Source organism: Sphingomonas sp. R86520 (assembly GCF_042466285.1).
GTDB lineage: Bacteria > Pseudomonadota > Alphaproteobacteria > Sphingomonadales > Sphingomonadaceae > Sphingomonas.
Genome location: NZ_JAXHBZ010000001.1, coordinates 223,248 through 338,171 on the forward strand (window position 1 = coordinate 223,248; position 114,924 = coordinate 338,171).

Annotated in this window: 102 protein-coding genes and 1 pseudogene (2 of these 103 running past the window's edge); 59 read left to right on the plus strand and 44 right to left on the minus strand. The window is 65.6% G+C overall.

What is annotated here, in order from left to right:
- Both SJY41_RS01215 and SJY41_RS01220 read right to left on the minus strand, forming a co-directional pair.
- Positions 1-549, minus strand: partial view of a sensor histidine kinase gene (locus SJY41_RS01215; protein WP_380778364.1) — the 5' portion only. The gene continues 792 nt to the left of window position 1, outside the view; only the first 549 of its 1,341 coding nucleotides appear in the window; it begins with the start codon at positions 547-549; the stop codon falls past the left edge of the window.
- Between the two features lie 20 nt (positions 550-569).
- Entirely contained in the window at positions 570-1,235 is a 666-nt protein-coding gene (locus SJY41_RS01220; RefSeq protein ID WP_380778365.1) for a response regulator, read from the minus strand.
- Between the two features lie 112 nt (positions 1,236-1,347).
- On the opposite strand from SJY41_RS01220, the gene SJY41_RS01225 reads away from it, so the two are divergent.
- Positions 1,348-1,950: a hypothetical protein gene (locus SJY41_RS01225; RefSeq protein WP_380778367.1), complete on the plus strand. Its 603-nt coding sequence runs from the start codon at positions 1,348-1,350 to the stop codon at positions 1,948-1,950.
- 2 nt (positions 1,951-1,952) lie between these two features.
- On the opposite strand, the gene SJY41_RS01230 is transcribed toward SJY41_RS01225, so the two are convergent.
- The 4 genes from SJY41_RS01230 to SJY41_RS01245 all read right to left on the minus strand — a co-directional run bounded on the left by SJY41_RS01230 (position 1,953) and on the right by SJY41_RS01245 (position 5,083).
- On the minus strand, positions 1,953-2,174 hold the full coding sequence (locus tag SJY41_RS01230) for a hypothetical protein (protein ID WP_380778368.1): 222 nt from the start codon (positions 2,172-2,174) through the stop codon (positions 1,953-1,955).
- Complete coding sequence (locus SJY41_RS01235; RefSeq protein WP_380778370.1) at positions 2,171-3,304, minus strand: PepSY-associated TM helix domain-containing protein; 1,134 nt, start codon at positions 3,302-3,304, stop codon at positions 2,171-2,173. Before SJY41_RS01235 ends, SJY41_RS01230 begins: the two co-directional genes overlap by 4 nt.
- Before the next feature lie 138 nt (positions 3,305-3,442).
- Positions 3,443-4,336, minus strand: a complete 894-nt coding sequence (locus tag SJY41_RS01240) for an SDR family oxidoreductase (RefSeq protein WP_380778371.1) — start codon at positions 4,334-4,336, stop codon at positions 3,443-3,445.
- A 72-nt stretch (positions 4,337-4,408) separates the two neighbouring features.
- The gene (locus tag SJY41_RS01245) at positions 4,409-5,083 is read right to left on the minus strand and encodes a fumarylacetoacetate hydrolase family protein (protein ID WP_380778373.1); all 675 of its coding nucleotides are present in this window, start codon (positions 5,081-5,083) and stop codon (positions 4,409-4,411) included.
- A 140-nt stretch (positions 5,084-5,223) separates the two neighbouring features.
- Here SJY41_RS01245 and SJY41_RS01250 point away from each other — a divergent pair, with 140 nt between their 5' ends.
- Complete coding sequence (locus SJY41_RS01250) at positions 5,224-6,318, plus strand: catalase family protein (protein ID WP_380778375.1); 1,095 nt, start codon at positions 5,224-5,226, stop codon at positions 6,316-6,318.
- Positions 6,311-7,090, plus strand: a complete 780-nt coding sequence (locus tag SJY41_RS01255) for a metallophosphoesterase family protein (RefSeq protein WP_380778377.1) — start codon at positions 6,311-6,313, stop codon at positions 7,088-7,090. Before SJY41_RS01250 ends, SJY41_RS01255 begins: the two co-directional genes overlap by 8 nt.
- A gap of 48 nt (positions 7,091-7,138) precedes the next feature.
- Here SJY41_RS01255 and SJY41_RS01260 read toward each other — a convergent pair whose 3' ends face one another.
- From SJY41_RS01260 to rpoB, 3 genes are all read right to left on the minus strand, one after another.
- Positions 7,139-7,924, minus strand: coding sequence for a hypothetical protein (locus tag SJY41_RS01260; RefSeq protein WP_380778379.1), 786 nt, complete (start codon positions 7,922-7,924; stop codon positions 7,139-7,141).
- A gap of 589 nt (positions 7,925-8,513) precedes the next feature.
- A complete protein-coding gene (gene rpoC / locus SJY41_RS01265) occupies positions 8,514-12,800 on the minus strand; it encodes a DNA-directed RNA polymerase subunit beta' (protein ID WP_380778381.1) in 4,287 nt (1,428 codons plus the stop codon).
- Between the two features lie 131 nt (positions 12,801-12,931).
- Positions 12,932-17,086: a DNA-directed RNA polymerase subunit beta gene (gene rpoB / locus SJY41_RS01270; protein WP_380778383.1), complete on the minus strand. Its 4,155-nt coding sequence runs from the start codon at positions 17,084-17,086 to the stop codon at positions 12,932-12,934.
- 263 nt (positions 17,087-17,349) lie between these two features.
- Here rpoB and SJY41_RS01275 point away from each other — a divergent pair, with 263 nt between their 5' ends.
- Positions 17,350-17,832 (plus strand): hemerythrin domain-containing protein, encoded by a 483-nt coding sequence (locus tag SJY41_RS01275; protein ID WP_380778384.1) that lies wholly within the window; start codon positions 17,350-17,352, stop codon positions 17,830-17,832.
- A 206-nt stretch (positions 17,833-18,038) separates the two neighbouring features.
- On the opposite strand, the gene SJY41_RS01280 is transcribed toward SJY41_RS01275, so the two are convergent.
- Positions 18,039-18,785: a M15 family metallopeptidase gene (locus tag SJY41_RS01280; RefSeq protein ID WP_380778386.1), complete on the minus strand. Its 747-nt coding sequence runs from the start codon at positions 18,783-18,785 to the stop codon at positions 18,039-18,041.
- 48 nt (positions 18,786-18,833) lie between these two features.
- Here SJY41_RS01280 and SJY41_RS01285 point away from each other — a divergent pair, with 48 nt between their 5' ends.
- The 4 genes from SJY41_RS01285 to SJY41_RS01300 all read left to right on the plus strand — a co-directional run bounded on the left by SJY41_RS01285 (position 18,834) and on the right by SJY41_RS01300 (position 21,877).
- Positions 18,834-19,550, plus strand: coding sequence for an RluA family pseudouridine synthase (locus SJY41_RS01285; RefSeq protein WP_380778387.1), 717 nt, complete (start codon positions 18,834-18,836; stop codon positions 19,548-19,550).
- Positions 19,551-19,570: 20 nt separating this feature from the next.
- Positions 19,571-19,996, plus strand: coding sequence for an alternative ribosome rescue aminoacyl-tRNA hydrolase ArfB (arfB, locus tag SJY41_RS01290; RefSeq protein WP_332746494.1), 426 nt, complete (start codon positions 19,571-19,573; stop codon positions 19,994-19,996).
- A 182-nt stretch (positions 19,997-20,178) separates the two neighbouring features.
- Complete coding sequence (locus SJY41_RS01295; RefSeq protein WP_380784028.1) at positions 20,179-20,658, plus strand: GAF domain-containing protein; 480 nt, start codon at positions 20,179-20,181, stop codon at positions 20,656-20,658.
- A 118-nt stretch (positions 20,659-20,776) separates the two neighbouring features.
- Positions 20,777-21,877: an RcnB family protein gene (locus SJY41_RS01300; RefSeq protein WP_380778389.1), complete on the plus strand. Its 1,101-nt coding sequence runs from the start codon at positions 20,777-20,779 to the stop codon at positions 21,875-21,877.
- Between the two features lie 7 nt (positions 21,878-21,884).
- Here SJY41_RS01300 and SJY41_RS01305 read toward each other — a convergent pair whose 3' ends face one another.
- From SJY41_RS01305 to SJY41_RS01325, 5 genes are all read right to left on the minus strand, one after another.
- Positions 21,885-23,294: a hypothetical protein gene (locus SJY41_RS01305; protein ID WP_380778391.1), complete on the minus strand. Its 1,410-nt coding sequence runs from the start codon at positions 23,292-23,294 to the stop codon at positions 21,885-21,887.
- Between the two features lie 273 nt (positions 23,295-23,567).
- Positions 23,568-24,962: a dihydrolipoyl dehydrogenase gene (gene lpdA / locus SJY41_RS01310; protein ID WP_380778393.1), complete on the minus strand. Its 1,395-nt coding sequence runs from the start codon at positions 24,960-24,962 to the stop codon at positions 23,568-23,570.
- A gap of 18 nt (positions 24,963-24,980) precedes the next feature.
- On the minus strand, positions 24,981-25,322 hold the full coding sequence (locus SJY41_RS01315; RefSeq protein ID WP_380784029.1) for an acyl-CoA thioesterase: 342 nt from the start codon (positions 25,320-25,322) through the stop codon (positions 24,981-24,983).
- A 44-nt stretch (positions 25,323-25,366) separates the two neighbouring features.
- Positions 25,367-25,591, minus strand: coding sequence for a hypothetical protein (locus SJY41_RS01320; RefSeq protein WP_380778395.1), 225 nt, complete (start codon positions 25,589-25,591; stop codon positions 25,367-25,369).
- A 40-nt stretch (positions 25,592-25,631) separates the two neighbouring features.
- Entirely contained in the window at positions 25,632-26,984 is a 1,353-nt protein-coding gene (locus tag SJY41_RS01325) for a pyruvate dehydrogenase complex dihydrolipoamide acetyltransferase (protein ID WP_380778396.1), read from the minus strand.
- Positions 26,985-27,142: 158 nt separating this feature from the next.
- On the opposite strand from SJY41_RS01325, the gene SJY41_RS01330 reads away from it, so the two are divergent.
- Entirely contained in the window at positions 27,143-27,598 is a 456-nt protein-coding gene (locus SJY41_RS01330) for a universal stress protein (protein ID WP_380778398.1), read from the plus strand.
- 8 nt (positions 27,599-27,606) lie between these two features.
- Here SJY41_RS01330 and SJY41_RS01335 read toward each other — a convergent pair whose 3' ends face one another.
- Complete coding sequence (locus SJY41_RS01335) at positions 27,607-28,278, minus strand: PAS domain-containing protein (protein ID WP_380778400.1); 672 nt, start codon at positions 28,276-28,278, stop codon at positions 27,607-27,609.
- A 185-nt stretch (positions 28,279-28,463) separates the two neighbouring features.
- On the opposite strand from SJY41_RS01335, the gene SJY41_RS01340 reads away from it, so the two are divergent.
- Positions 28,464-29,747, plus strand: a complete 1,284-nt coding sequence (locus SJY41_RS01340; protein WP_380778401.1) for a M20/M25/M40 family metallo-hydrolase — start codon at positions 28,464-28,466, stop codon at positions 29,745-29,747.
- A gap of 52 nt (positions 29,748-29,799) precedes the next feature.
- On the opposite strand, the gene SJY41_RS01345 is transcribed toward SJY41_RS01340, so the two are convergent.
- Both SJY41_RS01345 and SJY41_RS01350 read right to left on the minus strand, forming a co-directional pair.
- Positions 29,800-32,172, minus strand: coding sequence for a putative bifunctional diguanylate cyclase/phosphodiesterase (locus SJY41_RS01345; RefSeq protein ID WP_380778403.1), 2,373 nt, complete (start codon positions 32,170-32,172; stop codon positions 29,800-29,802).
- Between the two features lie 132 nt (positions 32,173-32,304).
- On the minus strand, positions 32,305-34,068 hold the full coding sequence (locus tag SJY41_RS01350; RefSeq protein ID WP_380778405.1) for a fatty acyl-AMP ligase: 1,764 nt from the start codon (positions 34,066-34,068) through the stop codon (positions 32,305-32,307).
- Between the two features lie 109 nt (positions 34,069-34,177).
- Between SJY41_RS01350 and SJY41_RS01355 the strand changes: the two genes are divergently transcribed.
- The 5 genes and pseudogenes from SJY41_RS01355 to SJY41_RS01375 form a co-directional block, all read left to right on the plus strand.
- Positions 34,178-34,816, plus strand: a complete 639-nt coding sequence (locus SJY41_RS01355; RefSeq protein WP_380778407.1) for a regulatory protein RecX — start codon at positions 34,178-34,180, stop codon at positions 34,814-34,816.
- Between the two features lie 94 nt (positions 34,817-34,910).
- Entirely contained in the window at positions 34,911-35,471 is a 561-nt protein-coding gene (locus tag SJY41_RS01360) for a cold-shock protein (protein ID WP_380778409.1), read from the plus strand.
- Positions 35,468-35,968: a DUF192 domain-containing protein gene (locus SJY41_RS01365; protein ID WP_380778410.1), complete on the plus strand. Its 501-nt coding sequence runs from the start codon at positions 35,468-35,470 to the stop codon at positions 35,966-35,968. The genes SJY41_RS01360 and SJY41_RS01365 overlap by 4 nt, the downstream gene beginning before the upstream one ends.
- Positions 35,969-36,570: 602 nt before the next feature.
- Positions 36,571-36,963: an NADH:ubiquinone oxidoreductase subunit NDUFA12 gene (locus SJY41_RS01370; RefSeq protein ID WP_380778412.1), complete on the plus strand. Its 393-nt coding sequence runs from the start codon at positions 36,571-36,573 to the stop codon at positions 36,961-36,963.
- A gap of 209 nt (positions 36,964-37,172) precedes the next feature.
- Positions 37,173-37,406, plus strand: a pseudogene (locus tag SJY41_RS01375) (DUF2155 domain-containing protein); the annotation flags it as partial.
- 35 nt (positions 37,407-37,441) lie between these two features.
- Here SJY41_RS01375 and aat read toward each other — a convergent pair.
- From aat to SJY41_RS01395, 4 genes are all read right to left on the minus strand, one after another.
- Positions 37,442-38,188, minus strand: coding sequence for a leucyl/phenylalanyl-tRNA--protein transferase (gene aat / locus SJY41_RS01380; protein ID WP_380778414.1), 747 nt, complete (start codon positions 38,186-38,188; stop codon positions 37,442-37,444).
- On the minus strand, positions 38,185-38,895 hold the full coding sequence (locus tag SJY41_RS01385; RefSeq protein WP_380778416.1) for a ParA family protein: 711 nt from the start codon (positions 38,893-38,895) through the stop codon (positions 38,185-38,187). The genes aat and SJY41_RS01385 overlap by 4 nt, the downstream gene beginning before the upstream one ends.
- A 108-nt stretch (positions 38,896-39,003) precedes the next feature.
- Positions 39,004-39,372: a hypothetical protein gene (locus SJY41_RS01390; protein WP_380778418.1), complete on the minus strand. Its 369-nt coding sequence runs from the start codon at positions 39,370-39,372 to the stop codon at positions 39,004-39,006.
- Positions 39,373-39,536: 164 nt separating this feature from the next.
- The gene (locus tag SJY41_RS01395) at positions 39,537-39,707 is read right to left on the minus strand and encodes a hypothetical protein (protein ID WP_380778419.1); all 171 of its coding nucleotides are present in this window, start codon (positions 39,705-39,707) and stop codon (positions 39,537-39,539) included.
- 180 nt (positions 39,708-39,887) lie between these two features.
- Here SJY41_RS01395 and SJY41_RS01400 point away from each other — a divergent pair, with 180 nt between their 5' ends.
- From SJY41_RS01400 to SJY41_RS01495, 20 genes are all read left to right on the plus strand, one after another.
- Positions 39,888-40,856 (plus strand): cysteine synthase A, encoded by a 969-nt coding sequence (locus tag SJY41_RS01400; RefSeq protein WP_380778421.1) that lies wholly within the window; start codon positions 39,888-39,890, stop codon positions 40,854-40,856.
- 59 nt (positions 40,857-40,915) lie between these two features.
- Positions 40,916-41,185 carry a hypothetical protein gene (locus SJY41_RS01405; protein ID WP_380778423.1) on the plus strand — a complete coding sequence of 90 codons (270 nt, stop codon included), beginning with the start codon at positions 40,916-40,918 and terminating at the stop codon, positions 41,183-41,185.
- A gap of 415 nt (positions 41,186-41,600) precedes the next feature.
- Entirely contained in the window at positions 41,601-42,101 is a 501-nt protein-coding gene (locus SJY41_RS01410) for a division/cell wall cluster transcriptional repressor MraZ (protein ID WP_380778425.1), read from the plus strand.
- Positions 42,098-43,048, plus strand: coding sequence for a 16S rRNA (cytosine(1402)-N(4))-methyltransferase RsmH (rsmH, locus tag SJY41_RS01415; protein ID WP_380778427.1), 951 nt, complete (start codon positions 42,098-42,100; stop codon positions 43,046-43,048). Before SJY41_RS01410 ends, rsmH begins: the two co-directional genes overlap by 4 nt.
- On the plus strand, positions 43,045-43,749 hold the full coding sequence (locus tag SJY41_RS01420) for a hypothetical protein (protein WP_380778429.1): 705 nt from the start codon (positions 43,045-43,047) through the stop codon (positions 43,747-43,749). Before rsmH ends, SJY41_RS01420 begins: the two co-directional genes overlap by 4 nt.
- Positions 43,746-45,464: a peptidoglycan D,D-transpeptidase FtsI family protein gene (locus tag SJY41_RS01425; RefSeq protein WP_380778430.1), complete on the plus strand. Its 1,719-nt coding sequence runs from the start codon at positions 43,746-43,748 to the stop codon at positions 45,462-45,464. The genes SJY41_RS01420 and SJY41_RS01425 overlap by 4 nt, the downstream gene beginning before the upstream one ends.
- Before the next feature lie 10 nt (positions 45,465-45,474).
- On the plus strand, positions 45,475-46,890 hold the full coding sequence (locus tag SJY41_RS01430; protein WP_380778432.1) for a UDP-N-acetylmuramoyl-L-alanyl-D-glutamate--2,6-diaminopimelate ligase: 1,416 nt from the start codon (positions 45,475-45,477) through the stop codon (positions 46,888-46,890).
- A gap of 127 nt (positions 46,891-47,017) precedes the next feature.
- Positions 47,018-48,397 carry a UDP-N-acetylmuramoyl-tripeptide--D-alanyl-D-alanine ligase gene (gene murF / locus SJY41_RS01435; RefSeq protein WP_380778433.1) on the plus strand — a complete coding sequence of 460 codons (1,380 nt, stop codon included), beginning with the start codon at positions 47,018-47,020 and terminating at the stop codon, positions 48,395-48,397.
- Positions 48,398-49,468, plus strand: a complete 1,071-nt coding sequence (mraY, locus tag SJY41_RS01440; RefSeq protein WP_380778435.1) for a phospho-N-acetylmuramoyl-pentapeptide-transferase — start codon at positions 48,398-48,400, stop codon at positions 49,466-49,468.
- Positions 49,465-50,841: a UDP-N-acetylmuramoyl-L-alanine--D-glutamate ligase gene (gene murD, locus SJY41_RS01445; protein ID WP_380778436.1), complete on the plus strand. Its 1,377-nt coding sequence runs from the start codon at positions 49,465-49,467 to the stop codon at positions 50,839-50,841. Before mraY ends, murD begins: the two co-directional genes overlap by 4 nt.
- Before the next feature lie 71 nt (positions 50,842-50,912).
- On the plus strand, positions 50,913-52,094 hold the full coding sequence (locus tag SJY41_RS01450; protein WP_380784030.1) for an FtsW/RodA/SpoVE family cell cycle protein: 1,182 nt from the start codon (positions 50,913-50,915) through the stop codon (positions 52,092-52,094).
- Positions 52,091-53,233 (plus strand): undecaprenyldiphospho-muramoylpentapeptide beta-N-acetylglucosaminyltransferase, encoded by a 1,143-nt coding sequence (gene murG / locus SJY41_RS01455; RefSeq protein WP_380778438.1) that lies wholly within the window; start codon positions 52,091-52,093, stop codon positions 53,231-53,233. The genes SJY41_RS01450 and murG overlap by 4 nt, the downstream gene beginning before the upstream one ends.
- Entirely contained in the window at positions 53,230-54,648 is a 1,419-nt protein-coding gene (murC, locus tag SJY41_RS01460; RefSeq protein WP_380778440.1) for a UDP-N-acetylmuramate--L-alanine ligase, read from the plus strand. Before murG ends, murC begins: the two co-directional genes overlap by 4 nt.
- An 83-nt stretch (positions 54,649-54,731) precedes the next feature.
- Entirely contained in the window at positions 54,732-55,760 is a 1,029-nt protein-coding gene (gene murB, locus SJY41_RS01465) for a UDP-N-acetylmuramate dehydrogenase (RefSeq protein ID WP_380784031.1), read from the plus strand.
- Complete coding sequence (locus SJY41_RS01470; protein WP_380778442.1) at positions 55,757-56,710, plus strand: D-alanine--D-alanine ligase; 954 nt, start codon at positions 55,757-55,759, stop codon at positions 56,708-56,710. The genes murB and SJY41_RS01470 overlap by 4 nt, the downstream gene beginning before the upstream one ends.
- Entirely contained in the window at positions 56,707-57,672 is a 966-nt protein-coding gene (locus tag SJY41_RS01475) for a cell division protein FtsQ/DivIB (protein ID WP_380778444.1), read from the plus strand. Before SJY41_RS01470 ends, SJY41_RS01475 begins: the two co-directional genes overlap by 4 nt.
- Before the next feature lies 1 nt (position 57,673).
- Complete coding sequence (gene ftsA, locus SJY41_RS01480) at positions 57,674-58,936, plus strand: cell division protein FtsA (protein ID WP_307083686.1); 1,263 nt, start codon at positions 57,674-57,676, stop codon at positions 58,934-58,936.
- 113 nt (positions 58,937-59,049) lie between these two features.
- Positions 59,050-60,591, plus strand: a complete 1,542-nt coding sequence (gene ftsZ / locus SJY41_RS01485; protein ID WP_380778446.1) for a cell division protein FtsZ — start codon at positions 59,050-59,052, stop codon at positions 60,589-60,591.
- 296 nt (positions 60,592-60,887) lie between these two features.
- On the plus strand, positions 60,888-63,050 hold the full coding sequence (locus SJY41_RS01490) for an SPOR domain-containing protein (RefSeq protein WP_380778448.1): 2,163 nt from the start codon (positions 60,888-60,890) through the stop codon (positions 63,048-63,050).
- Complete coding sequence (locus SJY41_RS01495; protein ID WP_380778450.1) at positions 63,047-64,231, plus strand: deoxyguanosinetriphosphate triphosphohydrolase; 1,185 nt, start codon at positions 63,047-63,049, stop codon at positions 64,229-64,231. The genes SJY41_RS01490 and SJY41_RS01495 overlap by 4 nt, the downstream gene beginning before the upstream one ends.
- 199 nt (positions 64,232-64,430) lie before the next feature.
- Here SJY41_RS01495 and SJY41_RS01500 read toward each other — a convergent pair whose 3' ends face one another.
- The gene (locus SJY41_RS01500) at positions 64,431-64,724 is read right to left on the minus strand and encodes a hypothetical protein (RefSeq protein ID WP_380778451.1); all 294 of its coding nucleotides are present in this window, start codon (positions 64,722-64,724) and stop codon (positions 64,431-64,433) included.
- Between the two features lie 219 nt (positions 64,725-64,943).
- On the opposite strand from SJY41_RS01500, the gene SJY41_RS01505 reads away from it, so the two are divergent.
- From SJY41_RS01505 to SJY41_RS01520, 4 genes are all read left to right on the plus strand, one after another.
- A complete protein-coding gene (locus SJY41_RS01505) occupies positions 64,944-66,467 on the plus strand; it encodes a DUF1800 family protein (protein WP_380778453.1) in 1,524 nt (507 codons plus the stop codon).
- Positions 66,468-66,469: 2 nt separating this feature from the next.
- Positions 66,470-67,624 (plus strand): DUF1501 domain-containing protein, encoded by a 1,155-nt coding sequence (locus SJY41_RS01510; protein WP_380778455.1) that lies wholly within the window; start codon positions 66,470-66,472, stop codon positions 67,622-67,624.
- 233 nt (positions 67,625-67,857) lie between these two features.
- Positions 67,858-69,582, plus strand: coding sequence for an arginine--tRNA ligase (argS, locus tag SJY41_RS01515; protein WP_380778456.1), 1,725 nt, complete (start codon positions 67,858-67,860; stop codon positions 69,580-69,582).
- The gene (locus SJY41_RS01520; protein WP_380778458.1) at positions 69,582-70,301 is read left to right on the plus strand and encodes an SPOR domain-containing protein; all 720 of its coding nucleotides are present in this window, start codon (positions 69,582-69,584) and stop codon (positions 70,299-70,301) included. Before argS ends, SJY41_RS01520 begins: the two co-directional genes overlap by 1 nt.
- A 204-nt stretch (positions 70,302-70,505) precedes the next feature.
- Here the strand turns inward: SJY41_RS01520 and SJY41_RS01525 are convergent, their stop codons facing one another.
- Positions 70,506-70,775 carry a hypothetical protein gene (locus SJY41_RS01525; RefSeq protein ID WP_380778460.1) on the minus strand — a complete coding sequence of 90 codons (270 nt, stop codon included), beginning with the start codon at positions 70,773-70,775 and terminating at the stop codon, positions 70,506-70,508.
- Between the two features lie 275 nt (positions 70,776-71,050).
- Here SJY41_RS01525 and SJY41_RS01530 point away from each other — a divergent pair, with 275 nt between their 5' ends.
- Positions 71,051-73,411, plus strand: coding sequence for a ribonuclease R family protein (locus SJY41_RS01530; protein ID WP_380778461.1), 2,361 nt, complete (start codon positions 71,051-71,053; stop codon positions 73,409-73,411).
- A 51-nt stretch (positions 73,412-73,462) separates the two neighbouring features.
- Positions 73,463-73,759, plus strand: a complete 297-nt coding sequence (locus SJY41_RS01535) for a hypothetical protein (RefSeq protein ID WP_380778463.1) — start codon at positions 73,463-73,465, stop codon at positions 73,757-73,759.
- A 260-nt stretch (positions 73,760-74,019) separates the two neighbouring features.
- On the opposite strand, the gene SJY41_RS01540 is transcribed toward SJY41_RS01535, so the two are convergent.
- The gene (locus tag SJY41_RS01540; protein ID WP_380778465.1) at positions 74,020-75,177 is read right to left on the minus strand and encodes a saccharopine dehydrogenase family protein; all 1,158 of its coding nucleotides are present in this window, start codon (positions 75,175-75,177) and stop codon (positions 74,020-74,022) included.
- A gap of 110 nt (positions 75,178-75,287) precedes the next feature.
- Between SJY41_RS01540 and SJY41_RS01545 the strand changes: the two genes are divergently transcribed.
- Positions 75,288-75,626, plus strand: a complete 339-nt coding sequence (locus tag SJY41_RS01545) for a TfoX/Sxy family protein (protein WP_380778467.1) — start codon at positions 75,288-75,290, stop codon at positions 75,624-75,626.
- 293 nt (positions 75,627-75,919) lie between these two features.
- Here SJY41_RS01545 and SJY41_RS01550 read toward each other — a convergent pair whose 3' ends face one another.
- Positions 75,920-77,695, minus strand: a complete 1,776-nt coding sequence (locus SJY41_RS01550; protein ID WP_380778468.1) for an ABC transporter transmembrane domain-containing protein — start codon at positions 77,693-77,695, stop codon at positions 75,920-75,922.
- A 163-nt stretch (positions 77,696-77,858) separates the two neighbouring features.
- Between SJY41_RS01550 and SJY41_RS01555 the strand changes: the two genes are divergently transcribed.
- On the plus strand, positions 77,859-79,091 hold the full coding sequence (locus SJY41_RS01555; protein WP_380778470.1) for a polyhydroxyalkanoate depolymerase: 1,233 nt from the start codon (positions 77,859-77,861) through the stop codon (positions 79,089-79,091).
- 180 nt (positions 79,092-79,271) lie between these two features.
- Here SJY41_RS01555 and SJY41_RS01560 read toward each other — a convergent pair whose 3' ends face one another.
- The 3 genes from SJY41_RS01560 to SJY41_RS01570 all read right to left on the minus strand — a co-directional run bounded on the left by SJY41_RS01560 (position 79,272) and on the right by SJY41_RS01570 (position 81,902).
- Entirely contained in the window at positions 79,272-79,754 is a 483-nt protein-coding gene (locus tag SJY41_RS01560; protein WP_380778471.1) for a pyridoxamine 5'-phosphate oxidase family protein, read from the minus strand.
- Between the two features lie 401 nt (positions 79,755-80,155).
- Complete coding sequence (locus SJY41_RS01565) at positions 80,156-81,334, minus strand: acetyl-CoA C-acyltransferase (RefSeq protein WP_380778473.1); 1,179 nt, start codon at positions 81,332-81,334, stop codon at positions 80,156-80,158.
- A 133-nt stretch (positions 81,335-81,467) separates the two neighbouring features.
- Positions 81,468-81,902, minus strand: a complete 435-nt coding sequence (locus tag SJY41_RS01570; RefSeq protein ID WP_380784032.1) for a MaoC family dehydratase — start codon at positions 81,900-81,902, stop codon at positions 81,468-81,470.
- Positions 81,903-82,059: 157 nt separating this feature from the next.
- On the opposite strand from SJY41_RS01570, the gene putA reads away from it, so the two are divergent.
- Positions 82,060-85,113 carry a bifunctional proline dehydrogenase/L-glutamate gamma-semialdehyde dehydrogenase PutA gene (gene putA, locus SJY41_RS01575; RefSeq protein WP_380784033.1) on the plus strand — a complete coding sequence of 1,018 codons (3,054 nt, stop codon included), beginning with the start codon at positions 82,060-82,062 and terminating at the stop codon, positions 85,111-85,113.
- A 303-nt stretch (positions 85,114-85,416) separates the two neighbouring features.
- On the opposite strand, the gene SJY41_RS01580 is transcribed toward putA, so the two are convergent.
- Positions 85,417-86,607 carry a mechanosensitive ion channel family protein gene (locus tag SJY41_RS01580; protein WP_380778475.1) on the minus strand — a complete coding sequence of 397 codons (1,191 nt, stop codon included), beginning with the start codon at positions 86,605-86,607 and terminating at the stop codon, positions 85,417-85,419.
- 11 nt (positions 86,608-86,618) lie between these two features.
- Complete coding sequence (locus tag SJY41_RS01585) at positions 86,619-87,617, minus strand: DNA topoisomerase IB (RefSeq protein WP_380784034.1); 999 nt, start codon at positions 87,615-87,617, stop codon at positions 86,619-86,621.
- A gap of 191 nt (positions 87,618-87,808) precedes the next feature.
- Between SJY41_RS01585 and SJY41_RS01590 the strand changes: the two genes are divergently transcribed.
- The gene (locus SJY41_RS01590; RefSeq protein WP_380778477.1) at positions 87,809-88,372 is read left to right on the plus strand and encodes a type 1 glutamine amidotransferase domain-containing protein; all 564 of its coding nucleotides are present in this window, start codon (positions 87,809-87,811) and stop codon (positions 88,370-88,372) included.
- 20 nt (positions 88,373-88,392) lie between these two features.
- On the opposite strand, the gene SJY41_RS01595 is transcribed toward SJY41_RS01590, so the two are convergent.
- A complete protein-coding gene (locus tag SJY41_RS01595) occupies positions 88,393-89,733 on the minus strand; it encodes a putative O-glycosylation ligase, exosortase A system-associated (RefSeq protein ID WP_380778479.1) in 1,341 nt (446 codons plus the stop codon).
- Positions 89,726-89,881 (minus strand): hypothetical protein, encoded by a 156-nt coding sequence (locus SJY41_RS01600; RefSeq protein WP_380778481.1) that lies wholly within the window; start codon positions 89,879-89,881, stop codon positions 89,726-89,728. The genes SJY41_RS01595 and SJY41_RS01600 overlap by 8 nt, the downstream gene beginning before the upstream one ends.
- Before the next feature lie 85 nt (positions 89,882-89,966).
- On the opposite strand from SJY41_RS01600, the gene SJY41_RS01605 reads away from it, so the two are divergent.
- The 3 genes from SJY41_RS01605 (at position 89,967) to SJY41_RS01615 (ending at position 93,674) form a co-directional block, all read left to right on the plus strand.
- Positions 89,967-91,175 carry a TIGR04063 family PEP-CTERM/XrtA system glycosyltransferase gene (locus SJY41_RS01605; RefSeq protein WP_380778482.1) on the plus strand — a complete coding sequence of 403 codons (1,209 nt, stop codon included), beginning with the start codon at positions 89,967-89,969 and terminating at the stop codon, positions 91,173-91,175.
- A 77-nt stretch (positions 91,176-91,252) separates the two neighbouring features.
- Entirely contained in the window at positions 91,253-91,993 is a 741-nt protein-coding gene (locus SJY41_RS01610; RefSeq protein WP_380778484.1) for a hypothetical protein, read from the plus strand.
- A gap of 112 nt (positions 91,994-92,105) precedes the next feature.
- A complete protein-coding gene (locus SJY41_RS01615; protein WP_380778485.1) occupies positions 92,106-93,674 on the plus strand; it encodes a spinster family MFS transporter in 1,569 nt (522 codons plus the stop codon).
- Between the two features lie 425 nt (positions 93,675-94,099).
- Here SJY41_RS01615 and SJY41_RS01620 read toward each other — a convergent pair whose 3' ends face one another.
- Both SJY41_RS01620 and thpR read right to left on the minus strand, forming a co-directional pair.
- Positions 94,100-94,636 carry a superoxide dismutase family protein gene (locus SJY41_RS01620; protein ID WP_380778487.1) on the minus strand — a complete coding sequence of 179 codons (537 nt, stop codon included), beginning with the start codon at positions 94,634-94,636 and terminating at the stop codon, positions 94,100-94,102.
- Positions 94,637-94,680: 44 nt separating this feature from the next.
- Positions 94,681-95,226, minus strand: a complete 546-nt coding sequence (thpR, locus tag SJY41_RS01625; protein ID WP_380778489.1) for an RNA 2',3'-cyclic phosphodiesterase — start codon at positions 95,224-95,226, stop codon at positions 94,681-94,683.
- A 122-nt stretch (positions 95,227-95,348) separates the two neighbouring features.
- Here thpR and SJY41_RS01630 point away from each other — a divergent pair, with 122 nt between their 5' ends.
- The 4 genes from SJY41_RS01630 (at position 95,349) to SJY41_RS01645 (ending at position 98,208) form a co-directional block, all read left to right on the plus strand.
- Positions 95,349-96,098 carry a Bax inhibitor-1/YccA family protein gene (locus tag SJY41_RS01630; RefSeq protein WP_380778491.1) on the plus strand — a complete coding sequence of 250 codons (750 nt, stop codon included), beginning with the start codon at positions 95,349-95,351 and terminating at the stop codon, positions 96,096-96,098.
- Between the two features lie 89 nt (positions 96,099-96,187).
- Complete coding sequence (locus SJY41_RS01635; RefSeq protein WP_380778493.1) at positions 96,188-96,967, plus strand: transglutaminase family protein; 780 nt, start codon at positions 96,188-96,190, stop codon at positions 96,965-96,967.
- A 149-nt stretch (positions 96,968-97,116) separates the two neighbouring features.
- Complete coding sequence (locus SJY41_RS01640) at positions 97,117-97,416, plus strand: hypothetical protein (RefSeq protein WP_380778494.1); 300 nt, start codon at positions 97,117-97,119, stop codon at positions 97,414-97,416.
- 237 nt (positions 97,417-97,653) lie between these two features.
- A complete protein-coding gene (locus SJY41_RS01645) occupies positions 97,654-98,208 on the plus strand; it encodes a hypothetical protein (protein WP_380778496.1) in 555 nt (184 codons plus the stop codon).
- Between the two features lie 247 nt (positions 98,209-98,455).
- Here the strand turns inward: SJY41_RS01645 and SJY41_RS01650 are convergent, their stop codons facing one another.
- The 9 genes from SJY41_RS01650 to SJY41_RS01690 all read right to left on the minus strand — a co-directional run bounded on the left by SJY41_RS01650 (position 98,456) and on the right by SJY41_RS01690 (position 106,342).
- The gene (locus SJY41_RS01650; protein ID WP_380778498.1) at positions 98,456-99,187 is read right to left on the minus strand and encodes an extensin family protein; all 732 of its coding nucleotides are present in this window, start codon (positions 99,185-99,187) and stop codon (positions 98,456-98,458) included.
- Position 99,188: 1 nt separating this feature from the next.
- The gene (locus tag SJY41_RS01655) at positions 99,189-99,935 is read right to left on the minus strand and encodes an NUDIX hydrolase (RefSeq protein WP_380778500.1); all 747 of its coding nucleotides are present in this window, start codon (positions 99,933-99,935) and stop codon (positions 99,189-99,191) included.
- 177 nt (positions 99,936-100,112) lie between these two features.
- Positions 100,113-101,084 carry an FAD:protein FMN transferase gene (locus tag SJY41_RS01660; RefSeq protein ID WP_380778501.1) on the minus strand — a complete coding sequence of 324 codons (972 nt, stop codon included), beginning with the start codon at positions 101,082-101,084 and terminating at the stop codon, positions 100,113-100,115.
- 10 nt (positions 101,085-101,094) lie between these two features.
- Positions 101,095-101,934 carry a DUF4198 domain-containing protein gene (locus SJY41_RS01665; protein ID WP_380778503.1) on the minus strand — a complete coding sequence of 280 codons (840 nt, stop codon included), beginning with the start codon at positions 101,932-101,934 and terminating at the stop codon, positions 101,095-101,097.
- Positions 101,935-101,947: 13 nt separating this feature from the next.
- A complete protein-coding gene (locus SJY41_RS01670; protein WP_380778505.1) occupies positions 101,948-102,457 on the minus strand; it encodes a DUF2271 domain-containing protein in 510 nt (169 codons plus the stop codon).
- An 11-nt stretch (positions 102,458-102,468) separates the two neighbouring features.
- Complete coding sequence (locus SJY41_RS01675; protein ID WP_380778507.1) at positions 102,469-103,131, minus strand: PepSY-associated TM helix domain-containing protein; 663 nt, start codon at positions 103,129-103,131, stop codon at positions 102,469-102,471.
- A gap of 129 nt (positions 103,132-103,260) precedes the next feature.
- Positions 103,261-104,028, minus strand: a complete 768-nt coding sequence (locus SJY41_RS01680; RefSeq protein WP_380778509.1) for an SDR family oxidoreductase — start codon at positions 104,026-104,028, stop codon at positions 103,261-103,263.
- 78 nt (positions 104,029-104,106) lie between these two features.
- Complete coding sequence (locus SJY41_RS01685) at positions 104,107-105,297, minus strand: MFS transporter (protein ID WP_380778510.1); 1,191 nt, start codon at positions 105,295-105,297, stop codon at positions 104,107-104,109.
- Positions 105,298-105,307: 10 nt separating this feature from the next.
- The gene (locus tag SJY41_RS01690) at positions 105,308-106,342 is read right to left on the minus strand and encodes an aldo/keto reductase (protein WP_380778512.1); all 1,035 of its coding nucleotides are present in this window, start codon (positions 106,340-106,342) and stop codon (positions 105,308-105,310) included.
- An 87-nt stretch (positions 106,343-106,429) separates the two neighbouring features.
- On the opposite strand from SJY41_RS01690, the gene SJY41_RS01695 reads away from it, so the two are divergent.
- From SJY41_RS01695 to der, 7 genes are all read left to right on the plus strand, one after another.
- A complete protein-coding gene (locus SJY41_RS01695) occupies positions 106,430-107,338 on the plus strand; it encodes a LysR family transcriptional regulator (protein ID WP_380778513.1) in 909 nt (302 codons plus the stop codon).
- A 170-nt stretch (positions 107,339-107,508) separates the two neighbouring features.
- Entirely contained in the window at positions 107,509-109,965 is a 2,457-nt protein-coding gene (locus SJY41_RS01700) for a TonB-dependent receptor (protein WP_380778515.1), read from the plus strand.
- A gap of 209 nt (positions 109,966-110,174) precedes the next feature.
- Complete coding sequence (locus SJY41_RS01705; RefSeq protein ID WP_380778517.1) at positions 110,175-110,609, plus strand: hypothetical protein; 435 nt, start codon at positions 110,175-110,177, stop codon at positions 110,607-110,609.
- Positions 110,610-110,656: 47 nt separating this feature from the next.
- Positions 110,657-111,517, plus strand: coding sequence for a 3-methyl-2-oxobutanoate hydroxymethyltransferase (gene panB, locus SJY41_RS01710; protein ID WP_380778518.1), 861 nt, complete (start codon positions 110,657-110,659; stop codon positions 111,515-111,517).
- 72 nt (positions 111,518-111,589) lie between these two features.
- Complete coding sequence (locus tag SJY41_RS01715; protein WP_380778520.1) at positions 111,590-112,330, plus strand: tetratricopeptide repeat protein; 741 nt, start codon at positions 111,590-111,592, stop codon at positions 112,328-112,330.
- Complete coding sequence (locus SJY41_RS01720; RefSeq protein WP_380778522.1) at positions 112,327-113,649, plus strand: PQQ-binding-like beta-propeller repeat protein; 1,323 nt, start codon at positions 112,327-112,329, stop codon at positions 113,647-113,649. Before SJY41_RS01715 ends, SJY41_RS01720 begins: the two co-directional genes overlap by 4 nt.
- A gap of 192 nt (positions 113,650-113,841) precedes the next feature.
- On the plus strand, positions 113,842-114,924 hold the 5' portion of the coding sequence (gene der / locus SJY41_RS01725) for a ribosome biogenesis GTPase Der (RefSeq protein ID WP_380778524.1). The gene runs 306 nt beyond the window's last position; 1,083 of the gene's 1,389 nt are visible here — the first part of the coding sequence; its start codon is at positions 113,842-113,844; the stop codon falls past the right edge of the window.

Here is a 114,924-nt window from a genome sequence, read left to right on the forward strand (position 1 = left end):
CGTCGCGAGGGTCAGCCCGCCTCCCAGCAATGCGAGAGAACCGAGCAGGGGCAAGATCGCCTCACGCAACGGCGCCTCGACGATCCTGCGCGGTCCGACCGCGGTGATCGTGACGAGACCGAGACCGGTCGGGACGCTCGACGTACGCGAATGGAGGCGTTCGCCGTTTTTGGCACGGCTTTCGCCGGGTCGCGGTCCATGGTCTTCCGGCCCGCCGGGGGCGGCGCGGTCCATTCGACGTGCCGCGGGCACTGACGATAGCGGGGTGGCGCTACTGCGCCAGCTACCCGCGGGCCCCGCGACCTGCCATGCCCAGCCTGAACCAGGCGTGCCGAACCCGGCCAAGTCGACGACCCTCGCGCGATCGAGGGTCGCGTCGGGACGAACCGCGCGTGCGAGCACCGTCACCTGAGCGTCGAGCCTCTCGTCGAGTCCGTGCATCACGAACCGTTCGAGGACATGCCCTATGGTCACGCCCGCGAAAACGAGCGCGAGCACCGTGGAGATCGCCGCGAGTCCCAGCATGCGACCGAATAAAGAACGGGGCACGAGCGATGGCTTACGGATGCTCATGCTCCGTCGGCCGTCAGCCGATATCCCCGTCCGCGCACGGTCTCGATCATCTGTGCGCCGATCTTGCGCCGCAACCGGCCGATGATGACTTCGATCGAGTTCGAGTCGACATCGGCATCTCCTTCGTAGACGCGCTCGATGAGACCCGCGCGTTCGATCACCACTTCGCGACGCAGTATCAGGGCGGACAGGACGCGCCATTCGAAGGCGGTCAGCTTCAACGGCAGGCCATTCAGTTCGAACGTACCGAGCTGCGCATCGAACGTGAGCGGGCCGCAGGTGACGCGCGATGCCGCGTGCCCCGCTGCACGGCGGACGAGCGCGCGAAGGCGCATCACGACCTCCTCGACGCGGAAGGGCTTCACCACATAGTCGTCGGCGCCCGCCTTGAAGCCCTCGACCTTTTCCGACCAGCCATCGCGCGCGGTGAGGATCAGGACCGGCAGGTGGCGGTCCGCCGCGCGCCAGTCGCGTAGCACCGACAGCCCGTCGCGCTTGGGGAGGCCGAGATCGAGCACGGCGGCGTCGTAGAGTTCGGTGGCGCCGAGATGGCTGCCATCCTCGCCGTTGCTGGCCACGTCGACCGCGAAATGCTCGGAGCGCAAGGCCCGCGCGAGCCCGTCGGCAATCACCGCATCGTCTTCGACCAATAATACCCGCATGCCGATGTCCCTATGTCCTCAAGCCCAACGGAAACTGAACGGCTTGGTTCAGCGGGCGTCGGCAGCGCGCGTCTAAACGGTGATTCGTCAACCAATGAGAGGAACGACGCAAGTGATCGAACAGTCCCATACTGCCCCCGGGCGCTTCAACTTCCGCCGCAACCGGATCGCACTCGCTGCAGCCGGCCTGCTTGTCGTCGGCGGAGCGGCCGGCGCCGTGACCGTCGCGGCGACCCGTCCGAGCGTGACGATGGCGCCGGCTACCCCGGTCGCGATCCGATCGCTCCAGTCCGACGGCATCGTCACGATTCGGGGCACCGTCGCCGAAATCTATGGCAACAAGTTCGTGATGGCCGATCCGACCGGTCGCGCGCTGGTCGATCTCGGCCGCGAAGGTGAAGATGGCACGCTGGTCGCGGCTGGCCAGCCGGTCACGATCCAGGGCCGGTTCGAGCATGGCTTCGTCCATGCGTCGTTCCTGGTCGGCGCTGGTGGCAAGGTGACGGCGCTCGGCCCGCTCGGTGGTCCGCCACGCGGTCATCACGGGCCCGGTCATGGTCCGGACCGCGACGGTGGCCCGGATGGTGGTCCGGATGGTCGTCAGGATCGTGGCCCCGGTGCACCTCCGCCGCCTGCCGGCTTGGCACCACCGCAGCCGACGATCACACCCGGTGCAGCTGCGGCACCCGCGCCGCGAGCCACGCCCGCAACCTGACCCTACGCGGAGTCGGCTATACGCTGACTTCGCGTTTCCCTGCGTCTGGACGTCGCCGGACGTCGCCAATACCACGCCGTCACGACCAATGGGGCGGCGAGCAACAGCCCCGCCGCGTCGTCCCAGCCGCCATCGCCGACCAGCCCTGCACCGAGGCCCAGCAGCGTCGCGATCCCGAGCAGGATCGGTACGCCAAAGATCTGGCGGTTGGTCTTGTGGCTCACGCGATGTCGCCCGCCATGACGACTTCGCGTACGCGCTGGTCGCTCGGACCGCCGCGACGGCAGATCCACAGATACAGCCCGCTGCCCAGCACGATGATCGTCAGCACGTCGAACAACGCCCAGACGATCTTCATCGCCAGCCCGCCATAATCGCCGAAGTGCAGCGGCTGCGCGAGCAGCATCGCCTGCATGTACCACGGCATCGGCGTCACCGCGTCGAGCCGCCCGGTGGCTGCATCGACGAATCCCGGCAGCAGCAGCTTCGACGTCAGCGGCGTCGTGCCGTGAAAGAACACGGCGTAATGGTGCTTGCTGCTGAAGACGACGCCGGGGAAGGCGATGAACTGCGGCTTCATGCCTGGCGCCCTGCGCTGCACCGCATCGAGCGCAGCCTGCACCGACGCGCGCCCGGCCGCGAGCGGCGTGCGCGTTTCGCTCGCCATGATCTCGGCGAGGCCGTTCGATTTCCAGATCGCGGTGATTGGAACGACGAAGGTGTTGATCGTCCCCGTCACGCCGACGACGCTGGCCCATGCGAGCGTGACGATGCCGAGCAGATTATGCCGATCGAGCCATCCGAGCCGCTTGCTGCGTCCGCGCCGCAGCGTGCCGAAGTCGAGCTTGGCCATGAACGGCGCGTAGAGCACCACGCCTGAGACGACTGCCGCGAAGAAGAGCAACCCCATGAACCCGAGGAATATCTCCGCCCAAAAGCCGAGCAACATGTCGGTGTGGAGCTTCAGGATGAAGTCCATCACCCCGGAGACGTAAGGCGGCATCGCCTCGCCCGTGCGCGCGTCGAGGCCCATGAAGTGCATTTGCGCAGGGGCGGCATCGGGCGTGGGGCCGCTGGTGACATAGACGATCGGCCGCTCGTCGTCGAAGCTGAGATAGAGAGGGATATTGCCTGGCGCCGTCTTCGCGGCCCGCGCGAGGATCGTGTCGAGCGACAGCGGCGGTGTGCCGGCAGGCAGCGCTGCGAGCAGGGCGGGGGGATCGAGCCACGCGTCGATCTCGTGATGGAAGATCAGTGGCAGGCCGGTCACGCACAGCATGAGCAGGAACGCGGTGCAGATCAGGCTCGTCCACTTGTGGACGAGATACCAAGCCTTGATCGTGCCGCGTGTCACGCGTGGATAGTTTCGGATGATTTGGCTTCGCGGACGGTCACCGACATACAGGTACAGAAGTGATAACGATGTGCAATAGCGGTCTAGGCGGAGTCTGCTGACCCTCCCCCGGTAGGGGAGGGTCAAACCTAGTCGATCTTACGCGACGCCTGCACCGCCGGTCACACCATAGACCTCACCGGTGATGTAGCTTCCCTCCTGCGAGGCGAGCAGCACATAGACCGGCGCGATCTCGACCGGCTGACCGGGGCGACCGAACTGGCTCTTCGACCCAAACGTCTCGACCTTCTCCTGCGGCTGCCCGCCGCTCGGTTGCAATACCGTCCAGAACGGGCCCGGCGCGACGATGTTGGCGCGGATGCCCTTCTCGATCAACTGCTTGGCTAGACCCTTGGTATAGGCGGTGATCCCCGCCTTGGTCGTCGCATAGTCGAGCAGGCTGTCCGACGGATCATAGCCCTGCACCGACGCGGTCGTGATGACCGCCGCGCCTGCCGGAAGATGTGGCACGGCGGCCTGCGCGAACCAATGCAGCGCATACAGGTTGGTCTTCATCGTCTTGTCGAAATCCTCGGTCGACAGCTCGGCGACCGACGGCCGGGTCTGCTGGCGTCCGGCATTGACGACGAGCACGTCCAGCCCGCCCAGACCGTCGACCGCCTTCTGTACGGCGGCGCGGCAGAAAGATTCGTCGGTCACGTCGCCCGGCAACGCGATGCCCTTGCGACCCTCGGCTTCGATCAGCGCGATGACTTCCTTTGCATCGGCTTCCTCGGCAGGGAGGTAGACGATGGCAACGTCGGCGCCTTCGCGCGCATAGGCGATCGCCGCTGCGCGCCCGATGCCGCTGTCACCCCCGGTGATCAGCGCTTTCCGCCCCGTCAGCTTGCCCGAACCCTTGTAGCTGGTTTCACCGTGATCGGGCTTCGGGTCCATCTTCGACGCGATGCCGGGCGCTTCCTGCGGCTGCTGCGGAAAGGGGGGCTGCGGATACTGGGTGCGGGGATCCTGCATGGTGAGGCGATCGGCCATGGGTTGCTCCTGTGAAGATTGAGCAGGGGCAACCCATGTCGAGCCGGTTGGTTGCGTGCCGTCCGCGCGGGATCAGCGCGCGAATGTCACCGTCAGCGGCTCGAACCCATCAATGGTCGCGCGCACGCTTTGGCCTCGCAGGATCGGACCGACGCCGGCAGGGGTGCCCGTAAAGATCAGGTCGCCGGCTGCAAGCTCGACATAGGTCGACAGCGTCGCGATGATTTCGGGGACGCTCCAGATCATCATCGACAGGTCGCCTGACTGGCGCGTCTCGCCGTCCACGTCGAGCGCGATCATACCGTTATCGGCTGGCACACCCGGCGTCAGCGCGGCGATCGGCGCCGAGCGATCGAAGCCCTTGGCCATGTCCCAGGGGCGGCCGGCTTTCTTTGCGACGGCCTGCAGGTCGCGTCGCGTGAGGTCAATGCCGACCGCCGCACCGAAGATCAACGCCGCCGCATCGCCGGCCGGAACGTTCGCGCCACCCGCGCCGAGCGCGATGACCAGTTCGACTTCGTGATGCAGGTCTTCAGTCAGCAAGGGAAAGGGAAGGGTGCTGCCGTTGGCGACGACCGCGTCTGCGGGTTTGGCGAAAAAGAAAGGCTGTTGCCGATCAGGGTCGGAGCCCATTTCGCGCGCGTGGTCGGCATAGTTCTGGCCGACGCAGAAGATTCGGCGGACGGGGAAGCGGTCGGCCGAGCCGGCAATCGCGATCGTCGGCACGGTGATGTCTGGGATTTGCATGCTGACTCCTTCGTCCGTGGTCATCAGCCGCACGCGCGCGATTTGCAACGGATTGGGTTGGCAACAGCTCGGTTTGCAACGGAGGTGGAACGTCTTTCCGGTCAATGGGTTACGGCTAGGTACCAACTGGAGATACCCTCATGCCGAGCACGCAGCCCGTCCGTTTCGATCCTTCTGTCGAGACGATCGCACCCGACGAGCAGGAAACGCTGAAGACACTGGAGGGATCTTTCCAGGAAATCCTTGAGACCACGTCACAGGATTATGGCCACGCCGTCCGCTCGGTCCACGCCAAAGCGCACGGCATCGCGCGCGGCACGTTCACGGTAGCTGACAACCTTCCCGCCGAACTCGCCCAAGGCATATTCGCTACACCGGGTACGCACGAGGCGGTGATCCGCATCTCAACCAATGCCGGTGATATCCTCGACGATAGCGTCAGCCTGCCACGCGGCCTCGCATTGAAGATTCTCGATGTCGAGGGTGCGCGCCTGCCAGGGTCCGAAGGCGACACGACCCAGGACTTCATCATGGTCAACGGCCCTGCCTTCTCCGCCCCCGATGCCAAGGCGTTCTCGAAGAACCTGACGCTGCTCGCCAAGACGACCGATCGTTTCGAGGGTGTGAAGAAGGCGATGTCCGCTACCTTCCGGGTGGTCGAGTCCGCGCTGGAAGCGGTTGGCGGTCAGTCGGCGACGTTGCAGACGCTCGGTGGCGCGAAGCCGGTCCACCCACTGGGCGAAACCTATTACTCGCAGACGCCGTTTCGCCACGGCGACTATATCGCGAAGGTTGCGCTGTTCCCGGTCTCTACCGGCCTCACCCGCCTGACCGGCGAAACCGTCGATATCACATCACGTCCGGATGCACTGCGCGAGGTCGTCCGCGAGGAAATGATCGAGCATGGCGGCACGTGGGAGTTCCGCGTACAGCTCAACACCGACCTCGAGCAGATGCCGATCGAGGATGCCTCGGCGGTGTGGGACGAGAAGGAGAGCCCATTCGTGACCGTCGCGACGCTCGAAGTTCCGCCCCAACTCTCCTGGGAACACGGCGTGACCGATCATACCGACGACGCGCTGTCGTATAGCATCTGGCACGGAATTACCGCGCATCAACCGCTCGGCGGAGTCAACCGCGCGCGCAACGAAACATATAAGCAGTCGGCGAACTTCCGCGGCAAGTTCAACGGTTGCCCGATGCACGAGCCGACCAAGCTGTCCGAACTTGCCTGACGTCGCCGCATTGAAGCTCTTTCACGTCAGTGACGTGCATTTCGGCGCGGAGGACCCGGCGGCGATCGCCTGGTTCTCCGAGCGCGTGGCAGTAGAAAAGCCGGACGCAGTCATCATGACCGGCGACCTGACGATGCGTGCTACCAAGGACGAATTCCAGCGCGGCGGGGATTGGCTCCGCTCGCTGGGGGTCCCAGTCACGCTGGAGGTCGGCAATCACGATATCCCCTATTACTGGGATCCGTTCCGCCGCATCTTCGCGCCCTACCAGCGTTATGCCGCGGTCGAGAAGATGATCGAGCGGCCGCTGGAGCTACCGGGCCTGACGGTCGTGCCGTTGAAGACTACCGCGCGCGCGCAGTGGCGGTGGAACTGGTCCAAGGGGCGCGTGAGTCCCGGTTCGCTCACGCGCGCCTTGGCGATGATCGCAGACGTGCCCAAGGGAAATCTGATCTTTATCGGCGCGCATCATCCACTGATCGAAGGCGGCACGACCGGCACCGCGAAGACGCGCAACGGTGACGAAGCGCTTACCGCTCTCGCCGAGGCGGGCGCGCACGCGGTATTGTCGGGGCATGTCCACGATCCGTTCGACGTGCCTGTCGAACGCGAAGGGCGGACAATCCGAATGATCGGGGCTGGGACCCTGTCAAAACGAACACGGGGAAGTCCGCCGGCGTTCAACGAGATCAGGGTTACCGGCGGGCGGTTCGAGACGTTGGCGCGAACGCTGTCGCCTGAAGCCAAGCACTCGATCACCAGTCCGTTCTAGCGGCTTGGTCGCGGTCCGATCCGCACGGTCTTGACGTGGATTCTCGATCTATGGGGCTGTACCCCCGTTGAACTCGATATCGATCTCGACCCAACCACCCAGGATTTGCTTGCCGCCGACGCGGGGCGGCCGAACCCGGAACTGCCAAGCGGCCTGGCGCATCGCGCGCGCGAGCCCCGAGCCGACCGGCGATTCGCTGAGCGCGCGGCAGTTCTCGACCTGGTAGTTCGCGATCATCCGACACGCGATCTTCGCCCAGCTGTTCGGCGGCGGCGCGCTTTTCAGATAGCCGTTGAGTTCGGCATCGGTGGGGCGGCGATACCATTCGACCTTGTATAGCCGCTCGCCACCCGGGCCCTCGCCGGGGCCATAGGCCGAACCGCTGTCCTTGCCCTTGCCGGATCCGCTACCGCCATCGCCGCCGGCCAGCTGGTCGTCGGGGTGCGATGGCATCTTCGAGATATCGGCGGCTTCGAACATTTCCATGCCGCCCAGCATCTTGATCGGCAAAGGTGGCGGCGCCTTTGGCGGGGCCGGGAGGGCCTTTGCGGCAGCGATACGTGGTGCCGCACGCTGTGGCGAACCACCGCTCGCGCGCTTCTGTTTCGTCGGTGACGGCGTCCGCTTTTCGGGCGTTGGCGTCGTCTGATCGGGCGCCATCTGGAAAACGACCGGATCGCGCCGCGCCTCCGGTTTGGCGAACGGCGAGGGCGCCAACTGTACCAGCAGCAGGAGAATGAGGATGTGCGCGATGATCGTCAGGACGAACGCAGCAGTGCGCCGGCGCGCCGCGCCGCGCGTCTCGATCGACGAAGGATGGTACGCCGACCGCATCGGCAGACCGCCTAGCCCCGAGAGGCGCCGCCCGCAACCGCAAGCCGTCCGATGACGAAGAGTTCATCCGCCGGGCTGTCGGGGACACTCGACTGGTGTGCTCACGGCACGGCCAATGACTTGCTCTACACCGTCCCGACGGAGAGCTATTTGCGAGGTATGCCGGTAACGGACGTCGACGGGCAGGTCATGTTTACGCTGATCGTTCCGGGCGGATTCCCGGCGCTGGACGCATATCCAATTGGAAGTGTTTTCCTTCTGCAACCAGCGGTCGTTACGCAGCGTTCGTCGGCCAATTTGGCATTGCCTGCAGCAGTCCGCGCAAGGCTACACCTGAAATGCCCGATCGGCATGGCGCGGCAGGCGCACGCGACAGGTCTCGTACTTCAGATCGCAACGCCGACGATGCCGGTTCGTGACGCACGTCCTCGTTGCAGAAAGCGCCTCGTCTCTGCGGCGGATAGGCTCTGAGCATCTATTTCTACGAGACCTGTCCAGCTCGCGTTCGCGTTCACAACAAGAAAGGCCGCCACCCGGTATCCCGGACGACGGCCTTTCTTCATTCAGCGTGGAGCGCTGACGAAACCGATCACTCGGCCTCGTTCAGATACTCGCCGGCATCCGCGTCGGTGCCGGTGCCCGAGGTCACGACCTCGGCCAGGGCATCGTCACCCGTACCCGCCGAATCGCGCGGCGAGCGAGCGAGTTCGGCGTCATGCTCTTCCTTGGCGTTCTTGGGCGCGATGATCGAGACTTCGGCCATCTTGCGCTGTTGAACACGGAGCGCGGCGTCGCGGCTGTTGGCCACGACACGCAGGCGGTTGAGGCCTGCACCGGTGCCTGCCGGGATGAGCCGGCCGACGATCACGTTCTCCTTCAGACCCATCAGCATGTCCTGCTTACCCTGGACCGCTGCCTCGGTGAGGACGCGGGTGGTTTCCTGGAACGATGCCGCCGAGATGAAGCTGCGGGTCTGCAGCGACGCCTTGGTGATGCCGAGCAGGATGGGCTTGCCCTGTGCGCGGGTCTGCTTCTTCTCCAGCTTCTCGTTGGTCGCGTCCATTTCCTCGCGATCGACCTGCTCGCCCTTCAGCAGCGTGGTGTCGCCGCCGTCGGTGATCTCGACCTTCTGCAGCATCTGACGAACGATCGTCTCGATGTGCTTGTCGTTGATCTTCACGCCCTGGAGACGATAGACCTCCTGGATTTCCGACACGAGATACTCGGCGAGGGGTTCGATGCCCATCGTCTCGAGGATGTCGTGCGGATCAGGCGAGCCGCCGATCAGGTTGTCGCCGCGCTTGACGTAATCGCCTTCCTGGACGTCGATGACCTTCGACTTCGGCACCAGATACTCGACGACGTCGCCGCCATCCTCGGGCTGGATGCCGATCTTGCGCTTCGCCTTATAGTCCTTGCCGAACACCACGCGGCCCGAGATTTTGGCGATGATCGCCGAGTCCTTGGGGATACGCGCCTCGAACAGCTCGGCAACACGCGGCAGACCACCGGTGATGTCGCGCGTCTTGGCGCTCTCGCGGCTGACGCGGGCCACGACGTCGCCGCCGAACACCTGTGCGCCGTCCTCGACCGACAAGGTCGCGCCGATCGCCAGCATGTAGCGGCCGGTCTCGCCCGACGTCTCGTCGAGCAGGGTCATGCGCGGACGCAGATCCTCCTTCGACTTGGTCGCCGCACGATATTCGATCACGACGCGCTGGGCGATGCCCGTGGCTTCGTCGGTCTGCTCGGTGAGCGTCTTGCCCTCGATCAGGTCGACATACTTGATCGTGCCAGGGTTCTCCGTGATCACCGGCATGGTGAACGGATCCCACTCGGCCATCCGATCGCCGCGCGACACGATGTGACCATCGTCGAACAGCACGTACGCACCGTAGGGGATGCGATCGACCGAGAGCTCGCGGCCGTCCATGTCGACGATCGCGATTTCGCCTGAGCGGCTGAGCACCACGCGACGGCCACGCTGGTCGACGATGATACGCAGATCGCGGAACTGCACCGTACCGTCGGCATGCGCCTCGAGGTTCGACGTTTCGTTGAGCTGCGCCGCACCACCGATGTGGAACGTACGCATCGTCAGCTGCGTGCCCGGCTCACCGATCGACTGCGCGGCGATGACGCCGACAGCTTCACCGATGTTGACCGGCGTACCGCGGGCGAGATCGCGCCCGTAGCACTTGCCGCAAACGCCGATCTTCGATTCGCAGACCAACGGGCTGCGGATCTTGCACGACTGCGTGCCGAGGCCCTCGATCGTCGTGATCATCGGCTCGTCGAGCAGCGTACCCGACGGGATGACGACCTTGCCGGTCTTCGGATCGACGATGTCCTCCGCGGTCGTACGACCGAGGATGCGCTCGCCGAGGCTTGCGATCGTCGAACCACCCTGGAGAATGGCCTTCATCTCCAGCGCGCGGGTCGTGCCGCAATCCGGTTCGATGATGACGCAATCCTGCGACACGTCGACCAGACGACGCGTCAGGTACCCCGAGTTCGCCGTCTTCAACGCCGTATCCGCGAGGCCCTTGCGAGCGCCGTGGGTCGAGTTGAAGTACTCAAGGACGGTGAGGCCTTCCTTGAAGTTCGAGATGATCGGCGTTTCGATGATCTCGCCCGACGGCTTGGCCATCAGGCCACGCATACCGGCAAGCTGCTTGATCTGCGCCTGCGAACCACGAGCACCGGAGTGGGCCATCATGTAGATCGAGTTGATCGGCTTTTCACGGCCGGTTTCCTCATCGACCTTCACCGCACGGATCTCGTCCATCATGGCGTTCGCGACCTGGTCGCCGCAACGGCTCCAGGCGTCGATCACCTTGTTGTACTTCTCCTGCTGCGTGATCAGGCCGTCCTGATACTGCTGCTCGAAGTCCTTCACGAGCGCCTTGGTGTCGTCGACCAGACCAACCTTGGCGTCCGGAATGATCATGTCGTCCTTGCCGAACGAGATGCCGGCGCGGAACGCGTGGCGGAAGCCGAGCGACATGATCGCGTCGGCGAACAGCACGGTCTCCTTCTGGCCGGTGTGACGATAGACCTCGTCGATCACGTCGCCCACGTCCTTCTTGGTGAGGAGGCGGTTGACGGTCTCGAACGGCACCTTGTGGCTGTGCGGCAGGGTCTCGCCAAGCAGCATGCGGCCTGGCGTCGTCTCGTACCGCTTGAGGTACTGCTTGCCCTTCTCATCGGTCTGCGGAACGCGGCTGATGATCTTGGTGTGCAGCGTCACGGCGCCAGCGTTCAGTGCCTGGTGCACCTCGGCCATGTCGGAGATCAACATCCCCTGACCCGGCTCGTTCTCCTTCATCATCGACAGATAATAGAGACCGAGGACCATGTCCTGCGACGGAACGATGATCGGCTTGCCGTTGGCAGGCGACAGGATGTTGTTCGTCGACATCATCAGGACGCGTGCTTCGAGCTGGGCCTCGAGGCTCAGCGGGACGTGCACGGCCATCTGATCGCCGTCGAAATCGGCGTTGAACGCGGAGCAGACCAGCGGGTGAAGCTGGATCGCCTTGCCCTCGATCAGAACCGGCTCGAACGCCTGGATGCCAAGACGGTGAAGCGTCGGCGCACGGTTCAGCATGACCGGATGCTCGCGGATCACCTCGTCCAGGATGTCCCAGACTTCCTTGCGTTCCTTCTCGACCCACTTCTTCGCCTGCTTCAGGGTCATCGACAGACCCTTCGCATCGAGACGTGCGTAGATGAACGGCTTGAACAGCTCGAGCGCCATCTTCTTCGGCAGGCCGCACTGATGCAGCTTCAGCTCAGGCCCGGTCACAATGACAGAACGACCCGAATAGTCGACGCGCTTGCCGAGCAGATTCTGGCGGAAGCGGCCCTGCTTGCCCTTGAGCATGTCGGAAAGCGACTTCAGCGGACGCTTGTTGGCACCCGTGATCGTGCGACCGCGACGACCATTGTCGAACAGTGCGTCGACGGCCTCCTGGAGCATGCGCTTCTCGTTGCGGACGATGATGTCCGGCGCGCGGAGCTCCATCAGGCGCTTCAGGCGGTTGTTCCGGTTGATGACGCGGCGATACAGATCGTTCAGATCCGACGTCGCGAAACGACCACCGTCCAGCGGCACCAGCGGGCGCAGTTCGGGCGGGATGACCGGAACGACCTCAAGAATCATCCACTCGGGGCGGTTGCCCGAATCGATGAAGCTCTCGACGACCTTCAGGCGCTTGATGATCTTCTTGGGCTTCAGCTCGGACTTGGTGACCGCGAGCTCTTCGAGCAGCGCGGTACGCTCACCGACGAGGTCGAGCGATTCGAGCATGATGCGGACCGCTTCGGCACCGATACCGGCCGAGAACGCGTCCTCGCCATACTGGTCCTGGGCGTCGAGGAGCTCGTCCTCGGTCATCAGCTGGTACTTCTCGAGCGGGGTCAGGCCCGGCTCGATCACGATGTACGCCTCGAAGTACAGCACGCGCTCGAGCTGCTTCAGCTGCATGTCGAGCAGCAGGCCGATGCGCGACGGCAGCGACTTCAGGAACCAGATGTGCGCGACCGGAGCGGCGAGCTCGATATGGCCCATCCGCTCGCGGCGGACCTTCGAGACGGTAACCTCGACGCCGCACTTCTCGCAGACGATGCCCTTGTACTTCATGCGCTTGTACTTGCCGCACAGGCACTCGTAGTCCTTGATCGGACCGAAGATGCGCGCGCAGAACAGGCCGTCACGCTCGGGCTTGAACGTGCGGTAGTTGATGGTCTCGGGCTTCTTGATCTCGCCGAACGACCACGAACGGATCTTGTCCGGGGACGCGATGCCGATCTGGATCTGGTCGAACGTCTCGGTCTTTGCGACCGGATTGGCGAAGGGGGTCATCTCGTTCATTTTATTCTCCATTCCCCTTCCGCATGGCGGGAGGGGCTAGGGGAGGGGATGTCGTAGCCTCTCGGGGTGGCGCCTGCGGGGACAGGCCCTCCCCCGACCCCTCCCGCAAGCGGGAGGGGAGGAGTTGAGGCTTACTCCGCCGCGATCTGGATGCCGTCGCTGTCGAAGCCGGGCTCCGACTGCTTCAGGTCCACATTAAGGCCGAGCGAGCGCATTTCCTTGACGAGAACGTTGAAGCTCTCCGGAATGCCGGCCTCGAACGTGTCGTCGCCCTTGACGATCGCCTCGTAGACCTTGGTGCGGCCGACAACGTCATCGGACTTCACCGTCAGCATTTCCTGCAAGGTGTACGCCGCGCCGTAGGCCTGGAGTGCCCAGACCTCCATCTCGCCGAAGCGCTGCCCACCGAACTGCGCCTTACCACCCAGCGGCTGCTGCGTGACCAACGAGTACGGCCCGATCGACCGTGCGTGGATCTTGTCGTCGACCAGATGGTGAAGCTTCAGCATGTAGATGTAGCCCACCGTCACCTTGCGATCGAACTGATCGCCGGTGCGGCCGTCGAACAGGTCCGACTGGCCCGACGTATCGAGGCCCGCCAGCGCCAGCATCGCCGACACATCGGCTTCGCGGGCACCATCGAACACCGGCGTCGCCATCGGCACGCCGCCCTTCAGGTTCTTGGCCAGCTCGACGATCTCGTCACCCGTACGGGCGTCGATCTCGGCGTGATACTGCTCGCCGTACACCGTCTTGAGGCGATCGCGGACCGCCTCGGGCATCGCACCCGGCTTCGCGTCCGGATTCTCTTCACGCCACGTCTCCAGAGCCGCGGTGATCGACTGACCCAGGCCACGTGCGGCCCAGCCCAGATGCGTCTCGAAGATCTGACCGACGTTCATGCGCGACGGCACGCCCAGCGGGTTGAGCACGATATCGACCGGCGTACCGTCGGCAAGGAACGGCATGTCCTCCGCCGGCAGGATACGGCTGATCACGCCCTTGTTGCCGTGGCGGCCGGCCATCTTGTCGCCCGGCTGCAGCTTGCGCTTCACCGCGACAAACACCTTGACCATCTTCAGCACGCCCGGCGACAGCTCGTCACCACGCTCCAGCTTCTCGCGACGATCGTGGAACTTGTCCGTGATCAGCTTGGCTGCATCGTCATACTGGATCTTGACCGCTTCCAGATCGCTCTGGACCTTGTCGTCGGCGACCGCGAACTTCCACCACTCGTGGCGGTCGACGCTGTCGAGCAGATCCATGTCGATCACGACGCCCTTCTTGACGCCCTTTGGCGCCGAGGTGGCGGTCTGGTCGAGCAGCATCTCGCGAAGACGCGACCAGGTCGCACGGTTCAGGATCGAACGCTCGTCGTCCGAATCCTTCTTCAGGCGCTCGATCTCCTCGCGCTCGATCGCCATCGCGCGCTCGTCCTTGTCGATGCCGTGACGGTTGAAGACGCGAACGTCGACGACCGTACCCGACACGCCCGGCGGCAGGCGAAGCGACGTATCGCGCACGTCGCTGGCCTTCTCGCCGAAGATCGCGCGGAGAAGTTTTTCCTCCGGCGTCATCGGCGATTCACCCTTCGGCGTGATCTTGCCGGCGAGGATATCGCCCGGCTCGACCTCTGCACCGATGTAGACGATGCCCGCCTCGTCGAGGTTGCGAAGCGCTTCCTCGCCGACGTTCGGGATGTCGCGCGTGATGTCCTCAGGCCCAAGCTTGGTATCGCGAGCCATCACCTCGAACTCGTCGATATGGATCGACGTGAACACGTCGTCCTTCACGATCCGCTCGGAGATCAGGATCGAATCCTCGTAGTTGTAGCCGTTCCACGGCATGAACGCGACGAGGCTGTTGCGACCCAGCGCCAGCTCGCCGAACTCGGTCGACGGGCCGTCGGCGAGCACGTCGCCGGCACGAACCGCATCGCCCACCTTCACCAGCGGACGCTGGTTGATGCAGGTCGACTGGTTCGAGCGCTGGAACTTCATCAGCGTGTAGATGTCGACGCCTGACTTGCCGGCATCGATCTCGCCGGTCGCCCGGATCACGATACGCGCCGCGTCGACCTGGTCGACGATGCCCGCACGCTTTGCCGAGATTGCAGCCCCTGAGTCACGCGCGACCGTCTCTTCCATGCCGGTGCCGACGAACGGCGCCTCGGCCTGGACGAGCGGCACGGCCTGACGCTGCATGTTCGAGCCCATCAGCGCGCGGTTGGCGTCATCGTTTTCCAGGAACGGAATGAGCGAGGCGGCGACCGAGACGAGCTGCTTGGGGCTGACATCCATCAACGTAATGTTGTCGGGCAGCGCCATCAGGAATTCGCCAGCCTGACGCGACGACACCAGTTCCTCGACGAAGCCGTTCGACGAATCGAGCTCGGCGTTGGCCTGCGCGATCGTGTGCTTGGCCTCTTCCATCGCCGACAGGTACACGACGTCGTCGGTAACCTTGTGGTCGACGACCTTGCGGTACGGCGTCTCGATGAAGCCATACTTGTTCACCCGCGAGAAGCTCGCGAGCGAGTTGATCAGACCGATGTTCGGGCCTTCCGGCGTCTCGATCGGGCAGATGCGGCCATAGTGGGTCGGATGAACGTCGCGGACTTCGAAGCCTGCGCGCTCACGCGTCAGACCACCTGGTCCAAGTGCCGACACGCGACGCTTGTGGGTGACTTCCGACAGCGGGTTGGTCTGATCCATGAACTGCGACAGCTGCGACGAGCCGAAGAATTCGCGGACCGCGGCAACCGCAGGCTTCGCGTTGATCAGGTCGTTCGGCATGACCGTCGAGACGTCGACCGACGACATGCGCTCCTTCACGGCGCGCTCCATGCGGAGCAGGCCGACGCGGTACTGGTTCTCGAGCAGCTCGCCGACCGAACGGACACGACGGTTACCGAGGTTGTCGATATCGTCGATTTCGCCCTTGCCGTCCTTGAGGTTCACGAGCGTCTTGATGACCTCGAGAATGTCCTCGGTGCGCAGCGTCGTCACGGTGTCCTCGACGTCGAGGTCGAGACGCATGTTGAGCTTCACGCGGCCGACGGCCGAGAGGTCGTAGCGATCGGGATCGAAGAACAGACCCGAGAACAGCGACTCTGCCGTTTCCAGCGTCGGCGGCTCGCCGGGACGCATCACGCGGTAGATGTCGGACAGCGCCTGCTCGCGCTCTTCGGCCTTGTCGACCTTAAGCGTGTTGCGGATCCACGGACCCGTTGCGACGTGATCGATGTCGAGCAGGTCGAGACGCTCGATGCCTGCCTGGTCGAGCAGTTCGAGGTTCTCGGCGGTCACTTCGTCACCGGCTTCGATGTAGATGCGGCCGGTCGACTCGTCGATCAGGTCGTATGCCGAATAGCGGCCGAAGATCTCTTCGGTCGGGATCAGCAGGTCGGTGAGGCCGTCCTTGAACGCCTTGTTCGCAGCGCGCGGGCTGATCTTCTGGCCGTTCGGGAACACGACTTCGCCGGTCTTCGCATCGACGATGTCGAACATCGGCTTCTGGCCACGCCAGTTCTCGACCTGGAACGGAACGATCCAGCCACCCTGGCCGCGGACGAACGTCACACGGTTGTAGAAATAGTTGAGGATCTCTTCCGACGTCATGCCGAGCGCGTAGAGCAGCGCCGTGACGGGCAGCTTGCGCTTGCGATCGATGCGGACGTTAACGATGTCCTTCGCGTCGAACTCGAAATCGAGCCACGAACCGCGATACGGGATCACGCGCGCTGCGAACAGATACTTGCCCGATGCGTGCGTCTTGCCGCGATCGTGATCGAACAGCACGCCCGGCGAACGGTGCATCTGGCTGACGATGACGCGCTCGGTGCCGTTGATGAAGAACGTGCCGTTCTCGGTCATGAGCGGCATGTCGCCCATGTACACGTCCTGCTCCTTGATATCGATGACCGACTTGGCCTCCGTATCAGGATCGACCTCGAATGCGGTCAGACGCAGCGTAACACGCATCGGCGCGGCGTAGGTGATGCCGCGCTGGCGGCATTCTTCGACGTCGAACTTCGGCGGCTCAAGGACGTAATCGTCGAAATCGAGATAGGCGGTGCCGGCAAAATCCTGGATCGGGAACACGCTGCGCAGCGTCTTCTCGAGACCCGAGACGTGGCCGATCGACTTGTCGGAGCGCAGGAACTGCTCGTAGCTCTCGCGCTGGACTTCGATCAGGTTCGGCATCTGCACAACTTCGTGGATGTTGCCGAAAACCTTGCGGATACGGCGCTTTGCAGTGCCGTGTTCGATCGCCTTGGAAGCCATAGGTTTTATTTCGCCCTATAAAAACTGACGGATCAGTCGTAATTTCGTGCTTGGGAACCCCCAAGCGGGACGCACGTTAACGCCAAAAGGCCGCTCGCATCGGGTGCGGCGGCTCTCAGCGTATGAAACCTCGGTATCCAATACGATCGACACGCTGCGCGACGGCATGTCATTTCCCGGATACTGTGGTGAGATGCGGATATAGGGGTGCCGCGGCGTCCTGTCAAAGGGCCGGCGTCAATTTGCAGGAGAGTAGCGGCGTCATGAACGATAGGATGGCAGTGCGGACAGTATCCGACCAAGACCGCGCGAACTGGACTCGGTTGATCGATGATCACGAGAAGATCGCCGGACAATGCGCCGACCTCGTCGGCCTGGCGCGACAATCGAAGACGCAGAGCGCGATCGCGTCGCGCAAGCTGATCGAGCTGGCAGTAACCGTCGCCGATCACCTCGGCGTCGAGGACGAGGTCATCGATCGCACCGTGGTGGCGATGGAAGCGCATTGCTCGGCCGATACCATCGCCATGATGGAAGAGGATCTCGATATCCTCCGCTCGGACTGGAAGGCGTTCATTGGTCGCTGGCTGCCGACGATTTCGCCGAAGGACTGGGCCGCGTTCGGGGTGCAGGCGGAGTCGATGCTCGATCGCCTGTCGCATCAGGTGAAGTTGGAGACGGAACTGCTGTACGACCACGCGTTGCGCGACGGCGTCGTGCGCCCGGGTGGGCTCGTGCTGCATTGAGTGGTGGCGGGGCAGCCAGTCGGATCGTTGCTCCCGTTCTCCTCCCCAAAAGACCTACCACCCCGGCGGAGGCCGGGGCCCAGTTGGAAAGGTGGCAATAACGAAGCGCTGCCCGTCGTCAGCAACGTTCCCCAACTGGGCCCCGGCCTCCGCCGGGGTGGTACTGCTCTCTTGGATACGTAGCCCCGATCAAACCGGTCTTTCTTCTACCGCCGCTTCTTTTTCGAAGGCACGACCACAACCGGCGCCACCGGCACCGGCGGCTGCACCGTTACCTTCACCACCAACGGCAATACGCCCGGATCCGCCGGATACTCCCGCCGCGCCCGCGCAAACACGAACCGAGCCCTCGCCGCTCCCGGCGTACTCTCGCTCGCCCCGACCCAGCGCCAGTGCCACGGCTCCCACTTCACGTTCTGCTTGTTGCCGCCGGGAAAGCTCTGCTCGAACCCGAAACGCGGCGCGTTCAACCGCAGCCATCGCGCAGCAGGCGTAGCAGCCATGCACGCCTCGGCATCGGGGCACCCGTTCGCCGGACGCACCGCGAAGTCGAGCGCGTAGCCGGTCGAATGCTCGCTATACCCCGGCGGCGCGACCGAGATCGCGCGATCGGCCGGACTGCTCGTTTCACCGCGACAGAAGACACTGCGCTGGCGAGCGATCGACCGCTGGCACGACAAGGCGCGGAGCTGCCCCATGACCGCAGGATCGCCCTGCGCCGCGGCGAACAGCCGCAACAGATCGGGCAGGATGTCGGACCGCACCACGCACCGATTGCCCACCGAATACTCCGACGGCAGCGTTACCAGCTCGGTCTCGGGTGCATCGCCATACGGCAGATGCCCGAACGCACGACCATCGGGCGCGATAGCCGCACTTTGACCTTCGCATAATTGTGCCTCTGCGACGGTCGGGGCGAAGAGGAGCGCAAGAGCGAGTGTGCGGTGCAACATCGATGCTGGCTCTGGCACGCAGGCGCTAATGATGGCAAGGGCGGCGGCATGCATGGTGAACGCGTACTCTTCCTCGACGGCGAGGCCCTGGTGATCGACAAGCCCGCTGGGCTGCCGGTCGATCCGCCCCGCGATGGCTCACTGAGCCTCGAAAATCATCTCGAAAGCCTAAAGTTCGGCTTTCAGCGCTGGCCAAAGGCGGTGCACCGGCTCGACCGGGACACGAGCGGCTGCTTGTTGTTATCGCGCAATCCCAAGGCGCATGCCCGGTTGCAGCAGGCGTTCGAGCAGGGCCTCGTCTCGAAGCGCTATGTCGCGCTGCTCGACGGCGTGGTCGAAGGCACGTCCGGCCTGATCGAGATGGCGCTCGGCAAGGTGAGCACTGCCGAGACCGGCTGGCGGATGGTCGAAGACCCCGAGGGTAAGAAGTCGCGCACCAAGTGGCGCGTGCTGGAGATCAAGGACGGGCGCTCGCTGGTCGAGTTCCTGCCGGAGACCGGCCGCACGCATCAGATTCGTGTCCACGCGGCAAGCGGTCTCGGCGCACCGGTGGTCGGTGACGGCGTGTACGGCAAGGCAGACGGGCTCGGCATGATGCTTCACGCGCAACGTCTGATCGTCCCGCGCGCCGGCAAGCCCGACGTGCTCGCCGAAGCGCCGCTGCCGGAGCGGTTTGCCAAGGCTGGGTTCGCCGACGAGGCGACCTCGGTCGCTGATGCTGGTCCTGTTGCCGACGCAGCGACGCCCGACTCTACCGACGACTGATCGGTTCGAGGGCAGGGCCGATGGTCGCGATCCCGATCACCCGATCGATCTCGATCGATGACAGCGAGCTGATCGAGAGCACGACGCGTTCGGGCGGTCCCGGCGGTCAGCACGTCAACACCACCGACAGCGCGGTCATCCTGCGCTTCGACGTCGGCCTATCGCCGGGCCTGCCGCTGGCGGTGAAGAACCGCATCGCCGTACTGGCCGGATCGCGACTGACCCGCGACGGCGTACTGGTATTGCGCAGCGAGGGATCGCGGTCGCAGTTGCTAAACCGCCAGGAGGTCCGCGAGCGACTCGTCGCGCTGATCAAGGAAGCGACGATCATCCCCAAGGCACGCCGCGCGACCAAGCCGTCCAAGGCGGCTAAAGCGCGGCGGGTCGATACGAAGAAGGTGCGCAGTGGGGTGAAGGCGGGGCGGGGCAAGGTCCGCGACGACTGAGCGATTCATGATCAGGTGCCATCCCTCCGCCCCTTCACCCCAGCGAAAGCTGGGGTATCCTTGAGGAACGGACAGCGCCGCCAACATGGGGACCCCAGCTTTCGCTGGGGTGACGGGAAGTGGCGGGTGGTAGTGAGTCTTCGATGTTGCTCGACCTCGCCCCGCCGACCAAGGAAGACAGCATGTACCAGTTCGATATCTCCGCCGGCACCAAGGCCGATCTCTACCGCGACCTGTTCGCCGCACTCGACGCGCTAACGACGGACGAGACCGATCCGATCGCCAACATGGCCAACGCCGCCGCGCTGGTGTGGGAATACCTCCCCGACCTCAATTGGGCGGGCTTCTATCGCCTCGTCGAAGGCGAACTCGTGCTCGGGCCTTTCCAGGGCAAGGTCGCCTGCATCCGCATCCCGGTCGGCAAGGGCGTTTGCGGGGCCGCTGCGGCGACGCTAAAGACGCAACTGGTCGAGGATGTGCATGCGTTCCCCGGCCACATCGCCTGCGATGCCGCGAGCCGATCCGAACTGGTCGTGCCGGTGACGAGGGGTGGCAAGCTGATCGCGGTGCTGGATTTGGACAGCCCGGAGGCTGCGCGGTTCGATGCCGAGGATGCGGCGGGGTGCGAGGCGCTGGCGGCGTTGCTCGGCGCCAGGCTTTAACACCCGATCCATTTCGGGACGGCACGGCCGCTGGAGACTCCCCCGCAGATTTGGTAAGCAACTCGTTAAGACATCCAGCGTTGGCGCCGGATTGGGTGGCGAAACCGGGGAGATGGACATGCGAGGCATTTTAATCGCGAGCGCAGGACTAGCGTTGGCAGGCGGCGGCTCAGCGGACGCGCAACAGCGCCCCGGTGCAAGCTACGGCGTCCCTAGCGCGGTGATGCAGGCACCGATGGCAAACCCCCGGCGCCCCGGTCCGATCGCGGATCGTCTGCCCGTCGTTCACACGTCTTCGCAACCGGCTGGATCGCAACAGGCTGGATCGCAAGTGGCGGGCGGTCACCGCGCACAGCGTTGGGGCAGCAAGATCGGCGGCCGCTGGTGGGCTGGTGCGAACGCGCCAGGCGGTTGGGCCGGGTATCGTGCTCCGCACCGCGGCTGGGCCGTACCGGGCTATTGGAGCGCGCCCCGTTTCTACGTCGGCGACTGGTCGAATTATGGTCTCCCGCAACCGCCGCAGGGGTATAACTGGGCGCGGTATTACGACGACGCGGTGCTGATCGACCCGCGCGGATCGGTCTACGACACCGCGAGCGGCATTGACTGGGACCGTTATGACTCCGGCGCCTACGCGCCGATCAATCCGCGCGCTTATGCGGCCGAAGATTCGGTCGATGGCGGATCGGGCGAGCGTGGCTACGTGGATCGTGGCCCGCCGCGGGATGACAATGGCCTCGGCGGCGCAGCGATCGGTGTTGTCGCTGGAGGCGCGGCCGGTAACATCGTCGCCGGTCGTGGTAACCGCGTCGGCGGCACGCTGATCGGCGCGGGCATCGGCGCGGCGGCTGGCTATGCGATCGACAAACACGAGGACCGCGGCCGCCGTGTGCCGCCGCCAGCGGCGAGATACGGTGCGGGCTATCCGCGACCGGCCTACGACGCGGACTATGCGCCATCGTCCGCTTACGCCGGCGACTATGCAGCGCAGCCCTATGGTGGCGATGATCGGCAGCCACGCAGTTACACGGTGGCGCCCGGCGGCACGTGGGTCTCTCCCGATGGTATGACGACCGTCACGACGGCAAGCGGCGGCCCATACCGGGCCGGCTCGACGACGGTGATCGTCCAGTCCGTGCCCGTGACGACCACGACAACGACCACCGAATATTACAACACCTCGCCGTATCCCCGGCGGAAGGTCGGGCGGCGGCGGTAGGGGCGCTTCAGCGGAGCATGCCGGCGTAGGTTTGCGGCGGTAGGGGCAGGGCAATCCGCGCCGCTACACCGCTCAAGATCACGAGGAGCAGAGCCGACGCGCCGACGACCAACGTTCGCCGCGGCGGGGCGCGGTCCGCAAGCAGCACCGTGGCCACTGCGGTCGCGATCATCGGCCACAGATGATAGCGCAGGTCCGAGGCAATGCTGAGAACCGCAAAACTGATCTCCAACGCCAGCGCGGAAACCAGCAGCGCGGTGGCGATGCGGCCGCTCGGATCGTGCGAGCGCGAAATGCTTGCGGTCAGCGCGGTGATCGCGACGACGATCCAGGCGATCGGCCAGCCGAGCGGCGTCTCGACGATTGAAGCGGTAAGACGTTCCCAGGCGCGCGCGGTTGCGCTCGGGTTGGCGAGGCCGATCGTGTTGGGCTCGGACGCGGTGGGCGGCGCGGCGCTCGGCCAGCGGAACGGGACTAGCCAGCGATCGGTCGAGTTCAGATGGTCAAGGCGGTGGGTCGCGTAGGCGATCGGGTGGTGCAGCGCCGCGGTCGCAAGCGTGACGTACAGCGTGGCAATCGGCAGCGATCTCAGGCGCGCCATCGTCGTTCCGCAATGCGTGTCGTCGCCGAGCGGATCCCAAAAGAACGGTTTTGCGCAATGACGGCCGATGACGGCTGCAGATTCGCTCTGCGTCAGGCCGGTGGTGTCGCCGGCGGGCGCACGGGCAGCGATGCCCGCAAGATCGTAGAGCGCCTGGGTCGCCTCGACACCGCTGCGTTGGGCGTGGAGCAATTGGTGGTTCACGACCGGCGCGACGCCCAATACGACAAGGATCGCGACGAGTCCGGTGACAAGCTTGGCGAACGGATGGGCGGGGCGGGGCACTAGTGTCACGACCAGCGGCACGACGATGAAGACGGCGTTCGCGCGGACGAGCACCGCGTAGGCAAGCAGCAGCGATATCGGAAGCAAGGTCGCGCTGGGCAGGGGGCGGGTCGCGAGGCGCCACCAACAGACGATGCCGAGTGCAGCGAGCAACGCCCCGACGAGTTGCGCGTCCTTGAGCACGACGCCTTGCCAGCCGAGGAAAGGTGGTAACGCGCCGATGGCGAGGATTGCAACCGCGCTACGCTTGCGTCCGGTACGAGCGAGAACGCCCGCGATCAGGCCAAGGCCGAGCCAATAGGTGGCGAGTTGCAGAACCAGCATCGGCGTCGCGCCGGGACCGAGCGGGGAAAGTATCGCCCAGACGCGGGCCATCGCCGGGGGGTGCCAGTCGTCGTACCTGCCCGACAGAACCTGGCCATATTGCGCGACGGTGTCGTACATCGCGATGCCCGGCCAGAAGAGCGCGAGCGAGGCGGTGAACAGCGCTGCTGCGATGGCCATGACCGCACGAGGTGTGGCGCGGTTCATGTCAGGCGTCGATCGTGGACATCGCACGGCGTGCGGTTCAGGGCACGGATAAGGCTGTAAAGGCCCGTCACGTATGCGACATCGGCGGCGCCCGTCCTTGCTTGTCGTTCTGCAAAGAAGCGGCCGCAAAATACTATTTGTGGACCGCTGACGGCGGTGGTTCCGTCTGTGACCGACCATTGCCGGGATACGTCACGCCAACGGTTCGGCGTCAGGCACGTCCTTGCCGGCGGCGCATTTGCATGCGCCGCCCGCCCCGGGGGCTGCCTGGCCTCAGTAATGGATCGCCCGGCCGTAAGCGGCGAGGACGCTCTCGTGCATCATCTCGGACAGAGTCGGGTGTGCGAACACCGTCTCCATCAGTTCGGCTTCGGTCGTCTCGAGCTGGCGCGCAACGACATAGCCCTGAATCAGCTCGGTCACTTCCGCGCCGACCATGTGCGCGCCGAGCAGTTCGCCGGTCTTGGCGTCGAACACGGTCTTCACGAAACCCTCGGCCTCACCCAACGCGATCGCCTTGCCGTTGCCGATGAAAGGGAACTTGCCGACCTTCAGCTCGTAACCGGCTTCCTTTGCCTTCGCTTCGGTCATGCCGACCGACGCCACCTGCGGGCGCGAGTAGGTGCAGCCGGGGATGTTGGCCTTGTCCATCTGGTGCGGCGATCCACCGGCGATCTTCTCGACCGCGATGATGCCCTCATGGCTTGCCTTGTGCGCGAGCCACGGCGCGCCGGTGACGTCGCCGATCGCCCAGATGCCGTCGACGTTGGTGCGGCCGTATCCGTCGGTCTTGATGTGCCCGCGGTCGGTCTCGACACCCAAAGCCTCCAGCCCGATATTCTCGGTGTTCGGCACGATGCCGATCGCGATGATCGCGTGGCTGAAGGTCTCTTCAGAAACCTTGCCGTCCTTCGCCTTGATTTTGGCCGTGACGCCGTTCGCGGAGGGTGCGAGACCTTCCAGACCGGTCTGGGTCAGCAGCTTGATGCCCTGCTTGGTCAGCGCCTTGTCCATGAACGCGGAGACCTCCTCGTCCTCGACGGGAAGGATCCGCGGAAGCATCTCGACGATCGTCACGTCGGCGCCCATGTCGTTGTAGAAGCTGGCGAACTCGACGCCGATCGCGCCCGAGCCGATAACGAGCAGCTTGGTCGGCATCTCGGTCGGGACCATCGCGTGGCGGTAGGTCCAGATCCGCTTACCGTCAGCCTTCGCAAAAGGCAGGTCGCGCGCGCGCGCGCCGGTCGCCACGATGATGTTCTTGGCTTCGAGCTCGACGGTCTTGTCGCCCTGCTTGACCGACAGCTTGCCCTTCCCGGTCACGGTGCCGACGCCTTCGACGACCGTCACCTTGTTCTTTTTCATCAGGCCCTTCACGCCTGCGTTCAGCTGCCCAGCGACTTTGCGCGAACGGTCGACGATCTTGGCGAGATCGAAACCGACATTGTCCGCCTTGAGGCCGTAGCTCTCGGCGTTCTGCATGTAATGGTAGATTTCGGACGTGCGCAGCAGGGCCTTGGTCGGGATGCAGCCCCAGTTGAGGCAGATGCCGCCCAAGCGCTCGCGCTCGACGATCGCGACCTTCAGGCCGAGTTGCGACGCACGGATCGCGGCGACGTAGCCGCCGGGGCCGGAACCGAGGATGACGAGGTCGAAAGTATCAGCCACGTGGAAGTCCTTTGAAAATCAGTTGTGTTCGGGCGGCACGGGCCGCGGTTTGCGGTCGTCGCCGACCGCCACGAATATGAAGCGCGCCTGGGTCACTTTGCAGCTGTCGTTGCTGTGACGCGCGCGGCGCCAAGCCTCGACCTCGATCGTCATCGAGGTACGGCCGACTGCGATCAGGTCGGCGTAGACCGAGACCTCGTCACCGACGACGACCGGCATGTGAAACTTCATCGCGTCCGCCGCGATCGTGACGGCCCGACCGCCGCTGCGACGCGATGCAACCGAGCCGGCGGCGAGATCCATCTGGCCCATCAGCCAGCCGCCGAAGATGTCGCCATACGGGTTTGCATCGGCGGGCATCGCGGTGACGCGGATCGTAGGGGCCTTTTCGGGCGGCAGGTCGGTCAAGCTTTAGTCTCCAGATTTCCGCCGCGTGTCTGCAGTTCACGGCGCCGGGCGTGCCGGAGCGGGCGAATGCCCATCGCCACCGTCGCGACCATGGCCGCGGCGCCGCACCACCAGATCACGCCCCACGCCAGCGGATAGGACCATGCCGCCGCCCAGGTCATCGCCACCGCCGCCGCAAGCCCTGCAAGGATATGCAGGATCTCGACGGTGGTGCCCGACACTCCTCGCAGCGGGGATCTGGACGACGATATCAGGCCCATCTCAGGCGAGCATGCCCAGCGGGTTCTCGACCAGATGCTTGAACGCCTTCATGAACTGCGCGCCGTCGGCACCGTCGATCGCACGGTGATCGAAGCTGCCGGTCGCCGACATCACGGTCGCTACCGTCAGTTCGTCGCCGACGACGTACGGACGCTTCTCGCCCGCGCCGACCGCGAGAATCATCGCCTGCGGAGGATTGATGACAGCATCGAACTGCGTGATGCCGAACATGCCCATGTTGCTGATCGAGGCCGTGCCGCCCTGATATTCCTCGGGCTTCAACTTGCCGTCGCGGGCGCGGCCGGCAAGATCCTTCATCTGCGTCGAAATCGACGACAGCGATGCGGTGTCCGCGCCGACGATGATCGGCGTGATCAGCCCCGACGGCGTGCTGACCGCGACCGAGATGTCGGCGCGTTGGAAGGTGATCAGCTGGTCGGGCGTGAACATCACATTGCAGGTTGGCACCTGCATGAGCGCGACGGCCTGCGCCTTGATCAGCAGGTCGTTGACCGACAGCTTCACGCCGCGCGATTCCAGGCTCTTGTTCAGATCGCCGCGCAGCTTGAGCAGAGCGTCGAGACGAATGTTCACGGTCAGGTAGATGTGCGGGACGGTCTGCTTCGACTCGGTCAGGCGACGCGCGATCGTCTTGCGAACGTTGCTGAGCTTGGTCGCCTCTTGCGGGATGTCGGGCACGGTCGCAGGCTTTGCGATTGGCGCCGGTGCAGCGGACGCGCTCGGCGCAGCAGCTTCGGTCTTTGCAGCAGCGGGGGCGGCGCTCGGCTTTGCGCCCTCGACGTCAGCCTTCACGATCCGACCCTTGGGACCGGAACCAGCGACGGTGCCGAGATCGATACCCTTGTCGGCGGCAAGGCGGCGTGCAAGCGGGCTCGCCTTCACGCGGTCACCGCTGGCGGCAGGCTTTGCCGCACCAGCGTCGTCGGGACGACCATGGTCTTCGGCCGACGCTTCGGTCCGCTCGACCGGCTTGGCCTCGGTCCCGGTCTTGTTCGGGTCCGTCGGATCGGGCTTGGCTTCCGATTCCTTCGCGGCAGGCTCAGGCGTCTCGCTCTTCGCAGGCGCCGACGAGACCGAAGACGCATCCTCGCCCTCTTCCGCGATGATCGCGATGACGGTGCCGACCTTCACGTTGTCGGCACCCTCGGCGACGAGGATCTTGACCACGGTGCCTTCGTCGACGGCTTCGAATTCCATCGTCGCCTTGTCGGTCTCGATCTCGGCCATCAGGTCGCCGGATTTCACGACGTCGCCCTCCTTGATCAACCATTTGGCGAGGGTACCCTCCTCCATGGTCGGGGACAGCGCAGGCATCTTGATCTCGATCGACATGGATTTCCCCAGGGCGTGACGTAACGGCATGCCTACTCGCGCCCTCGTCGGCTCGGGTCAACCCTTGCGGTCGAGAGCGGACCTGAAACCGCCGGTGAAACCCTGGTCTTGCGTCGCGCTCGGCATCGGGCCACCTACGGGCGATAACGGGGGCGAACATGCGTATCTATCTGGTAGTGATCGACGATAGTCCGGAAGCCGGGATCGCGCTTCGGTTTGCTGCGCGGCGCGCGGTGAAGACCGGTGGCGGCGTCGAGATCCTGACGGTTATTCCGCCGCAGGAATTTATCGCGTTCGGCGGCGTCCAGGCAACGATCGAGGAGGAGGCGCGTCTGCATGCCGAAGGTCTGGTCGCTGGCGCGGCAGGTACTTTGCTGACTGAGTCCGGCCTGCGTCCGTCGATCACGGTGCGCGAAGGCGAAGCTGCCAAGATCATTCGCGAGATGATCGAAGCCAATTCCGATATTGCAGCGCTGGTGCTGGGTGCGGCGGCAAGTGGCGCGCCGGGCGAACTGATCGCGCATTTCGCCGGGACCGATGCAGGCGCCTTACCGGTGCCGGTGATGATCATTCCCGGTTCGCTGACCCGCGAGGCCATCGATCGGCTCAGCTGAGTGCTCGTTTAGCTTATTTCCATCGCCGGTTGGTTTGCGAGCAGGCGCTCGATGCTGGCGATTCCACTTTGCGTCAGTTGAAGCGCATCGCGATCCGGATCGAGTGGCTCGACCAGCGACTTGCACTGCAGGACGCGTATCCAGCGGTTCAGTGTGGAACGCGACAGGCGCAACGTGTCGGCAACCATCTCGACACTTGCAATCCGGCTTTCTGCTTCGGCGACGTAGACGATCAGCAGCGTGGCCCAGGCATGGTCTGCGAACAAGTCCGTACCCAAGACGTCGTCACGTGCACGCATGACGCGGAGGAGGTCCTTGGCGCGCTGCCACATGCGATGCGGCATGTCGTCCAGATCGATGAGATCGCTCATGATGGGGACGGTGGAGAGCGTGCCGACGAGATAGCCCGTCTCGCTATTACCGACTCGCGACACCTGCACCTCGAGAGTGATGATCGCTCCTTGGCCGCCGATGTAGCGTTTCGTGATGCGTGCCGAGTTGCCGTTCGGTCGCAACGCAGCAATATGGGAAAGACTCCGAGCAGCATCGTCAGGGTGCGTTATGGCGAGATACGAGAGCCCTATCAGCTCTTTCCGCGTGCGTTGCAGCACCGTCGCGACAGTTTCATCGATCGATTGAATTACGCCCGTGGCGTCAGAAATAGAATGGCCAATAATCATCTAACGTCCTTCCGCCCGAATGTATCTTATCAATTGTGTACTAAATTCCCAAACATAGATCATCTATTTTGCTTAAATGATTTGCCTGCCAGATAAACTGGCAGGCCAAGGGGTTTCGCCGGCGCGATTAACCATGATCGTTGTACCCCCTTGAGCCGAACGCCGGATCGAGGCACGATCGACCTATGCCCATATTTGCTGTCCCGCTGCTTCTGGCCGCTGCCGCCCCGTTTCCAGGTCCCTCACCGACGCGGTTAAAGGCGGATGTGACGACGATGGTCGGCTTCGGCACGCGCCACACTGCGTCCGTCACGACCGATCCGAAACACGGTATAGGTGCCGCCCGGACGTGGGCAGCCACCCGTTTTCAGCAGATCGCTGCAACGTGCGGCGGGTGCATCACGGTCGATCGTATTTCGCGACGCTTCACAGGGCCGCGTGCCCCGACCGGAGTGGTGGTGGAGGACGTTCTCGGTATCCAGAACGGACGTGATCCGAACCGTGTTGTCATCGTCGGTGCGCATATCGACAGCCGGGTTACCGACGTGATGAACGCCACCTCCGATGCCCCCGGCGCGAACGACAACGCATCTGGCGTAGCGTTGGTGCTGGAAGCCGCTAGGTTGCTGTCGCAACGGCAGTTCGACGCGACGATCATCTACGCGGTGTTCTCCGGCGAGGAGCAGGGCCTATGGGGAGCCGAACTGCTTGCGGACACGGTCAAGGCGCGTGGTTGGCAGGTGTCGGCGATGCTCAATAACGATATCGTCGGCAATACCATCGGGCAGGGCGGGGTGCGCGTCGCTGACAAGGTGCGCGTGTTCTCGGAAGGGATCCGCGCTTCGGAGGATCTGGTTGCCCAGCAGGGGCGCCGAGCCGAGGGCGGCGAGGACGATGGTCCCAGTCGCGCGCTGGCCAAGGCGATCGATGGGATTGCCGGAACCATTCCCGGCGGACTTAACGTCATGATCGATCGCCGGCCGGACAGGTTTGGCCGCGGCGGCGATCACGAACCGTTCCTGAAGCTCGGCTATCCGGCAGTACGATTCTCGGTGGCGGCAGAGAACTGGGATCGCCAGCATCAGGACCTGCGTACCGAGCAGGGAGTCGTGTACGGCGACACGATCGAAGGCATGGATTTCCCGTATCTGGCAAAGGTGACGGCGATCAACGTCGCGACCTTAGCGCGGATCGCAGGTGCGCCGGCCGCACCCGAAGACGTTTCGATCGCCGGCGCGCTGTCGCGCGATACGCTCGTCAAATGGACTGCGGTTCCCGGGGCGGCGGGCTACCGGGTACGCTGGCGACGCAACGACGAACAGAACTGGACCGAATCCCGTGACGTCACGGGAACCCAGACCCTCCTGGCGCAGGTGCCCGTGGACGATAATTTCGTCGGGGTATCTGCGCTGTCGGCAAGCGGCGCGGAAAGCTTGTCCAGTTTCGCCGGCCGCGAGCGCCGACGCTAGTTTTGGCTGCGGCACGGAGGCGGGCGGCGTAGGCGAATATTCTAAACCGGCGTCACGCCGCGGCAGAAGCTTTCCACCCGCGGTTGGCCAGAGCGCGCGCTTCTCCCGCCGGTAACGGGCGGCCAAAGTAGAAGCCTTGAACCTTGGTGCAACCGAACTCCTGGACCATGCGATGTTCGACCTCGGTCTCGACACCCTCCGCCGTCGTGGTGATGTCGAGGCTTTTTGCCAGCGCGATCACCGCGTGGACGATCGCCACAGCCTCGCGACGTCCCTTGGCAGCGTCGCGAACAAAGCTGCGATCGATCTTGATCGACGAGAATCGCGTGCGACTGAGATACCCGAGCGACGAATACCCCGTGCCGAAATCGTCGAGGCTGAGGCGCACGCCGAGGTCCAGAATGCGGTCCAGGACCTTGGTTGCACCGAGGCCCTCGTGCATGAACACGCTTTCTGTGACCTCGAGTTCGAGGCGCTCCGCCGACAGACCCGTATTGGCCAGCGCCGATGTGACGGTCGTGACGAAATTGGGATTTTGTAACTGGTCGGGCGAAACGTTCACCGCAACGCGGATGGTGGAAGGCCAGCGCGCCGCCTCCTCGCACGCGGTGCGCAGAACCCAGGCACCAATCGGACCGATCAGCCGGGTTTCCTCGGCGAGAGGAATGAATTTTACCGGTGAGACCATGCCGAACTGTGGACTGTTCCACCGCAGCAGCGCCTCGAACCCCGACAGCGCGGCCGTGTCGGCGTTGACGACAGGCTGATATTCGAGGTGCATTTCGCCGTTCTCGACAGCGGTGCGAAGCGCCATTTCCAGGACGCGGCGCTCTTCTGCCTTCACGTGTAGTTCGGGCTCGTAGCTGCGGAACACGCCGCGCCCCGCATCCTTCGCACGGTAGAGCGCCAGATCGGCGGAGCGCACGAGCATTTCCGCGGTGCGGCCGTCGCGCGGACCGATCGCAATGCCAATGCTGACCCCGATATACAGCGTATGGGCGTCGAGTTCATACGGATGCGACAGCGATTCGATGATGCGTTGGGCGAGCAGTTCCACCCCGCCGAGATCGCTCGCGTCGCGGACGATGACCGCGAACTCGTCACCGCCGAGCCGGCCGCAAAGGTGGTCGTCGCCCATCAATTGGTTGAGGCGTTCGGAGACGCGACCGAGCAGGCGGTCGCCGATCGGATGCCCGAGCGTATCGTTGACCGCCTTGAAGCGATCGAGGTCGAGCATCATGAATGCATAACGGCCGCCCCAATGGTCCTTTTCGGCCATCGTCGTCACGAGGGTCTCGTTGATCAGAAGGCGATTGGGCAGCCCGGTCAGCGTATCGAAACGCGCCATCCGATTGATCTTGTCGGCGGAGGCGTGTTGTTCGGTTACGTCGGAGCCGACACCACGAAAACCGCAAAATTCGCCGGCATCGCCGAACCGTGGCGAAGCGGCGATTTCCCACCAGCGATCTTCGCCTTCGATATGAACCAGCAGGCGCAGATCCCGGAAACTTTCGCGCTTCTTCATTCTTTCCGCGAGCATGCGCAGTTCCGGCCTGAAGTTACCGGTTTCCCATGTCGGCCCGGCGAGCAGCTGAAAGAACGGCATCCCGTCGAGGGTCGCCAGATCGTGGCCGCATGCGAACGCAAATCGTGGCGACGGTCGGACGATCCGGCGTGCGGCGTCGGTTTCCCAAAGCCAGTCGGCGCCGGTTTCCTCGAACTCCCTCAGCAACAGGCTCACGGTCTCATCGCGTTCGTTAAGCGTGATCTCGCCCGCGCGAATCAGGACCAAAGCGCGCGCCCGGCTGATACAAACCACCATGAGTGTGAGCGTAAAACCGAGAATGCCAACGGCAGCGGCAACCGTGCCCGCCATCGCCAGCTGGATGATCATCGCCGCCCCGAGATATCCCAGGAATATCAACGTCGCGAGCGCGAGCGGCGCCATTGCGAACGCCGCGGCCGTCATCAGCACCGTAAGCGTGATGCCCAGGCCGGCGGTCGTTCCCGACGGCACATGCGTACAGAACAACACCGGCACGACGGACCAGGCGAGTCCGAGCGCCAACCCCTCCCAACCGGTGTTGCGAACGTCGCCGACGCTGGCATGGCTGTCACCGCGGTGATGCGCCGCCAGTCGGCGAAACGCGACGGCTACCGCGACGGCGACGAGCGATACCGACCAGGTCGCGATCTGCCAGGAAGGCACGGTGCCTTCGATCAGGAACGCCGTGGCAAGCGCCGCGAAGACGTTGGTCGCCAGCAGGAACAAGGCCATCCTGCGCCCGGCGAACAGTTGCGCCGCGCGAATACGGCTCCATTCGACATGATCCGTTTCGCCACCGCGCAACCCGAGCAGGGTCGGCAGATCGACGGTCACGCGCGGTGACGGGGAGGGCATCTTGCTGCTCACGCGACCGGCCATAGACCGGTTTGGTTAGCAGATCGTTCGCACTGCCCGGGCTTGGACGTAATAACCGAGCTACAGGAATCTAAGCGCCGGACATTGCAGCGTTTGTCGGAGAAACTTTTTTACCGTCGGCGGTACGAATAACGGTCAGGCGGCGATATCGTAGGGTTTGATGTCGCCGCTGAGGTACAGGTTGCGCGCCTTTGCACGACTCAGTTTGCCCGATGAGGTGCGGGGCAGCGTGCGTGGCGGAATCAGTTCGATGACGCAGTTCATGCCGGTCACCGAGCGTACGCGCTCGCGGATCTCGTCGCGCAGGCGCAGGCGTTCGCCCTCGTCCGAGCTGCGGCACTGGACCAGCACCGCGGGCGTCTCCTCGCCGCCGGGCGTGGTGATTGCGAACGCGGCGATGTCGCCGGCCTTGAAGCCGGGAAGCTGTTCCACCGCCCATTCGATATCCTGCGGCCAGTGGTTCTTGCCGTTGACGATGATCATGTCCTTGGCGCGGCCGACGATGTAGATGTAGCCATCCGACATATAACCCATGTCGCCGGTATCGAGCCAACCGTCCGCCATGCACGCCTCGGTGGCGGCGTCGTCGCGAAAATAGCCGACCATCACCGACTTGCCGCTGCACCAGACTTTCCCGATCGCGCGCTCGGGAAGCGGCGTGCCGTCCTCTTCGCGAATCTCGATACGCATGTCGCGGACCGGCTTGCCGCAATTCACGATCGCCCGGTAGCGCTGCGGACGGTCACCGCCGCGCGAGCCGCCCGAGAGCTGGGTTTCCTCAACCAGTTCGACGCGAATGCCTTCACCTGGCGGCATCAGCGACACGGCGAGCGTCGCCTCGGCGAGGCCGTAGCTGGGGAGGAACGCGGTCGCCTTGAAGCCGGCATCGGCGAACGCATCGACGAACGACTGCATCACGTCGGGGCGGATCATGTCGGCGCCATTGCCCGCAACGCGCCAGCGCGACAGGTCGAAGCGGTCGCTGGCCTTGGTCTGCGACGACATGCGGCGTGCGCAGATATCGTAGCCGAAGGTCGGTGAGTAGCTGAGCGTGGTGCCTGCGTTTCGGCTGATGAGATCAAGCCACGCGAGCGGACGGCGCGCGAAATCCTCGGTCTTGAGGTAATCGGTCGAGACCTGGTTGGCGATCGGCGACAGGAAGCAGCCTACCAGCCCCATGTCATGATACCAGGGCAGCCACGAGACGCAGCGATCGGTGTCGCAGACTTCCATGCCGTGGCTGTGCGCGGCGAGATTGTTCAGCAGCGCCTCGTGCGTGATGATCACGCCGTGCGGGAAGCGCGTCGAGCCGCTCGAATATTGCAGATAGGCGATGTCGTCGGGCTTCGCCTCGGGCAGCGTGGCGACGGGCGCGTCCTTGGTGGCGAACTCGGACCAGTCGATGCCGAGCGTACCGGACAGGCGTGCAGCTTCGCCGGCCATCTGCGCGAGTTCAGGCGGGAAGATCAGCATCTTCGGATCGCAACTCGAAAGCTGGACGCGGAGCTGTTCGATGTAGGAATCGCGGCCACCGAACGAGGTCGGCAACGGCAATGGCACCGGCCATGCGCCAGCGTAGACGACGCCGAAGAACAGTGCGGCGAATTCGGGGCCGGTCTCGGCGACCAACGCGATCCGGTCCGCAGGACCCACACCGGCGGCAATCAGGCGATCGGCCATCGCGCGCGCATCGGTGCGCAACTGGCTATAAGGATAAGGCTGGGCGAGCGTGCCGCGAGCGTCATGGAAGTTGAGCCCGCGCGATCCCGATGCGGCATAATCGAGCGCCTCACCCAACGTACGGAAATCGGCGAAACGACGCGGCAGGGCGTCTTCGGTCGGCGTCGCGACGATCGTCGCTGCGGTCTTGCCGTCCGTGTTGGCCGTTTCGGTCGTCATCGCAGTCCCCGTCGTCTATGCGTCTGGCTGGCATGTGCATCCGAGCGCAGCACACCTAATCTCAAGTCTAGCCGTTCAACTTCGGGTGTCAGTGTGGCACAATGATGGCATGTCCGACGACGACGACCCCGATCGCGCAGTTCAGCACGTCACCGGCCGCGGGGATCAGCGCGGCCAAAACCGCGGCAAGTACGGTGCGAAGGGGCCGCGAACCGAGCGTGCGCCGCCGAAACCACTCGATCCCGCGGCGCTGGAGCGGCTGGCGCTTCGCTATGTCGAACGCTTCGCAACGACACGGGGGCGATTGACCGATTACCTGACGCGCAAGATCAGGGAGCGAGGGTGGGACGAGCGTGATGACGCCACGGCCGCCAACCCCGGCGAACTGGCGCAGCGCATGGCCGATTTGGGGTATGTCGACGACCGCGCCTTCGCCGAACAACGTGCTGCTGCGATGCAGCGGCGCGGGCTTGGCGCACGACGCGTCGCAGGCGCGTTCCGGGAGGCGGGAATCGATGACGGCGACGCCGAATCGGTTGCGCCTGCCATTGCAGATCGCGGGGTCGAAGCTGCACTGGCGTTCGCGCGCCGCAAGCGAATCGGCCCTTACGGAAACGGCGATGTCGATAGGAAGCTGCAGGAGAAGCAGCTTTCCGCGATGTTGCGCGCAGGACACCGGTTTGATCTGGCACGCAAAATTGTTGCTGCACCGCCGTCCGAGAACCCCGAAATGATAGATTTCGGCTAGCGAGCACAACGGATTCATTGCGGCTGCGATGAAGCGTGCTAGCAAGGCGTCCAGGGGTGTAACAATGCGTAACGACACGCAGCAGGGTGCTGACATGCCGGTCGAGGCCGGATCGACGACGTTGGACGGTGCCGCCGCCGCCGAGGCGCGTGCGATAAGCGGCGTCATCAAGTGGTTTGACGTCACGCGGGGATTTGGTTTCGCCGTCGCGGATGACGACAGTGTTGGTGATATCCTCGTCCATTTTTCAGTTCTGCAGCCGCATGGTCGTCGAAGCCTGCCCGAAGGCGCTCGGGTCGAGACCCTGTCGGTGCAACGCGGTCGCGGTTTTCAGGCCCGGGAGATCGTATCGATCGATCTCAGCAACGCGGTGGAGGAGGTGGTTCGTCCCGTGTCCTCGTCCGATCGGGTCGATCCGATCGCGATGATCGACGCCGCCGGACCGTTCGAGGCCGCCTCGGTCAAATGGTTCAACCGTTTGAAAGGCTATGGTTTCCTGGTACGAGCGGTCGATGGCAGCGACATCTTCGTGCACATGGAAACGCTGCGCCGGGCAGGAATTGAATCGGTTGAACCGGATCAGCCGTTGCGCGCGCGCGTTGTCGATGGGCGCAAGGGGCCGCTGGCCGTTGCGGTCGAAAAGGATCCTGGATGACGTTCGTTGCGAAGGCCGTGTTGGCCGGGGTTCTGGCACTGGGCGCCGGCGCCGGCGGTGTCGCGTACATGCAGCGCGACGTTAAGTCGGACGTGATCGGGGTTGCCACCCTGCCGCTGATGATCAAGAGCGCGAACGGGACGCACGCCTTTTCCGTAGAGAGTGCGAAGACTGCGGACGAGCAGGCGCGGGGACTGATGTACCGCACCGACCTGAAGCCGGACGGCGGGATGCTGTTCTGGCCACATCCGGCGACCGGCGGCGGTCCGGCCGACGCGAACTTCTGGATGAAGAATACGCCAAGTTCGCTGGATATCATCTACATCCGTGCGGACGGGACGATCGCGCGGATTGCCGAAAATACGGTGCCGTTTTCGGAAGTGCCGATCCCCTCGGGAGAACCGGTAGGGGCGGTGCTGGAATTGAGGGGCGGCCGATCGGCGGAACTGGGCATCGCCGAGGGCGATCTGGTGACCTGGGACAAGGGGACGAGGTAAGCGGCGCTCACGATCAGGTGGTCATGCGCGTCCGGCCAGGCGTCGTCGTCCTCGGCGAAGGCGGAAATCGATAAAGGCCAGGCATGCGATCGATTCCCGGCGATCAGGTTTATGGGCCCTGCCTCCGCGGAGATGACGACCAGGGCTAAACCCGGTTACGAACGTCGGAGCTTCTTGACGCTTTTAGAGAGACGGGAGAAGTCTCTCGCTTCGGGAAGACTCCGACGATTGCGCCAGACTGGGCTGATCGGCTTCGTCCGACGCCCGATGCGTTGAACTGGGAGAGCAATGCCCCCTCCAATATCCGTCATCCCAGCGAAAGCTGGGATCTCCCAATTCCGGGCCGCTGCGCTCGCCAACTGGATACCCCGGCTTTCGGTGGGGTGACGGACTTCTGGAGTGTCGAAACTAGTGCGGGTGGGTGATAATAACCCGAACGCCTGGGCCGGCCGAGGGCGCGCGCGCTGTCGAGAAGCAATATCCTTCGTCCGCCCCCGCCAGCCGCCCTTCCTTGCAGGTGAGGATCAATCCTGACGGCTCGCGTGGCCTCCATTCCCATCATCAAGGTTGAAGCCCATCGCCACTCGGGTTAAGCGCCGCCTATGGGCTTTCTCGCATCGACTTTCACGTGGTGGAACGGCGCCACCCTCGGCACCAAATTCGGCTTGCGCAGCATGGCGAAGAAGGGCGAGGACGCGCTCGGCAACGTCTATTACGAAGGCGGCAAGGACACCGCCGGCAACCCGCGCCGCTGGGTAATCTATCAGGGCGCGACCGACGCCAGCCGCGTGCCGCCGGCATGGTTCAGCTGGCTGCATCATCAGGTCGACGACGTGCCCGATCGTGCGTTGCCGCCGGTTCGCACGTGGCAGAAGCCGGCCGTCCCGAACATGACGGGTACCGCGCTGGCGTACCGTCCGTCGGGTGCGATGGAAAAGGGTGGCGTGCGCGCGGCTGCTACCGGCGATTACGAAGCCTGGACGCCGGAAGGGTGATCATGCGCTGGCTGGCCGCGGCCCTGTTGGTCGTGGTGCTGGGGGTCGGCGGCTGGTTCGGCTACCGTGCCCTGAACGCCCCGACGAAAACGGTGGCGGCGGTCCAGCAAGATCTGCCGATGGCGGACCAGATGGCGGATCGGTCAAGTAATTCTTCGATCGAGACGATCGATACCGGGGCCGCCGTGATTGCGAACGGCGGTACGCCGATGGCTCAGCGCGTCGCCGTGATCGGACTGCTGAACAAGCGCAACGGCGATACCCGCGAAGTTACGCTCAAGCCCGGGCAGGCAACGCGGCTCGGCGACGTCGTGCTACGACTGCGTGCATGCGAGCAGACTGCGCCCTGGGAGCAGGAGCAGCTGACCGGCGCGTTCGTCCAGGTACTCGTGCGCGGCGTCGACAAGCATTGGCGCCGGACGTTTTCCGGCTGGCTGTACAAGGAACGCCCCGCCCTCAACGCCGTCCAGCATCCGATCTACGACGTTTGGACCAAGAGCTGTGCGATGACCTTCCCGGCGACCGGTCCCGATACGGCACCGGCGGCAGACGCCTTGCCCGCCAACCGGTCGAGCGCGCGGAAATCGCCTGCCGCGCGCGCGCCGGCCGAAGACGTCGTACCGAGTGCGCCGTCGAGCGCCGCGCTCAGCAACGCGACATAGTCCGCACGGTCGATCTCGATCGCGCCGAGCGAGGCGAGATGCGAAGTCTGGAACTGACAATCGAGCAGCGTGAAGCCGCCGGCGCGTAGCCGTGCGACCAGATGCGCAAGCGCGACCTTCGACGCATCGGTCGCGCGGCTGACCATGCTTTCGCCGAAGAACGCTCGGCCGAGTGCCAGGCCATAGAGCCCGCCGACGAGCTTGCCGCCGTCCCAGCACTCGACCGAATGCGCAAATCCCATGGCGTGCAGGGTCTGGAAGACGCGTTCGATGCCGTCGTTGATCCAGGTTTCGGGACGACCCTCGACGCTCTCGGCGCAGAGTTGCACGACCCGTTCGAAGGCCGTGTCCACGGTGACCTGGAAACGATCGGCGTTGATCGTTTTTTTGAGCGAGCGCGAAAGCTGGAAGCCGTCCAGCGGGAGGACGGCGCGGCGGCGGGGCTCGACCCAATAGACGCTGGCCGCGTCGCGACTGTCGGCCATCGGGAAGACTCCGACCGAATACGCGCCGAGTACGAGTTGTGGATCGAGCGCGGTCCTGGAATCGAGAATGTCGCTCATGCCACCAGCCGCTGTTCGATTCGTCGCCAAAGGTCGGCGAATGCTTGTGCTGCAGCCGATCGCGGAGCGAACGCGCCGACCGGCGCGCGCTTCACGGCCATCGATTCGATGCCGCTTGCCATTGGGATCACAGGCCAGTCGGGATGCGCTGCAAGCGCTTCGGCATGCAGCGCGCGGCGCTTGTCGACCATGACGTGCACCGGAAGCACCGACGTGCGACCGCCGAGATGCTGGACCACCGCGTCGTACGCGCGGGTCGACAGCGGGGAGGGAATGACGGGGATCACGATCAGATCGGCGGCGCGCATCACCTGGTCGGCGGTTTCGGTCAGGCCTGGCGGGCAATCGAGGATCACGCGGTCGTAGCCGGCGAGCTCGGACAGCAACTTGGCGAGGCGCTTCTTCTTGTCGAGTTCGTGGAAGAGTTGATCGAGCCCGCGGAGCGATGCGTCGGCGCCGATCAGGTCGAGTTGAGGATAGGCGGTCGGTCGCGCCTGCTTGCGGACCGCGACGTCCTTCGAGAACATCGCCTGCGCCTGGTCGACGTTGCCGGTTCCGCCGAACACCCAGGTGGATGCGGCCTGTGGATCGAGGTCCCAGAGCAATGTGCGACGCGCGGACAGTGTCGCGGCGCACCAGGCCAGGTTCACCGCGAGCGTCGTTTTCCCCACGCCGCCCTTAAGGCTGTAGATCGCTACGGTTGCCATCTGCCTAGCGTGCCGGTCCAAAGCCACGGGAGCAAGAGTGCAACGCGCAAAGAAAAAAGGCCGGCAGAATATCTACCGGCCGTTTCAGGATGGATCGGGATCGATACTTCAGGCGTGGCAGGTCTGCGCCGACTTGCCCGGGGCGGTCAGCGTAACGCTGGTTTCGCTGCCCGTCATCGACCAGCCGCCTTCTGCAGTCTTCGGCGAACCGGCGACGTCCGACTTCAGCGTGGTGGCGGGACCGCCTTCCTTGGTGCGGACCACGGCCTGCTTGTCGCCCTGGAAGAACGTCACGTAGAGCAAGCTGTTGTCCTTGCAACGCAGCGTCTTCTCGGACTTGATCGCAGGCGGCATCTCGACCGGCGCGGCATTGGCAAGCGTGTTAGCCATCGGATCGGGATTGCTGTCCAGTACCTCGGGCGCGGCAGGCTTAGAGTTGCAGGCGGCCAGCGCAAGCAGCGCGGCGACGGCGGTCATGGGGAGGATCTTCATAGTGGGATGTGGCTTCGCGCATGCAGCATAAAGCGTCAAGGCTTATGGTTAGCCTGATCGTCCTACGAGGATGAATCGAGTTTCCGGCGTGACGAAGCGGCGCACGCTTCCGACCAATCGCAGTTCGTGCGCGACGACCATGCCAAAATTCAGCGTTGCGCTGGGCGGTTACGGTTCGTGAGGTCGACGTGCGGGTACAGCCGATCTTCCAGCATCGCGAGGGGTGTCGCGATGTGGGCGGCCAGAAGTGTATCGCCGACGGACTCCGCCACGTCGGCCGCTTCCTTCAGCAGCGCGTGAGCATGCAGATATTCTTTCACGAAGACACGCTCCCGCCACCTGATGTTGTACGCTACCATGGCTCCGCGACGGAACACGATGACGCGTTTATGACATTGATGTCATGTTGCACGGGCTTTGAGTGCCGGCTTCGGTCGGGATTTAACGAAGCAAACTTTCGCTCGCTTGCTCCCGACGATACGTCACGCCACATAGCGTGGATGCATACGACACCTGATACGCTTGCCCTCATCGGCAATACGCCGCTCGTCCGACTGAAAGGGCCAAGCGAAGCGGCTGGCTGCGACATCTTCGGCAAGTGCGAATACGCCAACCCTGGCGCCTCGGTGAAGGATCGTGCGGCGCTGTTCATCGTCGAGGACGCCGAGGCGCGCGGGCTGCTGCAACCTGGCGGGACGATCGTCGAGGGTACCGCGGGCAATACCGGGATCGGCCTTGCGCTGGTCGCCAACGCCAAGGGCTACAAGACGATCATTGTCATGCCCGAGACGCAGAGCCGCGAGAAGATGGACACGTTGCGCGCGCTGGGTGCTGAGCTGGTGCTCGTGCCTGCTGCTGCGTTCTCGTCGCCGTGCCATTTCGTCCATACGTCGCGACGGATCGCCGAGGAGACCCCGGGCGCGATCTGGGCGAACCAGTTCGACAACATCGCCAACCGGCGCGCGCACATCGTCGGCACTGCGGAAGAGATCTGGAATCAGATGGACGGTCGCATCGACGGTTTCACCTGCGCGGCCGGTACCGGCGGTACGATTGCGGGCGTCGGACTGGGCCTGAAGGCCAAGGACGAAAGCGTCTGCATCGCGCTGAGCGACCCGCACGGCGCGGCACTCTACAATTACTACGCGCACGGCGAACTGAAGTCGGAAGGGTCTTCGGTTGCCGAAGGGATCGGACAGGGGCGAATCACGGCCAATCTGGAAGGCGCGCCGATCGACACGCAGTTCCGCATTTCGGATCAGGAGGGGTATGACTGGGTCCGTCGGTTGCTTGACGAAGAGGGACTGTGCCTTGGTCTCTCATCGGGGATCAATGTCGCGGGCGCGGTCGCGCTTGGTCGCCACCTCGGACCCGGCAAGCGGATCGTGACCATCCTGTGCGATACCGGATTCCGGTATCTGTCGACGTTGTACGACCCCGATTGGCGCCATCAAAAGGGGCTGGTTTGAGCGCGCACTTGCCCGAGAATCGACAGGCGCGCGGTAGTCGGGTATCGTGGAGGGGCAAGATGAAGCCAAACCACGAACCTTCCCAGAGTATGCAGCGGATCAAGGTCGGCATGATCGGCCTTGCCGCGGTCGTGCTGTTGATCGGTCTCGCCAGTGCGATCATCGGCTCGGCCAGTCGCGAGCGACCTGTCGCAACCGCGGGCGCGGCACAGGCCGACGTCGTCGCCAATATGGGCGTCTCGAACGCCACCGAAGCGTCGGGCACCAGCGAGCCTCTGGCTGAAATGGGTGTGGCACCCAGTGCGAATGCGCAGGCGCCGACTCAGTAGGCTGCCGGCGGTAATCGCGTGGGTCTCCGTTCGTCGAACGTGCCGACTCATGCTTCATTAAATAGGCTGGCTCTCAACCAGAACGCGCGAGCCCGTTGGATCCACGGCGGGTCGCCAATGCGGAGACTTGGTTCGCGTCGAGGTGACCGCGTCGACCGTCCCCGGATTTCCCTTGCCCCGAGGCACCGGCCGCTGCGATCGAACCCGATCTGCATGCGTCTTGCCCCGGACTGGCGATCGAAACTCCTGTTGAATCCCAACAATCCCCAATTATCCCGTTGCGTCCCCGAACCTCTATGGTAGATGCAGGTTACTACAGGGGCACGTTCACCGTTGGCTGACGCTGCGGTCGCGACGCGACGATGGTCGCGTTTCGAGGCGGTGAAGCGTGTGCGCCATTTCGAAGGGTTTTGGCGTGTTGGCACGGGGTCGTTATCAAGGAGACGGTATCGGCCTTGTCGACGACAAGGGCCGGGTAGCCATCCCTTCGGCACTCCGCACCACGCTCTCGGCAAATGCGCCCAAGGCGAACGGCAAGGACGGCGGGACCATCATCATCGGCGCGCATCAGAAGAATCGCTGCCTGGTCGCGTATGATCCCGGTTACGTCGACATACTCGCCGAGCGCCTCGATCGTCGCGAATCCGAGAACACGTCCGAGAGCGGCGAGTACGACTACAACATCAAGCGTGCCGCAGCGTCTGGCGAAGCGGTGCCGTTCGACGGCTCTGGTCGCTTCATCATGCCCGCGTTCCCGCGCTTCTATGCGGGCATCAAGGGGCATGCGTTCTTCTACGGCGTGCTCGACTACATCGAGATCTGGGACCCCGCGACGCTGATCGGCACCGACGGCATGCCCCCCGTCGTCAAGGAAATGGCGCGCTTCTACATGGCCGAGAAGGGGGTGCAGCTGTGAGTTCCCCCGACGCTCCGCACATCCCCGTTCTGCTCGACGAAGTTCTCGCTGCGCTTTCCCCTGAGCCCGGCGAGACGATGATCGACGGCACGTTCGGTGCGGGCGGCTACACGCTGGCGTTGCTCAAGTCGGGCGCGCGGATCGTCGCGTTCGACCGTGATCCGGATGCGATCGCCAATGGTCGTTCGATCGAAGAGGCCAAAGAGGGCCTGACGCTAATCGCCGCGGACTTCTCGGCAATGGCGTCTGAACTTGAAGCGCGCGGCCTCGCGCCGGTCGACGGCGTCACGCTCGACATCGGCGTGTCGTCGATGCAGCTCGACCAGGCCGAGCGCGGCTTCTCGTTCCAGTCGGATGGCCCGCTCGACATGCGGATGGCGCAGGCGGGCATGTCGGCGGCGGACTTCGTCAACGAGGCGGACGAGAACGAGATCGCCGACGTGCTCTATCAATATGGCGACGAGCCCAAATCGCGGCGTGTCGCGCGCGCGATCGTCGCGGCACGACCGCTGACGCGGACCGGCGAGCTGGCGCACATCGTCCGCCGCGCGCTCGGCTACAAGGCGCACGACAAGAAGGACCCCGCGACCCGCGCGTTCCAGGCGATCCGCATCCACGTGAACCGCGAGCTCGGCGAGCTTGCCGACGGACTGCTGGCGGCCGAGCGCGTGCTGAAGCCGGGCGGTCGCCTCGCGATCGTGACGTTCCACAGCCTCGAGGACCGGATGGTGAAGCGCTTCCTGCGCACGCGCTCCGGTGGCTCGCCTTCAGGTTCGCGTCATCTTCCACAGGTGAAAGCCGCGGCGGAACCCAGTTTTTCTCATGTCGGCCGCGGTGTTCGCGCTGGCGAGGCCGAGATCGCACGCAACCCGCGCGCGCGCTCGGCGACATTACGGACGGCGCGGCGGACCTCCGCGCAACCTTGGACGGAAGAGGTGACGACATGACGGCGGCGTATCGGATGAAGGGTGTGGGCTGGTTCGGGGGCTGCGTGGCCGTCGTGCTCGGTTTCTACCTCGTCTCGCTCCAGGTAGCCGCCGAGCGCAAGAAGCTGGAGGCGGTCAACGGTCAAATCCGCTCGGCGCAGCGCGATATCCGCGCGCTCGAAACCGAGTTCGATACGCGCGGCAACCTCGCGCAGCTCGAGCGCTGGAACGGCGATACGCTGGCACTGTCGGCGCCGACGGCGGGCCAGTTCGTCGTGAGCGAGGCCGCGCTTGCATCGCTCGACGTCAACAGCCTCGGCACTGGTGGCGTGCAGACCGCTGCGTTGCTGGTGCCGTCGGGTGCAGGCTCGGCCGTGACGGTGCCGATCGTTCCGGTCACCGCCGCTCCGGCGGTGGTGAAGCTCGCTCCCGTCACCGTTGCTCCGATGCAGATGGCGCAGGTCAGCGCCCCCCACGCGATGAACGTCGCGATCCAGACTGCGTCGAAAACCGCATTGAAGCCGGTCGTGATCCGCGTGTCGGTATCGGCGCCGCGTTCCGCCGAGGCTGCGTTGGTCCGTGCCGCGAAGACGGAGCGTCTCGCCGCCGTCGCGAAGGTCCGTCCGCAGGCGGTCGCGATGCTCGACCGGAAGCTGTTGTCCGATTCGACCCTGGGCGACATCATGAGCGGCGCGCGCTCCGAGAGCCGTAAGCGGCGGTGACCGCCTTGGTCGCCCGGCCCGTGTCGCAGCAACGTAGCGCCAACCAGCGTCATGCGCTGGTCGCGACCGCGCACACGCGCCTGATGATGCTGATGTTCCTGTTCGGGGCGGCAGTGCTGGTCGTGATCGCACGGCTCGGGATGCTGGCGGTACAGGCGTCGCTCGCCGACCCGCAGGCGCGCTCGGCGGCAATTGCGGCACGCGGCGACATCGTCGATCGCAACGGCGCGCCGCTCGCGCGGACGATCGATGCCTGGACGATCGCGGTCCACCCGAAGAAGCTGATCGGCGACCCGACCGAGGTCGCCAGCAAGCTCGCCGCGCTGATGCCGGAAGCAGGCGATCAGGCGCATTATTATGCGCTGCTGACGTCGGGCAAGAGCTTCATCTATCTCCAGCGGCGCGCGTCGCCGGCACTGGTCGAGCAGGTCAATGCGATCGGCGAGCCCGCGATCGTGTTCGACCGCGATACGCAGCGACTGTACCCGCAGTCGACGATGGCGGCGCATGCGCTCGGCTTCCTGTCGACCGCGGGCCACGGCATGAGCGGGATGGAGCGCGTGCTCGACGAGCGGCTGACCAATCCTGCGCTCAACGGCACGCCTGTCGCGTTGTCGCTCGACAACCGCGTCCAGGCGGCGATGGAGAGCGAACTCGGTCGCGCGATGACGACGTTCTCCGCACGCGGCGCGGGCGGCATCGTCCTCGACGTGGCGACCGGCGAAGTGATCGCAATGGTCTCGCTGCCGACCTTCAACCCCAACCGCGTCGGCATGTCGGGCAGCGAACAACTCCGTAACATCACGACGCAGAGCGTGTTCGAGCTTGGCTCCACGTTCAAGCCGATCACGATGGCGACCGCGATGGATACCGGCGTGGTGACGTCGTTCGCCCGGCGCTTCGATGCGACGCATCCGCTCCAGGTCGGCCGTTTCACGATCCACGACGAGCGCGGCGATCCGAAGCGCTGGCTGAACATGGCCGAGACGCTGATCTATTCGTCCAACATCGCCACCGCACGTGTAGCCGACGAGGTCGGGCCCGCGAAGATGCAGGTGATGTTCAAGAAGCTCGGCTTCGATACCAAGCCGGATATCGAACTGCGCGAGAAGGGCCGGCCGTTGTGGCCGAGATACTGGGCGCGGACGACGACGATGACGACCGCTTACGGCCACGGAATCGCGGTGACCCCGCTGCATCTGGCGAGTGCGTATGCGGCGCTGGTCAATGGCGGGATCTGGCGTCCGGCGACGTTGCTGAAGGTCGCGCCGGGCCACGCCCCGGTCGGTCGTCGCGTGATCAGCGAGCAGACCAGCGCGCGGATGCGGCAGATGCTCCGCCTGGTCGTGCAGCGCGGGACAGGTCGCAAGGGCGATGCGCCGGGCTACCGGGTCGGCGGCAAGACCGGCACGGCCGAGGCGGCCGTGTCGGGTGGCTACGACCACTCGCGCAACGTGGCGACGTTTGCCGCCGCATTCCCGATGGATGCGCCGCGCTACGTCGTGCTGGCGATGCTCGATTCGCCGCTCGGGACCAAGGAAACTGGCGGGTGGAAGACCGCGGCCTATAACACCGCGCCGGTGGTCGGCCGGACGATCTCGCGCGTCGGTGCGATCCTGGGCGTGGTGCCCGACGCGCACCGCGACATCGACGAGTCTGACATCCTGCCGACTTTGTGGCAGGACCCGTCGCGTACACAGCCGACCGGGCAATGAGGACTATTGCATGAAACTCGCAGCGCTGACCGACGGGACGGAAGAGGCGCAGGTGACGGGGTTCGCGATCGATCACCGCAAGGTCGCGCCGGGCACGGTGTTCGGCGCGTTCGAAGGCGCACGCGTCAACGGCGAGGATTTTATCGAGGACGCGATCCGCTCGGGCGCGATCGCGGTGGTCGCGCGGCCGGGGCTGACGGTCGAGGGCGCCACCTACATCGTCGACGACAACCCCCGCGAACGGTTCGCGCAGCTCGCGGCAAAGTTCTTCGCGCCTTTTCCCGAGACATCGGTGGCGATCACCGGGACGAACGGGAAAACGTCGTGCGTCGAGATGACCCGGCAGCTTTGGCGGATGGCGGGCTTTCATGCGGCGTCTATCGGGACTCTTGGTGTTACTACCGCCGATGAGCGCGTCACGACCGGGCTGACGACGCCGGACGTGGTGACGTTCCTGTCGAACGTGGCGGGGCTCGCGCGCGAAGGCGTGACGCACCTCGCGTTCGAGGCATCGAGCCACGGCCTGACGCAGTATCGGACCGAGGGGCTGAAGGTGGCCGCTGCGGCGTTTACGAACCTCAGTCGCGACCATCTCGACTATCACGGCGACATGGCGGCGTATTTCACCGCCAAGATCCGGCTATTCTCCGAAGTGCTGTCGACGGACGGCGCAGCGGTGGTCTGGGCCGACGATCCGCAATCGGCACGCGTGATCGATCTGGCGCGCGAGCGTGGCAATCGGTTGGTCACGGTCGGGACGCAGGGCGAGACTTTGCGGCTGGTCGGGCGGGATCCGACTTTGCTGGGGCAGGGGCTGACGATCGAGGCTGACGGGCAGACGTACAAGGTGACCCTTCCACTGATCGGCGCATACCAGGCCGCAAACGCGCTCGTGTCGGCCGGGCTGGTGATCGCCACCGGCGGCGATGTGGCCTCGACGATCGCCAACCTCGCGCGGCTACAGCCAGTCCGCGGCCGCCTCGAACGCGCGGTGATCGCGAAGTCGGGTGCGCCGGTGTACGTCGACTATGCCCACACACCCGACGCGCTCGAAGCCGCAATCGCTGCGCTGAAACCGCACGCTGGTGGCAAACTCATCGTGGTGTTCGGCGCGGGCGGCGATCGCGACACCGGCAAGCGCGAGACGATGGGGCAGGTTGCGGCACAACACGCCGACCGCGTTATCGTGACCGACGACAACCCCCGGACCGAAGACGCCCGCGAGATCCGCTGCGATGTCCTGAAGGGCGCGCGCGGGGCAGAGGAAATTGGCGACCGACGCGCGGCGATCGGCGCTGCGGTGCGCGAGGCTGGGCCGGAGGATATCGTGCTGATCGCTGGCAAGGGACACGAGCAGGGCCAGATCGTCGGCGACATGGTCCTGCCGTTCGACGACGTGACCGTCGCGCGCGAGTGCGCAGCGTGAGAGCGGCAACATCTTCATTCCCCTCCCGCTTGCGGGAGGGGCTAGGGGAGGGCGCGACGTACGTACTGGCGTCCGGCCTGTTTGATCAGCCCCTCCCCCGACCCCTCCCGCAAGCGGGAGGGGAGCAGTGAGCCTGTGGACTTCCGCCGAGATCGCGGCCGCCACCGGCGGCGTTGCATCAGGTGACTTCTCCGTAACCGGCGTCGCGTTCGACTCGCGCGAGGTCGGCCCCGGCGACTTGTTCGTGGCGATGAAGGGCGAGGCCAGCGATGGCCACCTCTTCCTCGATCAAGCCTTCGCACAAGGCGCGGCTGGGGCGATAGTGTCCGAACCCTGCGACCACCCGCACGTCCTCGTCCCCGACAGCTTCGTCGCGCTCCAGGCACTCGGCCGCGCCAGCCGCGCGCGCACCACCGCCAAGATCATCGGCGTCACCGGATCCGTCGGCAAGACCAGCGCCAAGGAAGCACTGTTCGCCTGCCTCGACCGCGCCGCCCCCGGCGAGGTGCACCGCTCGGTGAAAAGCTACAACAACCACACCGGCGTCCCGCTCAGCCTCGCCCGGATGCCGCGCGATGCGAAGTTCGGCGTTTTCGAGATGGGGATGAACCACGCCGGCGAACTCGCCGAGCTGACCCAGCTCGTCCGTCCGCACATCGCGACGATCACCGCGATCGCGCCGGCGCATACCGCGTTCTTTCCGGACGAGAGCGCGATCGCCGACGCGAAGGGTGAGATCTTCGCCGGGCTCGAACCGGACGGAACCGCGATCGTCCCCTATGACAGCCCCCACCGCGATCGGCTGCTTGGCCACGCCGCGCCGCATGCCGCGCATATCGTCACGTTCGGCAGCGAAAAGGGCGCCGATGTCCGCGCGATCGAGGCGATGCGGCTGCCGACCGGGGGGACGTTCGTCACTGCGCGGATGGGGCAGGGGGTCGAGCACGAGCTGAGCTTCACGATCGCGCAGCCCGGCGCGCACTGGGTGTCCAACGCGCTCGGCGTGCTGGCATGCGTGCAGGCGGCGAGGAGCGATCTCGGGCTGGCCGGACTCGCACTTGCCGAACTCGGTGGCCTGCAAGGCCGTGGCGCGCGGTCGCTGGTGACCGTCGGCGAAGGCCAGGCGCTGGTGATCGACGAAAGCTACAACGCCAACCCCGCCTCGATGCGCGCGACGCTCAGCGTCCTGAGCCACGAGCCGGGCCGGCACATCGTAGTGCTCGGCGAAATGCGGGAGCTGGGCGAGGGCTCCGACGACTATCACGCAGCCCTTTCCCAGCCCATTCTCGCCGCGCGCGTCGAAATGGCGCTGCTCGTCGGTGAAACGATGGCGCCGCTAGCACAGGCGCTTGAGGGACAGATCGAAACCGTCCATGTGGGCGACGCCGCGGCCGCACTCGCGTCGTTACGGACGATCCTGGCGCCCGGCGATGTCGTGCTCGTCAAGGGATCGAACGGGGTGGGCCTCGCCCGCGTAGTGGCTGGCCTCAAAGGCGGGATTGACTGAATGTTGTACTGGCTCGCCGAGCATCTGGGGTTCCCCGGCCTGCTGAACCTCATCCGCTATCAGACGGTGCGGACCGGTGGCGCCGTCGCGACCGCCTTGATCATCGGCCTGATCATCGGGCCGAAGTTCATCGGCTGGTTGCGCGTGCGGCAGGGCAAGGGCCAGCCGATCCGCGCCGACGGCCCGCAGTCGCATCTGTCGAAGCGCGGCACGCCGACGATGGGCGGGCTGATGATCCTGACCTCGATGTGCCTTGCCATCTTCCTGTGGATGGACCTGAGCAATCCGTATGTCTGGGCGTGCCTGTTCGTGACGCTCGGCTTCGGCACGATCGGATTCCTCGACGACTATGACAAGGTGCGGAAAGCCAGCACCGCGGGGATCAGCGGGCGCACGCGGCTGCTGCTCGAATTCATCATCGCCGGTGTCGCCGCGACGATCATCATGTCGCAGAACGGCCCGCATCTGTATTTGCCGTTCACCTCGCGCATGTACCTCGATCTCGGCTGGTTCTTCCCGGTGTTCGCGGCGTTCACGATCGTGTCGTTCGGCAATGCGGTGAACCTGACCGATGGCCTCGACGGGCTGGCGACGATGCCGGTGATCATCGCCAGCGTCGCGTTCATGGTGATCGTCTATCTCGTCGGTAACGCCAAGTTTGCCACCTACCTTGGCATCCCGCACGTGCACGGTGCCGGTGAACTGGCAATCTTTTGTGGTGCCGTGGTGGGCGCGGGGCTCGCTTTCCTGTGGTTCAATGCACCGCCGGCGGCCGTGTTCATGGGCGATACCGGGAGCCTCGCGCTCGGGGGTGCTCTGGGGACGATCGCGGTCGTCGCGCATCATGAGATCGTGCTGGGGATCATCGGCGGTCTGTTCGTGATCGAGGCACTCTCGGTGATCATCCAGGTGTTCTTCTACAAGCGCACCGGCAAGCGCGTGTTCCGGATGGCGCCGATCCACCATCATTTCGAGCAGCTCGGCTGGGCCGAGGCGACCGTCGTGATCCGCTTCTGGATCATCGCGCTGGTGCTGGCGTTGGTCGGCCTGTCGACGTTGAAGCTGCGGTGATTATCGCGAAGGCCTGGCGCGGGAAACGCTATGCGGTGCTGGGGCTGGCTCGGTCGGGGGCTGCGACCGTGCGGGCGCTCGCCGCTGGTGGCGCAAGCATAGTCGCCTGGGATGCCGACGAAGCGAAACGCGCCGTCTTCACTCCCTCTCCCCTCCGGGGAGAGGGTCGGGGTGAGGGGCAGCCCAGCAATGCTGCGCCTGAAACGGCCCCTCACCCAACCCTCTCCCCGGAGGGGAGAGGGCTCGTGGACGTTGCGCCGTTGGATGTTCTTTCAGGGTTCGATGCTCTGGTCGTATCGCCGGGAGTGCCGCTGAACACGCACCCGATTGCTGCCGCCGCGCGTACGGCTGGCGTTCCTGTCATCGGCGACATAGAACTCTTCGCGCAGGCCCGGCCGGACCTCCCCCCGCACAAGGTCGTCGGCATCACCGGCACCAACGGCAAGTCCACCACCACCGCACTCGTCCACCACATCCTCAAGACCGCCGGCATCCCCACGCTGATGGGCGGCAACATCGGCCTGCCGATCCTCGAACAGGAACCGCTTCCCGAAGGCGGCGTCTACGTGCTCGAACTGTCGAGCTACCAGATCGACCTGACGCAGACGCTCGATTGCGACGTCGCAGTTCTGCTCAACATCACGCCAGATCATCTCGACCGCTATGACGGGTTTGAGGGTTATGCCGCCTCTAAGGCCAGGCTGTTCGCGATGCAGTCGCCCGAACATCACGCGGTCATCGGCATCGGCGACGCGCCGTCCGCCGAGATAGCGCGCGGACTGTCGGCAAAAGCCGAGCACCTCACCAAAATCGCACCGGGTGTATGCATGGATCAGGGCAACTGGCCGACGCTTCAAGGCCCGCACAACGCCCAGAACGCGCTCGCTGCGATCGCCGTGGTCAAGGCGCTGGGCGTGAGCGAAGTCGACATCGACCGCGGCCTCACCAGCTTCACGGGCCTTCCCCACCGCATGGAACAGATCGCCTCGTACGCCGGCGTCGCCTATGTCGACGACAGCAAGGCGACCAATCCAGAGAGCACCGCGCCTGCGCTCGCCGCGTTCGACCGGGTCCACTGGATCGTGGGCGGGCGCGCGAAGGGCGACGACCTCGACGCCTGCAAGCCCGCCTTCGGCCACGTCGTCCACGCCTACACGATCGGCGAGGCTGGCCCGAAATTCGCCGAAATCCTGAACGGCTCCATGCTCGTCGATAACGTCGGCACGCTCGACGCCGCGGTCCGCACTGCCGCGGCAAACGCCAAGCCCGGCGACACTGTTTTGTTATCCCCAGCCTGTGCTAGCTTCGACCAGTTTCGCGATTACGAAGCACGCGGGGCCGCGTTCCGCGCTGCGGTGGAGTCGCTGGCATGACCGATATCCGCGCTGGGGCGATCGACATCAGGGGCGATATGGGCACACCGAAGACCAGCATCGTCGCCAAGATGAAGCGGCGCGGCGGGCGGGGCGATCAGTCGCCGCTCGGCACGTGGTTCTGGGACATCGACCGGATGCTGTTGCTGCTGACGCTGTTCCTGATCGCGATCGGGCTGATCGCGGTCGCGGCGGCATCGCCGGCGAGTGCGGTCCGCTATTCGGGCGAGCACCACAAGATCACGCCGCTATACTATTTCTGGCGGCAGTTGATGTGGGTCGGCGTGTCGCTGCCGGTGTTGTTCGGCGTGTCGATGATGCCGGTTTCCATGGCGCGGCGGATGGCCATCGGGGGCTGCGCGCTATTGGTGCTGATGCTGATGGTGACCCCGTTCATCGGGGTCGAGGCTAATGGCGCACGGCGCTGGCTTGGCGTCGGGTTTGCCCAATTCCAGCCGTCCGAGTTCCTCAAGCCCTTCTTTATCGTCACGGTCGCATGGCTGTTGTCGTTGCGCGCGAAGGATGCCGAGCTGCCGACCGTGCTGATTACCGGGGCGATGACCGCGGGCGTAGCCGTGCTGCTGATGCTGCAACCCGATTTCGGCCAGACGATCATCTTCTGCGTGGTGTGGATGGCGCTGCTGATGATCGCCGGGACGCCGGCCAAGGTACTGATCGGGCTGATCGCCATGGCGCCCGCCGGGCTGGTCGCGGCCTATGTGTTCTACGGCGTGGCGCGATCGCGGATCGATGCGTTCCTGTTTCCGGGCGTCGAGAGCGAGGGCGCGGGCGACCATTTTCAGACCAATGCCGCGCATAACACGCTGACGGCTGGTGGTTGGACCGGGACTGGACCCGGAGCCGGTGCGGCGAAGTTCGGGCTGCCCGAGGCGCATACCGATTACATCTTTTCGGTGATCGGCGAGGAGTTCGGGCTGATCGCATGTTCGGTGATCGCGGTGATCTTCCTCGCGATCGTGGTGCGCGTGTTCGTAAAGCTGCTGGATGAGCAGGATGAATTCAAGCTGCTGGCCTCCGCGGGCCTCGCGACCCAGTTCGGCGCGCAGGCGCTGGTCAGCATGGCGGTCAACACCGGCCTCGCGCCATCGAAGGGTATGACGCTGCCGTTCATCAGCTATGGCGGGTCCTCGATGATCGCGTTGTCGGTGGGCATGGGGTTGCTGCTGGCGTTTACCCGGCGCAATCCGTTTCTCACGCGGAGCCCTTATGTCGTCCGCTGGAGTGGTGAATGAGTAAGCATTATGTCCTCGCAGCCGGTGGGACCGGGGGACACATGGTCCCGGCAGCGGCGCTCGCCGCCGAACTGACCAAGCGCGGCCACCGCGTCGCGCTGGTCAGCGACGCGCGCGGCGTGCGGTTTCCGGGGCTGTTCGAGGATATCCAGACGCATGTCCTGCCGGCTGGACGCTTTACCGGCGGGCCGCTGGGTTGGGCGCGGGCCACGCGCGAGATGTGGCGCGGGCGTGCGATGGCGCGCGAGCTGTACCGGACCTTCAAGCCCGCTGCGGTGATCGGCTTTGGTGGCTATCCTGCGCTACCGGCGTTGCTGGCGGCGTTCGCGGACAAGATCCCGACTGCGGTGCACGAGCAGAACGCAGTGCTGGGGCGCGTGAACCGTTTCGTCGCGGGGCGCGTGGACGCGATCGCGACCTCGTCCGAGCCGACCGAGCGCCTCGCGCCGAAGCTGCTGGGCAAGGCGCATCTGGTCGGCAATCCGGTGCGCGAGGCGGTGCTGGCGCTGCGCCCGCGACCGTATCCGCTGCTGGAGGAAGACGGCATCTTCCGCGTACTCGTGACCGGCGGCAGCCAGGGGGCGAGCATCCTGTCGCAGGTCGTGCCCGATGGTCTGGCGATGCTCCCGGTGACGTTCCGGCGGCGGTTGCAGGTGACTCATCAGGCGCGGATCGAGGATATCGACGCGGTGCGTGCGAAGTACGCCGAGCATCATATCCCGGCCGAGCTGGCGACGTATCTGCCCGATATGCCCGAGCAACTGGCTTGGGCGCATCTGGTGATCGCACGCGCGGGCGCTTCGACGATTTCGGAGCTGACCGCGGCGGGGCGTCCTGCAATCCTGGTGCCGCTGCCGGGAGCGACCGACGATCATCAGACCGTGAACGCGCGCGAGATCACGCGGGCGGGCGGCGCGCGGACGATCGCGCAGGGAGACTTTACCGCAGTGGAACTGGCCAAGCAGATGCAGAAACTCGGGCTCGATCCGGCGGCGTTGCAGAATGCGGCGGGCCGTGCGCGCAGTTGCGGGCGGCCGAACGCGGCGAGCGATCTGGCCGATCTGGTCGAGAGCCTCGACGCGCCGTTGTCGCGCATTCCGGTCGGCGCGCCCTCGAAGCCCAAGGCGCAGTTCGCATGAAGGGTGTCGCAACGGATATCGGCACCATCCACTTCGTCGGCATCGGCGGGATCGGCATGTCGGGCATCGCCGAGGTGATGAAGAACCTCGGTTACCGCGTCCAGGGCTCGGACGTCGCCGAGGGCTATGTCGTGCAGGGGTTGCGCGACAAGGGCATTCCGGTGGCGATCGGTCACGCCGCGTCGAACATCGGCGATGCCGCGGTGGTGGTCGTGTCGACCGCGATCGTGCGCTCGAACCCCGAGGTCGAGGCGGCGCTGAATGCACGCGTGCCGGTGGTGCGGCGCGCGGAAATGCTGGCGGAACTGATGCGGCTGAAGTCGACCGTCGCGGTCGCCGGCACGCACGGCAAGACCACGACGACGTCGATGGTCGCGGCGTTGCTCGATGCGGGCGGGGTCGACCCGACGGTCATCAACGGCGGGATCATCAACTCCTACGGCTCGAATGCGCGACTGGGTGCGAGCGACTGGATGGTGGTCGAGGCGGATGAGAGCGACGGCAGCTTCCTGCGGCTCGACGGCACGATCGCGGTCGTCACCAACATCGATCCCGAGCATCTCGATCATTACGGCTCGTTCGACGCGGTGAAGGATGCGTTCGTCGAGTTCGTCGAGAACGTGCCGTTCTATGGTGCGGCGTTGCTGTGCCTCGATCACCCGGAAGTGCAGGGGATCCTGCCGCGAGTGCGTGACCGTAGGGTCGTGACGTACGGTTTCTCGGCGCAGGCGGACGTGCGCGGCGTTGAGGTTACGCCGATCCCGGGCGGCAACCGCTTCGACTGCGTCGTGCGCGAGCGTGATGGCGCGACGCGGACGATCGCGGGAATCGAGATGCCGATGCCGGGGCGGCACAACGTCCAGAATGCGCTGGCGGCGATCGGCGTGGCGCTGGAACTCGGGATCGCGGACGCGACGATCCAGCAGGGTTTCGCCAAGTTCGGCGGCGTGAAGCGGCGGTTCACCAACGTCGGCGAAGTCGACGGTGTGACGATCATCGACGACTACGGCCATCACCCGGTCGAGATCCGCGCCGTGCTGGCGGCGGCTCGCGAGGGCGTGAAGGGCCGCGTGATCGCGGTCGTGCAGCCGCATCGTTACTCGCGTCTGGGCAATCTGATGGAGGATTTCCAGACGGCGTTCAACGACGCGGATCGCGTGCTCGTGACGCCGGTCTACGCGGCCGGCGAGGCGCCGGTCGAGGGCGTCGATGCGGCGGCTTTGGTCGAGGGGCTGAAGCGGCGTGGGCACCGGTTTGCGGGTGTGGTCGCGGATGCGGACGCGCTCGCGGTGGAACTGGCGGCGACGATCGAGGCGGACGACATGGTCGTCTGCCTAGGGGCTGGCGATATCACCAAATGGGCGGCCGGGTTGGCGGATGCGATTGCGGCCGAGCGCGCGAAGGTGCTGGCGTGAGCGCTCGCGCTTCTGCTCCCCTTCCGCTTGCGGGAGGGGTCGGGGGAGGGGCTGCGGCCTCCTCCGGCGGCACGGGCGCGGCTATTTCAACCCCTCCCCTAACCCCTCCCGCAAGCGGGAAGGGAATCAAGGTCGAGGCAGGCGCTTCGCTGGCGGCCTTTATTTGGTTTCGGACTGGTGGGCCGGCGGAGTCGCTTATGCGACCCGATACGGCGAACGATCTGGCTGCGTTTTTGCGTGATCTCGACCCGTCGACTCCAGTTCTACCCGTTGGGGTAGGCTCGAACCTGATCGTGCGCGACGGTGGCGTGCCGGGGGTCGTGGTGCGTCTTCCCAAGGCGATGGCCAAGGTTTCGGTGCAGGACGGTCGCGTTCGTGCGGGTGCGGGGGCGATGGGGATTACCGTTGCCAGTGCCGCGCGGGATGCTGGGATTGCCGGGCTTGAGTTTCTGCGTGGGATTCCGGGTACTGTCGGCGGAGCTGTTCGGATGAACGCCGGCGCTTACGGCCGCGATGTCAGCGATATTCTGGTCGAGGCTACCGTGGTCACGCGCGACGGTTCGGTCGAGACCTGGACCGCCGAGAAGCTCGGTTTCACCTATCGCCATTCGGACCTGCCCGCGGGAGCAGTCGTCGTCGAGGCGGTGTTCTCCGGCACGCCCGGCGAACCAGCGGTGATCGGTGCGGAGATGGATCGGATCGCCGCCGAGCGCGAGGCGTCTCAGCCTCTCCGTTCGCGCACCGGGGGCTCGACCTTCAAGAATCCCGAGGGGCACAAGGCGTGGGCGTTGATCGACGCGGCCGGGTGTCGGGGGCTGACTCGCGGCGACGCGCAGGTCAGCGAGAAGCATTGCAATTTCCTGCTGAACCTCGGGTCCGCGTCGAGCGCGGAGATCGAGGCGCTGGGTGAAGAGGTACGCGACAAGGTGAAGGCGCATTCGGGGGTGACGTTGGAGTGGGAAATCCAGCGGGTCGGCATCGCTGCTCCCTCTCCCCTGCGGGGAGGGGGGCAGCCAAGCGGTGCTGCGCCCGCGCTTTCTGCCAGCGATGCGGGCGGTGATGGCGGGCGCCCACCCCTCGGTCCCCTCCCGCATGCGGGAGGGGAGGCATGACGGTGGCTCTTCACATCGCGGTCCTCATGGGCGGCTGGTCGGCGGAGCGTGAGGTTTCGCTGATGTCGGGCAATGGCTGTGCGGATGCGCTGGAGTCACTCGGGCACCGGGTTACGCGGATCGATATGGGGCGGGACGTTGCCGCCAAGCTCGCCGAGGCGAAGCCTGATCTCGTGTTCAATGCGCTGCATGGGACGCCGGGGGAAGATGGTTCGGTGCAGGGGCTGCTCGACCTGATGGGCCTCCGCTACACCCATTCGGGGCTCGCCACGTCGGTGATCGCGATCGACAAGGTGCTGACCAAGCTGCTGCTCGTCCCCGCGGGCGTACCGATGCCAGGCGGGCGGATCGTCAAGTCCGCGGACCTGTTCGAGAGCGACCCGATGGCGCGGCCGTATGTGCTGAAGCCGGTCAACGAAGGCTCCTCGGTGGGCGTCGCGATTGTCACTGACAGCGGAAACTACGGCAATCCGATCGCGCGCGACAGCGTTGGTCCCTGGGGCGAGTTCGAGGAACTGCTCGCCGAACCCTACATCCGCGGACGCGAGCTGACGACCGCGGTGCTCGGCGGCAAGGCACTCGGCGTGACCGAGTTGAAGCCCAAGAGCGGCTGGTACGATTACGACGCGAAATACACCGACGGGATGACCGTCCACATCTGCCCGGCCGAAATCCCCGACGAGATCACCGACGCCTGCAAGAGTCTCGCACTCGAAGCGCACCGGTTGCTCGGCTGCAAGGGCGCATCGCGGTCCGATTTCCGCTGGGATGACGAACGCGGCGTCGACGGGCTGTTCCTGCTCGAGGTGAACACCCAGCCGGGGATGACGCCGCTCAGCCTCGTGCCCGAACAGGCGCGGCATATCGGCATGAGCTATGCCGAACTGGTGCAGGCGATCGTCGACGAGGCGCTGGCGGATCATCCGCTTGCGCAAAGCGGGGCGCCATGAGCCGCACGATCAAGCGCGGCCCGCCGCCCAAGCGGCCCGCCCCGCGCCGGAAGGTCGCGGTCAAGAAGGTGTCGGTGATGGACCGGCTGGTCGGGATGCTCCCGGTCAGCGAGGACACGCTCCGGAAGATCGCGACTTGGTCGATCCTGGGCGCGGGCGGGGCTGTGGCGATCGCGGCGGCGACGTGGGTCGGCATCCCCGGCATGATCGGCGCGGCGGTGGCCGAGGGTGCAGGGCGCGCGGGCTTCAAGGTCGAGCAGATCGAGGTCACCGGCCTCAAGCGGATGGACCGGATGTCGGTCTATGCGGTCGCGCTGGAGGACAAGCAGAACCAGACGTCGATGCTGTCGGTCGACCTGGAGGCGGTGCGACAGAAGCTGCTGCGCTACGGCTGGATCGCGGACGCGCATGTCTCACGTCGGCTGCCCAACACGATGCTGGTCGATATCGTCGAGCGGACCCCCGCGGCGGTGTGGCAGGACAATGGCCAGCTGACGCTGATCGATTCGTCGGGCGTTCTGCTGGAACCAGTCCAGCCGGATGCGATCCCGAACCTGCCGCTGGTGATCGGGCCGGGTGCGGATCGGCAGGAGGCGTCGTACCAGACGCTGCTCGCGGCCGCGCCGGCGCTGAAGCCGCGCGTGAAGGCGGCGACCTGGGTCGGCAATCGGCGCTGGGACTTGACGTTCGAGAGCGGCGAAACCTTGGCGCTGCCCGAAGACGGTGCGCCGCGCGCGCTGGTGAAGTTCGCCGAACTCGATGGTGCAAGGCCGCTGCTGGGGCGCGGCTGGATCCGGTTCGACATGCGCGATCCGACCAAGCTGGTCGCGCGCAAACCGGGCGCGAGCCTGGCGCACAGCGTCGACGTACCGGCGCCAGCGAGCGTGCCGGCAACGGGCACTACAGAGACGACGACCCCGTCGCAAACGGCGGGCGCGAACGTAACGGGCGGGGAGGGATGACATGGCGAAGGTGGCACCGGAAGGGCTGATCACGGCGCTCGATATCGGGTCGTCGAAGGTTTCGGCGATGATCGCGCAGAAGGGGGACGGCGGCGAGCTGATCGTGCTCGGCACCGGCCAGCGCGAAAGCCGCGGCGTCAAGCGCGGCTATATCGCCGACATGGCGACGACCGAGGCGGCGGTGCGCGAGGCGGTCGAGCAGGCCGAGCGGATAGCCGGGATCAACATCGAGAACGTCTGGGTCGGGTTCTCGGCCGGTGGACTCGTGTCCGATGTCGCGGAGGTCGAGTTCGAACTGGGTGGCCACCGCGTCGAACAGCAGGATATCGATGCTCTGCTCGCCGCTGGGCGCAACTCGATCGATCCGCAGGGCCGCATGGTGCTGCACGCGCAACCCGCGCTCTACACGCTCGACGGGCTGACGGGGGTGAAGACGCCTCTCGGGCTTCATGCGGACCGGCTCGGCGTGCACATCCATGTCGTCGCCGCAGACGGTTCACCCGTGCGCAACCTCGATCTCTGCGTGCGGTCGGCGCATCTGGAGGTGAAGTCGATCATCGCCTCGCCGGTCGCGACCGGGCTCGCCTGTCTCAGCGACGAGGAGCGCGAGCTTGGCGTCGCGCTGGTCGAGATGGGCGCGGGGATCACCAACGTGTCGCTGTTCGCCGGCGGCATGCTGGTCGGGCTGACATCGATCCCGATCGGCGCGCAGGACATTACGGATGATATCGCCAGCGCGTTCGGTACGCGGCGGCAGAATGCCGAGCGGATGAAGTGCTTCCACGGGTCGGCCAACGCCAGCCCCCGCGACAATCACGACATGATCCCGGTCATGCCGATCTCCGCCGAGGACGGCGCGGGCGAGGGGGCGCAGATCACCAAGGCGCAGCTGATCGGCGTGATCCGCCAGCGGCTCGAACACCAGATGGGCGAAGTGCGCAATGCACTTACCAAGCTGAAGTTCGAGGGGCCGGTCGGGCGTCAGGTCGTCCTGACCGGCGGCGGGGCCGAGCTGAAGGGCATCGCCGACTATGCGCAACAGGCGCTCGGGCGGTCGGTGCGGATCGGTCGACCGCGCGGCCTGACCGCGCTGCCGGAAGCGCATGGCGGACCGGCGTTCGCGACGCTAGCGGGGTTGGCCTTCTACGCGGCGACCAACCCGATCGATCTTCGCGGGCTCGCGCCGCAGCGGACGACGGTGCATCGGCCAAAGGGTATGGGCATGGTGCGCAAGTTGATTCAGGCGGCGCGCGCGAATTATTAAGAGTTTCGAGGGCGCTGGCGTTATTTCGGCTGGAACAGGCCGTGACGTTGGTGCACACAGATTAATCAGGGGCCCGGCCGTAGCGTATCTACCGGGTTGTGCGGAGAACGGCGATGAGCATCGAATTCCTTAGTCCCGAAGTGGACGATCTGGCCCCCCGCATCGCGGTGATCGGCGTCGGCGGCGCGGGCGGCAACGCGATCGCCAACATGATGCGGGCCGACGTCCAGGGCGTCGACTTCCTCGTGGCGAACACCGACGCGCAGGCGTTGAAGCAGTCGACCGCACCGCAGCGGATCCAGCTCGGCACCAAAATCACGCAGGGTCTCGGCGCCGGCTCGCGTCCCGAGATCGGTCGCGCAGCCGCCGAAGAGACGATCGACCAGCTCGCCAAGATGCTCGAAGGCGCGCACATGTGCTTCATCACCGCCGGCATGGGCGGCGGCACGGGCACGGGCGCAGCGCCGGTCATCGCCAAGGCCGCGCGCGACATGGGTATCCTGACCGTCGGCGTCGTGACCAAGCCGTTCGCGTTCGAGGGCAACCGTCGCGCCAAGTCGGCCGAGGGCGGCATCGACGAGCTGCAGAAGTATGTCGACACGCTCATCGTCATTCCGAACCAGAATCTGTTCCTCATCGCCAACGCGAACACGACCTTCAAGGAAGCGTTCACGATGGCGGACGAGGTGCTCCAGCAGGGCGTCCGCAGCATCACCGACCTGATGGTGATGCCGGGCCTCATCAACCTTGATTTCGCCGACGTCCGCTCGGTGATGCAGGAGATGGGCAAGGCGATGATGGGCACCGGCGAGGCCAGCGGCGACAACCGCGCGCTTGAGGCCGCCCAGAAGGCGATCTCGAACCCGCTGCTCGAAGGCGTCAGCATGCGCGGCGCGAAGGGCGTCATCATCTCGATCACCGGCGGCGATGACATGCGCCTGCTCGAAGTCGACGAAGCCGCGAACCACATCCGCGACCTGGTCGATCCCGATGCGAACATCATCTGGGGCTCGGCGTTCAACCAGGAGCTCGAGGGCAAGATCCGCGTCTCGGTCGTCGCGACCGGGATCGACGCCGATGCGCGTCCGCCCGAGCCCGCGCCCGAGCCGACGCGCTCGTTCAGCTTTGGTGCGCGCAAGACGGATGAGACAACGTCGTTCCGCCCGAGCGAGCCTGCTGGGGCGACGCCGCCGCAGACTGTTGGTCAGCCCGAAGAAGAGCCACTGGACCTGACCGCGTCGTCGGAAGTCGAGTCTTCGGCGTCGGACGAGGAACTGGTGCTGGGGTCCGAGACGATCATGCCGCAGGCCGCGCCGGTCGTTCCCGCGGCGCAGCCTGCACCGCGGACCTATGCCGACGAACCCTATGGTCGCGGACCGATCGCGCGTCCGGCCGCTGCTGCGCCTGCTCGTGCGGCGTCCGCGCCGGTGCCGACGCCAGCAGCCGATGAGGGCGGCGCGCGTCGTCGCTGGCTTGCTCCAGGTGCGGAAGCGGCTCCCGAGGCGGTTCCGCCCGCGCCCCGCGTGAAGCTGGGTGGTACGTTGTTCGAGCGCATGTCGAACGCGGCCCGCGGCGCAGCGAAGGAAGACGGCGACGCGGCCCCTCAGGACCCGCTCGACATTCCGCGTTTCCTGCACCGCCAGAATAACCAGTAAGTCCAGGATCCTCGTTCCTGTCGGGCTTCTGCCAGACTCCCGTCGTCACCTTTCGCACGGCCGGGTGGCTGTACGCCTTCCTTCATCCCTAAACGGACGAAGGAAGGCGCCGATGGCAGGACGAAGTGCTTCGAGGTTGTCATCGATCGTACGTCGATCGGTTGCGTTGCCGGCTCCGGCAAGGCCTTTGCAGGTCGCCAATCCTTCGTTCGTCGCCGCCTTTGCCCCGTTCGCCGCGTGCCACACCGGTGGGCGTTGCCGGTTCGGTCGAGGTGGCGTTTAGACACATGGTCCTCATGACTCGTTCGTCCCATCATCTCCTGACTGCTGCGCTGGCGCTCGTGCTGGCGACTGCGCCGAACGCCGTCCTCGCGCAGGCGGTCGTTCAGGCGATACCGGGAACGACCGACGCCGATCGGCTCGGCGACGAGATGCGCAAGCTCGCAAGCAATCCCCGCGACGTCGATGCGCTGATCCGCGCAGGTGATCTGTCGATGGGGCTGGGCGATCTCAGCGGTGCCGCCGCCCTGTTCGCACGCGCGGAGAAAGTGAACCCGCGCGACGGTCGGGTGAAGGCCGGCATGGCGTCGATCCTGGTTCGCTCCGAACGGCCGGGCGAGGCGCTTCGCTATTATGCGCAGGCTGAAAGCCTTGGGCTCGATCCGCGCAATTTCGCGGCCGATCGCGGGCTGGCGTATGATTTGGTCGGCCAGCAGGATCGGGCACAGCGGGATTACCGCGTGGCGCTGCGCGATGCGACCGACGACGAGACGCTGCGGCGGTACGCACTGTCGCTCGGCATATCCGGCAAGCAAGACCTCGCGATCCAGCAACTTGGGCCGCTCCTGATGAAAAGCGACCGTGGCGCGTGGCGTGCGCGTGCGTTCATTCTCGCGATGAATGGCGACGTGCCAGGTGCCGAAAAGATCGCGACGACGATGATGCCGCGCGGCACCGCGCAGGGCCTGCAACCGTTCTTCCAGCGTTTGCCCAGCCTGCCCGCGAGCGATCGCGCCTTCGCGGTGCATTTCGGTGAAGTCCATGCGACGCCGGCGCGGATCGCCGACGCACGAATGGCGCCGCCGCTCGGTGCGCTGGGTGCCGACCCGACCGCGCCGGTGATGCTGGCGGCCGTAACGCAGCAACCGGTGGCCACGACGACGTCGGCGAAAAAGGGCAAGCGCGATCGCCGGTCGAAGCCCGATCAGGTCGAGATGGCGGCCGTGACCCGCGCGTCGTCGACCGTCGGTACGGCAGCGACCGCCGCTCGCACTGTTACTGGCGTTCCCGCTGCGCCCCCGTACGTCGCACCGGTGCAATTGGCCGCAGCGCCGATGCAGATGGTGCAGGCGGTGCCGCCCCGGACCGTCCAGGCGGTGCCTGCCGCGCAGCCCAGCTATCGTGCGCCTGCCGCCGTAGTCCAAACCCTGCCGCGTCCGACGCTGGCCGCGGAATCGAACACCGTAGTCGCCTCTACCGTATCGTCGCGCGTGGCGCCTGCGATCTCTGGCGCATCCATAAACCGTCCACAGCCGACGGCGACCGGTACGCTACCGGCTAGTGTTGCGTCGCAGATGGCGGCGATACCCGTCGGGCAGGCTGGGACCGATCCGACCCGGGCCGCGAACGCACTGTCCGCTTCGGTGGCCGCAGCGCCGTCGGTGGTCACGCAGGCGGTTCCGGTGCAGCAGGTGTCGGCGCAGCCGTCCCCCGTCCAGGCGCAGTCTGTTCCGCAAGCATATGCCGCCATGACTTCCTCCCCGGGTACGGTCGTTTCACCAGCGACACAGGTCGACGTTGCCGCTGCGATTCCGCCGCGCGCGGTTGCTGCGAGCGAAGACTCGATCCTCGCCCGGATCGTTGCAGGGCTTTCGATTCCGGCGTCGGAACTCGATGTCGCGCCGATGCATCCTGCGCCGGTCGTGACGCAGGCCGCGGCTCCGGTTTCGGACGATGCCGAGCGCGTTCTGGCCGAGGCAAAGGCCAAGACCGAGCGTGATGACGCGGCGAAGAAGATCGCCGCGGAACAGCTTGCTGCCGACAAGAAGGCCGCGGTCGACAAGAAGGCGGCTGCGCGCAAGGCGATCGCCGACAAGAAGGCGTTGGCCGAGAAAAAGGCGGCGGCCGCCGAGAAGCTGGCTGCCGACAAGGCTGCGGCCGAGGAAAAGCGGATCGCGCGCGCCAATCCCGAGCGGATCTGGGTTCAGGTGTCGACCGGCGCGACCGAGGGTGATCTTCCCAAGGCGTGGAAGAAGGCGAAGGCCAAGGCGCCGACCGTGTTCGGTAGCCGCGGTGGCTGGACTGCGCCGTGGAAGGCGACCAATCGCGTGCTCGCGGGGCCGTTCAAGACTGACGCCGAGGCACGCACCTTCGTCAACCAACTCGCCAAGGAAGGCGTTTCCACGTTCAGCTTTACCAGCGATCCGGGGCAGATCATCACGAAGCTTCCCGCGAAATGAGTTACCGCGCGCCATGGGCTTCTGACCCGGCGCGCAGCAAAGGACGGCTTCACGAGGAACAGAACGGGTCCGTCCGCGGGCCGCGCGATGCATTTCAGCGTGATCGTGACCGGATCATCCACTCGATCAGCTTCCGTCGCCTGCGGCACAAGACGCAGGTGTTCATGGCGCCCGATGGCGATCATTTCCGCGTACGCCTGACGCACAGCCTTGAGGTCGCGCAGATCGGCCGGACGATCGCGCGCACGCTGGCGCTGAACGAGGACCTGACCGAGGCCTTGTGCCTCGCACACGACATCGGCCACCCTCCGTTCGGTCATGCCGGCGAGGACGCGCTGAAGGCGGCCCTGATGCCTTCGGTCGAAGATGGGGGGCATGGCGGTTTCGATCACAACGGCCATACCCTGCGCACGCTGATGACGATCGAGCGGCCGTATCCGCTGTGGAACGGGCTGAACCTGACATGGGAGACGCTCGAAGGGCTCGCCAAACATAATGGCCCGGTGCGGCATCCCGGTTGGGCGTTGGCGGCGGCGGATGCGGAGTTTCCACTCGCGCTGACCAGCTTTTCGAGTCTGGAGGCGCAGGTCGCGGCGATCGCCGATGACATCGCCTACGACAATCATGACATCGATGACGGCCTGCGCGCCGGACTGCTGACGCTCGACCAGATGCTGGCGGTGCCGCTGGTGGCGCGCGGGTGGGACGACGTACGGCGACGCTTCCCCGATGTCGCGGCGAAGCGACTGGTCGGCGAACTCGTCCGCGCGCAGATCGGGACGATGGTCAATGACCTAATAACCGAGACGCGCGCCCGGATCTCCGCAAGCGGCGTCACCACCGTCGAGGACGTCCGCGCGGCGGGGCAATGTTTAGTCGGTTTTTCGCCCGAAATGCGCGATGCGGAGCGCGACCTGAAGCGTTTCATGTACGCCAATCTATACCATCATCCGCGCCAGCTCGCGGCGGCGGACGCTGCACACGGCATCGTCGCCGGGCTGTTCGCGGTGTACCGCGACGATCCGATGGCCATGCCTGCAGAGTGGCATGAGCGACTGCCGATGGCCGAGCCCGATCGCAGCCGGCACATTGCCGACTTCATCGCGGGAATGACCGATCGGTATGCCGTCTCTCGTTATCGCGAGTTGGTCGGGCCGATCGATTTGCCCGACGGGTTCTAGGCGGGGCGCATTCGTGTCCGCACTTGTCGCGCGAAGTCGAGATCGGGTCGCGCGGGGGCCGTCCTTCGACGTCGCTCAGGACCAACGGCGTATCTAGCCTATCAGGTTGCAGCCCCTCCGGCGTTAGCCGCTGGAACGCAAAGCGGCGGCCGGACGCAAGTCCGACCGCCGCAGATGCTGCCACTCTGGCGGGAGAGGTTTAGCGCGCGACGGCTGCGATGCCGCCGGCTGCGCCAGTAGCTTCGGCAGTCTTGAACGCGACGGGCACCCCACCCGAAACACCCGACACGCGTCCACCGCGTACGACGAGATGAAACGGCTGGCCCGACGGATAGCGATGGCCGTCGATAACCTGGCGATTACCAGTCTGGGTCGACGTATAGATGTAGGTGCTGCCTTCGTGGACGAAGCTCTGCTTGGATTCGGCGGCCATCCCGATCGTCGACGTGAGGGCTGCTGCTGCTGCTGCGATGATCTTGAAGGTATTGCGCATGATCGTGTCTCCCGCGTTGTGCGTTGAGCCGGATCAGGTCCTGCCCCAACTCTCGGGATCACGAATTATTGCACTGCAGCATAAACGGCAAATGCAAAGCACTTCTTCGCGATTGCATCGGATGCAACGGCGAACCGAGATGGAATCGCGGTGAGCTTGGCAGCGCGACACACTTCTACGACAGATTGCGCGCAGTATCGGGATCGAAGGAGACGATCCGTGCTCGCTGCCAGCATCGCGCTTAACCGCTTCGGCCTCGGTGCGAAACCGGGCGACGGCGGTATCGGAGATCCAGGACACTGGCTGCTGGCGCAGATGGAACGGTTTGACATGCGCCCGGCCGCGATTGCCGGCGCCGCGTCGGGCGCGAGTGTCGCGGCAGGCCTTGCCAAATACTACGCCCGGCAGAAGGCGATCGGCGTCGAGTTCGGTCCGCGCAAGCCCAACCTCGCATTGTCCGCGGCAATGGTCGCTACCGGGGGGGCAGCCGAACCGGGGATGTCGGCTCCGACGGCCGCGATGTCGGCTCACCCGGGAAGCATGTCGGGCGAAGATCCGGGCGAAGCCGCGCGGCGCGAGTCTCGCAAAGCTGCGGGGAAGCAAAGCTATGACGATTATGGTGGAGCGGTTGCCGCGCGAACGATCTCAGCGATCACCACCGACACTCCGTTCGTCGAACGGCTCGTGCATTTCTGGGCCAACCATTTCGCGGTTTCCGCCGAAAAGCTGGAGGTAACCGGGCTCGCCGGGCCGATGGAATTCGAGGCGATCCGCGCGCACGTCCTCGGGACTTTCGCTGGCATGCTGAATGCGGTCGAGCGGCATCCGGCCATGCTGCTGTATCTCGATCAGGCCGTGTCGATCGGCCCGGCCAGCGTATTCGGCATGCGTGGTGGCGCCAAGACCAGGCGACGCACCGGGCTGAACGAAAACCTGGCACGTGAGATCATGGAGTTGCACACGCTTGGCGTACGGAGCGGCTACACGCAGGCCGATGTCACCGAGTTCGCGCGGGCCATGACCGGATGGACCGTCGCCGGGATCGGCCGCGGGCCGGGCGCGCCCGCGCAGGACGATACCGCGCCCGGTGCGTTCCTGTTCTTCGCCGACGTGCACGAACCGGGCGACCGGGTGATCATGGGAAAGACCTATCCCGCCGGCGGCGAGGCGCAGGCACAGGCGGTGCTGGCCGACCTTGCCGTTCATCCGGCCACCGCGACGCATATCGCGACCAAGCTCGCTCGGCATTTCGCGGGCGACACCCCACCGCCGGCGATGGTCGCGCGGTTGAAGGCTGCGTTCCTCACGTCGGGAGGAGACCTGCCGACTGTCTACCGCGCGTTGATCGCGTCGCCCGAGGCGTGGGTGACGCAGCCCGTGAAGTTCAAATCGCCGTGGGAATGGTATGTCTCGACATTGCGGGCTCTTGGAACGACGACGGTCACGCCGGGCGCGCCGGTCGGCCTGATGAACCAGCTTGGCCAGCCGGTGTGGAAACCGGGACAGCCGATCGGTTATGATGATATCGCTGCGGCGTGGGCGGGACCCGACGCGATCCTGCGACGGGTCGAAGCGGCGGAGCGGTTCGCGTCGCGCGCTGGGCTGATCGACGCGCGCGCGTTGGCGCCGACCCTGTTCCCGGCCTCTGTCAGCTCCCTCACCACGCAGGGCCTGGCGCGCGCGGAAAGTCCTGCCCAGGCACTGGCGTTGCTGCTCGTCGCGCCTGAATCGATGCGGAGATAGCCATGCTCGACCGTCGTTCCTTCCTTTCGGCCGGTACGCTCGGCGTACTGGCGTCGGCCTGCGCACCGCGCATCGCTTTTGCGCGGGCGGCGACGAGCAAGCGGTTCGTGTTCATCATCCAGCGCGGTGCGGCGGACGGGTTGGGGATGATCGGCGCGGTCGGCGATCCAGCCTTTGCCGACGTGCGCGGGGCGCTCGCGGCAGACTTCGCGACCGGCACCAAGCTCGACAGCATGTTCGCGCTGCATCCGGCGATGGTTGCCAGCGCAAGCCTGTACGCGCAGGGCCAGGCGTTGTTCGCGCACGCGATCGCGTCGCCCTACCGCGATCGATCGCATTTCGATGGACAGAACGTGCTCGAAACCGGCGGGGCGAACGCCTATCAGGTGCGCGATGGGTGGCTGAACCGGCTGCTCGGCGTGCTGCCGGCGGACGAAGCGCGCGCGATCGCGGTGGCGGCGACCGTACCGATGGCGCTGCGCGGCGCGCGCGAGGTGGCGTCCTACGCACCGTCGAACCTGCCCGACGTGTCGGACGATCTGCTGCAACGGGTCACGATGCTGTACCAGGGCGATCAGCAACTTCACGCGCTGTGGAGCGAGGCCATGACGACGCGGCAGCTGACCAGCGATCTCGCGCAAGATGGTGGCCGCAATGCCGCCGCGACCGGGACACTCGCCGCGCGGCTGCTGAAACCCGACAACGGCGCGCGGATCGCGATGATCGAGACGGGCGGATGGGATACGCATACTGGCCAGGGCGGGCGGCTCGGTGCGCAATTGAAGGGACTGGATGCGATGATCGCGGCGTTGCAGGCCGGGCTTGGGCCGCTATGGGCGGACACGATGGTGCTGGTGGCAACAGAGTTCGGGCGGACGGTCGCGGTGAACGGCACGGGCGGCACCGATCACGGGACCGGGACCGCGGCGATGCTGTTCGGCGGCGGCGTGAAAGGCGGGCAGGTCGTGTCGGACTGGCCCGGCCTGGCACCCGCGGCTCTGTATGAGGCGCGCGATCTCAAGCCGACGATGCAGTTGGACGCGTTCATCGGCGGCGCAGTGTCTTCGCATTTCGGCGTCGATCCGGTGCGGGCAATGGCGGCATTGTTCCCGGCGAGTGCAAAGACCGCGGCGACCGAGGGTTTGGTGCGAGTGTAAAGCCAAGGCCGGCCGTTACACGCTCCCGCACCCGATAGTCATTCCTGCTGGTCCTCCGTCGTTCCTGCCAAGACAGCAGAGCCTATTCGCGAGCGACATCGATCCTTCTTGCGTCTAGCGGGCAGGCCCATGCGCCACGTCGGAATGAAGGACAGGCACGCGGCGGGATAAAAAATTGAGCAGCACCCGGCTTTGGTCTAGAGCGCCTGCTTCCTTACGATACCGGAATTGCCATGACGCTCTACGCCCGTTTCGCCGCGCATATCGATGCGGCGCTCGACACCCTGACCGCAGCGGGAACGCTGCCGGCGGGTCTCGATCGCAAGAACGTCACGGTCGAGCCACCGCGCGACACGAGCCACGGCGATCTCGCGACCAACGCGGCGATGGTGCTCGCCAAGCCCGCCAAGACCAATCCGCGCGTGCTGGCCGATGCGCTGGTCGCCGAGCTGTCCAAGCTCGAAGACGTCGCTTCGGCGAGCGTCGCTGGCCCCGGATTCATCAACATGAAGCTGACCGACGACGCCTGGCGCGCCGAACTGGCGGCGATTCCCGAGGCGGGCGCCGACTACGGCCGCTCGACGCAAGGGGCGGGGATCACCGTCAATATCGAATATGTCTCCGCCAACCCGACCGGACCGATGCACATGGGCCATTGCCGTGGCGCAGTCGTCGGCGATGCGCTTGCCAGCCTGCTCGAATTCGCTGGGCACAAGGTGATCCGCGAATATTACGTCAACGACGCCGGTGGCCAGGTCGACGTGCTCGCGCGCTCGGTCCATCTCCGTTACCGCGAGGCTCTCGGCGAGACCGTCGAAATCCCCGAGGGCCTGTATCCCGGCGACTATCTCGTGCCCGTCGGCCAGTCGCTTGCGACCGAGTTCGGCGACCGCTACGTTGATGCGCCCGAGAGTGAATGGCTGGTCATCTTCCGCACCCAGGCAGTCGCCGCGATGATGGTGATGATCCGCGCCGATCTCGCGCTGCTCGGGATCGAGCACGAGGTGTTCTCGTCGGAGGCCGAGCTGCAGGCGGCAAGGAAGCCGGAAGCGGCCGAGGCGGAACTGCGGTCGCGCGACCTCGTCTATGACGGTGTGCTCGAAGCCCCCAAGGGCGAGACGCCCGACGATTGGGAGCCGGTCGAGCTGCCGCTGTTCCGCTCGTCGCAGTTCGGCGACGATCAGGATCGCCCGATCAAGAAGTCGAACGGGTCCTGGACCTATTTCGGCGCCGATCTCGCCTATCATTTCCAGAAGAGTCAGAGCGCCGACCAGCTCATCGACATCTGGGGCGCGGATCATGGCGGTACGGTCAAGCGGATCGTCGCGGCGGTCCAGGCGCTCACCGGCGGCAAGACCCGCTTCGACGTGAAGCTCGTCCAGATGGTCCGGCTGTTGCGCAACGGCGAGCCGGTGAAGATGTCGAAGCGTTCCGGCAATTTCGTCACGCTGGCGGACGTCGTGCGCGAGGTCGGCAAGGACGTCGTGCGCTTCACGATGCTGACGCGGCGGTCCGATGCGCAGATGGATTTCGACTTCGCGAAGGTGGTCGAGGCGTCGAAAGACAATCCGGTTTTCTACGTTCAATACGCGCATGCCCGCATCGCGTCGCTGCATCGGCGCGCGGAAGAGGCGGGAATTACGCCTATTTCCGCCGACCTGTCCCGGCTTGATACGGACGAACTCGCGCTGGTGCAGCTGGCGGCCCAGTTTCCGCGGCTCGTGGAGATCGCCTCAACGGCCCGCGAGCCGCATAGAATTGCGTTTTATCTCTATGACTTGGCTGCTGCGTTCCATGCGCTATGGAATGTCGGCAACGACCGTCCCGATCGCCGCTTCCTCGTGATCGAGGATCCGCAGGCGACCGCGGCACGACTTTTCTTGGCGTCTGCAATAGGGCAGATTATTCATAATGGGCTCGCCATCATGGGTGTCGAAGCGGTTTCGGAGATGAAGTGATGGCCGACGACATGGATCTGCGCGAGGAAGACCGGCTCCCCTGGCTCGAGACGGTTGAGTTGGACGAGCAGGAAACGGTTGGCATCGGCCGCGTCATCGCACTGGTCGTGCTTGGTCTGGCGGTGCTCGCCGCGATCATCTTCGGCGTCTACAAGTTGCAGCAGCGTGGTCCCACTGGCGACGGCCAACTCATTGCCGCGCAGGAAGGCGACTATAAGGTCAAGCCGGACGAGCCGGGTGGCCTGAAGGTCAAGGGCGAGGGCGACGCTGCCATCGCAACCAGCGCCGGCAAATCAGGGAATGGCGCGATCGACCTTCGCGGCGTGCCCGAGGTCCCGGTTGCCGGCAAGCGGGCCGTCAACCAGACCAAGGACGAGGCAGCCGGCCGTAATGCCGTGGCGCAGGTCCCGGCGTCCGGTGGCCGCCTGGTTGCGACCGCCCCGATGGCAGCGTCGCGATCGGGCGTAGCGAGCAACGCAAATGGCGGATCGCTGGTGCAACTCGGTGCCTATCCCAGCGAAGCGTCGGCGAATGCAGCCTGGGCGAACTTCTCGAAGCGGTTCGCGTATGTTGCCGCGCTCGGCAAGGCTGTCCAGCCGGTCGCATCAGGTGGACGCACGTTGTATCGGCTTCGGGTCAATGCCGGGAGCGCTAATCAGGCGGCGGACATCTGCGGGCGGCTGCGGGTCGCTGGAGAAACCTGCTTCGTCGCCAGCTAGCTTCAGCCTGGCCGGCAAATCGACCGGACCAGGGTGAAATTGTCCTGCAACGACAGGCGTGACCCAAACATGTGAGCGTAGCATGCTTCAGCGAGCTATCGCTGGTCCGCCGCACCGCAAATGACGAACCCCGGCAGGGGGTGTGCATTATCCCGCGTCGGCCCACAAGGCTATGACAGGCGTCAGGCTTGCCTGACGTCCGAGTTATAGCGTCCGACGATGCTTCCCACCGTACTTGCGGCCGATATAGTCGCCGATATGCGCGACCTCAGTGGCGGCGGCACGGGCGCCGTTCATGTGGCAGGGAAGCGGATCGCTGGCATGATCGGCCACGCGCGCCTGCACCTTGTCGCACAGCTCTTCGATGTCTGCGCGCGACAGAATGTTCTTTTCGCGCAACAGGCATATGAGGCTTTGTAAAATAACGAGGTTCTTGTCCTCGGGATCACTTTGGAGTTCCGGGTACGTTGCCACGTCGTTTCTCCTTGCTGCCTGCATCAAAAGAGTATGCCTAATCCTGCGGCGTGCAAGCGCAAACGTTTGCCAACAAAACCTATCCGCCTGGCGATAAATGCGTAACGACACGCATCAGGGTCAGGTGGCATTCCGAGCCCGCCCCGATCGGGAATGCGGTTTCGGGTATCCTCGTTCGCAATCGCAGCTTTAGCATGCCCGCCAGATGTCAATGCAAGTCGTCGGAGCTGTCCGTCAGGTGATCAAGAATCACCAGGCAGGGTGACGAGCGAAGCATGCGCGCCTATCTCTGTTCCATGTACAAACCAAAAGCCGGTCTTCCGACGCGCGAGCAGATCCTCGACTTCATCACCCATTCCGACGTGCCCGCGGGCAAGCGGGAGATCGCCAAGGGCTTCGGTCTCAGCGCGCAGGACAAGATCGGGCTGAAGGCGCTGCTGAAGGACATGGCGGACGAGGGACTGATCGACAGCGCCCCCGGTCGCGCGTTCCACAAGATGGGCGGCATCCCGAAGGTGACGGTGCTGCGGATCGCTGATGTCGACGATGGCGGGAACGTCTGGGCGGTGCCCGAGCGGTGGGAAGCGGAGGGCGTGCCACCGCCGCGACTGCGCGTACGCGAGCGCAAGCGTGGCGCACTCGGGGGCGGCGAGCGGATCCTCGCGCGGACCGAGGAGGCCGGGAACGGTTGGATCGCACATCCGATGAAGGTTCTTGCGCCAGCGTCCGAGCAGGTGCTGGGCGTGCTCCGCGAGGAGGCCGGGCGGCTGTGGCTGACCGGCGTCGACAAGCGCGAGCGGCGTGAGTTCGCGGTGGCGGATGCGGGCGGCGCGGCGCCGGGCGATCTCGTGCTGGCGGAGCTCGCGGGGAAACCGCCGAAGATCGCGGCGCGCGTCGTGTCGAAGCTGGGCGATCCGTTTGCGGCGCGGAGCTTCTCGCTGATCGCGATTCACAAGCTGGGTATTCCGGACGTGTTCTCGCAGGAGGCGCTGGACGAGGCGGAGCGGGTCTCGAAACTGCCGCTGGGTGCCATTGGAGAGAAGGGGGCGCGCGAGGATCTGCGCGACCTGCCGATCGTGGCGATCGATCCCGAGGATGCGCGCGATCATGACGACGCGGTCTGGGCGGAGGCGGACGACGATCCCTCGAACGCTGGCGGATGGAAGGCGATCGTCGCGATCGCGGACGTGAGCTTCTACGTGCGGCCGAAGTCGGAGGTCGACCGTGAAGCGCGGCGTCGCGGGAACTCGGTGTATTTCCCCGACCGCGTGGTACCGATGCTGCCCGAGATCCTGTCGGCGGAGGTATGTTCGCTGAAGGAGGGGGCGGACCGCGCGGCGCTCGCGTGCCATCTGCGGATTGGCAAGGACGGGTCGCTGAAGTCGTGGCGCTTCACGCGCGCGGTGGTCCGGATCGCGGCGAACCTGGCTTATGAAGAGGCGCAGGCGATCATCGACGGGATGGCGCAAGATGCATCTTCAACGGATAGCCTATCCCCGTCACCCCGGCGAACGCTGGGGTCTCCCTCCACGGAGGGCGCCCTTGCGGATCGAGGTCCCGACTTTCGTCGGGATGACGGGGGTGTGGCCCAATCCTTGGTCCCGCTCTGGGCTTGTTGGCGTGCGCTGGCGAAGGCGCGTGACGCTCGCGCGCCGCTCGATCTCGACCTTCCCGAACGGCGCGTGGTGCTCGACGAGCAGGGGCGGATCATGTCCGTCTCTCCCCGCGAACGGCTCGACGCGCACCGGTTGATCGAGGATTACATGATCGCCGCCAACGTCGCGGCCGCCAAGGCGCTCGAGGCGAAGAAGGCGCCGGTGATGTACCGCATCCACGAGCCGCCGAGCCGTGAGAAGCTGGCGGCGCTGAAGGAATATCTCGAGACGTTCGACGTGCCGTTCGCGCTGGGGCAGGTCGTCCGTCCGGCGACCTTCAATCATATCATCGAACGGATCGGGGACGCGGATTTCCGCCCTCAGGTGATGGAGCAGATCCTTCGCACCCAGACCCAGGCCTATTACGCGCCGGGCAATCATGGGCATTTCGGGCTGAGCCTCGGCAGTTACGCGCATTTCACGTCGCCGATCCGGCGCTATGCCGATCTGCTCGTCCACCGCTCGCTGGTGTCCGCGTACGGCCTCGGCGAGGGCGGGTTGCCGGCGGACGATGCAGTCAACATGGAGTCGGTCGGCGAGATCATCAGTCGGCTCGAACGCCGCGCGATGGAGGCCGAGCGCGATACCACCGACCGCTATGTCGCCGCGTTCCTGTCGGAGCGTGTCGGCCAGGTGATGGACGTGCGGATCACCGGCGTCACCAATTTCGGCTTCTTCGCGACGGTCGAGGGGATTGGCGGCGACGGGTTGATGCCGGTGCGCGACCTGGGCGGCGAATATTTCCGCTTCGACGAGGGCGCGCGGACGCTGACCGGCGAGCATAGCGGCGACGTCTTCGCACAAGGCCAGACACTGGAACTGCGCTTGGCGGAGGCGAACCCGGTGTCGGGCGCGCTGCGCTTCGAGATGCCCGAGGGGAAGGGCGCGGCGCCCCCTCAACGCGGTGGGCGCAAGCCGGCGCGCGAGATCAAGCGGCGGGGCCGGCCGGCCAACATCCGCCATCAGGGCAAGCGGCGGTAGGATTTGCGAAAGCGTCACGACTTATAGGATGCTGGTTTGCGGGAGATTGGCATGTGGGTATTCGGTCTGGGCCGGTCGCGACGGCGGATCGTCAACGATTTCGTCGCGGCGCAGGCGACGATGGCGGACCGCGCAATCGCGTATGATGCGGCGGATGCGCGCATGTTTCGGCGGTTGTGCAGCTACGGCGCGATCGTCGACGACGGCGCGGGCCGCTATCATCTCGATGCAGACCGGCTCGGTGCGTTTCGTGGTGCAGTGCGTCGACGGGCAGCGGCAATTGCCGCGACATCCGGAGTAGTCGCGAGCGCGGTAGCCGCGGTGACGGTGTTCGCGCTTGCGGAGTGATGGGTTCATCGAACGGCGCTGCGGCATCTCTTCGGTCTCGTGCTGTTTCCTATCAGCACGTACTTTTGGTTGGCGGCGCTCCCAGACGTTTGCTGACAACATCGTAGTTTTACCTCCTCGGCAATGACGAAGCGCACCCGAAGTTGGTGAAGTTTCCCAATTGGGCGCCGGCCTTCGCCGGGGGGCAAGGGTCCAGACCTACAGATCTTCAGCGATATGGGTATCGGGTGCGCGGCGCGGCGTAACCAGGCAGCGCTCGACTACCCGACCGTAAAGCCGAGTCCTGCTTTGGCCACCAACCGATCGCGCAGTTTCGTCCCCATCAACGCCCCCGGTGTCCAGATACCGCCATCGCCCGCTATGTCCTGCACGAGGCACAGCGCGGCTTCCGCGATCATCTTGCTGGTCGAGCCATAGCCCGGATCGCGATCGCCGGTGACGACCGCGTCGATCCGTTCGCCGTCTGGCATGACGCCGACGAACAACAGGTCGTAATGACCGGCATCGCGTTCCTCCTTGGATGGGCCTTCACCCGGCTTCGGCCCCTTGTCGCCAGCAAACGGATTGAACTTGGCGATCGCTTCGGCGGCCACCTTGCCGAGATCGCCGAGCCCGGCCACCATCATCTCGTCATAGACGAAGTCCGCGCCATACGCCTCGCCGAGCAGGAAGTTGGTGCGGTGGACGTTCTTGGTGTTGATCGGCGCCATGACGAACGGCGCGACCCAAGCCTGGATCGTCGTGTCGTATTCGGGGATCAGCCCGGTCGGCTGGTGCGGTCCGCTGAAGCCCGGTGTCAGCGCGAACGGGCTGGTCAGCAACTTGACGATGCCCGGGTCGCGCGCGGCAGCGGCGAGCGTCGCCTTCAGGCTGGCCGCGGTGCCGCCCGAGAACGTCCCCTGCATTTTTCGCACGCGACCTTTCACGCGGGGCGCGGGGACGCCGTATTTGGCCTTGGCCGCATCCTGCAACGTCAACACGCCGAGATCGAACGGAATGCTGTCGAACCCGCAGGAGAAGACGATGCGGGCGCCGGTCCGCGTGGCCTCTCCTTCATGCGCGTCGATCATGTGGCGCATCCATGCGGGCTCGCCGCACAGGTCGACATAACCGGTCCCGGTCGCGGCGCAGGCGGCGACGAGGTCAGAGCCGTAGAGCTGGTACGGCCCGACCGTCGAGATCACGACGGTGGCGCGCTCCGCCATCGCCCGGAGGCTGGCGGGATCATCGGAGTCGGCGGTGATCAGCGGCGTATCGGCGGGTGCGCCGATCAGGTCGCGGACCTCCTGCAGCTTCGTCAGCGAGCGGCCGGCCATCGCCCAGCCGACACCGGTCGGATAGGTCTGCGTCAGATATTCAGCGACGAGGCGCCCGGTGAAGCCGGTTGCACCATAGATGACGATGTCGAAGTCGCGCATATCCGTCTCCTGTTTGATCAAGTTTTGCGCCCACGCGTCCGCCATCGCAAGTGAAACGCGATTTCCACCCGTGCCTCGCCAATCGCGCCTCCATCTGCAAGGATCGTGGGATGGCATCCGATCGTAACACCGTGGCGTTCATCGTCGACCAACTTGCGGCGGCAGGCGACGTCTCCGCCAAGCCGATGTTCGGCGAATACGGCATCTATTGTGATGGCAGGATGGTCGCGATGATCTGCGACGACCAGCTGTTCGTGAAGCCGACCGCGGGGGGTCGCGCGTTTGCCGGCGCGATCGACGAAGCGTCGCCGTATCCAGGCGCGAAACCTTGCCTGCTGGTCGACGCCGATCGCTGGGACGATGCCGAGTGGCTGGCCGAACTCGTCCGTATCTCGTGCGCGGAACTGCCACTGCCGAAGCCGAGGAAGCCGAAGGCCAAGAAGGGTTAGGACGGATCGAGGTTCAGGCTGGGCTTACGAACTGACAAATGCCCCGTAATGCCGGGCCCTTCGGCTACGCTCAGGCGCGCCTTGTTCCGGCATCCACGGTGCCGCACGATCGATAGAGTTAAGCTTGCGGCAGCGGGGCCCCCGAACATGTCGGTGCTCATCCCGTTCGGACGAGTGCACCTCCCCGGCCTCCACCGGGGAGGTACTTGTCGGGTATGATTTCGGAACCAGTTCTAGGTGACGAAGCAATGATGGAGTTGTCGCAACCTGAAACGGCTGAACGTCGATCGGGCCTAAGCCGCTTCGTTGAACTGCAGGCTGGCCAGCCGCGCGTACAGCCCGGTGTTGGTCATCAACGACGCGTGCGAGCCTTCCTCGACGATCTGGCCGTCGCTCATCACGATGATCCGTTCGGCCGCACGTACGGTGGCGAGACGGTGGGCGATGACGAGGGTGGTGCGGTTTGCCATCAGCCGCTCTAGCGCTTCTTGTACCAGCCGCTCGCTCTCCGCATCGAGTGCGCTTGTCGCCTCGTCGAGCAGCAGGATCGGCGCGTCGCGGAGCAGCGCGCGGGCAATCGTCACGCGCTGGCGTTGGCCTCCCGACAGCCGTGCGCCGCCTTCGCCGAGGAACGTGTCGAGGCCCTCGGGCAGTTTCCGAAGGAACTCGGCGGCGTTGGCGGCCTCGGCGGCGGCCCAGAGCTGGTCGTCGGTCGCGGACCAGTCGCCATAGCGCAGGTTGTCACGGGCCGAGGCGCCGAAGATGATCGTTTCCTGCGGCACCATCGCGATGCGCGCGCGGACTTGCGCCGGATCGGCGTCGCGCAGGTCGATACCGTCGATCGTCACGCGGCCGGCGTCCGGATCGTAGAAGCGCTGGACGAGCTGGAACAAGGTGGTCTTGCCGGCGCCCGACGGGCCAACGATCGCGACCGTCTCGCCAGGCTTTACGTCGAGCGAAAAGCCATGGAGCGCGGCGACGTCGCGGCGCGTGGGATAGTGAAACTGCACGTTCTCGAACGCGAGCGCGCCGCGCGGCGGCTGCGGCAATGCGACCGGGTTGGCGGGGGCTGCGATTTCAGGGCGTTCGCGGAGCAGTTCGGATAGCCGCCCGGCAGCTCCGGCACCGCGTAGCAGGTCGCCATACACTTCGGTCAGCGCGCCGAATGCGCCGGCAACGATCCCGCCGGTCAGCACGAACGCGGCGATCGCGCCGCCGCTGATGCGTCCGGCCGCGACGTCGATCGCGCCTTCCCACAACACGAGGGTGATCGATCCGAACACGAGCCCGATCACGATCGCGGTCATCACCGCGCGCAGCATGATCCGCGCGCGCGCCGCAGCGAAGGTCGCGCCAACCGCATCCGCGAACCGCGCGGCCTCACGGTCCTCCTGGCCGAACGCCTGCACAACCTTCATCGCGCCGAGCGTCTCGGTGGCGATCGAGCCGACATCGGCAACCCGGTCCTGCGAAGTGCGCGAGTAATTGCGCACGCGCTTGCCGAGCAACGCGATCGGCAGGATGATCAGCGGGATGCCGATCATCAACATGCCGGCAAGCTTGGGCGAGATCGCGAACAGGTAGATCAGGCCGCCGACCCCGGTGAACACGTTGCGCAGCGCGATCGACACGGTGCTGCCGACGACCTGTTCGATCAACGCCGTATCCGACGTCAGGCGCGAGGCGATCTCGGACGGCCGGTTCTCCTCGAAGAAGCGCGGTGTGAGGCGCATCAGGTGACGCTGCACGTTGGTGCGGATGTCGGCGACGACGCGCTCGCCGAGCCACGAGACGTAGTAGAAGCGGACCGCGGTCGCCAGCGCGAGCACGATGACGATCATCAGCAGGTAGTGGAACGACGTGCCGACCGAGCCGCTTGCGCCGGGGCCGAAGCCGCGATCGATGACCCGCTTGAATCCGTATGGGATGCCAATCGTCGCTGCCGACGTCATCAGCAGCGCGAGCCCGGCGAACAGGATCTGCCGTGGATAATTCGCGGCATGACGCCACACCATCGCAAGGTCGCCGATCCGGCGGGACGTCTTCTCTTCGGGTATCGGCTTGGCCATGCGCGGGGCGTAGCAGTGGCGGGGGTGGCGCTCAACGGCTCGTGTGGAGCCCGGCGGGCTGCGTTTGCGTACGATCGTCGCGGCGTGGCACGCGTTCGCGCGTTGCACTGCAGCGAAATTGCGTTACCACCTTCCCAAGCCCGATGAGGCGAGAGGATACCGAATGCTCTACGATGCTTATGAATTCCAGCGGACGATGATGGCCGGTGCCAGCAAGTTGGCGAGTTTCGGCGCGGAAATGCTCAATAATCCGGCAAACCCGTTCGCCTATTTGGGTGGCGGTGCGGTGGTCGGATCGGCGCTCGAAGTGTTCGCACACGCGAATGCGACTCGGGGAAAGCCCGCCTTCGGGTTCGATCACACGACGATCGATGGTCGCGAGGTCGCGGTGCGCGAGGAGATCGTGCTGCGGAAGGACTTCGGCCAGTTGAAGCGGTTCGTGCGCGACGGTGTCGAGGGCGGACCAAAGCTGTTGATCGTGGCGCCGATGTCGGGACACTACGCGACGCTGCTGCGTGGTACCGTCGAGCGGATGCTGCCGTTCGCCGACGTGTACATCACCGACTGGCGTGACGCGCGGAGCGTGCCGCTGTCGGCAGGGCGGTTCGATCTCGACGATTACATCGACTATCTGATCGCGTATCTTGAGACGATCGGCGCCAACGACGGCGAGGGCGGTACGCACATGCTGGCGGTCTGCCAGCCATCGGTGCCATGTTACGCGGCGGCTGCGCTGATGAGCGCGGACAAGAACCCGTGTCGGCCGAAGACACTGACGATGATGGGCGGCCCGGTCGACACGCGCGAGGCACCGACCGCGGTCAACACGCTGGCGACTGAGCGACCGCATGCATGGTTCGAGCAGAACGTCATCGCGACGGTACCGGGTAATTATCCCGGCGCGGGGCGGAAAGTGTATCCCGGCTTTCTGCAGCTAGCCGGGTTCATGTCGATGAATCTGGGCAACCACATGGTCTCGCATTGGGAGATGTATAAGCATCTCGTCCAGGGCGACGGTGAGAGCGCGGCGCAGAGCCAGTCGTTCTACGAGGAATATCGCTCGGTGTGCGACATGACCGCTGAATTTTATCTGCAGACGATCGACGTGGTATTCCAGAGCCACGCGTTGCCGCGCGGGATCATGACGCACCGCGGGCGGCTGGTCGATCCGGCGGCGATCACCGACATCGGCCTGCTGGCGATCGAAGGTGAGAAGGACGATATCTCCGGGTTGGGGCAGACCAAGGCAGCATTGACGCTGGCGACTGCGCTGCCGGACGAGAAGAAGCGGTACCTGATCGCAGAAGGCGCGGGGCATTACGGCATCTTCAACGGCTCGCGCTGGCGGGAGAAGATCGCGCCGGTAGTCGAGGCGTTCATCACCGCGAACGGGTGACCGTTGTCCTCCAACGCCATGCCGCCGCCCCACTAACCCGCCGCCCCCCTATACTACGTCACCCCAGCGAAAGCTGGGGTCTCCCGGTGGCTGAAGCTATGGCTCGAACAGGGAGATCCCAGCTTTCGCTGGGATGACGGGGAGGGGGTTAGTTAAGCGGGGGCGGTTTATGGTTTGTTGTTACGCGACCGAGTCAACGACCGCGTGGCTGCTCGACTCATCCGAACGGATCGTGCCGCCGAACAGCATCTTGAGGCGGCCGCCCAACGAGATGTCCGTCTCCCAAAGCTCCGCGCTATCGATGTCGAAGCGCAACAGCGTCAGGTTCGGGTCTTCCTTGCCGCCCGGGAACCAGGCCTCGACCTGCTTGTTCCAGAGCTTGTCGATCTCGGCGCGGTCGTTCGACGTCGAGACGTCGCCTGCCATGCACGCGAAGAAGTCATGGCCCTTGCCGACGAACTGCGCCATTGCCGCGCCGCCCTTGGCGATACGGTTGTCGCGGCCGGCAAAGAAGAACAGCGTGTTGGGCTGATCGTCGTCGATCTGCGCGGTCATCGGCTCGGAATGCTGGCCATCGTTGAGGCCGATCATCACGAACGGGCTCGCCTTCAGCTCCTCGATGAACTTCGCCGCGACTTCCTGCGGGGTATCCTGGTCGGCCATCGTCATTCTCCTATTGGCTTGGATTGCCATTGAGAACGGGCGGGACGGAGGTTGGTTGCGCGCGGGCGGCCGATCGGCGCACGCGATGCTGCTTGGTGATTGCGCATGCGACGCGTCATGGTGGCGGCGGCAGCAGTTCTGCTGCCAAACCAAGAAAGGTAAGGTGTATGCAACTTGCCGATCTGTGCCTCATCCTCGGCATGCTCTTCGCCTTCGCGACATTAGTCGTGAAGATCATCGAAGTGTCACGCAAAGGCTAGGTGCACGGGAGGGGCTCGATCTAGCAATCGAGTCCCAAACGTATTGAGCCCCGGCCGCTAGCACGACCGAGGCCCAGACAAGAAAGGCGGTGTATGCAACGCCGGTATAGTACATGCGCTACACCGGCGTGGATTTCAAGTTCACAGCACTTCGAACAACCCGGCTGCGCCCATGCCGCCGCCGACGCACATCGTGACGACAACATACTTCGCGCCGCGACGCTTGCCTTCGATCAACGCGTGGCCGGTCGCGCGGGCGCCGGTCATGCCGTAGGGGTGGCCGATCGAGATTGCGCCGCCGCTGACGTTGAGCAGCTCGTCGGGGATGCCGAGATGGTCGCGGCAGTACAGGACCTGCACCGCGAATGCCTCGTTCAGCTCCCACAGGCCGATATCGTCCATCTTCAGGCCGAAACGCTTGAGCAGCTTGGGGATCGCCACGACCGGGCCGATGCCCATCTCGTCGGGCTCGGTGCCGCCGACCGCCATGCCAATATAGCGACCGAGCGGCTGGAGACCGCGCTGCGAGGCGATCTTCTCTTCCATCAGCACCGACGACGACGACCCGTCGGAGAGCTGCGACGCGTTGCCCGCGGTGATCGTGAAGTCTGGGCCCATCACCGGCTTCAGCGACTGGAGCCCCTCCAGCGTGGTGTCGGCGCGGTTGCCCTCGTCCTTGGTGATCGTCACGTCCTTGTACGTGACTTCCTTGGTCTCCTTGTCGACGATGGCCATGTTGGCCTCGACCGCCACGATCTCCGCATCGAAATAGCCGGCGGCCTGCGCGGCAGCGGTGCGCTGCTGCGACTGGAGCGCGTAGGCGTCCATCGCGTCGCGGCTGATGCCGTAGCGCTTGGCGACGACTTCCGCCGTCTGCAGCATTGGCATGTAGACGTCCTTGTGCATCGCGATCAGCTGGGGATCTGGCGCGACGCGCATCTGCGGAGTCTGGACGAGGCTGATGCTCTCGACGCCGCCGCCGATCGTGATGTCCATGTTGTCGGTGATGATCTGCTTGGCGGCGGTGGCGATCGCCATGAGGCCGGACGCGCACTGACGGTCGACCGACATGCCCGAGACGGTGACGGGAAGCCCGGCGCGCAGCAGCGACGTGCGCGCGATGTTGCCGGCTTGGTGACCCTGCTGGAGTGCACAGCCGAAGACGACGTCGTCGACTTCGGCCCCGTCGATGCCGGCCCGCTCGACCGCGGCCTTGATCGAATGCGAAGCAAGGGTGGGCGCCGGGGTGTTGTTGAAGCCACCGCGATAGGCGCGGCCGATCGGGGTGCGGGCGGTGGAGACGATAACGGCTGAACGCATGGGTTATATCCTTATCTGCTCCCTTCCCGCTTGCGGGAGGGGTTGGGGGAGGGGGTGGCCAAAGAAGCCGGACCAATCGCGGCTATCTCGGACCCTCCCCTGACCCCTCCCGCAAGCGGGAGGGGAGTTAGTTTCAAACGAAGACTTGGCTGATCCACTCGGCGATCAGGGCGGGCTTTTCCTGACCTTCGATCTCGACCGAGAACGTATTGGTCTGCTGCCACTGGCCGGGACGCTTCTCGTCGAACGAGAGCAGCTTGAAGCGGCCGCGTACCTTCGAGCCCGACCGGACCGGCGTCAGGAAGCGGACCGAGTTGCCGCCGTAATTGACGCCCATCTTCGCGCCCTCGATCTGCGGGGCGTCGGGCACTTTCGACGACAATAACGGCATGAGCGACAGCGTCAGGAAGCCGTGCGCGATCGTGCCGCCGAACGGGGTCTGCGCCGCACGGACCGGATCGAGGTGGATGAACTGGTGATCGCCGGTCGCGTCGGCGAATGTGTCGATCATGGCTTGCGTCACCTCGACCCAGTCGGAAACCGTCTCGGTGCCGATGCGCTGTTGCATCTGCGCGGTCGTGATCGTCGCCACGGCATTCCCCTCAAAGCTCGTTTGGCGCTAAGCGCTGAAATGTCTCTAGGCGTACAGGCGAGCGGATCGCAAGCCTCACCCAACCGGAAGCTGGAAAATGTCGACTGCCGTAACGTCCAATGCCCGTGATATCATGGCCAAGCTGTACCGCGCGAGCGAACCCGATGTTCTAAAACCGTTGCTGGACCACGCAGCGCTCGATTCGGATTCGCGCGAGCGCGTGATGGGGCATGCGCTGGGCCTGCTCGCGGACCTGCGGGCGGCGCAGAGCAAGGGCTGGGTGAACCAGTTCCTCCAGGAATATCGACTGAATTCGTCGGAAGGCGTTGCGTTGCTGTCGCTAGCGGAAGCGTTCCTGCGCGTGCCGGATCCGGAGACGGCCGATCTGCTGATCGCGGACAAATTGGGCGATGCCGACTGGCGTGCGCATGCCGGCAAGTCGAATTCGAAGCTGGTCAATTCGGCGACCTGGGGGCTGGTAGTCGGCCGCGTGCTGGTCGGCGAGGGATCGACCGGGCCGCTGCGCCGCCTGATCAGCCGCGCGGGCGAGCCGTTCGTGCGGCAGGCGGTCGGCGCGGCGATGAAGATGATGGGCGAAATCTTCGTGATGGGTCGCACCATCGACGAGGCGGTGAAGCGGATGCGCCGGCCGGAGAACAAGGGCTTCACGGCGAGCTTCGACATGCTCGGCGAGGCGGCGCGGACGCATGCCGACGCGCAGCGTTACTTCCAGGCGTATGTCGGTGCTGTCGATGCGGTCGGGCGCGATCCGGCGGCGGGACACTCGATCTCGGTCAAGCTGTCGGCGCTGCATCCGCGGTACGAGGTGGCGCGGTGGAGCGAGTGCGTGCCCGCGCTGACCGAGATGCTGGAGGCGCTGGCGGTACAGGCGGCGTCGAAGGGCATCGCGCTGACCGTCGACGCGGAGGAATCCGAGCGGCTAGAGATGAGCCTCGACATCATCGGCGCGGTCGCCGGACTGCCGTCGCTGAAGGGCTGGGACGGGTTCGGCATGGCGGTGCAGGCGTATGGCAAGCGCGCGCGGCCGGTGATCGAATGGGCGAACGGGCTGGACCGCGTGATGAACGTGCGGCTGGTAAAGGGCGCGTACTGGGATAGCGAGATCAAGCGGACGCAGGTCGAGGGGCTGGCGGACTATCCGCTGTTTACGCGCAAGGCGGCGACCGACGTGTCGTATCTGGCCGTGGCGAAGGAAATGCTGGCGGCGGAAAATATCCGGCCGGCGTTTGCGAGCCACAACGCGCTGACGGTCGCGACGATCATGGAATGGGCTGGCAACTCGCGCGACTTCGAGTTCCAGCGGCTGCACGGGATGGGCGATGGGCTGTATGAGCGGCTGGTGCAGGAGAACGGCTATCATTGCCGGGTCTATGCGCCGGTTGGCGGGCACCGCGATCTGCTGGCGTATCTGGTTCGGCGGTTGCTGGAAAATGGGGCGAATTCCAGTTTCGTGCACCAGTTAGCGGATGAGCGGCTGACCGAGGCGGAGATCCTGGCGGATCCCGTGGCGAAGATCGCTGCGGTCGGGGGGAAGCGGCATCCCAGCATTCCATTGCCAGTGGATCTGTTCGGGGCTGGCGGACACCGGAATTCCGCCGGGTTGGATCTAAGCGATGTGGGGACGTTAAAGGCGACGGTTGCCGCGGTTAATGCCCCCCTCCCGCAAGCGGGAGGGGCCGGGGGTGGGCTCGCGCTATCGTCGTCGGCTACGGCTGGTGATGAGCGGGCAGCCGCAGCCGCAAGCGTTGCGGCCAGTGGTGAGCGCGTGCCCACCCCTAGCCCCTCCCGCTTGCGGGAGGGGGATGCTGTCGTGGCTGCCATCACGCGTGCGCATGCGGCGTTTCCGGGTTGGTCGACCACCCCGGTCGACGAACGTGCCGCTTGCCTAGAACGGCTCGCCGACCTGCTCGAGAAGCACCGCGACGAACTCATGGCGATCTGTGTGCAGGAGGCGTTCAAGACGATCGCCGATGCGATCGGCGAAGTGCGTGAGGCGGCGGACTTCTGTCGGTATTACGCGCAGCAGGCGCGGCTGAACCTGCATCCGATCGAGCTGCCGGGGCCGACGGGCGAGCGCAACACGCTGCATATCGAGGGTCGCGGTGTCTGGGCGACGATCGCGCCGTGGAACTTCCCGCTGGCGATCTTCCTCGGGCAGACGGTGGCGGCGCTGGTTACCGGCAACACCGTCGTCGCCAAGCCTGCACCGCAGACCCCGCGGATCGCGGCGCGTGCGGTGGAACTGACGCACGAGGCCGGCGTGCCGGTCGATGCGCTGGTGCTCGTGACCGGTGGGCCGGAGGTTGGTGCGGCGCTGACGGCGGACGTGCGTATCCAGGGGGTCGCGTTCACCGGGTCGACCGCGACGTCGCGGAAGATCGCGCGGTCGCTGCTCGACGACGAGACGCGGCCGATCGTGCCGCTGATCGCTGAGACCGGCGGGATCAACGCGATGATCGTCGATTCCACCGCGTTGCCCGAGCAGGTAGTGGCGGACGTGATCGCGTCGTCGTTCCGGTCTGCGGGACAGCGTTGCTCGGCGTTGCGCTTGCTGCTGGTGCAGGAGGATATCGCGGACGGCGTGATCGAGATGCTGTCGGGGGCGATGGAGACGTTGCGGATCGGGCGGCCGGGCGATCCCGCGACCGACGTCGGGCCGGTGATCGACCAGGCTGCGTATGACCGGCTGATGGCGTATCGCGAGAGCGTGAAGGCGAAGACCGTCAAGACGCTCGATGCGCCCGCGGACGGGTTGTTCGTGCCGCCGACTTTGGTGCGGATCGGCGCAATCGAAGACCTCAGCCAGGAATGGTTCGGGCCGATCCTGCATGTCGCGACGTGGGAAGCGGGGAAGCTGAGCGAGACGATCGCTCGGGTCAACGCCAAGGGCTACGGCCTGACGATGGGGCTACACAGCCGCATCGCGCGCGCGGCCGACGTGATCGAGGCGGAGGCTGCGGTGGGGAATCTGTATATCAACCGGTCGATGATCGGTGCGGTCGTGGGGTCGCAGCCTTTTGGCGGCGAGGGTCTTTCGGGAACTGGGCCGAAGGCCGGCGGGCCGCGGTATCTGTACCGGTTCTGTGCGGAGCGGGCGGTTTCGGTGGATACGACGAGTGCGGGCGGGAACGCGACGTTGCTGTCGTTGGATGAGGGTGGAATTTAAGCGAGCCGGCGGGACACCGAAGCGTGTCAGCTAACGTACCGATCGAGCACCTCCCCGGCGGAGGCCGGGGTCCAGGTGGGGGACGTTGCTGACGGGTGTTGCGCTTCGTTACTTCGACCTCACCAACTGGGCCCCGGCCTCCGCCGGGGTGGTGGCTGGGAGGGCGGTGGACACGTCATGCCGGGGTTTGTCTGGCAGTTGTGGCTTCGCGTTACCCTAGCAAGCATTGTTTCCCCACGAAGGCGGGGACCCAGACTGGGCTCCCGCCTTCGCGGGAGAACAAATTAGCAGAGGTAACGCGGCTTAGGCGGGCGTTGCCTGCGCCTCCGACCGGCGCCCCTCGGGATACGGCATCACCACCGAACCATCCGGCGCGGCCATCATGTTCACCTGTGTCGGGAAGGCGATCTCGATCTTCTCGTCGTTGAAACGCTTCAGGATCGCGATGCCCACGGCCGTGCGGCCGTTGTAGAAGGTCGCGTAGTCTGGGCCGTCGCTATCGAACTGCACCTCGAAATCCAGGCTCGATGCGCCGAAGCCGGTGAAGCCGGCGCGGATGAAGATCTTGTCGTTCGCTTCGACGATCGCCTTCAGCATCCCCGGGATCTGCGAGCAGACTTCCGGGGGCGTCGAGTAGGTGACACCGATGACGAACTTCGCGCGGCGGTGGTTGCGCTGCGTGTTGTTGAGAATCTCCTTGTTGAGGAGGTTCTTGTTCGAGATGACGCGTTCTTCGCCGTCGACACCGCGGATGCGCGTGGATTTGAGGCCGATCGCCTCGACGCTGCCCGAGGCCGAATTGTAATTGATCGAGTCGCCGCGGCGGAACGGGCGGTCGAAGATGATCGCGAGCGCGGCGAACAGATCGGCGAAGATGCCTTGCGCCGCCAGACCGATCGCGATGCCGCCGACGCCCAGACCGGCGACGAGGCCGGTGACGTTGACGCCGAGATTGTCGAGCACGACGACGATCGCCACCGCGAACACCACGAAGGTGACGAGCAGGCGGATCAGCCCCATCGCCGAAAGCAGCGCTTCACCCGAATAATGTTCGGACTTGGTGCGGTGTTCGATCGCGCCGAGGATGATCTCGCGCACCCACACAGCCGCCTGCAGCACAGCGGCGACGGTGAAGAGGAAGTTGATCGTCGTCGCGACTTCGCCGGGCGCGGCGGAATAACCCGCGACCAGCTTGGCGGCGAGCATCACGATGAAGAAGTTGCCGGTGCGCGCGATCGCCTTCCCCACGACGATCCCCCAGCCGTTGAGCGTATGCGGGCGTTCGCACAATTTGCTGCCGAAACGACGCGCGGTGTGGAGGACGACGACGATCACCGCGCCGATCCCGAATGCGATCAGGATTTGCAGCCAATATGCCTGAATCCAGGCGAAGCTGGCGGTGACGAAGCCGTGTGCCTGATCGCCCACGTCGCTCGCATTGAAGACCGGGTGTTTGGAGGCAACAGTGGTGTTGGACGCGGTGGAATTGGGCATGGAAATACTCGTCAGGCCGCTTCGGCGATCTTGGCGGAGGCGGCGGCAGCAGATGAGGCCGTGGCGGAGATGGTTGCGACGGCTGGCGTGCCGGCGTCGAGAAACGTGATCAGGCCGCATTCCTCCCGGCTGAGATAGCGCTTGGCACGCGGAAGGCGGACTGCCCTGCGGAATGCCGCCTGTCCCTCTTTCACCAGCGCGATGAGCGACGGGTGAACATAACTCTTCCGCGCAATCGCCGCGGTGTTGCCAAGTCGCGCCACGACGGGTTCGAGCATCGTCTTGAGGCTCAGGTCACGTTCGGCGGACGCGAGCGCCTCGAACGCGGCGACGCTCGCCACCCAGGTCCGGAAGTTCTTGGCGGTGAAATCGGTGCCGGTGGCCTCGCGAATGTAGCAATTGACGTCGGTCGAGGTGACCGGGTGCGCCTCGCCTGCGTCGTCGACCCAGGCGAACAGATGCTGTTCGTCGAGGTCCTGGCATTTCTTGACGAAACTGCTGAGCGAGCGATCGGTGATCTTGAGCGTCCGCATCTTGCCGGACTTGCCCTTGTACTGAAGCTTCAGGGTCGATCCCTTCACTTCGCCGTGCCGCTTGCGCAGCGTCGTCGCGCCGAAGCTCTCGTTCGCCTCGGCATAGGCTTCGTTGCCGATGCGGATATGGCCGCCGTCGAGCAGCCGAATGACGGCGGCGACCGCACGTTCGCGGCTGAGCGACCGCTTGCGGAGATCGGCCTCGACCGCCTTGCGCAGCTTGGGAAGCGCGCGGCCGAAATCGGCGCAGCGTTCGTATTTTGCGGTTTCCTGCGCCTCCCGGAAATCGGGGTGATACCGGTATTGCTTGCGGCCCTTCTCGTCCCAGCCGACCGCCTGGATGTGGCCGTTGGGCTTGGGACAGAACCAGGCGTCGGCGTAGGCGGGGGGCAGGCCGATCGCGTTCAGGCGGTCGATCTCGTCGCGATCGGTAATGCGCTCACCCTTGGCATTCCAATAGCCCCAGCCGTTCCGCATCTTCTTGCGGGTGATGCCGGGCTTGGAGTCGTCGGAATACACGATCTTGGTGGGCAATGCGGCAATCCTCAGAGCGTCGTCGAGCCGTTGCGTGCTGGCTGTCTTTCGAAATGTTCGGGAAGACGCATCGTTCCGGAACGTCGTTGGCCGGCCGGTGTTGAGGGCGCACGGGGTTTGAATGGAGACTGCACATGGCCGACCTTTCCCAAGCACGCGTATTGATCCTGGCCGCCGACGGTTTCGAGAGCGTCGAACTGTTCGAGCCGAAAAAGGCGCTGGAGGCCGCAGGCGCGAAAGTGACGCTCGCGTCGATCAAGATCGATCCGATCCAGGGCATGAAGGCGGACATCAACAAAGCCGAGCAAATTACGCCCGACCTTGCGCTGGATGAGGTCGATACCGACGATTACGATGCGCTGGTGCTGCCGGGCGGGGTCGCGAACCCCGACAAGATGCGTCTTGAAGAGCGCGCGATCGAGATCATCACCGAGTTCATGGAGGACGGCAAGATCGTCGCGGCAATCTGTCATGCGCCCTGGCTGCTGGCCGAGGCCGACGTGATCGACGGACGTCGTCTGACGAGCTACCCCTCGATCCGGACGGACCTGGAGAATGCGGGCGCGGACGTGGTGGATGAGGAAGTCGTCGTCGACGCCAACCTGATCACCAGTCGCAAGCCGGATGACATCCCCGCGTTCAACAAGGCGATCATCCGGGCACTGGAAGAGGAACTGGCCGACGAACCGGTCGACTGACGCCTGCAGCTCTCCTCTCGCTAGCGGGGGGAGAGCGACTTTCGCATCGGGCGGAACGTCTGTTCGCCGCGCTTGCGCGTGAGATAGGTATCGAGGCCGATCTGCGCGCCGATCAGCATGTAGACGAACGGCTGGAACGCGATGCCGACGAACGCGGCCCCAAGCAGATAGATGATCTGCGCACTTTGCAGTGCGCCGGCCAACGGCCCGGCCCACGCCTGTTCGTCTGCGGGATCGGCATAGCGGCGGCGGAGCAGCTCCATGCGAAAGATACCGATAAGATTGATCGCGAGCCAGATCGCCAGCCCGAGATAGCCCTGCTCGCCCAGCATCTCGAAATAAGCGCTGTGGAACGCGCGGGCCTTGTCGACCTCGACCCGCGGGCCCGGCGTGGCCGCGCCCTCCGTCGCCTTCAGATCATAGCGGATATGATTGCTGCGATAGGCCTCGAACCCGCCGCCGAACGGATGCGTCTTCGCATATTCGATGGTCCACCGCCACACCGCCAGCCGGGTCGAGGCGGACGCATCCGCGTCGTACGTCTTGATCGTGTCCATGCGCTCGGTGAAGGCCGACGGCAGGAACGGTACCGCCGCCAGCCCAAGCGCCGCCACCGTGGCCAGGTACAGCGTCTTGCGTTTCACGGCGCGGACCGACAGCAGTGCGAGCAGGCCGATGCAGACCAGGCCGGTGCGGGTCGACGTCCCGACCGGAATCAGCAGGCACGCGAAGACCAGGGCGAGGCAGAAACCCTTCACGCGCCAATCGGGCTTGAAGATCGTGCCATAGGTCATGAACCAGAAGATCACCGGGATGATGGCGATCGCGACCGCGCTGATCGTGCTGCCTTCGTAGAGGCCTGAATTATTGTCGACCATCAGGTTCAACTGACCATAGCCGCCGCCGCCGCTGACGATCGTCTTGATGCCGCCGACGATGATGATCGACGACGCGGACAGGATCATGAACAGCAGCAGCGATTCGATCCGCAGGCGAGTGCGCAGGGTCAGCGGCAGGAACGCGGCGAAGATCAGCGTCTTCCAGACCCAGTCCCATTTCTCCTTGGCCTCGACCGGGAAATCCGCGTTCAGAGTCGTCGCCCAGCAATATAGCAGCAGCAGCACGATCAGCACCTGCCGTCCGCCGACCCGCGTATCGCGCTTGTCATCCGCGAGCAGCCACCCGCCGACCGCGAGCGCCACCGCGATCAACGAGATCGGCACGGTGTTGAGGAGGAAGTAGGTCAGCCGCTGCGGCGAGACGATGTCGATATACACATAGACGAGCACGAGCAGGAACGGGCGCTTAAAGCCGATCGCGAAGAACGCGACCAGGAACGCGATGAACGAAAGATCACGCACCGCTGCGGGGCTTCTTGTCGGGTGCGAGCGGCTTGTCGGGCGTATCGCGCGGGCTCGGCTCGCGATCGAGATCGGGACGCTTGAGCAGCAGGAATGCGGCGAGCATCATCAGCCCGTGGCTGAGGCCGAGCGCGAGATTGTCGATCATGGGTACGGCCTCCTTTCTGAAGATCGGTCTGTAGGCATAGTCGGTTGACGCGCCGTTAAGCGATCTGTGGCAGATGCCGTCGACGATGCGTATTCTCCATATCCTCGATCACGGCCTGCCGCTGCAGAGCGGCTACACTTTTCGCACGCGGGCGATCCTGAAGGCGCAGGAGGGGTTGGGGTGGACCGTCGCAGCGGTGACCGGTCCTCGCCACGGCGTCGCGCTGGCTTCGGTCGAATCGGTCGACGGGCTGACGTTTCACCGCACTGCGGCCCGCGTGAAGCCGGGGCCGGTCGGCGAGCTCGCCGGAATCGCGGCGTTCGCGAAGCGGATCGAGGCGGCGGTCGATGCCTTCAAGCCGGACATCCTGCACGCGCATTCGCCGGTGATCGACGCGCTCGCCGCGCTGATCGTCGCGCGCAAGCGGAAGCTGCCGCTGGTGTACGAGATCCGTGCGTTCTGGGAGGATGCGGCGGTCGGCAACGGGACCGGGACCGCCACGTCGCTGCGCTATCGTGCAACGCGCGCGCTGGAGACGTGGGCGGTGCGACGCGCGGACGCGGTGGCGGTAATCTGCGAAGGCCTGCGCGGCGACCTGATCGCGCGCGGCATCGCGGCAGACAAGATCATGGTGTCGCCCAACGGCGTCGACCTCGACCTGTTCGGCAGCGCCCCGCCGCGCGACGATGCAGTGGGCGCGGAACTGGCGCTGGATGGGGCGGATGTCGTCGGCTTCATCGGCAGTTTCTATGATTACGAAGGGCTGGACGACCTGATCGCGGCGATGCCGGCTCTGGTCGCGGCGCGTCCCAATGCGCGGCTATTGATGGTCGGTGGCGGACCGATGGAGGCGGCGTTGCGCGCGCAAGCCGCGGCATCGCGGGTCGCGGACGCGATCCGCTTCGTGGGGCGGGTGCCGCATCAGCAGGTCGAGCGCTATTACGGACTTGTCGATATACTCGCCTATCCGCGCAAGCGCATGCGGCTGACCGATCTGGTCACACCGCTAAAGCCGCTCGAAGCAATGGCGCAGAGGCGGCTGGTTGCGGCGTCGGACGTCGGCGGCCACCGCGAGCTGATCCGCGACGGGGATACCGGCACGCTGTTTCCGCCGGACGATCCCGCGGCGATCGCGACCGCGCTGGCGGCAATGTTTGCGGATCGCTCGGGGTGGGAAGAACGGCGTGCACGCGGGCGCGCGTTCGTGCAGGATGAGCGTAACTGGTCGTCAAACATTCTGCGGTATAAGCCGGTATACCAGCGGCTGATCTCGGCCAGAGCACGGGAAAATTGATGGTCGCGTTCGCCCAACGTTTCAGCCGGCAACAATTAGGGCACTTGCTGCCGCTTTACGGGGCAGTGGCGGGCGGCTTGACCGCGGCCGCTGTCGTGTTGCTGATATCGACCTCCGTCCTCGAGGGGCTGGTCTGGACGACCGGTATCGCCGCGCTTGTTCCAATGGCCGCGCCGCCGCTCGGAATGACCGCCCGGGCGCTACTCGCACTGGGTAGCGGCGTGCTGGTCGGAGCATTGCTGTGGTCGTCGTTGTTCCTGTTGTTCGGACCGGGTGGCCCGTTGGCGAGGCGCGCGCCGCGCGAGGACGGGGTTCCGGTGATCCGCCGCGCCGACGCGCATCCCGACGCGCCGCCACGCAAGCCGATGTCGGCGGCCGATCTCGGCACGCCGATGATGGAGGTGGGCGTCGGCGGCAGCGTCGGCTCTGGCGACAATGGGGGCACGACGCGCGACGACCGGACGATTCCTGCCGATCTCGATCAGCCACTCGCGGCGTTCGATCCCAACGCAATCCTTCCGGTGCCGATGGACCCGGTGCGCCCGGTGTCGCCGCTGGCGCAAGTGACGATGGTCGCGCCGGTGATCGAGGTTGCGCCGACCGCGGAACCCGAGACGTTCGTGACGGCGCCGCTGGTCGAGCCGATCGAGCACCGGGTCGACACCGCGCCCGACGAGACGTCCGACATCAATGCACCGACGCCGATCGCGCGGCCGACCAGGGCACCGGCCGAGCCTGCCACGCCCCCGACGATCGAAGCGCTGTTGCGACGGCTCGAACAGGGTGCGCTGCGTCGGAAGAGGCTCGGTACGCACTAGGCGCCGCGACTTACCGGCGCCTGTAACGGCGACGTACCCGAATCAATCGAAAGCGCTGTTTCTCTCTAGCCCGCTCTGATACCCATAGCTCGAAAACAATCGAGGAGGGGTCATGGCAGCTGCGCAAACCATCGTGGACGAGCCGGAAAAGGGCGCGTCGCGCTATGCCTGGTACGTGCTGTCGATCCTGTTCCTCGTCTATGTGCTGAACTTCGTCGACCGGCAGATCATCTCGATCCTGGCGGAGGACATCAAGCGCGACCTGGGGCTGAAGGACCAAGATCTGGGCTTTCTGTATGGCACCGCGTTCGGCGTGTTCTATTCGCTGTTCGGCATTCCGCTCGGGCGGTTGGCGGACAATTGGCACCGCGTGAGGCTGATGACGATCGGGTTGTCGCTGTGGTCGGTAATGACCGCGCTGTCTGGCTTTTCGCGAACCGGTGGGCACCTTGCCGCCGCGCGGATCGGGGTAGGGATCGGCGAGGCGACCGCGAGTCCGTCGGCCTATTCGATCATCTCGGACTATTTTCCCAAACGCCTGCGGGCGACGGCCCTGTCGATCTACTCGGCCGGATTGTACGTCGGCGGCGGGTGTTCGTTGTTCATCGGCGGACTGATCGTGCAGGGCTGGAACAAGGCTTATCCGGGCGGCGGGCCGCTTGGGCTGGTCGGCTGGCAGGCTGCCTTCATGGCGGTGGGCGTGCCAGGGCTCCTGCTCGCGCTGTGGATCGCGACGTTGAAGGAACCTATCCGCGGGCTTGTCGAGGGGCTGCCCGAGCCGGAGAAGCACCCGGCGCCGTTCCGCGCGTTCGGCGCCGAACTGGTCACGATCGTGCCGCCGCTGACGCTGATCGGTGCGGCGATGGGCGGTGCTCGTGCGCTCGGGTATAACCTGGTCGCACTGGCGGTCGTGGCCGCGGCGGTGTCGGCGCTGGTCGCGGCGGGCGAGCCCTGGCCGCAATGGGTGGCGATCGGGATCGGCGTGTATGCGGTGTTCTCATGGGCGTCGGCCCTGAAGCGGCGTGATCCGCCGACCTTTGCGCTGATCGTCGGGACGCCGGCGTTTCTGTGCACGGTAGTCGCCTATGGGCTGAACGCGTTCCTGAGCTACGCCGCGAGCTTCTGGGCAGCGCCCTACGCGTTGCGCGAGCTTGGCGCGACGCCCTCGTCTGCGGGTTTCATGATCGGCAGCCTCGGCGCGACTGCAGGGTTCCTCGGGCTGACGATCGGCGGCGTGGTGTCGGATCGGTTGCGGCAGCGTAATCCGGCAGGGCGTTTGTGGGTGGTGATCTTCGGGGCGGTGGTGCCGGTGCCGTTCCTGATCCTCGCCTTCACCGCGTCGTCGCCGACCGCGTTCTATGCCGGGATTTTTCTGGCGCAGTTGACCGCGTCGTGTGCGCTGGGCGCGGCGGCGGCGACGACGCAGGACATGGTGCTGCCGCGGATGCGAGGGACCGCGACCGCGACGTTCTTCATCGGGACAACGCTGATCGGGCTGGCGCTCGGGCCGTATATGGCGGGGCGGGTGTCGACGCTGACCGGGAGCCTGTCGACGGGCATGCTGTCGTTGCTGGTGGTGACGCCGATTACTTTGGCGTGTGCGATTGCGGCGTATCGGTTGGCGCCTGGGGCTGAGGCTACGCGGGAGGCTCGGGCGCGGGCGGCTGGGGAGGCAGTTTAGCCCTCTCTATCCAACGCCACCTGTTTAACCCTCCCGATTACCCCTCCCGTTCGTGCTGAGCGAAGTCGAAGCACCTGCGCATGGGCCTACCCTTCGACTTCGCTCAGGGCGAACGGAAGGGGGGCAGGTTAGCGCGTGGGGCATACCCTTCGACTTCGCTCAGGGCGAACGGGAGGGGGCAGGTTAGCGCGTGGGGCGTACCCCTCGACTTCGGTCAGGGCGAACGAAAAAGGGCGCAGGTCGACGCGCGTCGAGAGTATTTCGATACGAGGCCTCGGTACACCGCCCGCGGCGGTAACTTGGACTCTATTTAGCACGAACGGACAGGGTGGGACGGCGATTCGATAAGGTCCTCGTCGGCTCGCCCGGAGGTGTGATGTGCGTTCAGAAGCGCCCCTCTCATTGCAGGAGAGGGGCGCTCCTGATCAACCCGCCTGGAACACCCCGCAGGCAATCCGTCCGCCGCTGTTGCCCGACGGGTCGGTCATCAGATCGTCGGCGCCCGCATGGACCACGAACGCGGCGCCATCCGCATCCAGCAGACCGGCCATCGTCGCACCCGGAATGGTGATGCCGATCGTGCCGCGGCCGTCGGTGCCGACGATCAGGTTGGGCAGGTCGCCCTCATGCGGCCCCTGCGGGTTCATGCTGCCATGCTTCATGCCGGTCGGGTTCCAGTGGCCGCCAGCCGTGGTGAAGTCGGGCGCGTCGCAGCGGCCGACCATGTGGATGTGCGAACCATGCGTCCCGGCCGGCAGCGCCTTGGCGTCGAGCGTGAAGCGGATGCCGCCGGCGACTTCGGTGGCGGTGGCGCGGCCGACGTCGACGCCGTTCGCGTTCTGCAGCATCGCGGTCGCGCGCTGGCCGCCGGCGACCGGCGTGCCGGTGTCGACGCCGCTCTTGTCGCAGGCGGTCAGCCCGATCGTCGCCGCGCCGAGCAGCGCCAAAGTCGCAATCCGCATATCGTGTCTCCCAGGTGATAGTCTTGCGAACCCGCCGCTGCCGCTCAGGTTCCGAGCGCCCAGCGGGCGACCGGTTCGTAAGTGGCGCCGTCGCGTCCCAGATGGCTCTGATACAGGACGAGGTGGGTCAGCGGGAAGAGGGGGCTCGCCATGCCCGCATGATCCGCGATCCAATGGTCGATCGCCGGATCGACACCGGCGGACCGGGCCAGGCGGGCGACCGTGATGTGCGGCAGGTAGGCACGGTGTTCGGGGGCGAGGCCGGCCCTGACGCAGGCCTGATCGACCTTGCGGTGAAGCGCCGCCAGCGCATCGTGCGGGGTCACGCCGGCCCATAAGGTATCGGTTCGCCCGCGCTTCTCGAACCGACCGACTCCGGCTAGCGATACGCTCGGGACGGGCGCGACGATCTGGCTCAACGCGACCGCGACATCCTCGGCGACCGGCCGTTCGACCTCGCCGACGAAGCGGAGGGTCACGTGCAGTTGGTCGTCGTCCTGCCAGCGCGCGACGGGGACCCCCTCCATTATGTCGAGCAAGCTCTGACGGATAGCGGGTGGCGGGCGGAGGGCGACGAAAAGGCGGATCATGGCTTGCGGCAGGTTAACCGCGATCCGGTGGGCCGATGCAACCACTCTGCTTGAAATACGTCCCGCAAAGGACGATATTCACCGTAACCGGCGCGATGCCGGACAAAGGAGCTGATTTCATTATGGCTAATTGGTCTGACCCCCGGCCCCGGGCCGCGCCGTTCGGAACGACGGCCACGGGCCAGCGTACCGAGGCCTATGACGCTGGCCTCCGCTCGTACATGCTGTCCGTGTATAACTACATGGGCTCGGCAGTCCTGCTGACCGGCATCGTCGCGATGCTGTTCGCGATGGGCGGCATCGAGTCGCCTGCCGCACAGGTGTTCATGAGCGGCGGTATCCTGAAGTACGTCATCATGTTCTCGCCGCTCGCGATCGTGTTCGGCATGAGCTACGGCCAGAACCGCATGAGCACCGGCACGATGCAAATGCTCTTCTGGGGCTTTGCCGTGCTGATGGGCCTGTCGATGTCGACCATCTTCCTGGTCTATAGCGGCACGTCGATCGCGGGTGCGTTCTTCGCCACTGCTGCTGGTTTCGCCGCGCTGAGCCTGTACGGCTACACCACCAAGCGCGACCTGTCGGCGTTCGGGACGTTCCTGATCATCGGCGTCGTCGGCCTGCTGGTCGCGAGCATCATCAACATCTTCCTGCAGTCGGGCGTCATGCAGCTGGTCATCAGCGGCGTCGGCGTGCTGCTGTTCGCCGGCCTCACCGCCTACGACACGCAGCGTACCAAGAGCCTGTATGCGCAGGTCGCCGGCACCGACATGGTCGGCAAGGTCGTGATCATGGCGGCGCTGAGCCTCTACCTCGACTTTATCAACATGTTCATGTTCGTGCTGCGTCTGTTTGGTAGCAGCCGTAACTAACTCCCGCTAAGGGTGTGACGAACGCAGGGCTCGGCGGGACACCGCCGGGCCCTTTTTCTTTGGCCTTGGGGACAGGAATGGGACGCGCAATGCGGCTCTCGATCGACGTGCGTCTGGATTACGGGATCACGGGGGACGCCGACGTGCTCCTCCAGATCGAAGCGGCGGCGATGGCCGACCAGAAGATCGAGTCCGAGTCGCTGACCCTGTGGTCCGACAGCCCGATCCGCGCGGTGCGCGGCGAGGACGGGATCGGCCAGCGCTGCTGGTCGCGCGGGCACGGACGCTTCACCGCCGAGTACAAGGCGATCGTCGCCGTCAATCGCGAGCGGGTGCAGCTCGAACTGTATCCGGCGACGCCGCCGCGGATGCTCGACGGGGAGCTGACGCCATATCTGATGCCGAGCCGTTATTGTCCTTCCGATCGGTTCGAGGGGTTCGTCGCGCGCGAGTTCGGCGGGCTGGAAGGGGGGCCGCTGGCGGCGGCGCTGACCGAATGGGTGTACCAGTCGCTCGATTACCGATGCGGATCGAGCAGCGGCGAGACGACGGCGCTCGACACGTTCGCGTCGCGGTCGGGGGTGTGCCGCGACTATTCGCATTTGCTGGTGTCGCTGGCGCGCGCGGGCGGGATTCCGGCGCGGTGCGTGTCGGCCTATGCGCCGGGCGTCGATCCGCCCGATTTCCATGCGGTGGCGGAGCTGTGGCTGGCGGGGGACTGGCGGCTGATCGATGCGACCAAGATGGCGACGTGCAGCGATATCGCGCGGGTCTGCGTAGGGCGCGACGCGACCGACATCGCGTTCATGACGGTGTTCGGGCAGGCGAACCTCTGGGAGCAGACGGTGAGGGTCACGCCGCTGGATTGAGCAGGATGGCCGCGACCGCTCCTCGTCTTCCTTGTTCTCCCGCGATGGCGGACGCCCAGGCTGGGTCCCCGCCTTCGCGGGGAAACAGGGGAGGAACACACCTTCGCTTGAACCGTTGATAGTGGCACGGTTTAGAGGGAAACGTCGTTATGACCGACATAGACAAGAGCGCGCTGGACAGTCTGTCCGTGGCGCCGGACGACAAGGACGCGGGCGAGACATCCTCCGGGCATGATCCGCGACAGGAAGCGGGGCAGGACAAGTCGATCGGCAAGCGCCTGCAGAAGAACCCCGAAAGCAGCGATGCGCGGCTCGACAATGCGCTCGACGAATCGATGGACGCCAGCGATCCGCCCGCCTCGACCCAGCCGGTCCACAACCAGGGCCCTGCGAAGTCGTCGGGCTATGACGAGGACGCCGAGCGGGCACTGCGCGAAAAGCAGTCGTAACCTTCGGGTTTCGCTGAGGGAATGGGCGCTGGTCGGCAACGACCGGCGCTTTTTTGTTGCCCGGACGCCTCGCTGCGCGACCAAATCGCACGCAAACGTTCGGTTCGTCGCAGCCTTGTTGCAGTGCAACAGCTTTCATGGTCGCTTGGCGTTACGGAAAGATGACGCGCTAAGGGTCGTTGTTAACCATCCTGGCGCAAAGTCTGCCGGTTCCTTGAGCAAGGGGAGGGTGACGACATGGCTTCCAGAATGAAACCGGCACAGGGCTCGATGACGCTCGCCGAGATGAAGGAATTTGCCGGGTTTCCGAGTTCGACGCAGCGCTACATCCGGCGCTCGCTCGACGTTGGCCTGGACCGCGAAGACGCAATGCTGCGCTGGTCGCGCGACGTGGTCGAGGCGGCGAGTATCCGGGCGCAGGCGCGACTGTACAATAACCTGCCCGATCTGCGTGCGATGGTGCCCGATGACAGCGGTCTCGACGCGATCGAGCCGTTCCTGGCGCCGTTGATGACCTTGGTGGCGTTCGACCTGGGGCAGGGGCGGTTGACGAGCTTCTCGGCGTTGCGGTTTTTGTACGAGCGGTTGATCGGAGCGGAGGTTCGGCCGTGGTTGCCCTCCGCATTCTGTGCCGCCGCCGCACTGCCGCATCTGCATCCCGAACTGCGGCGCAAGCTGTTGCAGTCGATCAGTGAGGCGGCGGCGACCGCGTCGGGCTGGTCGAACCGACAGCCTGCGTTCTTCCCGTATTGGGTGGAGAAGGTGGATTCTGGGACGACGCTGGCAAGTTGAGCGGGGTGTGCTGCAGTCTGAGTGAGAAGATCGTTCGGTCGCTATGCCGCTGACTGGAGCGTGATCCTCAACGATCGGAAGTTGCCGTTCCCCTGTTCACCATCCACCCCCGCGCAGGCCGGGGCCCAATCGGTGAGGTTGCGGTAACGCCGCGCTGTCCTCCGTTATCGGCGGCTCCCAATTGGACCCCGGCGTTCGCCGAGGTGGTGCCTGGGGGAGTGGGCCTAGGCTAGACCGGCAACTGGGTTCACCGGCACGCGCGCCAACCCGTCGCGCCACGGTTTGCCTGGTCGAGGTGCAAATGGTCGGCGTGGGCGGCATTGTAGTCGGGGGACAGCGTGGTCGCGAACAGCTGACAGGCCCCGTCGCGCACTTCGCGGAGGAAAGCTGCCTTCGCACCATCCCCCTTCCAGTCTCGCGCGACCGTAATTCGGGTGCCGTTCGTCAGGCGGAAGCCGGCGATGTCGACGGCGTCGGCGGTCGAATGTTCGCTCCAGTTGCCGGCGTGACTGCCCGCGATGCGGCGGCAACTATAGCTGCCGAAATGATCGATCGTCGCGACGCGAGCGCCGAAATGACGTTCGGCCGCGGGCTGGACGACGTCCCATTCCCACATCGACAGCGCCGCCGCGACGGGGCACGCCACACCCAGTCCCGGCGGCGCGAAGGCAATCCGGCGCGCGCCTTCGTTCGCGAGCCGCACGCCGTCCGCATAACCGCATTGCCCTTCGCCCTTGCGCGGCGGCAGGACCGTGTAGCGCACACCCGCGCGATCGAGCAGCGCGCGGCATTGCGGGAAATCCTCGGTCAGCGCGGTGAGCTTGCGGCCGGTGAACATGCCGATCGACTGGCCGAGATCGAGCGGCGCCCAGGGCACGTCCTGCGGTCGACCGCGCAAGCCGGACCAGAGCATCAAGGCGAGCGTCGCGGCAACGGCGAGTGCTACCAGCCACCCTATCGTCCGCCGCACCGCGCGCATGTCAGCCGCGCACCGCGTCCGACATCGGCTCCGACGTCACCGGATAGCCGAGGTCGTCGGGGATGCAGAGATGCTCGACGCCGTCGCGCTGCTCGGTCCACGGCGTGACGGTCCGCACCGGATGCGCGCGGGCGTCGGCGACCGCCGCCTCGAAATCGGCGAACGGCGCGAGGCGTTCCAGGTTGCGGCGAGTGGGGAAGATGATCGTGGCGCGCCCGGCGTCGGTCTCGGCAAGGATGTGCGCGGCGGTGGCCCAGAGCAGGCGGACGTTCTCGGTCGCGTCGACGCGCGCAGCTGGAGCGTCGGCGGGCAGGCGAGCGAGATAGAAACGCGTGTCGAAAATGCGCGCGTGCGCATGGGCCGGCCGCCACCGCGCGAAATATTCGAGCGCGTCGAGGTCTAGCGCGGTGCCCGCTTCGGTAAGCGCCTCGCCGAACGCGCGGCCTGCGTGGAGCGCCGCGCGCAACCGTTCGAACGCGTGCGGGGAAGGTATCGGCGACAGGCCGATCGGCAGGCCGGCTTCCTCGATCGTCTCGCGGATCGCGGCGATGCGCGCGGCGGTCTCGTCGTCGTCGCGGCCGAGCAGCGCGGCGAGTGCGTGGTCGCCGGGATCGACGCGTCCGCCGGGAAACACCAGCGCGCCGCCGGCGAACGCCATCGCCTTGGCGCGCTCGACCATGAGCAGGTCCGCGCCGCGGAAGATCACCAGGGTGGCGGCGGGGATGGCGGGAGGGAGCGCTTCGGTCATTGCCTTGGGTAACGCGTCGGCGGGCGATCGGGTAGCGTCGCGGGGTGCTTCGGCGTGGACCGGTTAGGCGTATCGGGATGGTCATCCCCGCGGAGGCGGCGACCAGACGCTCGAACGGTTGCGGTCAAGCGTGCGGCTTGCCAACATCGGTTCCCGCCTGAGGGGGCATGACAGTAGTCAGCCTTCGAGCATCGCGGACAGAGCGGGCGTCAGATATTCGCGTACGGTGCCGCCGATCTCGGTGACGAGCCGCGCGGCGATCTCTTGGTCGCGCGCGAGGTCGAGGCCGTCCGGGCCGAGCACGGTCAGCGCCGTGGCCCAGGCGTCGGCGTCGAGCGCGGTCTGGTGGATCACGCTAACGGACACGACATGCGTGTCGATCGGATGCCCGGTGCGCGGGTCGAGCGTATGCGCGCCGCGGCGATAGTCGCCGGAGGTCGCAACCGCCTGGCCGTGCAGCGCGACCCGGAGCGGGGGTAGTGTCAGGCCGGGGGGCGTTTCGAGATCGACCCACCACGGATCGCCGTCCGGGCGGATGCCACGTCCGACGAGTTCGCCACCGATCTCGACCAGCGCGTTGGCGATCCCCGCGTCGCGCAACAGGTCGGCGACCGCGTCGACGGCATGGCCCTTGGCGATCCCCGACAGGTCGAGCGCAATGCCGCCGGGCTGGTGGAGATGCGCGGCGGAAGCGAGAAACGACAGATGCGACCAGCCGGACGACGCGCGTGCCGCCTGGATCTCCGCCACGTTCGGGGGGGCTGCGGCGGGAACGGGACCGAACCCCCACGCATCGACGAGCGCGCCGATCGCCGGATCGAAGGCGCCGCCAGTGGTCTCGGCGATGGCCAGGCCGCGGGTCATGACCTGCGCGAAGTCCGGTGGCAGCGTCGTCCAGGTGCCGGGCGCGGACCGATTGAAGCGGGACAGCAGCGAGTCGGGCGCCCAGTGGCTCATCTCCGCAACCAGCCTCGCCAGTCGCGCGACGATCGCCTGCCGGATCGGAGACGGTTCGGTACCGACGGGGGCGGCGAAGCGTACGCTCCAGGTCGTACCCATCGTCTCGCCGTCGAGGTCGAACACCGCCGCCGCCGGATCGCGCGCCGCGAAGGCCGCGGCGTCGATCGTCGGCGGCAGCGCAATCCTCATGCCAGGCTCCTTACGGCGTCAGCACTTCGAGAGTCGTGACATAGCTCATCCGCCGCTCGGTCGCGCGCGGCGAGGTCGCCTTGGCGTCGGTCAGCGTGGCGTTGAGCCAGTACATGCCGGCGGTCGGCCAGTCGACGCCGAGCACGCCGTCCGCGCCGGTCGTCAGTTCACGCGCGCCTTCGTCGTTGCGATAGCGCTTGCCGCCGGGGATCACCGTGACCTTGAGGCCCGCAGCGGGCTTGCCGTCGACCAGGAAGCGGAACTTGGCGGTCTCGCCCGCGACCAGTTCATCGGGGTGCGTGATCGGGGCGAATTCCAAGCCCTTGCCGGTCGGCTTCAGGACCGTCGTGGTCGGCGCGCCGGCGGTCACGAAGATCTCGTTGCGACCCGAGACTTCGCTGACCTTAACGTCCGTGGCGTTCGCCGGAATGTCGGCGACGGTCAGCGGTGCGGGGGCGTTGGGCTGCGGTGGGCCACGACGCATGCCGATCCGCTTTTCGACGCCGTCGACCTTGAAGCTGCCCATCACGGTGGACATTTCGGTTGCGATCTTCCACGTGCCGGGCTTGTCGAGCTGCACGTCGAACACCGAGCGGTAGCGACCGGTCGCGCCATTCTGCAACGTGCCCGCGCTGCCATCGGGCTGCCACACCTTCACCCCGTCGAGACGGAGCGGCTGGTGATCGAAGAAGAACAGGTCGTTCGAAACGGCGGCGTCGACCGTCACCCAGCCATCGGTGCCCGAGAACACGGTGGCGGACGGCAGCATCCACATACGGTGCGCGGACAGAGCTGCGGGGATCGAGAGCAGCGCGGCGGCGGCCATCAGGCGTACGGCGAAAGGCTTCATCTGAGCGATCCTTCTAGCGGGCGGAAGAGGTGATGGCGCCGAGCTCTGTCTTGCCCGAAGCGCGAGCGCCTGCGGCAAGCGGTACGGACACGAGTTCACGGCCGCCGGTTTCCCGCGCCGCTTCGACGTTCAGGGTATATTGGCCGGGCTTGACGTCCGCTGGCAGGGGAATGGTGTACTGTCCCGGCGCTCGCGTCGCTCCGCTGACGCCGTCGGCCGGCATCGCCATGCTGCGGCCGGCCTTGCGCCACCAGGCACGCAGGTCGGCAAGCCATTTGGTGCCGGGATCGTTGCCGCGCTTCTTCAGGTCGTACCAGACCGCCAACGTCCGCGGCGCGCCGCCGCCGACCGGCTCGAGCCACACCGCGACATAGGGCTTGTGATATTCGGCGACGCTCAGCCGGGGGATCGTGATCGTCACGGTTCCGCCCGGTGCAGCGATCGCAGGGGACGAGAGCGCGGCGGGAAGCAGGGCAGGAGCGGTAATCGCTCCGCCCAGCAACAGGAAACTGGTCGGACGCATGACGAAACCCCTCAATGAATGAACAGGACGGCGAGAAGGACGGGAATGGCGAGCCCGACCGCGACGATCGGCCATGTCAGCGGCCGGTGTCGCGCATGGAGCTGCAACAACAGCAGGCCGGTCAGCGTGAACAGGATGCACGCACCCGCAAAGATATCGATGAACCACCCCCAGGCGGCCCCGGCATTCCGACCCTTGTGAAGATCGTTCAGATACGAGATCCAACCGCGATCGGTGGTTTCTGCGGTGATGCGTCCGGTCGCGCGATCGATGCTTACCCAGGCGTCGCCGCCGGGTCGCGGTAGTGCGACATAGGCATCGGTATCCGACCACTCGACCGACTTGCCGGCGGGATCGATGCCGACTGCGGTGGCAACGCCGTACGCGACGGGCGCGGGAAGCGGGGCGTCCGGCGCATGCGGCGCGGCCAGCAGCCGGAGCAAAGGTGGCGACAGAACGGCGTCCCTGTCGACGACCACGGGCTTGGCGCCGATCGTCGCCGCGTGATTGAGCGTGATCCCGGTGATCGCGAACAGGAACATGCCGACCAGCGACACGGCAGCACTGATCCAATGCCAGTTGTGCAACTGTTTGAGCCACCAGCTGCGCCATCTGCGCTTGCGCTTCGGTGCGGCCAGTGGCGTTTGTTGCGCGAGAGTTTGGGGCGAGTTCACCGCGACCGCCTATCGGCTCGCGATAGGCAGATCAAGGCTATTGCGAATGGTTAGCAAAATAGCGTGCGACAGACCGCCTGCACAGTCGTCACTGGCTCGACCGCAGTTGCTTACCCGCGACGGCGTCGTTCACCCGCCGCGCCGTGCCCGCTCCGCCGACTCGTTCAACTGAACCACGGTTTCCGGGAATCGATGATCCGCTTCTGCATTACGCAGAGGCCGGACGCGCTCGACGAGGATTTCCCCCGGCGTCGGTTGCTGCGTCCAAAGCGCCAGCACTTCGTCGGCGAACGCGTCGAGTGGCATGTAGCCGGGCCTGGTTTCCTGCCCCGGGGTGAGGCCGGTCTGCACGCCGGGCGGGACGATCTCGATCACCTCGACCTTGCCCTCCAGGACGCGACGCAGGCTGACGGTGTAGGAATGGATCGCGGCCTTGGTCGCGGAGTAGGTCGGCGCCGCCACCAGCGGGACATAGGCCAAGCCCGACGTCAGGTTGACGATCGTGGCAGCCGACTGCGCCGCGAGATGGTCGACCAGCGCATTGGTGAGCCGGATCGGCCCGAGCAGGTTGGTGACGATCGTCGCTTCGGCATCGGCGAGGTCGCGACGCGCCGACGCGTCTTCCAGCTTCATGATGCCGGCATTGTTGACCAGCACGTTGAGGGTTGGATGCTCGGCGATGACGCGGCGCGCAAACGCCTCGATGGCGGCCGGGTCGTCGATGTCCAGCGTGAGCGCGTGCATGCCCTCGCGACCCGCGATCGTCTCGTCCAGCGGTTCCTGGCGTCGGCCCGCGACGATCACCGTGTTGCCCGCGTCGTGAAGACGGTGCGCGAGCGCCGCGCCGATACCCGAGCCGCCGCCGGTGATCAGGATGGTGTTGCCGGTCGGGTTCATCAATCGTCTCCTGCTCGTCGCCGGGCATACAACGCGGACCAGGCCATGTTCGCTCCAAGCGAAGTTCGTGTCCCGCGATCACGCACGATCGGCGACCGCACGGAATTCCGGGGAGGACGGCGACGCATCGTTGCGGCGGACGCTGACGATGACCGCGAGCAGGCCAAGCATCGAGGTGGCCGCGCCGGCGAGTGCCACGGCCGGAAAGCCAAGCCCCGCTGCGATCACGCCGCCACCGAGCGCCGCGCCGATCGCATTGCCCAGGTTGAACGCACCGATGTTCATCGCCGACGCGAGATTCGGCGCGTCCGCGGCCGCATGCATCACCCGGATCTGGAGTGGCGGGACTAGCGCGAAGCTGGCGATACCCCACAGGAATATCAGGACCGCGGCAGGGATCGCGAACGGCATCAGCAGCGCGAATGCGATCAGGATGAGGGTCAGCGCCGCGAGCGTGACGATCAGCGTGCGGTCCACCGACCGATCGGCGAAACGCCCGCCCAGCCAGTTGCCGAGAGTCAGCCCCAGACCATAGGTCACCAGCATCGCCGTGACGTACCCCAACGACGCGTGCGTCGCCTCGCGCAGGATCGGCGTGATGTAGGTGAACACGGTGAACATCGCGCTGGCGCCGACCACGGTCAGACCCAGCGCGCCGAGCACCGGCCCCCGGGTGAGCACGCGCAGTTCCGCCATCGCATCGCTGCCCTGGGTCGCGGGCAACGCCGGCAGCGTCAGTCGCAACGCTGCCATCGTCGCCACGCCCAGCCCGGAAATCCCCCAGAACGCAGCGCGCCAGCCGAGATGCTCGCCCGCCCAGGTCGCCAGCGGAACGCCGACGACGTTGGCTATCGTCAGGCCCATGAACATGGCCGCGACTGCCCCCGCGCGGCGTTCCGCTGGTACGAGGCTGGCAGCGACGATCGAGCCGACCCCGAAAAACGCGCCATGATTGAACGAGGTGAGGATCCGCGCGGCCATCAACATGCCGTACCCCGTGGACACCGCGGCCAGCAGGTTGCCGAGAGTGAAGATACCCGCCAGCGCGATCAGCAGCGTCCGGCGTGGTACCCGCCCGGTGGTCAACGTCATCAGGGGCGCGCCGATCACGACGCCCAGTGCATAGGCGCTGATGAGCAATCCCGCCGTCGGGATCGACACGCCGAGATCGGTCGCGATGACGGGCAGCAGGCCCATCGGTGCGAATTCGGTGACGCCGATGCCGAACGCACCGACGGCAAGGGCCAGGAGGCCGGGATTGATCTTCATCGTACGTTCCTCAGACCAGCGATGGGTTCAGGCGGGCGAAACCCTCCTGCTGACGGTAGGGCGTGTGCGGATAAGGCGGTAGCACGGCGCTGGCCTCGTCGAGTGCGGCGACCTGACCGGAGGATAACGCCCAGCCGACGGCGCCGAGATTGTCACGCAGCTGTGCCTCGTTACGCGCGCCGATGATCACCGAGGCGACGGTAGGACGCCGCAGCAGCCAGTTGATCGCGACCTGCGGTACGCTCTTGCCGGTGTCGGCAGCGACCGCTTCCAGCGCGTCGATCACGCGGTACAGATGGTCCGCCTCGACCGGTGGCGCGAATTGTTCGGTGTCGTGTAGACGGCTACCCGCGGGAATCGGGCGATCGCGTCCGATCTTGCCGGTCAGCCGACCCCAGCCGAGTGGGCTCCACACCAGTGCGCCGACACCCTGATCGGCGCCCATCGGCATCAGGTCGGCCTCATAGGCGCGGCCGACGAGCGAGTAGTAGACCTGGTGCGCCACGAGCCGGGGCAGGGCCTGGCGATCGGCGACAGCCTGCGCTTTCATCACCTGCCAGCCTGGATAGTTGGAAACGCCCGCATAGCGTATCTTGCCGGCAGCGATCAGGCCGGCGAGCGTACCCATCAGCTCTTCGGCGGGCGTCGACGCGTCGAACGCGTGGAGTTGGAGCAGGTCGATGTAATCGGTGCCGAGCCGCCGCAGCGAGTCGTCGACCGCGCGGATCAGTCGCGAGCGCGACGCACCCCAATCCTGTGGTCCATCACCGAGCGGCAGGCCGGTCTTCGTCGAAACGAGCACCTGGTCGCGGCGTCCCTTGATCGCGGCGCCCAATACCGCCTCCGAAGCACCGTTCGAATAGACGTCGGCGGTGTCGAACAGGGTGACGCCCGCATCGAGGCAGACATCGACCAGCCGCCGCGCTTCCGTCTCGTCGCTTCGTCCCCACGCACCGAACAGTGGCCCGGTACCGCCGAATGTTGCGGTGCCGAAGCTCAGCACCGGTACCCGGAGCCCTGATGAACCCAGTTGACGGTATTCCATGCGAAAATCCTCAATTTCAACGTCTACGCATAGATAGACGAGGGATCGGAGCCTGATTAGAGGGTACGATAGCGAAGGATTTTTGACATGGACGCAAAGACGGTCATGGGCGCTGATCGGGCCCGTGCATTGGAGATCTTCGCTGCCGTCATGCGAGCGGGCAGCTTTTCGGGTGCCGGGCGTCTGCTGGGCCTCACCCCGTCGGCCGTCGCGCGGTCGATCGATCGGATCGAGGCGCGGCTTGGCGTGCGACTGCTGCTGCGCTCGACCAGGGCGCTGACGCCGACCGCCGAAGGGCAGGTCTATCTCCAGACCGCGCGACGTATTCTCGCCGATCTCGACGATGCGGAGCAGCAGATCGCGGATCAGGGGGCGCCGCGAGGGCGACTGAGGATCAGCGCGTCGCTGTCGCATGGCCGGCTATGCGTCGTTCCGCTACTTGGCCCATTCGCGCGCCTTTATCCTCATATCCTGATCGACTTCGCGTTGACCGATACGCTGGTCGACGTCGCCGGTGGGCAGGCGGACGTCGCGATCCGGTTCGGACCGCTCGCGGACAGCCTGCTGACGGCGCGGAAAATCGGCGAGAGCCGGCGCGTGATCGTCGCGGCACCGGACTATCTCGCGCGATGCGGGACGCCGATCGAACCGGAGGACCTGCATCGTCACAATTGCCTCAACTTCAACTTTCGCCGCGCCGAGCCGGTCTGGCCGTTCCGCCGCGCGGGCCAGGATGTCGCGTTGTCGGTGCGCGGGAATATCGAGGCGAACAACGGTGAAACGCTAGGTCAGCTTTGCGCTGCGGGGGTGGGCATTGCCCGAGTCGGCGCGTTCAGCGTCGTCGACGACATCGCGGCGGGACGGCTGATCCCGCTCCTCGAAGACTATAATCCAGGGGACGCCGAGCAGATCCACGCCGTGTTCGTCGGTGGCACCAATACTCCCGCGCGGATCCGGGCTTTCGTCGATTACCTTGCAGCGCGCCTTGCCGGGTAAGGTGAGGGCGATACGGGCCTCCGCCTGAACCGGCAGGTCACCGCAGCTTTGGTGCGGCAAGCGCGGTTTATGAGCCGGACAAGTCCCGCTTTGCGCGCCCCAAGACAACGCCGCATTGATCATCCCCCGATTTAGTAGACTTTGCATTCAAAGTTCAGGGGAAATCAAGAATGTCACTTACGCTCGCGCTGCTGCTCGCCGGTCAAGCCGTCACGCCGTCGGCAGTTTCGGATCAGACCGCTTCGCCTGCGTCTCCCGCCGATGCTCCGGAGGCTTCGCAGAACGGCGGTGATATCCTCGTCACCGCGCGCCGCCGTGCGGAGAACGTACAGCAGGTGCCGGTTGCGATCTCGGTCACCAGTGGCAAGACGCTCGAAGCGCAGGGCATCTACAACATCAATCGCCTGACCCAGCTGCAGCCGACGCTGCAATTCTATTCGACCAACCCGCGCAACACCTTCATCAACATCCGCGGTATCGGCGCGCCTTTCGGCCTGACCAACGATGGTTTCGAACAGGGCGTCGGCATCTATATCGACCAGGTCTATTACAACCGGATCGCGTCGGCGACGCTCGACTTCGTTGACGTCGAACGGATCGAGACGCTGCGCGGGCCCCAGGGCACGCTGTACGGCAAGAACACGACCGCAGGCGCGATCAACATCACTACCCGACCGCCGAGCTTCGATTTCGAAGGCAAGGCGGAGATCTCGCTCGGGAACTACGGCTTCAAGCAGGGCAAGGCGTCGGTGTCCGGTCCGATCACCGACAATCTCGCAGCGCGCATCAGCGTGTCGAACACCGATCGCCGCGGCACCATCTATAACGTGGTCACGAACCAGCACGTCAATTCGCAGGACAATCTGGGCGTTCGCGGGTCGCTGCTGTGGAAGCCGACCGACACGCTGAACATTACCCTGTCGGGCGACTACAATCTGCAGAACCCGATCTGCTGCGTGCAGACCTATGCACGCGTCGGCACGACCCAGCGCGCGCTCAACCGCCAATATGCCGCGCTGATCGCGCGTTTCCCCGGCTACAAGGTGCCGAGCACCGATCCGTTCGACCGCGTGACCGATCTCGACGCGGATATCGCGGCGCGGAACGAGCATGGCGGTGCGTCGGCGCGGATCGAATGGGATCTCGGCGCCGGCACGCTGACCTCGGTCACCGCCTGGCGCTATTGGGATTGGGCGCCGAAGAACGACCGCGATTTCACCGGTTTGCCGATCTACACCAAAGTGAACAACCCGACGAAGCAGGACCAGTACACGCAAGAGTTGCGGTATAATTACGAGGGCAAGAGCCTCAACTTCGTGCTCGGCGGCTTTGCGTTCCACCAGAAGATCCGCACCAGTGGCGTCCAGGAGACCGGCACGGCCGCGAGCGCCTGGCTGCTCGCACCGAGCAGCGCGCTGTCGAACAATCCGGCGGTCCTCAACGGGGTCATCGCGACCAACGACATCCGGCTCGACAACACCAGCCTCGCCGCGTTCGGCAAGCTGAACTGGAAGCTGACCGATCGCTTCACCGTCTCGCCGGGCATCCGCGTCAATTACGACAAGAAGGACGGCTATTACGACTCGGTCGTGGTCGGCACCGCGTCGAACGGTACGCGCCAGGTCGTCAGCAACGATCCCACCAGCGTATCGTACACCGACCCCTGGACCGCGGCGCAGCGCGGCGTACAGGCCTCGCAATTCTTCGAGGTGCCCTACAGCGCGTGGAACCTCTCCTACGATCTCAACCTGGCCTACGAAGTCGCGCGTGATATCAACGCCTACGCAACCTATGCGAAGTCGTTCAAGACCGGCGGCGTCAATCTGAACGGCGTACCCAGCCAGGCGAACGGACTGCCGCAACTCGACGTCGCGGTGATCAAGCCGGAGAAGGTCGATCACTTCGAGATCGGCCTGAAGACGCAGTTCTGGGACCGTCGCGCCACGCTGAACCTCTCGGGCTTCTGGACCGAGATCAAGAATTTCCAGGCCAGCGTCATCAGCAACGTCAGCGGCAGCAACGTTCTGCGTGGCTATCTCGCCAACGCCGACAAGGTCCGCACGCGCGGCATCGAAGGCGATTTCTCGGTCCGGCCGAGCGACCGGTTCAGCGCCTATGTCAGCGGCGCGTTCACCGACGCCAAGTTCCTGAAGTTCACCAACGCCCCGTGCCCGCCCGAGCTCGCCGGCGGTACGACGGTCACGGGTACGCAGGTTCCCGGCGCGGCGGGCGTTCCCGGTGCGCTCAGCCCCGCGAACTGCGACGTCTCGGGCAGCTGGCTTCCCGGCGTCTCGAAATGGGCGTTCTCCTGGGGTGGCGAATATAACCTCCCCGCCAAGGTGTTCGGCCGCGAGGGGCAGGCCTATGCCGGCTATGACGCCAATTACCGCTCGAAATTCTCGTCCAACGCCTCGCGCTCGGTCTACACCGACGTCGACGGGTATTCGATCCACAATTTCCGCGCAGGGTTCCGGACGCAGACCTTCGATATCTTCGGCTGGGTGCGTAACGCGTTCGATGAGAATTATTTCGAATCATTGGCGGTGACGCCCGGCAATACCGGCCTGATCTCCGCCCAATTGGGTGATCCGCAGACCTGGGGCGGCACGATCAAGTTTTCGTTCTGAAAAGTACGTAATCACAGGTTCATGCGCAGCGCGACATAGTGTTGATGCCGAAGCCGGAGAGGGATCGCAGTCGGAAGCTCCCGATCGCTTTCCGGTCAGGCGCCGCTGCCCCGGGGTAACTGCACATGATCGGCCACTCCGCCGCTGCCTATTGCCTATAGGCCGACGCCGGCGCACGCTCTTCGACTTGGGGTTGTGGGGGTGACGGCATGTTCTTTGTTCGGCAGGGCCCGTTGTGGTTCCGGATGACGACCGGAGTCCTTGTTGCCTGGGGACTTATCGGCTGTTTCATGTGTCTGCAGCAGGTTCGGCTCGGTGCCGATGCCATGCGGCACGCCACCGCTTACGACCGCGCGCTCTATGCCGCGCTGCCGAACTGGTATGATCCACTGTTCGCCGTCGCGGTATTGTCCGGGCTGATCGGCGCAGTCCTGTTGTTCATGCGACGCGCCAATGCCCGCCCGTTCCTGATCGCGTCGTTGGGCGCGACGATCGTGCAGTTCGGCTGGCTCTTCGCGACAACCGACATCGTCGCTCATAAGGGCGCCGCGGAGACGCTGGGCCTGCCGATCGTGATCGTCGCGGTCGCAACGTTCGCGCTCTGGCTCGTCGGCAATGCGCGGTTGAAGGGCTGGGCGGTTTGACACGCGCGAGGCTGGGCGAGCGCCGAGCCGCGCGCTAATAGCGTCCCATGTCCACGACCTACACCCTCGACACGGCGACGAGTCGCGCCACCCCGACACCCGCGCCGCTCAAGCGCCTGACGGTGCCCGCGATCCGTCGCCAGAAGGGCAAGACGCCGCTCGTGATGCTGACCGCCTACACCGTGCGGACCGCGCAGTTGCTCGATCCGCATTGTGACATGCTGCTGGTCGGCGATAGCCTGGGGCAGGTGATCTACGGCTTGCCGTCGACGGTGCCGGTGACGCTGGAGATGATGGCCGCGCACGGCGCTGCGGTGGTGCGGGGCAGTTATCACGCGGTCGTCGTGATCGACATGCCGTTCGGCAGCTACGAGGCGTCGCCGGAAAAGGCGTTCGAAAGTGCGGCCTGGCTCCTGAAGCAGACTGGCGCTGCGGCCGTGAAGCTGGAGGGCGGCATCGCCATGGCGTCGACCGTCAGGTTCCTCACCGAGCGGGGGATACCGGTGATGGGCCATGTCGGCCTCACCCCGCAGGCGGTGAACGTGCTCGGTGGCTATGGTGCGCGGGGTCGCACGCCCGAGGAGGCGGCAAAGATCGTCGCCGACGCGCAGGCGATCGACGCGGCAGGGGCGTTCTCGATGGTGATCGAAGGCGTGGTCGAGCCGATTGCGATCGAGATCACCAACACCGTCGCGTGCCCGACGATCGGGATCGGTGCTTCGGCGCACTGCGACGGGCAGGTGCTGGTCGCCGAGGACATGCTCGGGTTGTTCGATCGTACCGCCAAGTTCGTGAAGCGCTTCGCCGACATCGCCGAGACGATCTCGTCGGCCGCGCAGACCTATGCCGACGACGTTCGGTCGCGCGCGTTTCCGGGCGCCGAGCAGGTCTACGCGCCCAAGGATTGATCCGCTTCCGTTTCGGTTCCGGCGCGGCTAAGGTCCGCGCCGCCCACCCCCTCAATATTTCCGGAGCATTCCTTGGCCCTCCCGCCGAAAACCGATCAAGCATTCCTGCGTGAGGTCGACGAAGAACTGCGACGTGACCAACTGGCCGGGTTCTGGACGAACTGGGGCGTCTGGGTCGGGGTCGCCGTCGTCGCCGCGCTCGCCGCGCTGGCAGGCTTCCTCTACTGGCAGCATCACACCGCCGAAGTCGCCGGCGTCGAAGGCGAGCAGCTTCAGGTCGCGTATGATTCGCTCGGTGCCAACAACGCCGCGGCCGCAGCCAAGCCGCTTGCCGAACTCGCCAAGTCGAACCGCGACGGCTACCGCGCGCTGGCCCAGTTCACTCAGGCCGATATCCTGCTCCAGAAGGACGACTTGAAGGGCGCCGCGGCAAAGCTCGGTGCGATCGCTGCGGACACGTCGCTCGCCAAGCCGTTTCGCGATCTTGCGCTGGTTCGTCAGACATCCGCCGAATTCGATACGCTGAAGCCGCAGGTCGTCGTCGAGCGTCTTCGGCCGCTGGCCGTGCCGGGTGGCGCGTGGCTGGGGAGCGCGGGCGAAATGGTCGCGGTTTCCTATCTGCGCATGAACCAGCGGCAGCAGGCCGGTACGCTTTTCGGCCAGATTGCCCGTGATACCGGCGTGCCCGAGACGATTCGTCAACGCGCCGTTCAGATGGCCGGCGTACTGGGTGTCGACGCCGTCGCAACTGCCGTGCCGACCGCCGGAACGAATAGCCCGGCCGCATCAAACGAGGATACCAAGGCGCAATGATGAAGACATATCGGGTGACGGTCGCCGTCGCCGCGCTCGTGGCGCTGAGCGGTTGCGGAATCTTCAAGAGCGGTGGCAAGAAGACGCCGACGGTTGGCGATCGCGTGTCGATCCTGGTGTCCGAGAACGAGGTCGAGACCGACAAGACGATCGCCGACGTCCAGGTCCTGCTGCCCGCGCCTGCGGTCAACGACGCTTGGGCGCAACCCGGCGGCAATCCTGCGAAGTCGATGGGGCAGCTGGCACTGGGCGAGCAGCCCAAGCGTGCCTGGCAGGCCTCGATCGACGGCGGATCCAACCGCGAGCGGATGGCGGCGGCGCCGGTCGTCGCTGAAAATAAGCTGTTCGTGACCGACGTCACCGCCACCATCCACGCGTTCGCGGCCGATACGGGCGCGGCGCTGTGGACCGCGGGCATCACGGAGGGCAAGCTGAACAAGGCTGCTCGGTTCGGCGGCGGCGTCAGCTATGACGACGGCAAGCTGTATGCCACCGACGGTGTCGGCGACGTCGTTGCGATGAGCGCGGCGGACGGCAAGGTCTTGTGGCGTGCCAAGCCTGGCGCGCCGCTTCGTGGTTCGCCGACGGTCGCGAACGGCGCGGTCTATGTCCTGACGCAGGACAACCAGGTGTTCTCGTTGAACCAGGCGGATGGCAAGGTTCAGTGGGTACAGTCGGGCACGCTCGAAACGCAGGGCGTGTTCGGTGTCGCCGCACCCGCGGTCAGCCAGGGTACGGTCGTCGCCGGCTTCTCGAGCGGCGAACTCAGCGCCTATCGCTACGAGAACGGCCGCATCCTGTGGCAGGACGCATTGTCGCGGACCTCGATCACGACCTCGGTTTCCAGCCTGTCGGACATCGATGCCGCACCGGTGATCGATGGCGGCCGCGTCTACGCGGTTGGCCAGGGCGGCCGCATGGTCGCCCTCGAACTGTCGACCGGGCAACGCCTGTGGGAGCAGAACTTTGCCGGGATCTCCACGCCGTGGATCGCGGGCGAATGGCTGTTCGTCGTCACCGACGACGCGCGGCTGGTCTGCCTGTCGCGGTCGAACGGCAAGGCGCGCTGGATCGCGCAGTTGCCGCGGTTCCAGAACGAGAAGAAGCGTAGCAACGCGATCACCTGGTTCGGGCCGATCCTCGCGGGCAACCGCCTGGTGCTGACCAACTCGCGCGGCGAAATCAATTTCGTCTCGCCGAGCGATGGCAAGGTGAGTTCGACGATAGAGACGAAGACGCCCTTCTCGCTGCCGCCGATCGTTGCGAATTCCACGCTGTATACGCTGGACCAGAAGGGCAAGATCACCGCGTACCGGTGATTCCTACGCCCTCTCCCCGTCGGGGAGAGGGAAGGGGCCCGCGGCGCTAGCCGTGGGAAGGGTGAGGGGAGTGAGGCTCGAATCGCGCGCCCCAACGCCCCGCACCCTCCGGTCGCTGCGCTCCTCCCTCACTCTCCCCAGAGGGGCGAGGGACTAGGTGACCTTTGGCGCGACACGCGCTAAGGGCTCCCCATGTCCAAACTCCCCGTGGTCGCAATCGTCGGCCGCCCAAATGTCGGCAAGTCGACCCTGTTCAACCGCCTCGTCGGCAAGAAGCTCGCACTGGTCGACGACCGGCCGGGGGTCACGCGCGATCGCCGTGAAGGCGATGCCTCGCTGATCGGGCTCGAATTCCGCATCATCGATACCGCCGGTTACGAAGATCACGACGCGCAGACGCTGCCGGGCCGGATGCGTCAGCAGACCGAGGCCGCGGTAGCGCAGGCCGATGTCGCGCTGTTCCTGTTCGATGCGCGCGCGGGGATCGTGCCGCTTGACGAGGAAATCGCGCGCTGGCTCCGCACCGCCGACGTCCCTGTCATCCTCGTCGCCAACAAGGCCGAGGGCCGCGCAGGCGAAGACGGTATCCTAGAATCGCTCGCGCTCGGGTTCGGCGACCCGGTCCAACTGTCTGCCGAACACGGCGAAGGCATGGGTGATCTGTTCGAAGGCCTGCTTCCGCTGCTCGAAGGCAAGGACGAGGTTCCCGAGGAACAGCCCGACAACGAATACGAAGGCCCGCTGAAGCTCGCGATCGTCGGCCGTCCGAACGCAGGCAAGTCGACGCTCGTCAACCGCATCCTCGGCGAGGACCGGATGATCACCGGTCCCGAAGCCGGCATCACGCGCGATTCGATCAGTGTGGATTACGACTGGCACCCGACCGGCGGGGAGGCGCGCAAGGTGCGCCTGATCGACACCGCCGGCATGCGCAAGCGCGCCAAGGTGCAGGACAAGCTCGAGAAGATGTCGGTCGAGGACGCGCTGCACGCGGTCGACTTCGCCGAGGTCGTCGTGCTGCTCCTCGACGCGACGCTGGGCCTGGAAGCGCAGGATCTCCGCATCGCCGACAAGGTGCTGCAGGAGGGCCGGGCACTCGTGATCGCGCTCAACAAATGGGATATCGCCGAGAGCGCGTCGTCGCTTTTCAACGGCGTCAAGCGCGCGCTCGAAGACGGACTGAGCCAGGTCAAGGGCGTGACCGTGATGACCGTGTCCGGGGCGACCGGCAAAGGCATCGACCAGTTGCTCCAGGCTTGTTTCGACACGCGTGAC

Excerpts from the sequence above, each read along its gene's own strand:
- SJY41_RS01220 (WP_380778365.1), bottom strand. The coding sequence starts at position 1,235 with ATGCGGGTATTATTGGTCGAAGACGATGCGGTGATTGCCGACGGGCTC.
- SJY41_RS01240 (WP_380778371.1), bottom strand. The coding sequence starts at position 4,336 with ATGGCCGATCGCCTCACCATGCAGGATCCCCGCACCCAGTATCCGCAG.
- SJY41_RS01245 (WP_380778373.1), bottom strand. The coding sequence starts at position 5,083 with ATGCAAATCCCAGACATCACCGTGCCGACGATCGCGATTGCCGGCTCG.
- SJY41_RS01250 (WP_380778375.1), top strand. The coding sequence starts at position 5,224 with ATGCCGAGCACGCAGCCCGTCCGTTTCGATCCTTCTGTCGAGACGATC.
- SJY41_RS01260 (WP_380778379.1), bottom strand. The coding sequence starts at position 7,924 with ATGCGGTCGGCGTACCATCCTTCGTCGATCGAGACGCGCGGCGCGGCG.
- rpoC (WP_380778381.1), bottom strand. The coding sequence starts at position 12,800 with ATGAACGAGATGACCCCCTTCGCCAATCCGGTCGCAAAGACCGAGACG.
- rpoB (WP_380778383.1), bottom strand. The coding sequence starts at position 17,086 with ATGGCTTCCAAGGCGATCGAACACGGCACTGCAAAGCGCCGTATCCGC.
- SJY41_RS01275 (WP_380778384.1), top strand. The coding sequence starts at position 17,350 with ATGAACGATAGGATGGCAGTGCGGACAGTATCCGACCAAGACCGCGCG.
- SJY41_RS01280 (WP_380778386.1), bottom strand. The coding sequence starts at position 18,785 with ATGTTGCACCGCACACTCGCTCTTGCGCTCCTCTTCGCCCCGACCGTC.
- SJY41_RS01285 (WP_380778387.1), top strand. The coding sequence starts at position 18,834 with ATGCATGGTGAACGCGTACTCTTCCTCGACGGCGAGGCCCTGGTGATC.
- arfB (WP_332746494.1), top strand. The coding sequence starts at position 19,571 with ATGGTCGCGATCCCGATCACCCGATCGATCTCGATCGATGACAGCGAG.
- SJY41_RS01295 (WP_380784028.1), top strand. The coding sequence starts at position 20,179 with ATGTACCAGTTCGATATCTCCGCCGGCACCAAGGCCGATCTCTACCGC.
- SJY41_RS01300 (WP_380778389.1), top strand. The coding sequence starts at position 20,777 with ATGCGAGGCATTTTAATCGCGAGCGCAGGACTAGCGTTGGCAGGCGGC.
- SJY41_RS01305 (WP_380778391.1), bottom strand. The coding sequence starts at position 23,294 with ATGAACCGCGCCACACCTCGTGCGGTCATGGCCATCGCAGCAGCGCTG.
- SJY41_RS01315 (WP_380784029.1), bottom strand. The coding sequence starts at position 25,322 with ATGCCCGCCGATGCAAACCCGTATGGCGACATCTTCGGCGGCTGGCTG.
- SJY41_RS01325 (WP_380778396.1), bottom strand. The coding sequence starts at position 26,984 with ATGTCGATCGAGATCAAGATGCCTGCGCTGTCCCCGACCATGGAGGAG.
- SJY41_RS01330 (WP_380778398.1), top strand. The coding sequence starts at position 27,143 with ATGCGTATCTATCTGGTAGTGATCGACGATAGTCCGGAAGCCGGGATC.
- SJY41_RS01335 (WP_380778400.1), bottom strand. The coding sequence starts at position 28,278 with ATGATTATTGGCCATTCTATTTCTGACGCCACGGGCGTAATTCAATCG.
- SJY41_RS01340 (WP_380778401.1), top strand. The coding sequence starts at position 28,464 with ATGCCCATATTTGCTGTCCCGCTGCTTCTGGCCGCTGCCGCCCCGTTT.
- SJY41_RS01345 (WP_380778403.1), bottom strand. The coding sequence starts at position 32,172 with ATGGCCGGTCGCGTGAGCAGCAAGATGCCCTCCCCGTCACCGCGCGTG.
- SJY41_RS01350 (WP_380778405.1), bottom strand. The coding sequence starts at position 34,068 with ATGACGACCGAAACGGCCAACACGGACGGCAAGACCGCAGCGACGATC.
- SJY41_RS01355 (WP_380778407.1), top strand. The coding sequence starts at position 34,178 with ATGTCCGACGACGACGACCCCGATCGCGCAGTTCAGCACGTCACCGGC.
- SJY41_RS01360 (WP_380778409.1), top strand. The coding sequence starts at position 34,911 with ATGCCGGTCGAGGCCGGATCGACGACGTTGGACGGTGCCGCCGCCGCC.
- SJY41_RS01365 (WP_380778410.1), top strand. The coding sequence starts at position 35,468 with ATGACGTTCGTTGCGAAGGCCGTGTTGGCCGGGGTTCTGGCACTGGGC.
- SJY41_RS01370 (WP_380778412.1), top strand. The coding sequence starts at position 36,571 with ATGGGCTTTCTCGCATCGACTTTCACGTGGTGGAACGGCGCCACCCTC.
- aat (WP_380778414.1), bottom strand. The coding sequence starts at position 38,188 with ATGAGCGACATTCTCGATTCCAGGACCGCGCTCGATCCACAACTCGTA.
- SJY41_RS01385 (WP_380778416.1), bottom strand. The coding sequence starts at position 38,895 with ATGGCAACCGTAGCGATCTACAGCCTTAAGGGCGGCGTGGGGAAAACG.
- SJY41_RS01390 (WP_380778418.1), bottom strand. The coding sequence starts at position 39,372 with ATGACCGCCGTCGCCGCGCTGCTTGCGCTGGCCGCCTGCAACTCTAAG.
- SJY41_RS01400 (WP_380778421.1), top strand. The coding sequence starts at position 39,888 with ATGCATACGACACCTGATACGCTTGCCCTCATCGGCAATACGCCGCTC.
- SJY41_RS01405 (WP_380778423.1), top strand. The coding sequence starts at position 40,916 with ATGAAGCCAAACCACGAACCTTCCCAGAGTATGCAGCGGATCAAGGTC.
- SJY41_RS01420 (WP_380778429.1), top strand. The coding sequence starts at position 43,045 with ATGACGGCGGCGTATCGGATGAAGGGTGTGGGCTGGTTCGGGGGCTGC.
- SJY41_RS01430 (WP_380778432.1), top strand. The coding sequence starts at position 45,475 with ATGAAACTCGCAGCGCTGACCGACGGGACGGAAGAGGCGCAGGTGACG.
- mraY (WP_380778435.1), top strand. The coding sequence starts at position 48,398 with ATGTTGTACTGGCTCGCCGAGCATCTGGGGTTCCCCGGCCTGCTGAAC.
- SJY41_RS01450 (WP_380784030.1), top strand. The coding sequence starts at position 50,913 with ATGAAGCGGCGCGGCGGGCGGGGCGATCAGTCGCCGCTCGGCACGTGG.
- murG (WP_380778438.1), top strand. The coding sequence starts at position 52,091 with ATGAGTAAGCATTATGTCCTCGCAGCCGGTGGGACCGGGGGACACATG.
- murC (WP_380778440.1), top strand. The coding sequence starts at position 53,230 with ATGAAGGGTGTCGCAACGGATATCGGCACCATCCACTTCGTCGGCATC.
- SJY41_RS01470 (WP_380778442.1), top strand. The coding sequence starts at position 55,757 with ATGACGGTGGCTCTTCACATCGCGGTCCTCATGGGCGGCTGGTCGGCG.
- SJY41_RS01475 (WP_380778444.1), top strand. The coding sequence starts at position 56,707 with ATGAGCCGCACGATCAAGCGCGGCCCGCCGCCCAAGCGGCCCGCCCCG.
- ftsA (WP_307083686.1), top strand. The coding sequence starts at position 57,674 with ATGGCGAAGGTGGCACCGGAAGGGCTGATCACGGCGCTCGATATCGGG.
- ftsZ (WP_380778446.1), top strand. The coding sequence starts at position 59,050 with ATGAGCATCGAATTCCTTAGTCCCGAAGTGGACGATCTGGCCCCCCGC.
- SJY41_RS01490 (WP_380778448.1), top strand. The coding sequence starts at position 60,888 with ATGACTCGTTCGTCCCATCATCTCCTGACTGCTGCGCTGGCGCTCGTG.
- SJY41_RS01495 (WP_380778450.1), top strand. The coding sequence starts at position 63,047 with ATGAGTTACCGCGCGCCATGGGCTTCTGACCCGGCGCGCAGCAAAGGA.
- SJY41_RS01500 (WP_380778451.1), bottom strand. The coding sequence starts at position 64,724 with ATGCGCAATACCTTCAAGATCATCGCAGCAGCAGCAGCAGCCCTCACG.
- SJY41_RS01510 (WP_380778455.1), top strand. The coding sequence starts at position 66,470 with ATGCTCGACCGTCGTTCCTTCCTTTCGGCCGGTACGCTCGGCGTACTG.
- argS (WP_380778456.1), top strand. The coding sequence starts at position 67,858 with ATGACGCTCTACGCCCGTTTCGCCGCGCATATCGATGCGGCGCTCGAC.
- SJY41_RS01520 (WP_380778458.1), top strand. The coding sequence starts at position 69,582 with ATGGCCGACGACATGGATCTGCGCGAGGAAGACCGGCTCCCCTGGCTC.
- SJY41_RS01530 (WP_380778461.1), top strand. The coding sequence starts at position 71,051 with ATGCGCGCCTATCTCTGTTCCATGTACAAACCAAAAGCCGGTCTTCCG.
- SJY41_RS01535 (WP_380778463.1), top strand. The coding sequence starts at position 73,463 with ATGTGGGTATTCGGTCTGGGCCGGTCGCGACGGCGGATCGTCAACGAT.
- SJY41_RS01540 (WP_380778465.1), bottom strand. The coding sequence starts at position 75,177 with ATGCGCGACTTCGACATCGTCATCTATGGTGCAACCGGCTTCACCGGG.
- SJY41_RS01545 (WP_380778467.1), top strand. The coding sequence starts at position 75,288 with ATGGCATCCGATCGTAACACCGTGGCGTTCATCGTCGACCAACTTGCG.
- SJY41_RS01550 (WP_380778468.1), bottom strand. The coding sequence starts at position 77,695 with ATGGCCAAGCCGATACCCGAAGAGAAGACGTCCCGCCGGATCGGCGAC.
- SJY41_RS01555 (WP_380778470.1), top strand. The coding sequence starts at position 77,859 with ATGCTCTACGATGCTTATGAATTCCAGCGGACGATGATGGCCGGTGCC.
- SJY41_RS01560 (WP_380778471.1), bottom strand. The coding sequence starts at position 79,754 with ATGGCCGACCAGGATACCCCGCAGGAAGTCGCGGCGAAGTTCATCGAG.
- SJY41_RS01565 (WP_380778473.1), bottom strand. The coding sequence starts at position 81,334 with ATGCGTTCAGCCGTTATCGTCTCCACCGCCCGCACCCCGATCGGCCGC.
- SJY41_RS01570 (WP_380784032.1), bottom strand. The coding sequence starts at position 81,902 with ATGCAACAGCGCATCGGCACCGAGACGGTTTCCGACTGGGTCGAGGTG.
- putA (WP_380784033.1), top strand. The coding sequence starts at position 82,060 with ATGGCCAAGCTGTACCGCGCGAGCGAACCCGATGTTCTAAAACCGTTG.
- SJY41_RS01580 (WP_380778475.1), bottom strand. The coding sequence starts at position 86,607 with ATGCCCAATTCCACCGCGTCCAACACCACTGTTGCCTCCAAACACCCG.
- SJY41_RS01585 (WP_380784034.1), bottom strand. The coding sequence starts at position 87,617 with ATGCGGAACGGCTGGGGCTATTGGAATGCCAAGGGTGAGCGCATTACC.
- SJY41_RS01590 (WP_380778477.1), top strand. The coding sequence starts at position 87,809 with ATGGCCGACCTTTCCCAAGCACGCGTATTGATCCTGGCCGCCGACGGT.
- SJY41_RS01600 (WP_380778481.1), bottom strand. The coding sequence starts at position 89,881 with ATGATCGACAATCTCGCGCTCGGCCTCAGCCACGGGCTGATGATGCTC.
- SJY41_RS01605 (WP_380778482.1), top strand. The coding sequence starts at position 89,967 with ATGCGTATTCTCCATATCCTCGATCACGGCCTGCCGCTGCAGAGCGGC.
- SJY41_RS01615 (WP_380778485.1), top strand. The coding sequence starts at position 92,106 with ATGGCAGCTGCGCAAACCATCGTGGACGAGCCGGAAAAGGGCGCGTCG.
- SJY41_RS01620 (WP_380778487.1), bottom strand. The coding sequence starts at position 94,636 with ATGCGGATTGCGACTTTGGCGCTGCTCGGCGCGGCGACGATCGGGCTG.
- thpR (WP_380778489.1), bottom strand. The coding sequence starts at position 95,226 with ATGATCCGCCTTTTCGTCGCCCTCCGCCCGCCACCCGCTATCCGTCAG.
- SJY41_RS01630 (WP_380778491.1), top strand. The coding sequence starts at position 95,349 with ATGGCTAATTGGTCTGACCCCCGGCCCCGGGCCGCGCCGTTCGGAACG.
- SJY41_RS01635 (WP_380778493.1), top strand. The coding sequence starts at position 96,188 with ATGCGGCTCTCGATCGACGTGCGTCTGGATTACGGGATCACGGGGGAC.
- SJY41_RS01640 (WP_380778494.1), top strand. The coding sequence starts at position 97,117 with ATGACCGACATAGACAAGAGCGCGCTGGACAGTCTGTCCGTGGCGCCG.
- SJY41_RS01645 (WP_380778496.1), top strand. The coding sequence starts at position 97,654 with ATGGCTTCCAGAATGAAACCGGCACAGGGCTCGATGACGCTCGCCGAG.
- SJY41_RS01650 (WP_380778498.1), bottom strand. The coding sequence starts at position 99,187 with ATGCGCGCGGTGCGGCGGACGATAGGGTGGCTGGTAGCACTCGCCGTT.
- SJY41_RS01655 (WP_380778500.1), bottom strand. The coding sequence starts at position 99,935 with ATGACCGAAGCGCTCCCTCCCGCCATCCCCGCCGCCACCCTGGTGATC.
- SJY41_RS01660 (WP_380778501.1), bottom strand. The coding sequence starts at position 101,084 with ATGAGGATTGCGCTGCCGCCGACGATCGACGCCGCGGCCTTCGCGGCG.
- SJY41_RS01665 (WP_380778503.1), bottom strand. The coding sequence starts at position 101,934 with ATGAAGCCTTTCGCCGTACGCCTGATGGCCGCCGCCGCGCTGCTCTCG.
- SJY41_RS01670 (WP_380778505.1), bottom strand. The coding sequence starts at position 102,457 with ATGCGTCCGACCAGTTTCCTGTTGCTGGGCGGAGCGATTACCGCTCCT.
- SJY41_RS01680 (WP_380778509.1), bottom strand. The coding sequence starts at position 104,028 with ATGAACCCGACCGGCAACACCATCCTGATCACCGGCGGCGGCTCGGGT.
- SJY41_RS01685 (WP_380778510.1), bottom strand. The coding sequence starts at position 105,297 with ATGAAGATCAATCCCGGCCTCCTGGCCCTTGCCGTCGGTGCGTTCGGC.
- SJY41_RS01690 (WP_380778512.1), bottom strand. The coding sequence starts at position 106,342 with ATGGAATACCGTCAACTGGGTTCATCAGGGCTCCGGGTACCGGTGCTG.
- SJY41_RS01695 (WP_380778513.1), top strand. The coding sequence starts at position 106,430 with ATGGACGCAAAGACGGTCATGGGCGCTGATCGGGCCCGTGCATTGGAG.
- SJY41_RS01700 (WP_380778515.1), top strand. The coding sequence starts at position 107,509 with ATGTCACTTACGCTCGCGCTGCTGCTCGCCGGTCAAGCCGTCACGCCG.
- SJY41_RS01705 (WP_380778517.1), top strand. The coding sequence starts at position 110,175 with ATGTTCTTTGTTCGGCAGGGCCCGTTGTGGTTCCGGATGACGACCGGA.
- panB (WP_380778518.1), top strand. The coding sequence starts at position 110,657 with ATGTCCACGACCTACACCCTCGACACGGCGACGAGTCGCGCCACCCCG.
- SJY41_RS01720 (WP_380778522.1), top strand. The coding sequence starts at position 112,327 with ATGATGAAGACATATCGGGTGACGGTCGCCGTCGCCGCGCTCGTGGCG.